This window comes from Streptomyces sp. NPDC001922, assembly GCF_042891165.1.
In the GTDB taxonomy this organism is placed as follows: Bacteria; Actinomycetota; Actinomycetes; order Streptomycetales; family Streptomycetaceae; genus Streptomyces.
On sequence record NZ_JBIASV010000010.1, the window covers coordinates 241,041 to 356,383 of the forward strand.

General features: G+C 73.0%; 94 protein-coding genes and 3 pseudogenes (1 of these 97 only partly in view). 57 read left to right on the forward strand and 40 right to left on the reverse strand.

The genetic code is table 11. From position 1 onward, the window contains the following. The first annotated feature begins 655 nt into the window (after positions 1-655). From ACFYYR_RS20385 to ACFYYR_RS20420, 8 genes are all read left to right on the forward strand, one after another. Positions 656-1,000, forward strand: a complete 345-nt coding sequence (locus ACFYYR_RS20385; RefSeq protein ID WP_388855072.1) for a hypothetical protein — start codon at positions 656-658, stop codon at positions 998-1,000. Next, positions 993-2,198, forward strand: a complete 1,206-nt coding sequence (locus tag ACFYYR_RS20390) for a hydroxymethylcytosylglucuronate/cytosylglucuronate synthase (protein WP_388855075.1) — start codon at positions 993-995, stop codon at positions 2,196-2,198. The genes ACFYYR_RS20385 and ACFYYR_RS20390 overlap by 8 nt, the downstream gene beginning before the upstream one ends. Positions 2,199-2,210: 12 nt before the next feature. Then, positions 2,211-3,206 carry a cytosylglucuronate decarboxylase gene (gene blsE / locus ACFYYR_RS20395; RefSeq protein WP_388855078.1) on the forward strand — a complete coding sequence of 332 codons (996 nt, stop codon included), beginning with the start codon at positions 2,211-2,213 and terminating at the stop codon, positions 3,204-3,206. A 3-nt stretch (positions 3,207-3,209) separates the two neighbouring features. Continuing rightward, positions 3,210-4,160, forward strand: coding sequence for a CGA synthase-related protein (gene blsF, locus ACFYYR_RS20400; protein WP_388855081.1), 951 nt, complete (start codon positions 3,210-3,212; stop codon positions 4,158-4,160). A 56-nt stretch (positions 4,161-4,216) separates the two neighbouring features. Continuing rightward, positions 4,217-5,380 (forward strand): DegT/DnrJ/EryC1/StrS family aminotransferase, encoded by a 1,164-nt coding sequence (locus tag ACFYYR_RS20405; RefSeq protein WP_388855084.1) that lies wholly within the window; start codon positions 4,217-4,219, stop codon positions 5,378-5,380. A 142-nt stretch (positions 5,381-5,522) separates the two neighbouring features. After that, on the forward strand, positions 5,523-6,770 hold the full coding sequence (locus tag ACFYYR_RS20410; protein ID WP_388855087.1) for an MFS transporter: 1,248 nt from the start codon (positions 5,523-5,525) through the stop codon (positions 6,768-6,770). 250 nt (positions 6,771-7,020) lie between these two features. Then, positions 7,021-8,268 (forward strand): ATP-grasp domain-containing protein, encoded by a 1,248-nt coding sequence (locus ACFYYR_RS20415; RefSeq protein ID WP_388855090.1) that lies wholly within the window; start codon positions 7,021-7,023, stop codon positions 8,266-8,268. Beyond that, positions 8,265-9,212 carry an AMP-binding protein gene (locus ACFYYR_RS20420; protein WP_388855093.1) on the forward strand — a complete coding sequence of 316 codons (948 nt, stop codon included), beginning with the start codon at positions 8,265-8,267 and terminating at the stop codon, positions 9,210-9,212. The genes ACFYYR_RS20415 and ACFYYR_RS20420 overlap by 4 nt, the downstream gene beginning before the upstream one ends. A 93-nt stretch (positions 9,213-9,305) precedes the next feature. Here ACFYYR_RS20420 and ACFYYR_RS20425 read toward each other — a convergent pair whose 3' ends face one another. From ACFYYR_RS20425 to ACFYYR_RS20460, 8 genes are all read right to left on the reverse strand, one after another. Beyond that, on the reverse strand, positions 9,306-11,177 hold the full coding sequence (locus ACFYYR_RS20425; protein ID WP_388855096.1) for a hypothetical protein: 1,872 nt from the start codon (positions 11,175-11,177) through the stop codon (positions 9,306-9,308). Between the two features lie 191 nt (positions 11,178-11,368). Then, positions 11,369-11,563, reverse strand: coding sequence for a hypothetical protein (locus ACFYYR_RS20430; protein ID WP_351515319.1), 195 nt, complete (start codon positions 11,561-11,563; stop codon positions 11,369-11,371). A gap of 16 nt (positions 11,564-11,579) precedes the next feature. Next, positions 11,580-12,215 (reverse strand): class I SAM-dependent methyltransferase, encoded by a 636-nt coding sequence (locus ACFYYR_RS20435; RefSeq protein ID WP_388855099.1) that lies wholly within the window; start codon positions 12,213-12,215, stop codon positions 11,580-11,582. Positions 12,216-12,501: 286 nt separating this feature from the next. Beyond that, a complete protein-coding gene (locus ACFYYR_RS20440; RefSeq protein ID WP_388855102.1) occupies positions 12,502-13,608 on the reverse strand; it encodes a beta-methylarginine biosynthesis bifunctional aminotransferase in 1,107 nt (368 codons plus the stop codon). After that, positions 13,605-14,618: a 2-ketoarginine methyltransferase gene (locus ACFYYR_RS20445; protein ID WP_388855105.1), complete on the reverse strand. Its 1,014-nt coding sequence runs from the start codon at positions 14,616-14,618 to the stop codon at positions 13,605-13,607. Before ACFYYR_RS20445 ends, ACFYYR_RS20440 begins: the two co-directional genes overlap by 4 nt. Continuing rightward, on the reverse strand, positions 14,611-14,913 hold the full coding sequence (locus ACFYYR_RS20450) for a hypothetical protein (RefSeq protein WP_388855108.1): 303 nt from the start codon (positions 14,911-14,913) through the stop codon (positions 14,611-14,613). Before ACFYYR_RS20450 ends, ACFYYR_RS20445 begins: the two co-directional genes overlap by 8 nt. 973 nt (positions 14,914-15,886) lie before the next feature. After that, the gene (locus ACFYYR_RS20455; RefSeq protein ID WP_388855111.1) at positions 15,887-16,864 is read right to left on the reverse strand and encodes a LuxR C-terminal-related transcriptional regulator; all 978 of its coding nucleotides are present in this window, start codon (positions 16,862-16,864) and stop codon (positions 15,887-15,889) included. A gap of 819 nt (positions 16,865-17,683) precedes the next feature. Continuing rightward, positions 17,684-18,415: a TetR/AcrR family transcriptional regulator C-terminal domain-containing protein gene (locus ACFYYR_RS20460; protein ID WP_388855114.1), complete on the reverse strand. Its 732-nt coding sequence runs from the start codon at positions 18,413-18,415 to the stop codon at positions 17,684-17,686. A 134-nt stretch (positions 18,416-18,549) separates the two neighbouring features. Between ACFYYR_RS20460 and ACFYYR_RS20465 the strand changes: the two genes are divergently transcribed. From ACFYYR_RS20465 to ACFYYR_RS20485, 5 genes are all read left to right on the forward strand, one after another. Next, positions 18,550-20,055: an APC family permease gene (locus ACFYYR_RS20465; RefSeq protein WP_388855117.1), complete on the forward strand. Its 1,506-nt coding sequence runs from the start codon at positions 18,550-18,552 to the stop codon at positions 20,053-20,055. Continuing rightward, the gene (locus ACFYYR_RS20470) at positions 20,052-21,719 is read left to right on the forward strand and encodes an amidohydrolase (RefSeq protein ID WP_388855120.1); all 1,668 of its coding nucleotides are present in this window, start codon (positions 20,052-20,054) and stop codon (positions 21,717-21,719) included. Before ACFYYR_RS20465 ends, ACFYYR_RS20470 begins: the two co-directional genes overlap by 4 nt. A 249-nt stretch (positions 21,720-21,968) precedes the next feature. Further along, complete coding sequence (locus ACFYYR_RS20475) at positions 21,969-23,051, forward strand: LLM class flavin-dependent oxidoreductase (protein WP_388855123.1); 1,083 nt, start codon at positions 21,969-21,971, stop codon at positions 23,049-23,051. Further along, on the forward strand, positions 23,032-25,521 hold the full coding sequence (gene uvrA / locus ACFYYR_RS20480; RefSeq protein WP_388855126.1) for an excinuclease ABC subunit UvrA: 2,490 nt from the start codon (positions 23,032-23,034) through the stop codon (positions 25,519-25,521). The genes ACFYYR_RS20475 and uvrA overlap by 20 nt, the downstream gene beginning before the upstream one ends. A 369-nt stretch (positions 25,522-25,890) precedes the next feature. Further along, positions 25,891-27,111, forward strand: a complete 1,221-nt coding sequence (locus ACFYYR_RS20485) for an RNA-guided endonuclease InsQ/TnpB family protein (RefSeq protein WP_388855129.1) — start codon at positions 25,891-25,893, stop codon at positions 27,109-27,111. A 36-nt stretch (positions 27,112-27,147) separates the two neighbouring features. Here ACFYYR_RS20485 and ACFYYR_RS20490 read toward each other — a convergent pair whose 3' ends face one another. Then, positions 27,148-27,933: an HAD family acid phosphatase gene (locus ACFYYR_RS20490; protein ID WP_388855132.1), complete on the reverse strand. Its 786-nt coding sequence runs from the start codon at positions 27,931-27,933 to the stop codon at positions 27,148-27,150. A 353-nt stretch (positions 27,934-28,286) separates the two neighbouring features. Here ACFYYR_RS20490 and ACFYYR_RS20495 point away from each other — a divergent pair. The 3 genes and pseudogenes from ACFYYR_RS20495 to ACFYYR_RS20505 form a co-directional block, all read left to right on the forward strand. Further along, positions 28,287-29,117 (forward strand): annotated as a pseudogene (locus ACFYYR_RS20495) (transcriptional regulator); the annotation flags it as partial. A gap of 142 nt (positions 29,118-29,259) precedes the next feature. Further along, complete coding sequence (locus ACFYYR_RS20500) at positions 29,260-29,898, forward strand: ATP-dependent Clp protease proteolytic subunit (RefSeq protein WP_388855135.1); 639 nt, start codon at positions 29,260-29,262, stop codon at positions 29,896-29,898. Between the two features lies 1 nt (position 29,899). Then, positions 29,900-30,502: a ClpP family protease gene (locus tag ACFYYR_RS20505; RefSeq protein WP_388855138.1), complete on the forward strand. Its 603-nt coding sequence runs from the start codon at positions 29,900-29,902 to the stop codon at positions 30,500-30,502. An 80-nt stretch (positions 30,503-30,582) separates the two neighbouring features. Here ACFYYR_RS20505 and ACFYYR_RS20510 read toward each other — a convergent pair whose 3' ends face one another. The 7 genes from ACFYYR_RS20510 to ACFYYR_RS20540 all read right to left on the reverse strand — a co-directional run bounded on the left by ACFYYR_RS20510 (position 30,583) and on the right by ACFYYR_RS20540 (position 37,891). Then, a complete protein-coding gene (locus tag ACFYYR_RS20510; protein WP_388855141.1) occupies positions 30,583-31,014 on the reverse strand; it encodes a helix-turn-helix domain-containing protein in 432 nt (143 codons plus the stop codon). 125 nt (positions 31,015-31,139) lie between these two features. After that, a complete protein-coding gene (locus ACFYYR_RS20515) occupies positions 31,140-32,432 on the reverse strand; it encodes a hypothetical protein (RefSeq protein ID WP_388855144.1) in 1,293 nt (430 codons plus the stop codon). 350 nt (positions 32,433-32,782) lie between these two features. Beyond that, on the reverse strand, positions 32,783-33,643 hold the full coding sequence (locus ACFYYR_RS20520) for a GNAT family N-acetyltransferase (RefSeq protein WP_388855147.1): 861 nt from the start codon (positions 33,641-33,643) through the stop codon (positions 32,783-32,785). A gap of 71 nt (positions 33,644-33,714) precedes the next feature. After that, entirely contained in the window at positions 33,715-34,308 is a 594-nt protein-coding gene (locus ACFYYR_RS20525; RefSeq protein WP_388855150.1) for a DinB family protein, read from the reverse strand. Positions 34,309-34,525: 217 nt separating this feature from the next. Beyond that, on the reverse strand, positions 34,526-35,284 hold the full coding sequence (locus ACFYYR_RS20530; protein ID WP_388855442.1) for a succinate dehydrogenase/fumarate reductase iron-sulfur subunit: 759 nt from the start codon (positions 35,282-35,284) through the stop codon (positions 34,526-34,528). A gap of 35 nt (positions 35,285-35,319) precedes the next feature. Beyond that, the gene (locus tag ACFYYR_RS20535; RefSeq protein WP_388855153.1) at positions 35,320-37,266 is read right to left on the reverse strand and encodes a fumarate reductase/succinate dehydrogenase flavoprotein subunit; all 1,947 of its coding nucleotides are present in this window, start codon (positions 37,264-37,266) and stop codon (positions 35,320-35,322) included. A 1-nt stretch (position 37,267) separates the two neighbouring features. Next, complete coding sequence (locus ACFYYR_RS20540; RefSeq protein WP_388855156.1) at positions 37,268-37,891, reverse strand: succinate dehydrogenase cytochrome b subunit; 624 nt, start codon at positions 37,889-37,891, stop codon at positions 37,268-37,270. On the opposite strand from ACFYYR_RS20540, the gene ACFYYR_RS20545 reads away from it, so the two are divergent. From ACFYYR_RS20545 to ACFYYR_RS20575, 7 genes and pseudogenes are all read left to right on the forward strand, one after another. Continuing rightward, a complete protein-coding gene (locus ACFYYR_RS20545; protein WP_388855159.1) occupies positions 37,869-38,069 on the forward strand; it encodes a hypothetical protein in 201 nt (66 codons plus the stop codon). The genes ACFYYR_RS20540 and ACFYYR_RS20545 overlap by 23 nt on opposite strands. 20 nt (positions 38,070-38,089) lie before the next feature. Continuing rightward, positions 38,090-39,031, forward strand: coding sequence for a LysR substrate-binding domain-containing protein (locus ACFYYR_RS20550; protein WP_388855162.1), 942 nt, complete (start codon positions 38,090-38,092; stop codon positions 39,029-39,031). Positions 39,032-39,204: 173 nt separating this feature from the next. Then, a complete protein-coding gene (egtA, locus tag ACFYYR_RS20555) occupies positions 39,205-40,491 on the forward strand; it encodes an ergothioneine biosynthesis glutamate--cysteine ligase EgtA (RefSeq protein ID WP_388855165.1) in 1,287 nt (428 codons plus the stop codon). Continuing rightward, on the forward strand, positions 40,488-41,843 hold the full coding sequence (egtB, locus tag ACFYYR_RS20560; RefSeq protein WP_388855167.1) for an ergothioneine biosynthesis protein EgtB: 1,356 nt from the start codon (positions 40,488-40,490) through the stop codon (positions 41,841-41,843). Before egtA ends, egtB begins: the two co-directional genes overlap by 4 nt. A gap of 100 nt (positions 41,844-41,943) precedes the next feature. Continuing rightward, positions 41,944-42,702 carry an ergothioneine biosynthesis protein EgtC gene (egtC, locus tag ACFYYR_RS20565; protein ID WP_388855170.1) on the forward strand — a complete coding sequence of 253 codons (759 nt, stop codon included), beginning with the start codon at positions 41,944-41,946 and terminating at the stop codon, positions 42,700-42,702. Then, complete coding sequence (egtD, locus tag ACFYYR_RS20570) at positions 42,699-43,664, forward strand: L-histidine N(alpha)-methyltransferase (protein ID WP_388855173.1); 966 nt, start codon at positions 42,699-42,701, stop codon at positions 43,662-43,664. Before egtC ends, egtD begins: the two co-directional genes overlap by 4 nt. A 369-nt stretch (positions 43,665-44,033) precedes the next feature. Further along, positions 44,034-44,645 (forward strand): annotated as a pseudogene (locus tag ACFYYR_RS20575) (S41 family peptidase); the annotation flags it as partial. Positions 44,646-44,657: 12 nt separating this feature from the next. Here ACFYYR_RS20575 and ACFYYR_RS20580 read toward each other — a convergent pair. Continuing rightward, positions 44,658-45,293 (reverse strand): TetR/AcrR family transcriptional regulator, encoded by a 636-nt coding sequence (locus ACFYYR_RS20580; RefSeq protein ID WP_388855176.1) that lies wholly within the window; start codon positions 45,291-45,293, stop codon positions 44,658-44,660. 119 nt (positions 45,294-45,412) lie between these two features. Between ACFYYR_RS20580 and ACFYYR_RS20585 the strand changes: the two genes are divergently transcribed. Beyond that, positions 45,413-46,324, forward strand: a complete 912-nt coding sequence (locus tag ACFYYR_RS20585; protein WP_388855179.1) for an alpha/beta fold hydrolase — start codon at positions 45,413-45,415, stop codon at positions 46,322-46,324. 189 nt (positions 46,325-46,513) lie between these two features. Here ACFYYR_RS20585 and ACFYYR_RS20590 read toward each other — a convergent pair whose 3' ends face one another. The 3 genes from ACFYYR_RS20590 to ACFYYR_RS20600 form a co-directional block, all read right to left on the reverse strand. Beyond that, the gene (locus ACFYYR_RS20590) at positions 46,514-46,897 is read right to left on the reverse strand and encodes a DUF427 domain-containing protein (RefSeq protein WP_388855445.1); all 384 of its coding nucleotides are present in this window, start codon (positions 46,895-46,897) and stop codon (positions 46,514-46,516) included. 224 nt (positions 46,898-47,121) lie between these two features. Next, entirely contained in the window at positions 47,122-48,066 is a 945-nt protein-coding gene (locus ACFYYR_RS20595; RefSeq protein WP_388855182.1) for a lysophospholipid acyltransferase family protein, read from the reverse strand. After that, positions 48,063-48,839, reverse strand: a complete 777-nt coding sequence (locus tag ACFYYR_RS20600) for a GNAT family N-acetyltransferase (RefSeq protein WP_388855185.1) — start codon at positions 48,837-48,839, stop codon at positions 48,063-48,065. The genes ACFYYR_RS20595 and ACFYYR_RS20600 overlap by 4 nt, the downstream gene beginning before the upstream one ends. Before the next feature lie 158 nt (positions 48,840-48,997). Between ACFYYR_RS20600 and ACFYYR_RS20605 the strand changes: the two genes are divergently transcribed. Both ACFYYR_RS20605 and ACFYYR_RS20610 read left to right on the forward strand, forming a co-directional pair. Continuing rightward, a complete protein-coding gene (locus ACFYYR_RS20605; protein ID WP_388855187.1) occupies positions 48,998-49,225 on the forward strand; it encodes a dodecin in 228 nt (75 codons plus the stop codon). 146 nt (positions 49,226-49,371) lie between these two features. Further along, positions 49,372-50,394, forward strand: a complete 1,023-nt coding sequence (locus ACFYYR_RS20610; RefSeq protein WP_388855189.1) for a rod shape-determining protein — start codon at positions 49,372-49,374, stop codon at positions 50,392-50,394. A 65-nt stretch (positions 50,395-50,459) separates the two neighbouring features. Here the strand turns inward: ACFYYR_RS20610 and ACFYYR_RS20615 are convergent, their stop codons facing one another. From ACFYYR_RS20615 to ACFYYR_RS20625, 3 genes are read right to left on the reverse strand one after another with little or no spacing between them, the layout of a single operon-like run. Continuing rightward, positions 50,460-50,948 (reverse strand): hypothetical protein, encoded by a 489-nt coding sequence (locus tag ACFYYR_RS20615; protein ID WP_388855192.1) that lies wholly within the window; start codon positions 50,946-50,948, stop codon positions 50,460-50,462. Further along, positions 50,945-53,125, reverse strand: a complete 2,181-nt coding sequence (locus ACFYYR_RS20620) for a putative bifunctional diguanylate cyclase/phosphodiesterase (protein ID WP_388855195.1) — start codon at positions 53,123-53,125, stop codon at positions 50,945-50,947. Before ACFYYR_RS20620 ends, ACFYYR_RS20615 begins: the two co-directional genes overlap by 4 nt. After that, complete coding sequence (locus tag ACFYYR_RS20625) at positions 53,122-53,934, reverse strand: SAM-dependent methyltransferase (protein WP_388855198.1); 813 nt, start codon at positions 53,932-53,934, stop codon at positions 53,122-53,124. Before ACFYYR_RS20625 ends, ACFYYR_RS20620 begins: the two co-directional genes overlap by 4 nt. Positions 53,935-54,474: 540 nt before the next feature. Between ACFYYR_RS20625 and ACFYYR_RS20630 the strand changes: the two genes are divergently transcribed. The 5 genes from ACFYYR_RS20630 (at position 54,475) to ACFYYR_RS20650 (ending at position 58,339) form a co-directional block, all read left to right on the forward strand. Beyond that, complete coding sequence (locus tag ACFYYR_RS20630; protein ID WP_388855201.1) at positions 54,475-55,287, forward strand: hypothetical protein; 813 nt, start codon at positions 54,475-54,477, stop codon at positions 55,285-55,287. A 114-nt stretch (positions 55,288-55,401) separates the two neighbouring features. Beyond that, positions 55,402-56,175, forward strand: a complete 774-nt coding sequence (locus ACFYYR_RS20635) for a hypothetical protein (RefSeq protein WP_388855203.1) — start codon at positions 55,402-55,404, stop codon at positions 56,173-56,175. A gap of 389 nt (positions 56,176-56,564) precedes the next feature. Next, positions 56,565-57,155, forward strand: a complete 591-nt coding sequence (locus ACFYYR_RS20640) for a hypothetical protein (protein WP_388855205.1) — start codon at positions 56,565-56,567, stop codon at positions 57,153-57,155. A gap of 68 nt (positions 57,156-57,223) precedes the next feature. Beyond that, entirely contained in the window at positions 57,224-57,868 is a 645-nt protein-coding gene (locus tag ACFYYR_RS20645; RefSeq protein ID WP_388855208.1) for a class F sortase, read from the forward strand. A gap of 9 nt (positions 57,869-57,877) precedes the next feature. Then, on the forward strand, positions 57,878-58,339 hold the full coding sequence (locus ACFYYR_RS20650) for a universal stress protein (protein WP_388855211.1): 462 nt from the start codon (positions 57,878-57,880) through the stop codon (positions 58,337-58,339). 156 nt (positions 58,340-58,495) lie between these two features. Here ACFYYR_RS20650 and ACFYYR_RS20655 read toward each other — a convergent pair whose 3' ends face one another. Next, entirely contained in the window at positions 58,496-58,717 is a 222-nt protein-coding gene (locus tag ACFYYR_RS20655; protein ID WP_388855214.1) for a hypothetical protein, read from the reverse strand. 148 nt (positions 58,718-58,865) lie between these two features. On the opposite strand from ACFYYR_RS20655, the gene ACFYYR_RS20660 reads away from it, so the two are divergent. The 3 genes from ACFYYR_RS20660 to ACFYYR_RS20670 are packed head-to-tail and all read left to right on the forward strand — an operon-like array spanning position 58,866 to position 61,341. Beyond that, on the forward strand, positions 58,866-59,054 hold the full coding sequence (locus ACFYYR_RS20660) for a hypothetical protein (RefSeq protein ID WP_388855217.1): 189 nt from the start codon (positions 58,866-58,868) through the stop codon (positions 59,052-59,054). A gap of 53 nt (positions 59,055-59,107) precedes the next feature. Further along, complete coding sequence (locus ACFYYR_RS20665; RefSeq protein ID WP_388855219.1) at positions 59,108-59,836, forward strand: response regulator transcription factor; 729 nt, start codon at positions 59,108-59,110, stop codon at positions 59,834-59,836. Then, on the forward strand, positions 59,833-61,341 hold the full coding sequence (locus ACFYYR_RS20670; protein WP_388855222.1) for a sensor histidine kinase: 1,509 nt from the start codon (positions 59,833-59,835) through the stop codon (positions 61,339-61,341). The genes ACFYYR_RS20665 and ACFYYR_RS20670 overlap by 4 nt, the downstream gene beginning before the upstream one ends. A gap of 225 nt (positions 61,342-61,566) precedes the next feature. Here ACFYYR_RS20670 and ACFYYR_RS20675 read toward each other — a convergent pair whose 3' ends face one another. Further along, positions 61,567-62,370 carry a CAP domain-containing protein gene (locus ACFYYR_RS20675; protein ID WP_388855225.1) on the reverse strand — a complete coding sequence of 268 codons (804 nt, stop codon included), beginning with the start codon at positions 62,368-62,370 and terminating at the stop codon, positions 61,567-61,569. A gap of 339 nt (positions 62,371-62,709) precedes the next feature. Here ACFYYR_RS20675 and ACFYYR_RS20680 point away from each other — a divergent pair, with 339 nt between their 5' ends. Further along, positions 62,710-64,143, forward strand: a complete 1,434-nt coding sequence (locus ACFYYR_RS20680; protein ID WP_388855228.1) for an amino acid permease — start codon at positions 62,710-62,712, stop codon at positions 64,141-64,143. 129 nt (positions 64,144-64,272) lie between these two features. Here ACFYYR_RS20680 and ACFYYR_RS20685 read toward each other — a convergent pair whose 3' ends face one another. Together ACFYYR_RS20685 and ACFYYR_RS20690 are read right to left on the reverse strand one after the other, a co-directional pair. After that, the gene (locus ACFYYR_RS20685; RefSeq protein ID WP_388855231.1) at positions 64,273-65,139 is read right to left on the reverse strand and encodes an Fpg/Nei family DNA glycosylase; all 867 of its coding nucleotides are present in this window, start codon (positions 65,137-65,139) and stop codon (positions 64,273-64,275) included. Positions 65,140-65,280: 141 nt separating this feature from the next. Beyond that, on the reverse strand, positions 65,281-66,591 hold the full coding sequence (locus ACFYYR_RS20690) for an NAD(P)/FAD-dependent oxidoreductase (RefSeq protein WP_388855234.1): 1,311 nt from the start codon (positions 66,589-66,591) through the stop codon (positions 65,281-65,283). Between the two features lie 428 nt (positions 66,592-67,019). Here ACFYYR_RS20690 and ACFYYR_RS20695 point away from each other — a divergent pair, with 428 nt between their 5' ends. After that, positions 67,020-69,449 carry a GH92 family glycosyl hydrolase gene (locus tag ACFYYR_RS20695; RefSeq protein ID WP_388855237.1) on the forward strand — a complete coding sequence of 810 codons (2,430 nt, stop codon included), beginning with the start codon at positions 67,020-67,022 and terminating at the stop codon, positions 69,447-69,449. A 119-nt stretch (positions 69,450-69,568) separates the two neighbouring features. Here ACFYYR_RS20695 and ACFYYR_RS20700 read toward each other — a convergent pair whose 3' ends face one another. Further along, complete coding sequence (locus ACFYYR_RS20700) at positions 69,569-71,797, reverse strand: hypothetical protein (protein ID WP_388855240.1); 2,229 nt, start codon at positions 71,795-71,797, stop codon at positions 69,569-69,571. A gap of 167 nt (positions 71,798-71,964) precedes the next feature. Between ACFYYR_RS20700 and ACFYYR_RS20705 the strand changes: the two genes are divergently transcribed. Then, positions 71,965-72,138, forward strand: coding sequence for a hypothetical protein (locus tag ACFYYR_RS20705; RefSeq protein WP_388855243.1), 174 nt, complete (start codon positions 71,965-71,967; stop codon positions 72,136-72,138). A 188-nt stretch (positions 72,139-72,326) separates the two neighbouring features. Here the strand turns inward: ACFYYR_RS20705 and ACFYYR_RS20710 are convergent, their stop codons facing one another. After that, positions 72,327-74,246: a transketolase gene (locus ACFYYR_RS20710; protein ID WP_388855246.1), complete on the reverse strand. Its 1,920-nt coding sequence runs from the start codon at positions 74,244-74,246 to the stop codon at positions 72,327-72,329. Positions 74,247-74,415: 169 nt separating this feature from the next. Between ACFYYR_RS20710 and ACFYYR_RS20715 the strand changes: the two genes are divergently transcribed. The 8 genes from ACFYYR_RS20715 (at position 74,416) to ACFYYR_RS20750 (ending at position 82,835) form a co-directional block, all read left to right on the forward strand. After that, positions 74,416-76,386, forward strand: a complete 1,971-nt coding sequence (locus tag ACFYYR_RS20715) for an ATP-binding protein (protein ID WP_388855248.1) — start codon at positions 74,416-74,418, stop codon at positions 76,384-76,386. A 42-nt stretch (positions 76,387-76,428) separates the two neighbouring features. Continuing rightward, positions 76,429-76,881 carry a roadblock/LC7 domain-containing protein gene (locus tag ACFYYR_RS20720; RefSeq protein WP_351512395.1) on the forward strand — a complete coding sequence of 151 codons (453 nt, stop codon included), beginning with the start codon at positions 76,429-76,431 and terminating at the stop codon, positions 76,879-76,881. Positions 76,882-76,883: 2 nt separating this feature from the next. Then, the gene (locus tag ACFYYR_RS20725) at positions 76,884-77,261 is read left to right on the forward strand and encodes a DUF742 domain-containing protein (protein WP_388855251.1); all 378 of its coding nucleotides are present in this window, start codon (positions 76,884-76,886) and stop codon (positions 77,259-77,261) included. Continuing rightward, positions 77,239-77,859 (forward strand): ATP/GTP-binding protein, encoded by a 621-nt coding sequence (locus ACFYYR_RS20730; RefSeq protein ID WP_388855254.1) that lies wholly within the window; start codon positions 77,239-77,241, stop codon positions 77,857-77,859. Before ACFYYR_RS20725 ends, ACFYYR_RS20730 begins: the two co-directional genes overlap by 23 nt. A gap of 41 nt (positions 77,860-77,900) precedes the next feature. Continuing rightward, the gene (locus ACFYYR_RS20735; protein ID WP_388855257.1) at positions 77,901-78,488 is read left to right on the forward strand and encodes a GAF domain-containing protein; all 588 of its coding nucleotides are present in this window, start codon (positions 77,901-77,903) and stop codon (positions 78,486-78,488) included. 294 nt (positions 78,489-78,782) lie between these two features. Continuing rightward, complete coding sequence (locus ACFYYR_RS20740; protein ID WP_388855260.1) at positions 78,783-80,993, forward strand: MMPL family transporter; 2,211 nt, start codon at positions 78,783-78,785, stop codon at positions 80,991-80,993. Between the two features lie 5 nt (positions 80,994-80,998). Continuing rightward, a complete protein-coding gene (locus tag ACFYYR_RS20745) occupies positions 80,999-82,183 on the forward strand; it encodes a sensor histidine kinase (protein ID WP_388855262.1) in 1,185 nt (394 codons plus the stop codon). 1 nt (position 82,184) lies between these two features. Continuing rightward, entirely contained in the window at positions 82,185-82,835 is a 651-nt protein-coding gene (locus ACFYYR_RS20750) for a response regulator (protein ID WP_388855265.1), read from the forward strand. A 322-nt stretch (positions 82,836-83,157) separates the two neighbouring features. Here the strand turns inward: ACFYYR_RS20750 and ACFYYR_RS20755 are convergent, their stop codons facing one another. After that, the gene (locus ACFYYR_RS20755; protein WP_388855268.1) at positions 83,158-84,363 is read right to left on the reverse strand and encodes an acyl-CoA dehydrogenase family protein; all 1,206 of its coding nucleotides are present in this window, start codon (positions 84,361-84,363) and stop codon (positions 83,158-83,160) included. Between the two features lie 609 nt (positions 84,364-84,972). Between ACFYYR_RS20755 and ACFYYR_RS20760 the strand changes: the two genes are divergently transcribed. Beyond that, positions 84,973-86,748, forward strand: coding sequence for a hypothetical protein (locus tag ACFYYR_RS20760; protein ID WP_388855271.1), 1,776 nt, complete (start codon positions 84,973-84,975; stop codon positions 86,746-86,748). A gap of 72 nt (positions 86,749-86,820) precedes the next feature. On the opposite strand, the gene ACFYYR_RS20765 is transcribed toward ACFYYR_RS20760, so the two are convergent. Then, complete coding sequence (locus tag ACFYYR_RS20765; RefSeq protein ID WP_388855274.1) at positions 86,821-87,564, reverse strand: PaaX family transcriptional regulator C-terminal domain-containing protein; 744 nt, start codon at positions 87,562-87,564, stop codon at positions 86,821-86,823. Between the two features lie 98 nt (positions 87,565-87,662). Between ACFYYR_RS20765 and ACFYYR_RS20770 the strand changes: the two genes are divergently transcribed. The 11 genes and pseudogenes from ACFYYR_RS20770 to ACFYYR_RS20820 all read left to right on the forward strand — a co-directional run bounded on the left by ACFYYR_RS20770 (position 87,663) and on the right by ACFYYR_RS20820 (position 101,818). Then, on the forward strand, positions 87,663-89,309 hold the full coding sequence (locus tag ACFYYR_RS20770) for an acyl-CoA dehydrogenase family protein (protein WP_388855277.1): 1,647 nt from the start codon (positions 87,663-87,665) through the stop codon (positions 89,307-89,309). Continuing rightward, on the forward strand, positions 89,306-90,070 hold the full coding sequence (locus tag ACFYYR_RS20775; RefSeq protein WP_388855280.1) for a crotonase/enoyl-CoA hydratase family protein: 765 nt from the start codon (positions 89,306-89,308) through the stop codon (positions 90,068-90,070). The genes ACFYYR_RS20770 and ACFYYR_RS20775 overlap by 4 nt, the downstream gene beginning before the upstream one ends. A gap of 782 nt (positions 90,071-90,852) precedes the next feature. After that, a complete protein-coding gene (locus ACFYYR_RS20780; RefSeq protein ID WP_388855448.1) occupies positions 90,853-92,382 on the forward strand; it encodes an FAD-dependent oxidoreductase in 1,530 nt (509 codons plus the stop codon). Positions 92,383-92,571: 189 nt separating this feature from the next. Next, positions 92,572-93,297, forward strand: coding sequence for a VOC family protein (locus ACFYYR_RS20785; protein WP_388855451.1), 726 nt, complete (start codon positions 92,572-92,574; stop codon positions 93,295-93,297). Between the two features lie 392 nt (positions 93,298-93,689). Further along, entirely contained in the window at positions 93,690-94,811 is a 1,122-nt protein-coding gene (locus ACFYYR_RS20790) for an aromatic acid exporter family protein (RefSeq protein ID WP_388855283.1), read from the forward strand. 366 nt (positions 94,812-95,177) lie between these two features. Next, positions 95,178-95,732, forward strand: coding sequence for a DUF1990 family protein (locus ACFYYR_RS20795; RefSeq protein ID WP_388855286.1), 555 nt, complete (start codon positions 95,178-95,180; stop codon positions 95,730-95,732). Between the two features lie 56 nt (positions 95,733-95,788). Next, positions 95,789-96,586 (forward strand): DUF72 domain-containing protein, encoded by a 798-nt coding sequence (locus ACFYYR_RS20800; RefSeq protein ID WP_388855289.1) that lies wholly within the window; start codon positions 95,789-95,791, stop codon positions 96,584-96,586. Between the two features lie 157 nt (positions 96,587-96,743). Next, positions 96,744-97,034: an acylphosphatase gene (locus tag ACFYYR_RS20805; protein WP_388855292.1), complete on the forward strand. Its 291-nt coding sequence runs from the start codon at positions 96,744-96,746 to the stop codon at positions 97,032-97,034. Further along, a pseudogene (locus ACFYYR_RS20810) lies at positions 97,031-97,813 on the forward strand (Mut7-C RNAse domain-containing protein); the annotation flags it as partial. The gene ACFYYR_RS20805 and the pseudogene ACFYYR_RS20810, both read left to right, overlap by 4 nt. Further along, on the forward strand, positions 97,811-98,842 hold the full coding sequence (locus ACFYYR_RS20815; protein WP_388855454.1) for a DUF3048 domain-containing protein: 1,032 nt from the start codon (positions 97,811-97,813) through the stop codon (positions 98,840-98,842). The pseudogene ACFYYR_RS20810 and the gene ACFYYR_RS20815, both read left to right, overlap by 3 nt. A gap of 792 nt (positions 98,843-99,634) precedes the next feature. Further along, the gene (locus ACFYYR_RS20820; RefSeq protein ID WP_388855294.1) at positions 99,635-101,818 is read left to right on the forward strand and encodes a SpoIIE family protein phosphatase; all 2,184 of its coding nucleotides are present in this window, start codon (positions 99,635-99,637) and stop codon (positions 101,816-101,818) included. Positions 101,819-102,015: 197 nt separating this feature from the next. Here the strand turns inward: ACFYYR_RS20820 and ACFYYR_RS20825 are convergent, their stop codons facing one another. From ACFYYR_RS20825 to ACFYYR_RS20865, 9 genes are all read right to left on the reverse strand, one after another. After that, positions 102,016-103,419 carry an NADP-dependent succinic semialdehyde dehydrogenase gene (locus ACFYYR_RS20825; protein WP_388855297.1) on the reverse strand — a complete coding sequence of 468 codons (1,404 nt, stop codon included), beginning with the start codon at positions 103,417-103,419 and terminating at the stop codon, positions 102,016-102,018. A gap of 57 nt (positions 103,420-103,476) precedes the next feature. Next, on the reverse strand, positions 103,477-105,489 hold the full coding sequence (locus tag ACFYYR_RS20830; RefSeq protein WP_388855300.1) for an aconitate hydratase: 2,013 nt from the start codon (positions 105,487-105,489) through the stop codon (positions 103,477-103,479). Between the two features lie 17 nt (positions 105,490-105,506). Beyond that, a complete protein-coding gene (locus ACFYYR_RS20835; protein WP_388855303.1) occupies positions 105,507-106,652 on the reverse strand; it encodes a hypothetical protein in 1,146 nt (381 codons plus the stop codon). Between the two features lie 223 nt (positions 106,653-106,875). Next, a complete protein-coding gene (locus tag ACFYYR_RS20840; protein WP_388855306.1) occupies positions 106,876-107,841 on the reverse strand; it encodes a LacI family DNA-binding transcriptional regulator in 966 nt (321 codons plus the stop codon). 2 nt (positions 107,842-107,843) lie between these two features. Beyond that, positions 107,844-110,345, reverse strand: coding sequence for a SpoIIE family protein phosphatase (locus ACFYYR_RS20845; protein ID WP_388855309.1), 2,502 nt, complete (start codon positions 110,343-110,345; stop codon positions 107,844-107,846). Positions 110,346-110,611: 266 nt separating this feature from the next. Beyond that, entirely contained in the window at positions 110,612-112,678 is a 2,067-nt protein-coding gene (locus tag ACFYYR_RS20850) for a TIM-barrel domain-containing protein (RefSeq protein ID WP_388855312.1), read from the reverse strand. A 72-nt stretch (positions 112,679-112,750) separates the two neighbouring features. Then, positions 112,751-113,521, reverse strand: a complete 771-nt coding sequence (locus ACFYYR_RS20855) for a carbohydrate ABC transporter permease (protein ID WP_388855457.1) — start codon at positions 113,519-113,521, stop codon at positions 112,751-112,753. A gap of 110 nt (positions 113,522-113,631) precedes the next feature. Continuing rightward, positions 113,632-114,606, reverse strand: a complete 975-nt coding sequence (locus ACFYYR_RS20860; protein ID WP_388855460.1) for a carbohydrate ABC transporter permease — start codon at positions 114,604-114,606, stop codon at positions 113,632-113,634. Positions 114,607-114,661: 55 nt separating this feature from the next. Continuing rightward, positions 114,662-115,343, reverse strand: partial view of an extracellular solute-binding protein gene (locus tag ACFYYR_RS20865; protein ID WP_388855315.1) — the 3' portion only. It continues 521 nt past the right edge of the window; the window shows 682 of its 1,203 coding nt (coding positions 522-1,203); its start codon lies off the right edge, out of view — the gene reads right to left on this strand; the stop codon is at positions 114,662-114,664.

A 115,343-nucleotide genomic window follows, 5' to 3' on the forward strand; every position in this document is an offset into this window, starting at 1 on the left:
GTTCCGGAACGTATATTTACGGGCCCTGGGGGCCCACAAATACACGGCAGCTTCCGGAACCCCCCACCCCTGCGGCCCCGCCCCCTCCCGCCGGTGGCCCGTCCTAGGACATCGGTCGCTGAGGTCAGTGGCTTGCGCAGCCCTTGGGGTGAGCGCACCACTCCTGTGGCGGGTTCCGCGGGGCCCGGGCCGGTGGGGCGGACTGGGCCACCGCGAACTCGTGGTCTCTCGGCGCCCGTTCGGACCGGGCCGAGTGCGTCCAGGCGTCCGGCCCATCGCTCCACCGTGTCCGATTCGCCTGCTGCATGGTCAATTCCGGGCATGCGTCCCCCCTTCATGTTGTGCCCTGCAGAGTCATGCTCCTATTCCCCTCTTGTCCCCGGCACGCGTGACGGGATTTTCTGATCATCCGCGAACGGCGGCAGAAAAGGACGGAGGTGTCAGGCACATGTCGTATGTCTTTCTCGCTGCTCCTTACACGCAGTGGATGGATTGGTCCACCGGAGAGCTGGACCCGGGTCGTAAGAAATACCTGCAGACGCTTCGTCAGGCATTCATTGACCGAGGGCACGCGGTATTCAACGCGCACCAGAATGAACAGTGGGGCAAAGCCTGGCTTGCACCCGAGATCTGTACACCGGCGGATTTCCTCGCCGTGGCGAACGCCGATGTCCTGTGCGTCATCGTCGGGGATCCGCCGTCTCCCGGCGTGATGATCGAGATGGGCTGGGCGTCCGCACTGGGAGTTCCGATCGTCCTGCTCCAGGAGGGCGATTCCGCACCCGCCCTGGTGGCCGGGATCGGCGAGGTCACCAGCACCACGCGGTGCCGCCTCCCGCAGGAGCTCACCGAGGAGAGCCTGGCCGACATCATGACCACCGTGGAGAAGGCGGCCGCCTCGCCGAGGAGTCCGCGGGTGACCGAGCCGGTCGCCGGCTACCCGAAGACCTCGCTCCCGAACGGCTACGAGGCGGCCGAGCAGCCCATCGGCCATGTCTGACCCACAGGTGCGCGCCGGTGCGCGCCCCCTGCGGATCCTGGCCTCCGGGGTGAACTTCGGGTGGGGAAGCGCAGGCAAACTCTCCAGTGTGCTGCGGGCCCTCGGCTCGCGGGCGGAGCTCGAGGTCACCGGGATCGGCACCGAGCTGGGGCGACCGGTCCTCGCCGGTCTCGGCATCACCCGGTGGCGGACCGTCGACGCGTCGGACGCCGCTCGGGTGGACGCGCTGGTCGCCGAACTGGCGCCGGATCTGGCGCTGGTGGTCCTGGACCCAGAACTGGCCACGGCACTGCAGAACGCCGGCTGCCCCGTGATCTACGTGGACAGCCTGCCGTTCCTGTGGACCGAGCACGACCCCGTGCCCGGGGACGTCGAGCTCTACTGCGCCCAGCGCACACTGCCGCTGCCGCCCGCCGCCGAGTCGGCACTGGGCCGGGTGCGGAACCTGACCTGGGTTCCGCCGATCGTGCCCGACTCCGCCGGCCTGTCCCGGGCGGCGCTCCGGGCGGAAAACACCTCCACCGGCCGGGACGCCGGTCTCGCCGTGCTGAACCTCGGTGGGCTGCACTCCCCCGTCACCGGAAGTACCGACGACTCGTATCAGCGGCTGGTGCTCGGGCCCGCGCTCGACGCGCTGTCGGCGGCGGGCGTCGAGCGGGTGGTGATCACCGGGAATCTGGCGCCGGACACGGTGGTGCCCTCGCCCGGCTCGATGACCGTGGATGTCCGGCGGTGCGCTCACGACGAGTTCGTCGACCTGCTGCTCAGCGCCGGACGGATCATGACGTCACCGGGGCTGACGACCATCCTGGAGATCGCCGCGGTCGGCCGGAGCGCGGTGCTGCTGCCGCCCCAGAACCTCAGTCAGGTGCTCAACGGAGATCTGGTGGAGCACGCCTGCTCCGCGCAGTTGCGTACCTCCTGGCCCCTCCAGGTGCTGACCCGCGCGAGCATCGACGCGTGGCACCGCGAGGGCGAGGAGTACGCGGTGGAGCGCATCCGTGCGCGCCTGGCCACCGCCTGCGCGAACCACCTTCGCGACGTCGTGACCCGTGAGCTCACCACCGACCTCGAAAAAGGCCTCGCGCTGCTCGCGGACGGCGCCCCGTCCTTCGCTCGCATCGCCCAGGACTTCGGCGGCGCCGAGCGTGTTGCGGAAGAAATTCTGTCCCGCTGGGCCGCGGCCGCTGTCGCCTGAAAGTAGGGAACCATGAAGACCCCCCGGAACAAGTATCTGTTCATTCGCATTCTTGAGGCGTGCAACGCCGACTGCTTCATGTGTGAATACGCGCTGTCCCGTGACACCTACCGGTTCTCGCCCGAGGATTTCGCCGAGCTGCTGCCGGAGGCGGTCGAGGCCGGAGTGGGATATGTGCGGTTCACCGGCGGCGAGCCGCTGATGCACCGGGACGTCCTCGAACTCGTGCGCATGGGTGCCGAGCACGGGATGAGGATGTCCCTCATCACCAACGGCATGTTCCTGCCGCGCTTCGTGGACCGGCTCGCGGAGGCCGGCCTCGCCCAGGTGATCCTGAGCCTCGACGGTTCCTCCGGGGAGACGCACGATGTGTACCGCCGCTCCCCCGGCATGTTCGACGCGGGCCTGGAGGGCCTGAAGCGGGCCCGGGACCTGGGCATCCTCCCCCGGGTCAACAGCGTGGTGGGACCGCACAACTACGACCAGATGCCCGAGCTCCAGCGGGTGCTCACCGAGGCGGGCGTCAAGCAGTGGGAGCTGTCGGCCATCAAGCTCGGCCGGGAGATCACCTATCCGGACCCCGCCCACGTCCTGGAGGCGTGCGAGCCCATCTACCGGGCCGACCCCGGGACGACGCTGGTCCCGCTGGGCAAGCGGTTCTACGGCGAGACCCCCGAGGAGCAGAAGGCCTACTTCGAGGAGTCCATCACGCCCCGTCCCTCCGGGCCGCTGTGTCTGGTGACCGACGACGTCATCTACCTCGACGGCAAGAACGGCCGTGCCTTTTCCTGCAGTTGCCTGCCGCACTCCGAGGACGACGCCGGCCCCGGTGGCGCCCCCCTGCGCGGCGGCTCCGGGAAGGTGGAGCTGAACAGCCCGGTGTTCCGCGAGCACGCCGACGCGTTCAAGGTGAACGGCCCCACCCTGTGCGACGGCTGCTCCGCCACCGCCGCCGGATACAGCGACGATCTCGCCCGGATGGGCGCGGTCCCGGAATGGAGCTACTGACCCATGGGGACACGGCTCACGCCCGCGGGGACGGGACTGAAGGTCCTGACGGCCGCCCTGCCGGGCGACCCCGAATCGCAGACCGTGCTCCGCTGGATCTGCGCCCACCTGACCGAAGTCGAGCTGGTGGAGGGCCCGGAGGCGGGTTCCGGCACCGAGGCCCCGGACGCGCGGGCCGACGTGGCGGTCATCTGTGACGACACCGCTCGCGCGGAGCACACCGAACGGGCGGGCACCCCGGTGGTCTTCGTGTCCAGTACCGGCGTGCCGCCCGCGAAGGGCTGGCCCTCCGCCCGGATCCGGTGCCTGCACCGGCCCGGCTGGCTCCCGGACGCACCGGAACGCGGCGTGCACCGGGCCGGGACGGTCGCACCGCCCCGCGCGGTCCGCGCCCGGCACGGTCGTGGCGCGCTGATCCGGCTGGCCGTGCCGGACGCGGCAGCGGCGGAGGACTGCACCCGTCTCCTCCGCACGGCCGGGGCGGCGCTCACGGACGCCGGTCACCCGGCCTTCGCCGTACACCTGTCCGGCCCGGGGAGCACGCGGCTCGCCGACGCGGTGACGGCGCTGCTGCCGGACGCCACGGTGTTCACGGATGCCGACCCGGCGGCCGAACGGGCCCTGGCCGACGCGTCCTTGCTGGTCTCCTCACCGGCCCTGACGGGCGTGACGCTGGCGCAGACGGCGCGGATTCCGCTGGCCGTGCTGCCGCCGTACGGCGCCGTCCAGCAGCAGGCCGCGGATGTGCTCGGCTCCGCCGGCGCGCCCCTGGTCGTGCTGAGCGGCGACGGGGCCCACCGGACGGGCGAGGCCGGAGCGCTGCGCGGCGCCCTGGACGCGCCGGAGGAGCTGGCGCGCTGGGCCGACACCGCTCAGCAGGCGGCCGGCGACGACCGGCGGGGTGGACAGCGCATCGCCCGCAGAGTCCGTCAGCTGCTGCTCGCCCCCATGTGAACCGGGGTCCGCCGACGTGCCCGACGCGGCGCCCCCACCGATCTCTTGGAGTCACCTTGCTGCGCACACTGCCCTACGGGGCGAACTACCTCGACTGGCACGAGATGCCGGAGCTCCGGCAGGCCGTCGAGGGCAAGTCGCTCTTCCGGTACATCTCCTCGGGCCCCAGTGTGTCCAACCGGCTGGAGCACCTGGTCCAGGAGCGGCTGGGCGCCACCAGGGCCCTGGCGGTCCACAACGGGACCGAGGCCCTGCGACTGGCCCTCATGGGCACCCGGCCCTCCGCGGGCGATCCGGTGCACATCCCGGCCGTGACCTTCGTCGCCGTCGCCGGCGCCGTGCTCTCCTGCGGTCTCGTGCCGGTGCCGGTGGACGTGGACGAGCGGTTCGCCCTGGACGCGTCGCTGCTGCCCGCGGACGCGCAGCGGGTGATCGTCGCGCACATGGAAGGCATGGTCGGACCGCTCCCCCAGGGCGTTCCCTACCTGATCGAGGACACCGCCCAGGCGATGGGCGGCCGGCACACCGACGGCCGCCACGCCGGCACGGTCGGGTACGCGGGCACCTTCAGCTTCCACCACGCGAAGGTGCTCACCTCGGGCGAGGGCGGACTCGTCGTCGTCCGGGACCCCGACGACTGGGAGGTGCTGCGCTCGTACCACGACCACGGCTCCGACCGGGAGCACGGCAAGTACCCGGCCTGGCGGGACGGCGCGTTCTACGGTGAGAACTTCTGCGCCAACGAGGCGGTGGCCGCGGTCCAGCTCCAGCAGTTCCGGCACCTCGACGGCATCCTGGCGAGCCTGGAGCGGCACCACCGGCTCGCCTCCGAGGCGCTGCCCGACCGCCCGGACATCCGCCAGGTGACACGGACCGACGGGGACGTGAAGGTGAGCGTCCGGATCGAGCTGGAGTCGCGCGAGCTGCGGGACCGGGCGCTGACCGAGCTCACCGGCCGCGGCCTGCCGTGCTGGACCCTGGACAAGTACTTCCTGCCGGAGCACCCCGTGGTGCGGGACCGGGTGTCCCTCTACGCCGACGGGTTCCCGTGGAACCTCGACGACGGGTCGGAGCGCTACCGCCCCATCAGCCGGGACGGCTTCCGCACCACGCGCCGGCTGCTCGGGCGGACGCTCTGCCTGCCGCTGGCCCCGGAGCTGGACGAGAGCGCCCAGGCCCAGGCGGCCAAGGAAGTGGCAGCCGTTCTGGCCGCGTTGTAGCTTTCCCACAGCGCGGACCTCGCCGGCTCCCCGCGACGCCCCCTTCGGGGCAGCTCCCGTTCCGGCCCCGTCCGGTCACGGGAGACGGGCCGTTGCCGCCGTGCGCTCCCGACTGATTCCCCGCCTCGTCGAAGGAAGAGACGTGTCCTCAGGCGTTTCCCGGTTCACCGATCTGCTGCGCCACCGCCTCGTGCAGAGCCCTGTGCTGTGGGGTGTGATCGGCCGGCTGCCGCTGTATCTCGTGAGCCTCGCGCTGACACTCCACCTTCTGGACGCGGGGCTCGGCTACGCCTCGGCCGGACTGGTGCTGGCCGCGTACACCGTGGGCACGGCCGCGCTCGGTCCCGTCATCGCGCGCCGCATCGACCGGCACGGCCAGCCGCCGGTTCTCGTCCTGACGGCGATCGTGCATCCGCTGGCCCTCGCGGGTGCGGTGTACGCGGCGTCCGGGCCCAGAGCGGTGGAGCTGGCGCTGGCCTTCCTGGCCGGCGGGACGATCCCCCCGGTCAGCCAGGTGATCAGGGCGCTGTGGAGCACCCTGCCGCTGAGCCGGGACGAACGCTCCACCGCGTACTCGCTGGAGTCCATCCTCGCCGAGCTCTTCGTCATCGGCGGCCCCCTGCTGCTCAGCCTGCTGCTGGCGCTGGGGGACGCGGGCACGGCCACCGTGGTGGGCGGGGTGCTGTCCGGCCTCGGCGGCCTGGGCCTCGCGACCACGAAGGCCTCCCGGCAGTGGAAGGCCGAGCCGGTCGCGCGCCGCGATCTGCTGGGCGCCCTGCGCTCGCGGCCGCTGCTGATCCTGCTCCTGCTGCTCTCCCTGTCCGCGCTGACCCTCGGGGTTCTCAACCTGGCGCTGGCCGCCTTCGCGAAGGAGCACGGCTCGGCGGGCGATGTGGGGTTCCTGCTCGGCGCCTCGGGCGTCGGCGGGGCGATCGGCGGGCTGTGGTTCGGCAGCCGGTCCTTCGCCGCGTCGAAGGGCCGTCAACTGCCGGTGGCCAGTGCGGCCTTCACCCTGGCCGCCGCGGGTCCCCTGCTCGCCTGGGACACCTGGTCGATGGCGGTGGCCATGGCGTTCCAGGGCGCCTCGATCGCCCCGCTGACCGCCGTCCTGTACGAGCTGGTCGGCGCGGCCGCGCTGCCGGGCACCGTGTCGGAGGCCTTCACCTGGGTGCTGACCGCCACCACCGGCGGTGGCGCGGTGGGCTCGCAGGTGGCCGGGGTGCTGATCGGCCGCTTCGACTGGCACGCCGGATTCGTGCTGGGCGTGCTGAGCGGCGGGTGCGCGACCCTGCTGGCCTGCGCCGTACGCCACCGGATGGCGGCGGTGGCCGAGGAGGAGCCGCCCGGCGCCGCGGCCACGGAGCCGGCCTCCCTGGAGCTGGACACATGAGGAGACGCAACGGGGGCTGAGACCGTCCCCCTCCCGGATTTCGCGCCGACCCCGGTGGCGCCCGCCCCACCGGCCTACGACAGACGGAACGTGGCACACGGGCGGCGGTCCCGCCTGCCCCGCCACGACGGCACCCGACACGGCGTGACCCGAGTCGACGCACCACCGGCCTCCGGCGCACCCGTCCCGGGGCGACCCCCGGGCCGGCACCGAGCCGGCATCCCCATCCGCCCATGAACTGGAGTCCATCATGACGAGCTCAGCCCCCGAGACATCCGCGCTTCCGGTAGTGCTGCTGGTGGACGGCAGGCCCTCCACCTTCGCACGCAGCGTGCTGGACCGGGACGACGTGCACATCGTGCTGCTGCGCTTCACCTCGGCCCTCAAGGACCTGCCGCAGGAGTACCTGGACCGTACGGCGCACCTGCCGGTGTTCCTCGCCGAGGACGACCGTCTCGCCGAGGAGGCGGAGCGCTACCTGCAGTGGGCCGGCACGCTGGAGCACGTGCCCACGTACTTCTGCAACCCCCAGGAGCCGCACCAGGAAGTGGCCCAGCCGTTCGCCGAACTGGTGGGGCTGCCGCACCTCACGCAGCAGCAGGTGGCGTGGGTCCGGCACAAGACGGCGATGAAGGACCGGTTCGCCGAGCTCGGGCTGCGGTGCGCCGCCTACCGGAGGGTCGAGTCGCTCGCCGAGGTGGGCCGGTTCGCGGAGGAACAGGGGTGGCCGGTCATCGTCAAGCCCATGGACTCCTTCGCCTGCATCGGGACGTACCGGATCGACGGACCGGATGAGCTCGCGAACATTCCGGAACTGGCGCCCGACCGCCGGTGGATGGCCGAGGAGTACATCCGCGGCACGGAGTACCAGCTGTGTGCGCTCGTCTTCGGCGGCAAGGTGGTCGACGCCTACCTGTCCCTGAACCCGGTGCCGATCCTGGAGGTCCTGGAGGGGGCGATCAACGCCAACATCACCTACGCCCCGGGCGAGGAACTGCCCCTGGACGTACGGTCGGTGTGCCAGGAGCTGGTGGACGGCTTCGGCCTGGACCACGGCTACTTCCACGCGGAGTGCTTCCTGATGGAGGACGGCACGCTGTGCGTGGGCGAGGCCGCCGCGCGGATCACCGGCTGCGAGGTGCTGGCCAACCACGGCCTGTCCCGCGGCTTCGACATCCACCGCGCGACACTCGACACCTACCTCGGCCGGACACCGGACCTCACGTACACGGAGGACCGGGCCGTCGGCGACCTGCTGCTGCCGGTGACGCCGGGACGTGTCGTGAGCCTCAGCACCGAGGAGGAACTGCTCCGGCTGCCCGGGGTCATAGGCGTGCAGCTGAAGCTGGCCGTCGGGGACGTCGCCGAGCCGCCGCGCGCCTCCCACGCCTCGTCGGGATTCGCGCACGTCGCCGGGGCCACGGCGGCCGAGGTCGAGCAGAGGATGCACAATGTGCTGGAGCACTTCACCATCGAAACGGAGCCCGTGAGGTCATGACGACGGCCACGGTCCCCGACGACGTCACCACCCTGCCGGAGCTGTTCGCCCGGACCGTGGCGGAGCACACGGAACGGCCCGCGGTCAGCGATGCCGACGGGGAACTGACCTACCGCGAGCTGGACGAGCTCTCCGACGCGGTCTCCGGGCTGCTCCGGCTGCACGGCGTGTCGCCCGGCGACCGGGTCGCGCTGTGCGTGGCCCACTCCCCCGGCAGCTGGGCCGCCGCTCTGGGGATCCTCAAACGGGGCGCCGTCCTGGTGACGGTGGAGACCTGCGATCCGGCCGGCCCGAGCGCACCGGCGATGCGGATGGCCGGTGCGACCCGCTGCCTCACGGACACGCCCCCGCCGCCGTCCCAGCAGTGTCCGCGCGTGGTCGTCATCCCGCTCGCGGAGGCCGGCCCGGACACCGCCGCGCACCACGCGCCGCCCAACCCGCGCCTGGCCACGGCGGCGCATGTCGTCGCTCCGGCGGCGCGGGCCGGGGCCGCGCGCCGGGCGCTGGTCGTGGACCACACGGACGTCCTGGCCCAGGTCGACGCGTGGGCCGACGAGCGGAACAGCCCGGACCTCCGGGGCGAACGGTTCGGATACTTCGGCGATGTGCCGCTGTCCGCCGTCGAGTTGTCCCTGTGGGTCGGGCTGGCGCACGGGGCGCACCTCGTGGTGCTGCCGTCGCTGGCGTGTCTGCTGGAACGGGGGCTGCGGGAGGAGCTGAGCCGGCGGGGCGTCACCGCACTGGCGCTGCCGGCTGAGGCTCTGCGGCACGGGGTACGCGCGGAAGCGGGGGGCTTCGCGTCCTTACGGGCCCTCGTCGTCGAAGGCGAGGACCTGGCTCCGGAGATCTGTCAGATGCTCATCGGCGGAGGCTTCGACGGGCATCTCGTCCAGGTCGGAGCACCCGAAGCCGCCTCCTGCCGGGTCGTGTCCACCGCGACCTGACGAGAGCGGGCACGCATGCGTCGTCCCGGAAGCCGGTCCGGCTTCCGGGACGGTGCTCGGCGTTCCGCGGACCCGCCGACGGGGAGGAGGCGTTCAGCGCTCCGCGGGCCCGCCGGCCGGGAGGACACCGAAGTCCCAGCGCGCCACCGACAGGCCGAGGTCCTGAACGGCGAACGCCGTGAAGTAGTACGCCTGCGGGTGTGCTCCGGCGTCGACGGCGAGCGAGAACTCGGCCTCGTGCCACTGCCCGGCAGCGGCCCGGACCTTGGTCGCCGACGGCGTCACGGTGCAGTCCGAGCGCAGGTGGCGGGGGACGAACATGCCGATCCGCACGGGCCCGCGGCGTTCGGCCCGGATCCGGACGCGGGCGTGCAGCGTCTCCCCCGCCCGCACCTCTTCGGCCGCGGCCTTGACCCGCACCTCGGGCGCGCCCCCGGTCCGGTACGCCATGTCGCCGCACCGGATGCAGACGGTGCAGACCGTGTCCAGCGCCGTGGGGACCAGGGCCCGCTTCACGAACTGCCGGGCGGGCCGGCCGCAGGGACACCGCACCTCGGAGACGGACTCCGGGGCCACCGTGCTGCGCAGGCCGAAGTGGGCGTGGCAGTCGGTGAACTCGGTCTCCGGGTTCTCCACGATCTGCCGGCTGATCACGTGGTCGAGGGACTGGAGGTCGTCGGAGAGCGCCCGCAGGATGGCCGGCTCGCCCTCCGCGGCCGTCGCCTGCCGGGTGACCCAGCGCTCCACCTTGCCCGCGAACTTCGTGAGCCGGGGGCGCAGCGCGTGCCGCTCCGGAAGCAGGCCGCCGGCGAGGTACGCGGTCAGCCGCGCGGAGGTGGACAGCACCAGCGGGTCGGGGACCTGCGGGACGGGACGGGGCTCGCTCCCCGGGTCGTCGGCCATGCCGAAGTGCCAGTAGGCGGGGTCCGGCTGAGCTCCGGAGATCGCGGTGTTGAGACCGGTCACGGAGGGGGAGCCGGCCGCCACCGCGTTCATCCAGGCCGTGTTCTCGGGGCGGGCCGAGTCGTGCACGGTGGGCGCCGCCACGACGTCCCGGGCCGCGCCGTCGATCGCGTTGAGCATCAGCTGGTACTTGGGGTCGTAGGCCACGGCGTCGGCGAACGGGCCGTTGTTGCACGAGCTCAGCACGATCTCGACGGCGGAGACCCGGTTCAGCGGGATCAGCTTGTCGTTGGGCTTGTAGCAGTCGGGCCCGTAGGCGCAGCGCGGCCCGAGCAGATCCGGCCGGCGGGGCGCTTCGGGGTTGAGCCCGCAGATGGTGAAGTCCGCGAGATTGACCGAGTCGTCGCGCCCGTGCCCCTGCAGCAGCACCCGCCGCCACCGCCTCCCGAGGAGCTCGGCGCCGATGTCCTGGCGTTCCAGGGCACGGTCGTCGTAGACCTCCACGGCTCCGCGTGCTTCCGGACGGTCGGTGGAGGTGAACAGGCCCGAGGCGTCGACGCCGGGGTCGGGGCGGCAGAACTGCTTGGCAGTGAACCACGCCAGCGACGCGGCGTCCCGGCCGGTCAGGAACGCCACCCGCCGGCCCTCGCCCGGCCGGGCCTGCCGCACGATCTCCAGGACCGGGTCCGAGGTCAGCCGCGGGTAGGCCGCCACGACCAGCAGGGACCGTCCGCCGGGCGCACCCTGAAGGAGCTCGCCGCTCAGCTCCTTCTCGTCCAGCCACTGGAGAGCCAGCGGTGCCATCAAGGACCGCAGTCCCGCCGGGAGTTCGTCGCCGCCCAGGAGCACGCCCCGCGCGTACGGCTCCGGCCGGGCGATGCCGTCGTAGAGCCCGGCGGCCAGCTGCACGGCGGAGAGCAGATCGGCTCGGCCGCCCACCCACACCGGGACGGTGTCCGGGCAGGGCGCGGCGAGGAACCGCGCTACGGCTTCGGCGTAGGCGGCCTCCTCGTCGACGGGTGTGAAGAGTGTCGTGGATACCTCGGTCGGTGAACTTGGCATGGTGGTCATCCTCGTCGAGTCGGAGCTCTTCCGGAAAAGGAGCCCCCTCCGGAAAGTTCGGGCGGGTGCGGCAGGAGCGGGCGGACCGGTCGCACACAGGAATGCGGCGGGGGCGTCCTGCTCACCGCCCCCGCCGCACCTGTCACGACCTCGGCCCGTGGGAGAACGGGCCGGCGTTTCGATTCCGGCCGCTACTCGGTCACCGGCGCCGGGAAGAACGCCGTGACGTCGCTCTCCGGCACCCAGATCGGCCGCTCCTTGGCGATGATCAGGTACCGGTGAAGGTTCTTCTCGTCGTCCCAGGAAACGGCGAGCACCCGGTACTTCGCCTTGCCGCCGATGTTGACCTCGACGTCGCTCGCCACCCCGGTGAAGTGGATCGACATGTCTTCCTCCTTGAATTCAGTGACGGTTGGTGAAGCGCTGGAGATAGGCGATGCCGGACGGCCTGCCCTCCAGGTAGCTGGTGGTCGAGTAGCTGTCGTAGGCGTGCCGCTCGATCAGGATCTCGTCGAAGTACGGTTCCCAGCGCGGTTCGAGCTTCGGCTCGGTCACGAAGAACGACATGAAGTGGCCGCCGGGGGCGAGGACACGGGTGATCTGCTCACGCATCAGGGTGTCCCACCACTCCGCGTCGTCCCGCATCGCCTTGGGGAGCCAGGGGTCGAGCATGATTCCGTCGATGGTCCCGGTGGGGATCGACTCGATGTACTCGAAGAAGTCCGCGTGGACGATCTCCAGGTTGCCGGGGAGGTTCGGGGCCGACTTCTTGAAGTCCTGGATCACCTCGTCGTAGACCTCGACGACGGTGTGCTTCTTCACGTTCGGCTGCTCCGCGATCGCCACGGCGGAAAGGCCGAATCCGAGTCCGCACTCGAGGAATACGCCTCCGTCGCGGCACAGGACCTCGGCCGAACGGCGCATCAGCGGCGCCTCCCACTCCTGCATGGCCTGCGAACCGTCGATGTACAGGGTCTTCTCGCCATCGGAGTCCTTGACGGCGATGTCCGGCGCTGCGGGCTGGGCGGGATGCTTCACGGTCTGTCCTTACTCTCGAGGATCACTGCGGGAAATGACGCACGAATGCGGCGCGCGCATTCAGGAAAAGGAATCGCACATGAGGCCACGTTGCAGGTCCGGGCATCTGTCGGCCGGTTCTGTTTCACCGTAGCCGCGCGCCGGGGCGGGCGGCCGGAACGGGCGGGCCGGGTATTCTGCATTGCGGGAACCTGCAGCGTTCCCATATTCGGGCAAAGGCCACCGGGGTGGTTACGGGGCGCCGTTGCGCCCGCTGCCACGGAATCCTGCGGGCCGGCCGCGACGGTCAGCCGGCCGTCGCGGTACGGCGCAGCCGTACGCCGGCGGCGGCGATGGTCTCCAGGGACCGGGTGAGGACCGCGGGGTCGACCCCGGTCGGCACGCGGATGTGGCGAGGGTCCGCCGGGTGGTAGTGGGCGCCGGTGGTGACGACGAGCCGGTGCTCCGCCATCAGCACGTCCGCCAGCGTCTCCACGTCGGGCACCCCGGGGTCCACCCACACATGCGTACCGCCCTGCGGGGCGGAGACCCGCATGCCGTGTGCCCGCGCCCAGTCGAGGACCAGCCGGTGACCGGTCCGCACCCGCTCCGTCAGCGACTGGTTGCCCAGTTTGCACAGCTGGGCGGCCTGGTTCTGGGCCCGTGTCGACACGGCGATGCGCTCCCACTCCATGCGCGCGGTGAGCGAGGCGACCTCCTGCGGTTCGGCGGTGATCCAGCCGACCCGCAGCCCGGGGGCGCCGTAGTTCTTCGAGAAGCTGTTCAGGCCGTAGACACCGTGCCAGTCCTCGACCAGCGCCAGCGGTGCGGCGCAGGCCGCGGGGTCCTGGACGAACGAGTCGTAGGCCAGGTCGAGGACGAGCGTGAAGCCGCGTTGCCGCTGGGCGGCGAGCAGGTCGCGCACCGTCGCCTCGTCCAGACAGGCACCGGTCGGGTTGTGCGGGGAGTTGACGTAGAGCAGGTCTCCGGGGCCGAGGCCGGTCCAGGAGCGCTCCCCGACGAGGGCGGGCCAGTCCAGCACCTCCAGGTCGAGCCCGACGGACCGCAGCAGGTCGGCGACGCTCAGCAGGACCGGGCCGCCGCACACCGCGCGTCGCACGCCGTTCCCGGAGAGGTGACGGGCGATCAGCCCGAGCCCGTCGAAGGCGCCGTTGGTCACGAGGAGCGACTCCGCTCCGACGTCGACGCCCTGTTCCCGCTGCCGCAGGCGCAGCGCCTCCAGCAGCTCGTCCGTGCCCTGGCTCGGGGCGTACTGGGCGTCCAGTTCCCAGCCGACCGTCTGCAAGCCGGGCGGGTCGGGCCAGACGGGCACGTTCTCGGCCAGGATCTCCCAGGGTTCCTCCGGCGAGGCCGCGACCGTCGCGAGGCGCTGCCCCAGCGGCGTCAGGCTCACTGCGCGGCACCTTCCTGCCGGGTCAGCAGATATCCGATCTCCAGGCCGGTGGAGTCCACGGACGGGTCGGCCACCCGCCGGGAGACCACCGCGGCGCCGGCCTCCTCGAACAGCTCCTGCCAGAACCGGTCGGTCTCCAGCTTCTGTTCGGTGAGGACGTGCAGGAGGAAGTAGGGGTTGTAGTAGGCCAGACCGAGGCCGTGCCGCATGACCTGCGGGTCGGCGGGGCGGTGGTCCACCTCGACAATGGCGAGGTGGCCGGAGTGCCGGAGTGCCGCACGGACCAGCTCCACCACCGCGCCCCGGCCTTCCTGCTCGAGGATCTCCTGGAGCAGGAACGCGGCGAGGCAGAGCCGCGAGGAGTCCGGCTCCGCGTCCGGTGCGACCGTGTCGCGGACGTAGTCGGTGGCGCCGGAGCGGACGAAGCGCAGCCCGTCGGTTCCCCGCTCCTCCGGGGCGAACGGGTCGACCCCGATGCCGGTGACGGTGCCGGAGTCGCCGATCAGGCCGGTGAGGAAGGTGCCGTCGCCGCAGCCGAGGTCCACGACGGCGGCCGGCGCGGACGGCAGGTCGGACATCAGCTCACGGACGAGCGGCAGCGCGTCGTACGCGCTCATGCCGCAGCTGCCGATGCCCACGAGCCTGCCGTCGCGGGACGCGTAGCCCTTGCCCCGCAGGACGTCGGTGATCTGCTGGAACGTCTGCGCGTAGCCGCCGATGAGCAGCTCGTACCACGGGCGGTACGGCCCGAGGGCACGCCCGTGCTCGGTGAGGGCCACGGTGTCGCCGCTCAGCGTCACGTAGTTCTCGTTGGCGAGGTACCGCAGGAATCCGGCGGTGCGCGACGCGTCGAGTTCCAGGGACGCGGCCAGTTCGGGGACCGCCTGCGGGCCCTCCGCGATGCGGTCGTACAGCCCGCTGCTGAACAGGTGGTAGAGGCCCTGCGCCAGCGCGAAGCCACGGACGGGCTGCAGTGCCTCGATGAGCCGGAGCTCGAATCCCTCATCCATTGTGCTGCCCCTCATCTGGTGAACCATCGGCCTTGGGCCGGAAGTCGATACGGACGATTTCGAGATCGCAGGTGTGATGCAGCAGTTTCCGAAAGCGGTCGGCGCGCGCCTCGGACCGTGTGCTGACGCGGATGAACGGGCGGCTGCGGCCCTGCCAGTCGAGGACGCGGGAATCAGCCGCGGTGACGAAAACGCAATCCTCGCGGAACGTCTCTTCCGCCAGGAGTCCGCGTACCCGCTGCTCCAACGCGTCCCGTTCCTCGCGTGATGAGCCGAAGAACTCTATGGTCGGCATCAGTCCTCCTTGTTCGCCCCGTCGGGATGGCTGTTGCTGTTGCGGTGAAGCTCTCCTCCAGGAACGTTCCTGCCTTCCGGCCGCCGGCCTCGCCCGCGCACGAACGACGGGGGCGGCGAGGGTGTCGGAGAGTCCGGGCGGTCGAGTCCAGGCGTGAGCGGACTCCGCCACGGCGCCGCGCCAGGGGTTCCGGGACCGGTGGTCCGGGCGCTGCCGGCACACTCCGCCCCGCCTGCACGACGTCGGCGTACGGCCGTGCGCCGGGGTCTCGGGACCGGTCACGAAGCCCGCTTCGAACCGGTGGGCCGGCTCTCCTTGCGCGGGGCGGCTCACTGGTCAGCGGCCTCAGCCCCAGGCGGAGTCGTCCGACTGGTTGCCCGCGGCCCGGACGGCCGAAGAATTCTCCGGGTGCAGGTTCTGCGTCGACAGGCCAACTATCGCCAGAAGGAAGATGCAAGCCACTGCGAAAAGGTTGCGCATGAGATCCCACATTTCTTTTTCTCGTTCGATGTTGCGTCGTTGACGATATCCGGACGGCCCCGCTCATGACCCGAAGAAGAAATGGCGAGGACTTGCATTGCCGAATCATGAAGGGCCGACAAGAGGTGACCCAATCAATGCAAGCGGAACATAACGGACAGGAGCACAGGGTCCGCCCCGGGTCGGGGTGGGTCGTACATGACCAGGAGCGTCGCTTCTCCCGTCCTCACCCGCGCCCGCTCCGACACCGTGACGGCCAACCACCGGGCAGCGAAGGCCGGTTGCCGGAGTGCAGGCACGGGGGACGGGCCGGTGGCAGTGGTGGTGCGCGAAGCGGGCGCGGGGATGCGACCGCGGGCGAGAAGCGGCGGGCGGACACCCCGGGAGCGAGGAGCGGCGAACAGACGCGCCCTCCGGAGCGGGCAGCGGCGCGCGGCAGCGGACCGCAGGACGGAGCCCGGACCGCACGGCCGCGGTCCGGGCTCCTACGCGGTCACGCGCTCTCCCCCTCCTCGGCACCGGACAGCGAGTTGCCCGGACCGGAGAGCAGACCGGTGGTGCCGATGAGATAGGCCAGTTGGGGCCGGCTGCGGCTGCCCAGTGCATCCGAGGTCTTCTTGATGTGGGTGGCCACCGTGCGCACACTCATGCCCAGCCGCTTGGCGATCGCCTCGTCCGTGAAGCCGTCCACCATGAGCCGGAGCACCGCGCTGCGGATCTCGTTGCTGATGAGCGGGGACCGCTGCGTCACGGTCCTCGGGTCGACGGACCGGGCACGCGCCCACATGTACTCGAACATCGTGGCCAGGTAGTTCACGAGCCCGGGGTGCCGCACGGTGAGCGCCGACGCGCTGCGGTCGCCCTCGCCCGGGATGAAGGCGATTCTCCGGTCGCAGATGATGACCCGGTCGAACACCTCGTCCAGTGTCCTGACCTGCGCCCCCACTTCCGTCACCCGCTCGATGTAGGCCATCGTGGGGCCGTGCGTCCGCACGGTGTGCTGGTACAGCGTCCGCTGCACGACGCCCCGTTCGTTGAGCTCCAGGTCCCGTTCCAGTGCCTGCCTGAGCAGTTGGGGCGACCGGCCGCCGCCGGGCTGTGCGGTGATCAGCTCCTCCTGGCACCCTTGGACGGCCCGCTCCAGCGCGGCAGCGATCAGGGCCGGATCGTCCAGGAGCTCCACCGGCGCCACCCGCTGCCGATGGGCCTTGTTGTGGATGTGGCGTATCCCGTCGATGGCCAGCAGGACGTCCGCTAACGCGTTCTGATGGCTCTGAATCGTGCGTTCGATGGGCCGCGCCGTGTTGGCGTAGGCCACATCCGGGGAGACCGCGAGAAACCTGCCGGCCTGTTCCGGGTCGGGGCGCAGCAGACCCAGCCCGAGGACGCACTCGGGGACGTCCCCGGAGACGCCCCCCTCGTTGATCGCGGACTCGTAGGCCCGCAGCCCTCGTTCACAGAGTTCTGTCACGCCTGCTTCACCTGTTGCGCAGTCACTTCCGCACATACGTCGCCCCTTCGCGGTGCCCCGTTTGGGTCATATTAGTGAGCCCTGGCTCCGCGGTGGATCTTGTCGGGTGTCGCCCGGGTGTCCCCGGGGAGGGAATCGGCCATGGTGACGGCGTGTCCGCCCGTCCGCATCTCGAGGGTGCGGTGGCGGCGCGGAGTCCTTCGGCGGCGCTGCGGGGGCGTGACGAACCGGGCCGTGGTCCGGTCGCTCGCGGCTGCGCGCCGACGGGAGACTGCCGGAGCGGTGACACGATCGACGGGTGTGCCGCCCGGGTGAACCGCGCGTCGTATGCGGCGAGGTCGACGACAGTGGTGGCCGCGAGCAGGCGGCCGCGCCCGATGTAGGCAGACATGGCTGATCCGATTCGTCACAGGTGCATGGCCCGGTGCGCCGTCCGGCCGGTCACCACCGGCGGCATTGGGGGATGACCCCAGCTTGTGCCGAGCTCCGTCCCACCGGCCAGACCCGCCGGCCCATCGGGGATGCTCGAACGATCCCACCGTCTGTGAACTGCGAAAACTCCCTGGCCTCGAACGCTCGGCTGGAATGGTGGAGCGGTGGGGCCACGAGGCCCCCACCGGGCCCGGCCCTCCTTCGAGCAATGCCGAGGGGCCGCTCCGGGCCGCGTCACGGCACGCGCCGGACTGCGGCACAGGGATGCGTCGGCACCGCGCCGCTCCGGCGACGGGTCCGGCCGTCAGGATGCACGAGTACAGGTACCGAAGGCACAGGACACCGAAGACGCGTGCACCGGTCCCGAAAGGGAGCCAGGGCCCTCCGTCAGCCGGACCGGTCGGACCGGCCGGCCGGTCCGGCCTTCCCCGTCCGCCCGATCCGTGCCTCCAGCCCGTCCAGCAGCACCTCCAGCGCCGCCCGGAACACCCGCTCGCCCGTCATCGCCGCCATGTGGGCGGAGGTGCGCGCGATCGCCGGATGGCGGGACGGGTCGACCGCCACGTAGTCGCGGGTCCAGGCCGCCTCGTCGCCCTCCTGCGCCGCCGGGTCGAGCGTCGCGAAGGCGGCGTCCATTCCGGACCAGGCGAGGGTGAAGTCGCCGTAGACACGGTGCAGGAGGGCGGACTGCTCGGGGTCGCAGCCGGCTTCGGCGAAGGCGGTCAGGATGTGCTCGACGATCCGCATCTCCGCGGGCCGCCGCGTGGTCCGGTAGGTGGCGACGACCGCGGCGGCCGGATGCCGCAGGGCCGTCTCGCGGCTGCCGACCGCCAGGTCGCTCAGGGTCGCCCGCCAGTCGCCGGGGGTCGGTTCGAAGGACTCCAGGACCTCCGCGAAGAGCCGGTCGGCCAGGAGCAGATGCAGCTCGTCCTTGTCCGCGACGTGCCGGTAGAGGGCCGACGGGTCCACGCCGAGCCGGGCCGCCAGCTTCCGCACGGTCAGCGCCTCGGCGCCGTGTTCGTCGCAGAGGGCGAGTGCCGCGTCCACGATGGTCGGCGCGTCCAGCAGCACCTTGGGCGGCCGCCCTCTGCCGCGTGCCGCCGTGTCGTCCGATGCCATGCACCCGATGAGATCAGCCGACGGCACCCCCGGGCAACCCCGTGCCGCCGTCCGGAAAATATTTTTCCAACAGTGTTGACTTAATCGGTCGGCGGACGTTTTCCTTCCCTCACCCCGGACCGAGGAGACGGCGCATGGACGACAGCCAGGACCCCCGTCACGACGAGTTCCACAAGACCCTCCGCACCCACCACGGCGTGATCATCGCGCTGGCCAACATCAGTCCCACCGTCTCCCTCGGCATCGGTCTCGGCTTCCTCGCCGCCGTCGCCGGAACGTCGCTGCCCGCCGCGTTCCTGCTGGCCGCGCTGCCGATCCTCGCCGTGTCCGGCGGCTACGCCCGCCTCGCCGCCCGCGACCCCAACTGCGGCACGGCGTACATCTGGGTGCGCCGCGCACTCGGCCCGTGGACCGGCTATCTCACCGGCTGGACCTCGGTCGCCACCAACATCATGTTTCTCTCCTACGCAGGCCAGCTGACCGGCCGGTTCACCCTCCAACTCGCCGACGAGGCAGGGCTGTTCCATACCGAGTCGACGGTCGCCATCACGCTCACCGGCCTGCTGTGGACCGGCCTGATCGTGATCGGCGCGGTGCGCGGTGTGCAGGACGCGACCGCCGTCCAGTCGGTGCTGCTCGGGCTGTCCGCGGTGGTCGTCCTCACCGTCGTCGGCACCGCCTTCGTCCGCGGGGACGCCGCCCCGGTGCAGGCGTCCTGGTTCTCGCCGTTCTCCTTCCCCGACCCGCTCACCCTGTTCAGCGCGACGGTGCTCGCCGCGTACATGTTCTGGGGCTGGGAGAGCGCCTTCAGCGTGGTCGAGGAGAACGCCGAGGCGCGGTCCTCGGGCCGGGCGGGCCTCATCGCGATCGTCGTCACGCTGGCACTCTTCCTGGTCGGCGCGGCCGGCTTCCTGCACGCGCTCACCCCCGGCCGGCTCGCCGACCCGCTCGCCGGGATCACCGAACTCGCCCGCACCTTCTACGGAACCGGCGGCGCGATCGCCGCGGCCGCCGCGATGCTCGCCGCCACCGTCGCCTGCATGCAGTCCTCGGTGATCGCCGGATCCCGGCTGACCCTGGCGATGGGCCGCGACGGGGTGCTCGGCCCCAGCTGGGCCCGGCTGCACCCGACTCTCCGGACCCCGGTCACCTCCACCCTGCGCACCGCGGGACTCGCCGTCGCGCTCTCCGTGGCCGGGCTCGCCGTCGGCAAGCTCTCCGAGGTCGTCCTGGCCGTCGTCAACTCGGTCGGCATCCTGGTGTCGTTGCTGTACGGCATCGGGGGCTGGGCCTGCGTCATCACCTTCCGGGGCGAGCTGCGCGGCGGACGCCTCCGCGACATCCTCGTCGTGGGCGTCCTGCCCGCGCTCGGCGGGACGGCGCTGCTGCTCCTCGGCGGCCTGGTCGCGTACCAGCAGTGGACGTCCGTCGACCACCTGGCCGTCGACCCGGAGAACGGGCGCTTCCTCACGGCTCTCCCGCTCGGCACCGTCCTCCTCGGCGTCCCGGCCGCTCTCTGGACCCGCTACCGCCGCAAGGCCGCCTACTTCACCCGGCCGGCGCCCCCGCTCGCGCCCGCCCCCGCACCGACATCCGCGTCCACCACGTCCACGTCCACCACTCCTGGAGTCTCCGCATGAGCACCGCCCCCGATCTCGTCCTCCTCAACGGCACCGTCTGGACCGCCGGACCGGCCCGCGACCGCGCCTCGGCGCTCGCGGTCACCGGCGACCGGATCACCGCGGTCGGCAGCGACCGGGAGATCCGCGAGCTGGCCGGTCCCCGCACCGAAGTCGTCGACCTGGACGGGCGGTTCGCGCTTCCCGGGTTCACCGACGCGCATGTGCACCCGGTGATCGCGGGCCTCGGGATGCTCGGCTGCGACCTGTCCGACGGGCGGGACGTGGACGCGTACCGCAGGACCATCCGCGGGTACGCGGACGCGCACCCGGAGGAGGAGTGGATCGTCGGCAGCGGCTGGTCGTTCGACGCGTTCCCGGGCGGGCTGCCGCCGCGCGGCGTGCTGGACGAGGTGGTGCCGGACCGGCCCGCGTACTTCCCGGTGCGGGACGGGCACTCCGCCTGGGCCAACGCCCGCGCGCTCGCCCTGGCCGGCATCGACCGCGACACCCCGGACCCGGCCGACGGCCGGATCGAACGCGACGCGGACGGCGAGCCGACGGGTGTGCTGCACGAGGGCGCCATGGGCCTGGTCGGCGACCGTACCCCGCCGGTCACCCCCGAGCGGGCCCGCGCCGGGCTCCTCGCCGCGCAGACGCTCCTGCACTCGCTGGGCATCACCGGCTGGCAGGACGCCCTGGTCGGCGCGTACGGCGGCTACCCGGACCCGCTCGACACCTACCTGGAAGCCGACGCCGACGGTTCGCTCACCGCCCGCGTCCGCGCCGCCCTCTGGTGGGACCGGGAGGCGGGCCTGGAGCAGATCGAGTCGCTGATCGCGCGGCGGGCGAGGGCCGACGCGCAGGGCGGGCGGCGGTTCACCGCGGGCACCGTGAAGATCATGCAGGACGGCGTGGTGGAGAACTTCTCCGCCGCCCTGCTGGAGCCCTACCTGGACTCGTGCGGCTGTCCCGGCGACAACCGCGGACTGTCCATGGTCGACCCGGCTCTCCTGCGCGAGGCCGCGGTCCGGCTGGACGCCGAAGGGTTCCAGATGCACTTCCACGCCCTCGGGGACCGCGCGGTCCGCGAGGCCCTGGACTCGCTGGAGGCCGCCGTCGCCGCCAACGGCCACACCGGCAACCGGCACCACCTCGCGCACCTCCAGGTCGTCCACCCCGACGACATCCCGCGCTTCCGCACCCTGCGCGCCACCGCCAACATCCAACCGCTGTGGGCCGCCCACGAGCCCGCCATGGACGACCTCACGCTGCCCTTCCTCGGCGCGGAGCGCGGCGCCCTCCAGTACCCGTTCGGGGCACTCCACGCGGCGGGCGCGATGCTCGCGGCGGGCAGCGACTGGTTCGTCTCCAGCCCTGACCCGATGCACGGCATCCACGTCGCCGTGAACCGTCAGATCTGGCCGGAGGAGCTGGGAGAGCCCGTGCTCCGTCCGCCGTTCCTGCCGCACCAGCGCCTCGCCCTCACCGAGGCGCTCGCCGCGTACACGGCGGGGTCGGCCTGGGTGAACCACCAGGACGAGGCCGGCGTCCTCGCCCCCGGGCGGCTCGCGGACATCGCGGTCCTGGACCGCGACCCGTTCGAGGTGGACCCGCGGGAGCTGCACGGCATCCGGTGCGTGCGGACGTACGTGGGCGGGACCGCGGTGCACGTCGCGGAGTGAGAAGGGCCCGGCGCGGGCCCGTGCGGGGGCCCGCGCCGGCGGTCGGTTGTGCGACGGCGCGGCCGGGCGGCGGCCCGCTGCCCGGCCGCCGCGGGCCGGAACGGGCCGCACCCGCCGACGGGCCGCTTCCATCCGGGGCCCGCTGCCGTCCGGGGCCCGCTCCGGCCCGCACGCCGCCGCCCCGTCCCCCTCCGGCCGCCACCGTCAACGCCCCGGGAATCCTCACGGCCCCGGGGCGTTGACGCAGAGGTGACCTCCGCACTCGCCACCACCCGGTTCTCCGTACTGGACCGCTCCCGCACCCGCCAGGGGCAGGCGCCCGAGCAGGCGTTGCGCGACACCGTGCGGTTCGCGCAGCAGGCCGAGGCCCTGGGCTACCACCGGTTCTGGGTGTCGGAGCACCACAGCGTGCCCGGGGTGGCGGGTTCGGCGCCGACCGTGCTGGCGGCGGCCGTCGCCGCGGCCACCTCCCGTATCCGGGTCGGCACCGGCGGGGTCATGCTGCCCAATCACCAGCCGCTCGTCGTCGCCGAGCAGTTCGGCGTCCTGGAGTCGCTCTTCCCCGGCCGCATCGACATGGGCCTCGGCCGGTCGGTCGGGTTCACCGACGGGATCCGCCGGGCGCTCGGCCGGGGCAAGGAGGACGCCGAGGACTTCCCGGCCCGGCTGGCCGAGCTGCTCGGCTACTTCACCGGGGAGCAGACGGCGCATCCGCAGGTGCACGCCCGGCCGGCCGAGGGGCTGCGGGTGCCGGCCTTCGTCCTGGCGACCGGCGCCGGGGCCGATCACGCGGCGGCGTTCGGGCTGCCGCTGGTCATCGCGGCCGTGCGGGGCGAGGACGCGATGCTGCGGACGATCGACCGGTACCGGGAGCGGTTCCGGCCCTCGGCCCGGTCGGCGGAGCCGTACGTGGTGCTGTCCGGCACGGTCGCCGTCGCCGGGACCGCCGACGAGGCGTGGCGGCTGCTGCTGCCGGAGGCGTGGTCGGCCGCCTGGTCGCGCACCCACGGGGAGTTCCCGCCGCTGCGGCCGCCGGAGGAGATCCTGGACCTGCGGATGAGCACCCGTGAGCGCACACTGTTCGAGGAGGCGCTCCACGGCCATCTGCACGGCACCGGGCCCGACGTGGCCGAGGCGCTGGAGAAGCTGCTGGCCCGCAGCGCGGCCGATGAGATGCTGGTGACGACGAGCACCTACGACCGTCGGCGGGAGCTGGACTCGTACCGGCGGCTGGCCCGCGTCGTGGGGCTGCCCGGCGGAGCCGGTGCCGGACAGCCGGCCACCGTCCCTCCCCGAGCCCCTGCGGAGACCGATGAGCACCCCGGCCCATGATCCGTTCGTCCGTGTACGCGGCGCCCGTGAGCACAATCTGCGCCGGGTCGACGTGGACATCCCCCGGGATGTACTGGCCGTCTTCACCGGGGTCTCCGGTTCCGGCAAGTCCTCGCTGGCCTTCGGCACGATCTACGCGGAGGCGCAGCGGCGCTACTTCGAGTCCGTCGCCCCGTACGCCCGCCGGCTGATCCACCAGGTGGGGGCGCCCGCGGTGGACGACATCCTGGGGCTGCCGCCGGCGGTCGCCCTGGAGCAGCGGCGCGGGGCACCCACGTCGCGGTCGTACGTCGGCACGGTGACGACGCTCTCCAACACGCTGCGGATGCTGTTCTCCCGGGCCGGCAGCTACCCGCCGGGGGCGGAGCGGCTGGACTCCGACGCGTTCTCCCCCAACACCGCGGCCGGCGCCTGCCCGGCCTGCCACGGCCTGGGCACCGTGCACCGGACGACGGAGGAACTGCTGGTCCCGGACCCGTCGCTGAGCATCCGGGACGGAGCGATCGCCGCCTGGCCCGGGGCGTGGCACGGCAAGAACCTGCGCGATGTGCTCCGGACGCTGGGCCACGACATCGACCGGCCCTGGCGCGAGCTGCCGCAGAAGGACCGGGACTGGATCCTCTTCACCGACGAGCAGCCGGTGGTGACGGTGCATCCGGTGCGGGAGGCCGGGCGCATCCAGCGGCCCTACCAGGGGACGTACGTCGGCGCCCGGCGCCATGTGATGCACACCTTCGCCGACTCCCGGAGCACGACACTGCGGGCGCGGGCCGAACGCTTCCTGGAGAGCTCGCGCTGTCCGGACTGCGACGGCAGCCGGCTGCGGCCGGAGTCCCTCGCCGTCACCTTCGCCGGACACACCATCGCCCAGCTGAACGCGCTGCCCCTGACGTCGCTCGCCGAGGTGCTGCGGCCGGTCGGCGAGGGCCGGTGGGCGGAGGAGGCGGACGAGCCGCGCCGCCGGGTCGCCGAGGCGCTCTGCGCGGACCTCGCCGCACGGGTCGGGGTGATCACCGAGCTGGGGCTCGGCTATCTGAGCCTGGACCGCACGACGCCGACCCTCTCCCCCGGCGAGCTCCAGCGGCTGCGGCTGGCCACCCAGCTGCGGTCGGGCCTGTTCGGCGTGGTGTACGTGCTGGACGAGCCGTCCGCCGGGCTCCATCCGGCCGACACCGAGGCACTGCTGACCGTGCTGCTGCGGCTGCTGGAGGCGGGGAACTCGGTGTACGTCGTCGAGCACGACATGGAGGTGGTGCGCCGGGCGGACTGGATCGTCGACGTCGGGCCGCACGCGGGCGAGCACGGCGGCCGGGTGCTGCACAGCGGGCCGGTGGACGCGCTGGCCCAGGTCGAGGAGTCGGCCACCCGCCGGTTCCTGTTCGCCACCGGCCCGGACCCGGCCGCGGGCCGCACCCCGCGCGAACCGTCCGGCTGGCTGCGGCTGCGCGGCATCGACCGGCACAACCTGCGGAGCGTGGACGCCGAACTGCCGCTGGGCGTGTTCACCGCGGTCACCGGGGTGTCCGGATCGGGCAAGTCGACGCTGGTCGGGCAGGTCCTGGCCGCCGTACTCCAGCGCCACCTCGGCCCGGCCCAGTCGGCTCCGGACAGCGAGGCCGACACCGACGCGGCGCCGGACGGCGAGGACGCGAGCGCCGGAGTGACGGCCGAGGGCGTGGCGGCCGTGGACCGGCTGGTGCAGGTGGACCAGAAGCCGATCGGCCGCACCCCGCGCTCCAACCTGGCCACCTACACGGGCCTGTTCGACTCCGTGCGCAAGGTGTTCGCGGCCACCGACGACGCCCGGGCGCGCGGCTACGCGGCCGGCCGGTTCTCGTTCAACGTCGCGGGCGGGCGGTGCGAGACCTGCCAGGGCGAGGGGTTCGTGGCCGTGGAGCTGCTGTTCCTGCCCGGTACGTACGCGCCGTGCCCCACCTGTCACGGCTCCCGGTACAACGAGGAGACGCTGCAGGTCCGTTACCGGGAGCGGACCATCGCCGAGGTGCTGGACATGACCGTGGACACCGCGGTCGCGTTCTTCGAGGACGTCCGCCCCGCCGCCCGCAGCCTGCGCACCCTCCAGGAGGTGGGCCTGGGCTATCTGCGGCTCGGCCAGCCCGCCACCGAACTGTCGGGCGGCGAGGCGCAGCGCATCAAGCTCGCCTCGGAACTCCAGCGGACCCGCCGCGGCCACACCGTGTACCTGCTGGACGAGCCGACGACGGGCCTGCATCCGGCCGATGTGGAGCTGCTGATGCGGCAGTTGCACGGGCTGGTGGACGCCGGGCACTCGGTGTTCGTCGTCGAGCACGAGATGAGTGTGGTGGCGGGCGCCGACTGGGTGATCGACCTGGGACCGGGCGGCGGCGACGCGGGCGGCCGCATCGTGGCCGCCGGGCCACCGGCGTCGGTGGCCCGCGCGTCGGGGAGCCGGACGGCGGAGTACTTGGCGCGGAGGCTCAGGGGGTGAACTGAACGGTGGTACCGGTACGGGGCACCGCGGGGCGGGTACCGGCCGTGAGCCGTGGCGGGACCACCACCGAGCCGCCACCGCTCACGGCTCACGGCTCACCTCTTTCTTGCGAGCAGGCCGTGGCGTTCACGCCGGGGAGGAATCGTAGCGGGGTGTTGCGACGCGGGGCGTCGCCGTATCCGGTCCGGGGTGCGGAGTGCCCGTACTGCTGTGGGAGTCGCCGTTCTAATGCGAACGTGTGTGCCTGTGGTCGCTGGTCGGGGTGGTGGCTGTGGGAGTGGGGGCGGTTGTGCGTCCGTCGTACGTATGGTCGTTCGCAGGGTTGGGGATGGCGCTGCGTCCCGGTCGGGGCTATGAGGGGGCGGGATGGTGCAGGTGGGGGCGGTTGCGGTGGTCGGGTATGCGCGTTACACGTACCGGTTGCGTGTGTCGTCCACGGCCCGTGCCGCTCTGGTGGCGGAGGGGGACCGGTGCCGTTGGGTCTGGAACGAGTGTGTCGCCAAGTCCAGGGCCGTGCACTTGTACAACAAGGCGAGTGGCAGGAAGCAGACGTGCGGCCCGGCGCAGCTGGACAGGATGCTGACCGAGGCTCGGAGGAGCACTCCGTGGCTGCGTGAGGGCTCGTCGGTTGTCCAGCAGCAGGTCATCCGTGATTTTGGCCGTGCCCGCGCCAGGGCGCACAAGGACATCACCGAGCGCCTGCCGGTGCGGCAGCGGGCGGGTATGCCGACGTGGAAGACCAAACGGGAGAGTCTGCCGACCGTCAACTACACCCGGCGGGGCTTCCGGTTGAAGGACGGCCGGCTGCACCTGGCCGGGGGCGTGGTGGTGGCGGTGGTGTGGTCTCGGGAGTTGCCGGCGCGGCCGTCCTCGGTGCGTGTCTACCAGGACAGCCTCGGGCACTGGTACGGCTCGTTCGTCGTCCCCGCCCAGGTACAGCCCCTGCCCGAAACCGGCCGCGTTCTTGGCGTCGACTGGGGTGTGAAGGAGACCGCGACCACGACCTCCGAATCGCACGACCTCCCCCACGCCGAACACGGCCAGAGGGCCCGGGCGAAGCTGGCCCGGTACGACCGGATGATGGCCCGCCGCAGGCCGAAGAAGGGCCGGCCGGCGTCGAAGGGCTACCGCGAGGCGAAGAAGCTGCGGGCCAAGGCACACAAGAAGGCCGCCAGGCAGCGTGAGGACACCGGCCGCAAGTGGGCCAGGAAGGCGGTCCTCGACCACGACGCCATCGCGGTCGAGGACTTCCGCCCGAAGTTCCTGGCCCAGACCACCATGGCCCGCAAGGCCGCGGACGCTGCCATCGGCGCCACCAAAGCCGCTCTGATCCACATGGGCCGCAAACACGGGCGGGACATCCGCCTGGTCCACCCCGCGCACACCACGATGGACTGCGCGCACTGCGATGCGAGAGCCAAACATCGCCTGCCGCTGGGGGAGCGCACCTACACCTGCACCGCCTGCGGAAACACCTCCCCACGGGACAAAAACTCCGCACGCGTCATGCTCATCCGGGCTGGTCTCAACCCGGCTGGTGCTGATGGCACAAGACCTCCCGGAGCGCTGCTCCAGGAGGCGGCCTGAGCCAGGAATCCCTTCCCCCTTCAGGGAGGGGAGGATTCAAGGCAGGAAGTACATCGGGTTCGGCAGCTTGAACGTCCTGTTGGCGTAGCCGCCCTTGAGGTCGCTGTACTGGTCGCCGAAGTTGGCCACGATGTCGTACCCCTGGGACTCGATGTGCTTCCGAGTCCCGGACTTGTACTCCACTGTGCTGCACTTCGCCCCGCACGGCAGGTACGCGGGCGGGTTGGCCTTGTTCTTCAGGTAGAAGTGCGCCCTGTTCGTGGGGGTCTTGTACCCGGCGGCCTTGAGGTTGCGGACGCTCCAGGCGCGCTGGTGCTCGTCGCGGCCGGTCAGGAAGAACACCGTGTAGCCCTTGGCCCGCGCCCGGTTGACCAGCTCGGGCATGCCGAACACCGGGTCCATATCGGTGCTCTTCAGGTACTTGTCCTGGGACTCGGGGGTGAAGTTGAAGCCCACCTGGAGCTCGTAGTTGTACGTCAGCAGCGTGGTGTCGTCGACATCGAGCACGATCGCCGGCTTGCCGTGGTCCGTCCGCGTCGCGGTGCGGTCGAGGTAGCGCTCGGCCTTGGCCCGTATGCCCTTGACCTGCTGGGCGTAGTTGCCGTCCGGGGAGGCGTAGTGCTGCCCGTCCTTGTCGACGGTGTCACCGTAGTAGGCCTTGATCTTGTCGGTGACGTGGGTGAGGTTCGGGATCTCCCGGTCCGTACGGGGTACGGAGTGCTCGGCGGTCGCCGCACCGGCGGCGTAGAGCCCGGTACCGACGGCAGCCGCGGCGACCACGGCTGCGATACGGACGCGCGGGGAGGTGAGCTTCGGGGGCACGCGGAATCTCCTGTGCTGTGGGGGGAGACAAAGGTGTAGTGAAGCTAGAGCGTGGCCTCTTGGCCGGTCAAGGGTCTTCTACGCGCGCAGAAGCAAGGATTCGTGCCCGGCCCTCGCCACACGAGGATCCGGCAGTCGCCCAGGGAGCACCATGACTGACCAGCCAGCTTTCACGTTTGAGCATGTGGACGCCTCGGGCGCCGAGGCGTCCGAGGTTCCGTTCCGCCAGGTGTACGCCGAGGCCTTCGCCGAATCTCCCTACACGAAACCGAGGCGGATACCTCAGCCGCTGTCCGCCGGTTCCGTTCCCAAGCGCGCCGCGGCGCTTTCCGAGGCGCATTGGCGCGCACAGGGGTCGTCACGCCCGCCCGATGGCCGCCTCGTTCATGGTGAACACCGTGGCTCCGTTCTTACGCGCCGGGGCGTCAGGGGAAGTACGGAAGGCGATGCTGTCAGCCGCTTCCGACCTGCTCTACCTGACGGGCTACATGGCCGTGGACGAAAGTTTGCACAGCCTCGCGCAGCGCTACTACGTCAAGGCTCTGGAGCTGGCGGGCGCGGCCGGCGACCACCTGACGTACTGCACCACGCTACGCGGCATGAGTGTCCAGGCGGTCGACCTCCGTCACGGGACCAAGGCCTTGGAGTTGGCCGATGCCGCCGCTACCGCTTCGCCGAAAGCCGGACCCCGGATGCGGGCCTTTCTCGCAGGTCAGCAGGCGCACGCTGCCGCCCAGACCGGCAATCGTCGGGACGCGCTGCACTTCATCAAGGAAGCCGAAGTCGCCATGGATCGGGCGGAGTCACGCGGCAAGACATTCGGCTCGTACGACCCCTCGACGCTCAACTACCACATCGGCCAAGTCCGTTACGAGCTGGGCGACAAGGACGGAGCGGTAACCGCCATGCTGGATGCGGATCGGCTCCGCGACAGTGTGTATCGGCGGAGTCGAGTGCACCGGCGTGCTCTGCTCGCGGAACGACAACTGGAGATCGGCCACCTCGAAGCCGCCTGCAATGCCTGGCACCAGGCCCTCGACGACTACCCCGTGGTGCAGTCCGGTCGTGCCGATGAGCGGGTGAGGGCGATGTTCGGCCTCTTGCGGCCACATCTGAGGAACCCGACCGCCCGTGACCTGTACGAGCGGGCGCGGACGGTCGTACCGACCACCGTGATCGACTGACGCCCCCACCGTTCTGGACAGCCCCGTTGAGCCCCGTTCATCTGCCCATGGCGAATCTGCGACAGGCAGAGAAACCGCATCCGGGGGTCCGGCGAGGTCAAGAGTGGAGTCAACGGCATCCCTGCCCCGACAAGGAGACCAGATGACTCCCCTCACCACGCCCCCGCCCCGCGCGGAGGAGGGCGACACACCGCCCAGCCGCTTCGACGACCATCTCGCGGCCCAGTTGCTCGCCCAGCGGATCGTCCTCCTCGGCACACAGGTCGACGACGTGTCGGCCAACCGGGTGTGCGCGCAGCTGTTGCTGCTGTCGGCGGAGGACCCGCGCACCGACATCAGCCTGTACATCAACAGCCCCGGCGGGTCGGTCACCGCGGGTCTCGCCGTCTACGACACCATGCGGCTCATCCCGAACGACGTCTCGACACTGGCGATGGGGTTCGCCGCCAGCATGGGCCAGTTCCTGCTCACCGTGGGGACGCCCGGCAAGCGGCTCGCGCTGCCGAACGCGCGGATCATGATGCACCAGCCCTCGGCGGGCATCGGTGGCACCGCCGCGGACATCGAGATCCAGGCGGAGAACCTCGAGTTCACCAAGCAGGCCATCGAGCGGATCACCGCCGAGCACACCGGGCAGAGCGAGGAGACGATCGCCCGGGACGGCGACCGGGACCGCTGGTTCACGGCCGAGCAGGCCAGGGAGTACGGGATCGTGGACCGGGTGGTGGAGTCGCTCGCCGACATCCGCCCGGCCGCGTCGCGTCGACGGATGGGGTTGTGACATGGGGTCGTACACGGTTCCCTACGTCGTCGAGCGGACCGCGCAGGGTGAGCGGTCCTACGACGTCTTCAGCCGGCTGCTCAACGAGCGGATCATCTTCCTCGGCACCGAGATCGACGACGGGGTCGCCAACGTCGTCATCGCGCAGCTCCTGCATCTGGAGTCGGCGAACCCGGAGCAGGAGATCTCGATCTATCTCAACTCGCCCGGAGGATCGTTCACTTCACTGATGGCGATCTACGACACGATGACGTTCGTGCAGGCGCCGATCTCCACGTTCTGCGTCGGTCAGGCAGCCTCGACGGCGGCGGTGCTGCTGGCCGGCGGAGATCCCGGGCGCCGGTTCGTGCTCCAGCACGCGCGGGTGCTGCTCGGCCAGCCGGCCAGCGGCGGCCGGCAGGGGACCGTCTCCGACCTCAGCCTCGCGGCCAAGGAGATGGTCCGCATCCGCTCGCAGGTCGAGGAGGTCCTGTCCCGGCACACGCAGCACGACGTGGCGACGCTGCGCGCGGACATGGACCGGGACAAGGTGTTCACCGCCGAGGAGGCCGTCGCCTACGGGCTCGCCGACGAGGTGCTGAACCGACGGTTCGCGTTCGCCTGACCCCGCGCGGCCGTGGCCGAAAGCCGGCGAGCCGGCCGGTACGGCGGGGGTGCGCCCCGTCGTACCGGCCGTCGGTCCGGTCAGGCTGCCAGGCAGAGGCCGTCGTACTGCCCCGTGGACGACGTGCGGCCCCGGCCCACCCGGCTCCGGGTGTACCGGGCCAGGTCGTCCTGGGCGAGCGAGAGCAGGTCGCCGAGGCCGAGCCCGAGGGCCTGGGCGGCGGCGGCGAGCACCTCGGAGGAAGCCTCCTTGCGTCCGCGCTCCACTTCCGACAGGTACGGCATCGAGATCCGGGACGCCTCCGCGACGTCCTTCAGCGTGCGCTGCTGGGCGAGCCGCTCGCGCCGCAGCACACCGCCGACGAGGTCGCGCCACAGGGGTTCCCTCGGCTCGGGTGTCCGCGGGGCTCCCGCCGGTCGCTGCGGGGCGCGGGTCGCCCCACCGGAACCGGGCGACGAGGTCTGCGGGCGCAGGGGGATGACACGGGCTTCGTTCGGCGCATGAGTGGTCACCTCTTCAGCCTAGGGATCCGGGGCGCCGGGGGAAGGGAACGGCGTTCTGCCCTGGGTGAAGCCGCGCGGGCGGACCGGAGGTGTCGCGAGCCGGCGCACCTTCCCGTTCCAGGTACCGATCCCGTTCAGGACCCCGCCCCCGACCCTCCGATCACACCGATCCGGAAGCCCAGCCACGGGTACGTGTGGTTGTAGAAGTCGTTGTCCTGGGGCTGGAGTCCGACCGCCGAGGGCCACATCTGGAAGGCCTCCGCGTTCGAGACGCCGCCGTGCAGGCGGCGCCAGACCCGCACCCCGTTCTGTCCGGCCGGCGGCGGGGTGATGGTGTCGGTCCATTCGACGGCGTTGCCGCCCTGGTCCAGCGTGCCCCAGGGCGAGGGCGTCCCCGCCTGGCCGACCGTGCTCAGGCTGCCCTGGTAGAGCTTGGGGTAGCTGACGGGGTCGAGACCGATCGGGTTGACGGTGGTGCAGTCCTCGGGGGTCACCTGGCCCGGGCACCAGGCCGGGGCGGGCTTGCCGGACGCGTGGTACGAGGCGAGGGGCTGGTCCGCGGCGTTGGTGACATCGCCGGTCGTCGGGTTGAGGACCGTGGGGTTGGGGGCGGTGGCGTCGCCGTCGCCGAACACCCCGGCGTTGGTGGGGTACTTCCAGTAGGAGTAGGTACCGCCGCCGGCCGGGTCGTAGTAGGCCGCCTTGATCCATTCGTTCTGGCTGGGGACGACGAAGCCCGTGGCGCGGGTGCGCGTCGGGGCACGCCGGGCGAGGTCGTACATGCCGCGCTCGGTGCGGGGCGACAGGGCGACCCGGTAGGTGACGGTGCGGGAGGGGCCGTCGGCGGACGTCGTCCGGGAGAGCACCCGGCCGTTCTGGAGGGCGTTGACGAAGCGTGCGGCGCGCAGGAAGGTCGAGAACCCGTAGGGCTTGGCCGCCCACTGCGGGTAGGCCACCGCGTAGTGGCGGCCCGGGCCCGCGCCGGCCGAGAAGTCGATCTGCCCGTACCTGGGCCAGGCCGAGGCGCTCTCGGTGTCGTCGTACAGGTCGTGGGGGTCCCGGCCGGTGGGGTCGGCGGTGTTGAGGAAGGCCACCCACTGCTCGACGGTGACCTCCAGCCGGCCGATCTCGTAGACGTACGGGACGCCGCCGATCATCTGGCAGCCCTGTGACGTCTGCGGGGCGTCGGCACAGGTGCGGTACACGGCGTCGGTGAACGGGACGACGCCGACCGCGGGGTTGCCGGGTGCGCCGATCCCGCGGGTCGTCACGATGACGACTCCGTCGCCGCCGGATCCGGTCGGACGGCCCGGCCCGGCCACCGCGGCGGCGCCCGAGGCAGCCGTGCACGGGGCGAACAGGGCCGGGATCCCGCAGGCGACGAGGACGGCCGCGCGGAGGCGGGTACGGCAGGAGGCGAGGCGCATGGTCAGACCCTTTCGGCCGCGGCGGCCCGCCCCTGACCGGCGGCCGCGCCCGCTGGTGCGGGTGGTCCGGGTCATGGCTGCGGGGGCGGGCCACGCTAGCCGCGCGGCCGGGGCACCGGCGCTCCCGACGCGACGGCGCGCGGGAGTGAACCCGCAGGCCGACGCGGGGCCAGCCGTTCGGAGCAGTGGGGAGCCGGTGTTCACGGGCCTGGCGCCGCGACGGCCGGCGCCGTGCCGGTGGGATGCAGGCCGTCCGGCGCGACTGTCCATGGTCCATGGGACGGATCGGTGGCCGCTGGTGCCTCCTCACTGATCGGCGCTTCGACCAGGGGGAATCGGAGGGCGGCCAGTCAGGCGTCCCGGTATTGGTCCCGGACTTCGGGGCGTTGCCGAAAGCCGGCCGACGCGTAGGTGACGACGGCGCCGGCATTCACGCTCGGGGCGCAGACGAGCGCGCTCGACGAGCCCAGCTCCTGGAGGGCGGCCGCCGCGGCGACGGTGATCGCCTCGCCGTAGCCGCGACGCCGGTGTTCCCGGTGCACGCCCATCGGTTCGAGCAACCCGGGCCTGCCCGGACCGGCCGACCACACCGTCACCGCCGCCACCGCGTGGCCCCGGTCGTCGTACGCGACCAGGCTCCGGGCGTCGGCGTACGGCAATCCGGCCGCCATCGTGTGCCAGCGCTCGGCCGTGCACCTCGACCCGTCGAACGCTGCCCGATGGACGGCGGCGAACACGTGCGCCTGCTCCGGCCCGACCACCTCGATCCGCACGCCTGGATCCTGCACCGGCTCCGTGAGGTCGCGGCGCAGCGGCGTCCACGGCTCGTCGGCCTTCCAGCCGTCCTCGAACAGCAGATCCCGGATCAGGGCCCCCATCGGCGACTCGACGGCCACCTTCCCCTCGGGCAGTACGCCGCGCTCCGGATCGGTCACGTCCGCTACCAGCTGCCGCGCCAGCTCCTCGTCCCGCTGGGCGTCCGGCGCGATCGTCAGCCGCAGCAGCCCGGGGCCGTCCAGCAGGCCGACGGCGAGAATGCGTCCGTCCCGGCGCCACGTCCTGACCGCCGCGGCGGTCGCTTCCCCGCCCGACTGCCAGAACCAGCCCAGGTCCCCCGGGTGCAGTTGCATCGGCGCCCCGTCGTACTGCCACTCCCGCAGCACGCCCACGGCCTCGCTCAGTCCGCCGACTCCCGGCCTGCCCAGCACCATCGCCCTACCCCTCGCCGGCCACCAACGCGACCTGCCCCAGCAGGCCCCGACCTCCCCGAAACGAACTCAGCTCAGGTCACTTGGGCTTGGGCCTCCTTGGCGGACGCCTCCAGCCTGTTCCAGTACTCCTGGTACCAGGCCTTGTCGCCGCCGTCCATGTTGCTGTTGGACTCCCGCATGCCGACCTTTCCGTCGATCAGCTCGCGGACGATGTCGGCGTGGCCGGCGTGCCGGTTCGTCTCGGCAGTCATGTGCAACATGATCCGCTGAAGCGTCACCTCGCCCTTGTCGCCCCACCACGCGACGTGGCCCATCGCGTCGAGCGGCAGCGCCTCGATCGTCGTGTCCGCATGCGCACAGGCACGGTGGTAGAGGCCGAGGATCTCCTCTCGCGACTCGTCGGCGCTGGCCCACATGTCCGCGTTGGGCTCGGCGCCCTCGTCGTGCCACGGGAAGGATTCGTTGTGCGGGCGGCCGAAGGTCGGGCCGAAGTACCCCAGCTCGACGCCGGCCAGATGCTTGACGAGGCCGAGGAGGTTGGTGCCGGTCGGCGTCAGGGGACGGCGGACGTCGTACTCGGACAGTCCGTCCAGCTTCCAGATGACGGCCTCGCGGGCCGCCTTGAGGTAGCGGTGCAGATCGTCCTTGGGGTCATGGGTCTTCATGGGGCCGAGTCTCGCACCACCCACCGACAACGGTCGCCTGACTTTCCCGGTCGCTCAGCAGGGATCAGCCGACGTCCGGGCCGTCCACGCCGCGCACCGGCCGTCCCAGGAGCCCGGATGCGGCAGGATTCGGTCAGTACCGGAACCCGGCTCCACCATGAGCCGTCCAGTGGCTCGACTGCCGTTCCCACCGGGTGCGGCCGGTCCGGCCCCGCCCTCACCCCCGTCCCCTCCCCGGAGCCTTCCGCGCCGCCCGCAGGTACTCGCGGTTCAGCGCCGCGATGCTGGGCAGCGGGATGCCCTTCGGGCAGGCGGTGGCGCACTCGCCGGTGTTGGTGCAGCCACCGAAGCCCTCGGCGTCCATGGCCGTCACCATGTCCAGGACGCGGCTCTCCCGCTCCGGCGCCCCCTGCGGCAAGGAGCGCAGATGGACGACCTTGGCGGCGGTGAAGAGCATCGCCGAACCGTTGGGGCAGGCGGCCACGCAGGCTCCGCATCCGATGCACCCGGCGTTCTCGAACGCCGTGTCGGCGTCGGCCTTGGGGACCGGGGTGGCGTGTGCGTCGGGGGCGCTGCCGGTCGGGGCGGTGATCCAGCCGCCCGCGCCGATGACCCGGTCGAGCGCGGTCCGGTCGACGACCAGGTCCTTGACGACGGGGAACGCCGCGGCGCGCCACGGTTCGACGTCGATGGTGTCGCCGTCGCGGAAGTGCCGCATGTGGAGCTGGCAGGTGGTGGTGGGTTCGGGGCCGTGGGCCCGGCCGTCGATGACCATGCCGCAGGCGCCGCAGATGCCCTCGCGGCAGTCGTGGTCGAAGGCGACGGGTTCGTCACCGCGCTCGGTCAGCTCCTCGTTGAGGGTGTCGAGCACCTCGAGGAACGACATGTCGGGTGAGACGCCGCGCACCTCGTAGCTGGTCATCGCGCCGGGTGCCCCGGGCCCCGGCTGCCGCCAGATGCGCAGGGTGAGGGTCATCGGGTGCGCCGGGTCGGGCCCGCGCCGTGCCGGGGTCATGCGTAGCTCCGCTGGGTGGGGTGGACGGATGTGAAGACCAGGGGTTCCTTGTGGAGCACGGGCGGGGCTCCGGTGCCGGTGAACTCCCAGGCGGCGGCGTAGGAGAAGCGTTCGTCGTCGCGCTGGGCCTCGCCGTCGGGGGTGCGGCTCTCGGTGCGGAAGTGGCCGCCGCAGGACTCCTCGCGGTGCAGGGCGTCGAGGCACATCAGCTCGGCGAGTTCCAGATGGTCGGCGACGCGGTTGGCGTGCTCCAGGGACTGGTTGAGCTGCTCCCCGGTGCCGGGCACCCGGACCCGCCGCCAGAACTCCTCGCGCAGCGCGGGGATCCGGTCCAGTGCGGTGCGCAGTCCGGCCTCGTCGCGGGCCATGCCGCAGCGGTCCCAGAGCAGCCGGCCCAGTTCGCGGTGGAAGGATTCGGGGGTGCGGTCGCCGTTCACCGAGAGCAGCAGGCGGAGGTGGTCCTCGGTGTCCGCGACGGCCTCGACGACCGCCGGGTGGTCCCGGGGTATCTCCTGCAGCGGTGTCCGGGCCAGGTAGTCGTTGACCGAGGTGGGCAGCACGAAGTAGCCGTCGGCGAGGCCCTGCATGAGGGCGCTGGCGCCGAGCCGGTTGGCGCCGTGGTCGGAGAAGTTGGCCTCCCCGACGGCGAACAGGCCCGGCACGGTGGTCCGGAGGTCGTAGTCGACCCAGAGCCCGCCCATCGTGTAGTGGATGGCCGGATAGATGCGCATCGGCACCGCGTACGGGTCCTCGGCGGTGATCCGGTGGTACATCTCGAAGAGGTTGCCGTACTTCGCCTCGACGGCGGCGCGGCCCATCCGGGCGATGGCGTCGGCGAAGTCCAGGTAGACGCCCTGGCCGCCGGGTCCGACGCCGCGCCCTTCGTCGCAGACGCTCTTGGCCGCGCGGGAGGCGATGTCACGCGGGACCAGGTTGCCGAAGGACGGGTAGAGCCGTTCCAGGTAGTAGTCGCGTTCCGCTTCCGGGATCGCGCCGGGCGGCCGGGGGTCGCCCTGGATCCTCGGCACCCAGATGCGGCCGTCGTTGCGGAGCGACTCGCTCATCAGCGTCAGCTTGGACTGGTGGTCGCCGGAGCGCGGGATGCAGGTGGGGTGGATCTGGGTGAAGCAGGGGTTGGCGAACCAGGCGCCGCGCCGGTGGGCCCGCCAGATCGCGGTGGCGTTGGAGTTCTTGGCGTTGGTCGACAGGTGGAAGACGTTGCCGTAGCCGCCGGTGGCCAGGACGACGGCGTCGGCGAGGTGGCTGGTGATCCGGCCGGTGACCAGGTCGCGGGCGACGATGCCGCGGGCCCGGCCGTCGACGACGACGAGGTCGAGCATCTCGGTGCGGGCGTGCAGTTCGACCCGGCCGGCCGCGATCTGCCGGGAGAGTGCCTGGTATGCGCCGAGCAACAGCTGCTGGCCCGTCTGGCCGCGGGCGTAGAAGGTGCGGGAGACCTGGACGCCGCCGAAGGAGCGGGTGTCGAGCAGCCCGCCGTACTCGCGGGCGAACGGCACACCCTGGGCCACGCACTGGTCGATGATCTGCACCGACAGCTCGGCGAGCCGGTGGACGTTGGACTCCCGGGCGCGGAAGTCGCCGCCCTTGACGGTGTCGTGGAACAGCCGGTGCACCGAGTCCCCGTCGTTGCGGTAGTTCTTGGCCGCGTTGATGCCGCCCTGGGCGGCGATGGAGTGGGCGCGGCGCGGTGAGTCCTGGTAACAGAACTGGACGACGCGGTAGCCCTGTTCGGCGAGGGTCGCGCCGGCCGAGCCGCCGGCCAGCCCGGTGCCGACCACGATGACCGTGTGCTTGCGGCGGTTGGCCGGGTTGACCAGGGCGGCCTCGAAGCGGCGGCGGTCCCAGCGCTGTTCGACGGGCCCGGCCGGGGCCCGGGTGTCGGCGAGCGGTTCCCCGGTGCGGTAGGAGGTGTAAGGGGTCATGTCAGTCCACCAGCCCGGTCAGTACGGCGACGGGCACGCTGAGGAAGCCCGCGGTCAGGACGGCGGAGAGGCCGGCGGCCGTCACCTTGAGCGTCCGGTCCCGGCGGGCGCTGTTGGCGCCGAGGGTCTGCGCCGCGCTCCAGAAGCCGTGGTGGATGTGGAGACAGAGGGCGAGCATCGCCACGATGTAGATGCCGCCGCCGTACCAGGTCGAGAAGGAGGCGACGAGGTTCTCGTACGGATGGTCCCGCTCGGCCCGCGGGTTCACCGTGAGGGTGGTGAAGTCCAGGATGTGCCAGACGATGAACAGGCCGAGGATCACGCCGCCCCAGCGCATGGTGCGGGTGGCGTAGCCGGCCCGGCGCCGCCGGTGGGCGTAGCCCTGCGGCCGGGCGGCCCGGTCCCGCCGGCTGAGCTGGTACGCGGCGACCGCGTGCAGGACGACGCAGGCGGTGAGCCCGGTGCGCATGATCCACAGGAACCAGGTGCGGTGCAGGACCGGTGCGCCGATGGTGCGCAGCCAGGCTCCGTACCGGTTGAACTCGTCGGGGCCGAAGAAGACCTTCAGGTTGCCCGCCATGTGGGAGACCAGGAAGAGCAGCATGACCACGCCGGTGACGGCCATGACCGCCTTCTTGCCGACGGTCGACCGCCAGACCCGACGCAGCGTTGACGAAGAAGCCGCAGTTGATGAAGAAGCCGCCGTGGACGGAGAGGCCGCCCTCGTTGCGAGTGCCATGGTCATCGACGGTAGGTCGGCCCCCTTCGACAGGTCCAAGACATGGTTCGGCTCATCTCCATAGGAAGGGCCTATGGTGAGGGGGTGCAGTTCCAGCAGCTCCGGTACTTCGTCGCGGTGGCCGAGACCCGGCACTTCACCCGGGCCGCCGAGCAGGTCCATGTCGCCCAGCCGTCGCTGTCCCAGCAGATCAGGGCCCTGGAGCGGGAGCTGGGCGCGGACCTCTTCAGCCGGGCCCGGGGCCATGTCGCGCTGACCGACGCCGGTGAGGCGCTGCTCCCGCTGGCCCGGCGCATCCTGGCGGACACCGAGACGGCCCGCTACGCGGTGCAGGAGGTGGTGCAGCTGAGGCGCGGCCGGGTGCGCCTCGGGGCCACGCCGAGCCTGTGCACCGGCCTGCTGCCGGACGTGCTGCGCGCCTTCCACGACCGGCATCCGGGGATCGAGCTGCTGCTGGAGGAGAGCGGTTCGCACGACCTGGTACGCGGGCTGGCCCGGGGCGGGCTCGACCTGGCCCTGCTGATCCTGCCGCTGCCCGGCTCCTCCCCCGCCCTGACGACGACGGAGCTGCTGCGGGAGGACCTCGTGGTGGTGTCGTCGCAGGCCGCCGGGGCGCCGGGCGGGGGCGGCCCCGTCCGGCCCGAGGATCTGCGCGACCAGCCGCTGGTGATGTTCCGCCACGGCTACGACCTGCGGGAACTCACCGTCGCGGCCTGCCGGGCGGCGGGCTTCGAGCCGGCCTTCGCGGTGGAGGGCGGGGAGCTGGACGCGGTGCTCGGCTTCGTCCGGGCGGGTCTGGGCCTGGCGGTGCTGCCGAGCATGGTCGCCGGACGGGCCGGTCCGGGGCTGCGCAGCACCCCGTTCGCAGCGCCGGGGCTGCGGCGCACCATCGCCCTCGCCCACCGGACGGATGTGGCGCCGCCCCGGGCCGCGCGGGAGCTGCGCCGGGTGCTGCTGGAGCATTTGCGGGATGCCGCGGCTCGGGGGAGGCTGCCTGAAGGCACGGAATTGACCGCCCCCGCCTGAGCTCCGGCCCGGGCAGCCCGAGCTCCGGTCCGGGCACCGGCGACGTTCCGCATTACCGGAGCACCGCCGGGCAGTCTTGAGGGTGCGTCTCCCAGTGGCTTAGGTGGAACGAGCAACTCGGCACCGCGACCGGCCGGGATGCGAGAGGGTTCCTTCGACGAGAGGTACCGGCCGTGCTGCACGAACCGAGGACGACCCCCGCGAGCACCCTGACCGAGGCCGTCGCCGAGGCCTACGTGGAGGGCATCTGTTTCAAGACCGGACCGCCCCGGCGGCTCGGTGTCGAACTGGAATGGCTGGTCCGGGACCTGCACCAACCGTCCCGGCCCGTGGACCCCGGCCGGCACGCCGCCGCCGTCGCGGCGCTGCGCCGCCTGCCGCTGCGGTCCCCCCTGACGTTCGAGCCCGGTGGCCAGCTCGAACTCAGTCCCCCTCCGGCCGGCTCGCTCACCGCGTGTGTGGCGCAGGCCGAGGCGGACCTGGTCCTCGTCCGGGCCGTGCTACGCGAGCACGCGCTGCGCCTGGTGGGCCACGGCCACGACCCGCGGCATCCGCCCCGCCGGCTGCTCACCGCACCGCGGTACGACGCCATGGAGGCGTACTTCGACCGCGGCGGCCGGGCCGGCCGCTCCATGATGTGTTCCTCGGCGTCCGTGCAGGTGTGTCTGGACGCCGGTCACGAGGAGCCGGGCCCGCTGGGGTACGCCCGCCGGTGGCGGCTCGCCCATCTGCTGGGGGCCGTGCTGGTCGCGGCGTTCGCGAACTCCCCGCTGCGCGAGGGCCGGCCCACCGGCTGGCGGTCCACCCGGCAGGCCGTCTGGGCCGAGCTCGACCCGGGCCGGTCGCTCGCCCCGCCCGAGGGCCGGGCCCCGCGGGCGGCGTGGACCCGCTACGTGCTCGACGCACCGGTGATGTGCGTGCGCTGCGACGAGGGGCCCTGGACCGTTCCGGAGGGGCTGACGTTCCGGGAGTGGATCCGCCGCGGCCTCCCCCGCCCACCGGAGCAGGCGGACCTCGACTACCACGTGACGACCCTCTTCCCGCCCGTCCGGCCGCGCGGCCACCTGGAGCTGCGCATGATCGACGCCCAGCCCGGGGACGACGGGTGGCAGGTCCCGCTGGCCGTCACGGCCTCCCTCTTCGACGACCCGGAGGCGTCCGAGACCGCCTACCGGGCGATCAAACCGCTCGCCGAGACCGCCGGTTCCGCTCCGGCGCCCCGCAACCCGCTGTGGCGCGCCGCCGCCCGGCACGGTCTCACCGATCCCGAACTGCACGCCGCTGCCCTCGTCTGCTTCACGGCGGCGCAGGAGGCGCTGCCCCGGATCGGGGCGTCCGACGCGCTCCGAGCCGCCGTGGCCGCCTTCACCGAAGGCTATGTCGCCCGCGGACGATGTCCCGCCGACGACGTGCTCGACCCCGCTCCAGGGAAGGCTCCAGGGAAGGACATCCGCTCATGACCGCCACCGGCCCCGTCACCGAAACAGGCCCCGTCATCGGTGCCGAGGCGCTCCGGCAGCGGGCCGTCGACGCCCTCCGCACCGCCCGGGAGCGCACCGCTCTCCTCACCGGCTGCGTCGAGGACCCCGACCTCACCGCCCAGCACTCGCCGCTGATGTCGCCCCTGGTCTGGGACCTGGCGCACATCGGCAACCAGGAGGAGCAGTGGCTGCTGCGGACCGTCGGCGGCCGCGACGCCCTCCGGCCGGACATCGACAAGGTCTACGACGCCTTCGAGCACCCGCGGGCCGAGCGCCCCTCGCTGCCGCTGCTGCCGCCCGCCGAGGCCCGCGGCTATGTCGCCGACGTGCGCAGCCGGGTGCTGGACGTCCTGGAGAGCACCCCGCTGACCGGCGGCCGGCTCATCGACGCCGGGTTCGCCTTCGGGATGATCGCCCAGCACGAGCAGCAGCACGACGAGACGATGCTCATCACCCACCAGCTGCGGCGCGGACCGGCCGCCCTGACCGCTCCCCCGCCGCCGCCCGCACCGGCCGACGCCGCGGGGCTGCCCGCCGAGGTCCTGGTGCCCGGCGGCCCGTTCCTCATGGGGACGTCCGCCGAGCCGTGGTCCCTGGACAACGAACGCCCCGGCCACACCCGCGAGGTGCCGGGCTTCTTCATCGACACGGTGCCGGTCAGCAACGGCGCCTACACCCGCTTCATCGAGGACGGCGGCTACGACGACGCCCGCTGGTGGGCCCCCGAGGGCTGGGCGTACCTCCGGGAACACGGCCTGGCCGCGCCGCTGTTCTGGCAGCGCGACGGCCGGACCTGGCTGCGGCGGCGGTTCGGGGTCACCGAGCCGGTGCCCGCCGACGAGCCGGTGCTGCACGTCAGCTGGTACGAGGCCGACGCCTACGCGCGCTGGGCCGGGCGCCGGCTGCCCACCGAGGCGGAGTGGGAGAAGGCGGCCCGCCACGACCCGGCCACGGGCCGCTCCCGGCGCTACCCGTGGGGCGACGCCGACCCGTCCCCCGAGCTCGCCAACCTCGGCCAGCGCCATCTGCGGCCCGCCCCCGTGGGCAGCTACCCGGAGGGCGCCTCGCCGCTGGGCGTGCGGCAGCTGATGGGCGATGTGTGGGAGTGGACGTCCAGCGAGTTCCTGCCCTACCCGGGGTTCGCCGCCTTCCCCTACCGGGAGTACTCCGAGGTGTTCTTCGGCGACGGCTACAAGGTGCTCCGCGGCGGCTGCTTCGCCGTCGACCCGGTCGCCTGCCGCGGCACGTTCCGCAACTGGGACCACCCGATCAGGCGGCAGATCTTCTCCGGCTTCCGGACCGCCCGCGACGCGACCCCGGAGGCCGTGTGAACACCCGCCGAGCAGCCCCGCCGCCCGCAGACGGATTCCGCTCCCGGACCGCCCGCCCGCATCCGGCCTCCGTCGGGAGCGCCGCCGGGAGGCGAATCTGATGTGTCGTCACATCGCTTATCTGGGACCGGAGACACCGATCGGCGAGGTCATCCTGCGCCCGCCGCACGGGCTGTTCCGGCAGTCGTGGGCACCGCGCCGGCAGCGGTACGGCACCGTCAACGCCGACGGCTTCGGCGTCGGCTGGTACGCCCCCGGCGACCCGGTGCCCGCCCGCTACCGCAGGTCCGGACCCATCTGGGCGGACCAGTCGTTCGCCGACCTGGCCCGGGTGGTCCGCACCGGCGCCGTGCTCGCGGCCGTCCGGGACGCCACCGAGGCCGGGGCGGACGGGGAGGCCGCGGCGGCGCCGTTCGCCGACGGGCCCTGGCTGTTCAGCCACAACGGCGCCCTCACGGACTGGCCCGGCTCGGCGGCCCCGCTCGCCGCCGGACTGCCCACGGTGGAACTGCTGACCCTGGAGGCCCGCTGCGACTCGGCGCTGGTCTGGGCGCTGATCCGCAGCCGGCTGCGCTCCGGTGACGAACCGGGCCAGGCCCTCGCCGACACCACCACCGCGCTCGCCGAGGCCGCCCCCGGCTCCCGGCTCAACTTCCTGCTCACCGACGGGGTGTCGATCGCCGCCACCGCCTGGGGCGACACCCTCTGGTACCTGCACGACCCCGCCCGGCGCTCCGTGGCCGTCGCCTCCGAGCCGTACGACGACGACCCCCGCTGGACGGACGTCCCCGACCGGACCCTTCTCACCGCCACCCGCACCGATGTCCTCCTGACCCCGCTCAAGGAGCCGAGCCGTTGAGTCCGTTCGCCGTCACCCGCACCCTGCCCGCCGACGCCACCACCGCCGCCCTCCGCTCCGATGTGGAGCGGGGGCTGACCGCCACACCGAAGCAGCTGCCGCCCAAGTGGTTCTACGACGCCCGCGGCAGCGAGCTGTTCGAGGAGATCACCCGGCTGCCCGAGTACTACCCGACCCGCGCCGAGCGGGAGATCCTGATCGACCGGGCCGCCGACATCGCCGCCGCGACCGGCGCCCGCACCCTCGTCGAGCTCGGCTCCGGCTCGTCCGAGAAGACCCGGCACCTGCTCGACGCCCTCACCGGGCTGCGGACGTATGTGCCCGTGGACGTCAGCGAGTCGGCGCTCACCCTGGCCGGCCGGGCGCTGCTGGAGGAGCGCCCCGGGCTCACCGTGCACGCCCTGGTCGCCGACTTCCAGCACGGCCTGGAGCTCCCGGAGAGCCCCGGACCCCGGCTGGTGGCCTTCCTCGGCGGCACCCTGGGCAACCTGCTGCCCGCCGAACGCGCCGCGTTCCTCGGCTCGGTCCGGGAGTTCCTCTCCCCCGGCGACGCCCTGCTGCTCGGCACCGACCTGGTCAAGGACGAGGCGACGCTGGTCGCGGCGTACGACGACGCGGCCGGGGTCACGGCGGCCTTCAACAAGAACGTGCTGTCCGTCCTCGACCGCGAACTGGGCGCCGACTTCGACCCCGACGCCTTCGACCACGTCGCCGTCTGGGACGCCGACCACGAGTGGATCGAGATGCGGCTGCGCGCCCGCACCGCGCTGACCGCGAAGATCCCGGCGCTGGACCTGGCGGTCACCTTCGCGGCGGGCGAGGAGCTGCGGACCGAGATCTCGGCCAAGTTCCGCCAGGAGACCGTGCGGGAGGAGCTGGCGGCGGCCGGCCTGGCGCTGCGCCACTGGTGGACGGACACGGCGGGCCGGTTCGCGCTGTCGCTGGCCTTCCCGGAGGACTGAGGGCTTCCCGCGGCATCTGTGGGCCTACCCACGGATCCGAACGGCCCCGCCAGTCTCCCGGCGACTCCGGAGTCCGACGGGCGGGCCGTGGCTCCCCTGTGGTGCCACGGCCCGCCCGTCGAACCGCCAGCGCCTGCTTCCGACCCCGAGCCCGGTCAACTAGCTTGCCCTCAGCGCGGGTTGCTCGTGATGCAGGACTCTGTTGGGGGAGGACGGATGGGACGGGGACCCTTATGGCGCATGGCGGTCCGCACTGCGCTCGCGGGAGTTGTGGTCACCGCGACGGGGTGCACGAACGGTGCGGACGGTCCATCGAGACACAACATGTCGCCCCGTGCGCGAAGCTACTTGTCGGAGGCGCTGACCCTGATGGAGAAGCATTCCCTCGTCCGCCGCAGGGTCGACTGGGCGGACCTGCGAAGTCGTGCGTTTTCCCAGGCCCGCGGCGCACGGAGGCCGGCGGACACCTACGGGGCGATCCATTCGGCACTGCGTTCCCTGGACGACGGGCACAGCTACTTCTGGACGCCGGAGCAGGCCGAGGAGAAGCTGGGATCCTCCCCCGCTTCGTTCCACGGCCTGCGGGGCCGCCCTCTGAAAGGCGGTATCGGCTACGTCTCCCTCCCCGGGGCAGAGGGCTCGCAGAAGGCGTACGACCGGTATGTACAACAGGGCCGGGATGCCGTGGCGAAGGCGGACCGGTCCGGACCCTGCGGCTGGGTGGTGGATCTCCGGGCGAACAATGGGGGCTCCATGTGGCCGATGCTCGCCGTCGTAGGGCCCCTCCTGGGCGACGGCACGGCAGGCATGCTCGTGGACGCCGACGGCAACCGGTCCGTGTGGTCGATCAAGCACGGCAGCCCGTACCGGGACGGCAAGCCGGCCGGTTGGGGCGACAGCCGGCCGCTCGCCAGGAGCGCCCCACCGGTCGCGGTCCTGACGGGCAGCAGGACGGCCAGTGCGGCGGAAGCCGTCGTGGTGTCCTTCCGAGCCTCACTCCCGCGTCCGCGTCCCCGCGTCGGCAAGGTCGCCTCGGAAGATCCGGTCCAGGTGGCGGTTCAGAACCGTGGCAGCCTCCTCCGGACTGCGCTGGCCGACAAGGATGCTGGTACCGAGTCCTGCAGACATGGCGAGCAGGCTGACGGCTTCCAGCCGCGCATCCACACCAGGCCCGATGAGATCGCTCTCCTCTGCCTGTCGGAGGAGTTCGACAAGGGCACCCTCAGCGGCGTCAGGGTTCTTGATGAAGGGCTGGGCCGCGAGCACCTGGTCAGTGACGGACAGAACAGCGTATGAGGTGTAGACGAGGTGGAAGGTGCGGCTCTCCTCGTCGGTCGGCAATGCCGCCATCAGCATCGCTTCGATCATCGCGCGCGGTCCCGGATGGCGGCCGGCGGCCCGAAGCCGGGCGGTGACCCGCTCCCCGAATCTCTCGGCCAGGTGCTGCAGGCCGTGGATCAGCAGCTTCTCCTTGGTCTCGAAGTAGTACTGCACCAGCCGCAGCGAGACGTCCGCCTCCGCTGCCACATCGCGCATACCCACGGCATGCAGCCCTCGCCGCGCCGCCACCCGAAGGAGCGCGTCGGCGATCTCGGTGCGCCGTTCTGTGTGGTCCACACGCTTGGGCATCGACCGCCCCTCCGCTCACTGTCCCGACTGGACAGGTTCGCCCCGTCCAACTTGATGATACAGCCGTACCACCAACGTGGTACGTTCGTACCACGAAGAGTCGACACCCGGAGGTGGCCGTGTTCCGGACCGCGCCCCGCACCCAGGCCCATGTCGGCCGCTACGTGAGCGACACCTGGCGCGACCGCTACTTCGCGGCCTGCGATGCGGTCTACGCACTGGGAGCGCCAACGCACGCGGAAACGGACGTGGAGACGTCCTTCGGCACCACGCACGTCTACCAGTACGGCCCCACAGACCCGGCCGCCCGGTCACGCACCCCCATCGTCCTGGTACACGGAGCAGGCTCCTGCTCTGCCATGTGGTACCCGAACAGCCCCGCCCTCAGCGCCGCCCGCCCGGTCTACGCGATCGACACCCCAGGGGACCCCGGCCGCAGCGTCCAGCGCGAACCCATTCATCAACCCGAACGCGCCGCGCAGTGGCTGGACGAGACACTCGCCGAACTCGGGCTCGAACGCGTGCACCTGGTCGGCTCCTCCTACGGCGGATGGCTCGCCCTCAACCAAGCGCACCGCAGACCCGCCCGCCTCGCCTCGGTCACACTGCTCGACCCCGGCGGCCTGGAGAAAGTAGGGGTGCGCTTCTTCGTCTGGATCTTCGTCAGCCTGTTCGCGACTTTCGCACCCAAGGCGCTACGCCCACGCCTGGCAGCGTGGCTGGAACAGCCGGTCCTCAACGTGCCGGAGCTGCGCACCATGAGCAGGCTGGGCGTTCGCGCCTACCGCATTCGCCGCCCCGCCCCACTGCCGCTGTCCGAGGACGAACTGTCCGCCATCCACACCCCGCTGTACTTGGCGCTCGGCAAGCGAAGCCTCCTCGTGCACCCGTACAGGCAAGTCGAGCGTGTCCCACGCCTGATACCAGGCACCCGAGCCGAAATCATCTCCGACACCGGCCACGGACCCCAGATCGACCACCCGGACGAGATCGACCGCCGCATGCTGAGCTTCATGGACTCCATCGACTGACGACCCCGTCTCCGGCAGACCGAGGGACAGCTCTCATGGCTGCCGGACCTCTCTCATGGCTGCCGGACCTCCGACGCGAACACCGTTCATCCGGGCGGCCGATGAGAGGGTGATTCGCCCCCGCGTCGCGTCAGGCGGGGCGCGAGAGCCGGTCGTGCCGAGCTCCGGGCCCCGGCATCAGGACATGCCTCAGGCGCCCGGCCCGGCCACCTTCACCCCGTCCACCACGATGTCGGCGACGGTGTCGTAGAAGCACAGGTGGTCCTTGATCGCGGCGACCTCCGCGAGCGGGTCCGGGTAGGCCCACACCACGTCCTCGCGGAGCTCGCCCGTGCCGTCCCGGTAGGACCAGTACGCGGCATCGCCCTTGAACGGGCAGTGGGTGGTGGAGACCGTGGCCTCCAGACGGTCCGTGGCCACGTCCGCCGGGGGCAGGTAGTAGCGGACCGGCAGGCCCGTCTCGTGCACCAGCACCGGACGGCGGGACTCGGCGACGACCTGGCCCCCGATCTCGACCCGGACGTGCTGCGCCCCGGGAACGGCTTCGACGGTGTGCTTGCGGTGGGGCACGATGCGCTCCTTCGCTGCCGACTGTGTCCATGCGCAGGCTGCGTGCTGCGCACACGCTGTGTGCTGCCCGCGGTGCACGAGCGGACGCTCACCCGGCGCTTCTGCCGTCGGGCGTCGTTCACCCTGGGTGCTCCCTCTCGGGCGCCGTTCACCTGCAGTCCACGGTGCCGACACCCTTGTCCGGCGAACGGCCGGACGCCGCATCCGGCGGCGTGCCGTGGCTCTGCCTACGTCAACACCCGGTCCGGCCCGCTGATTCCTGCCCGCCCGTCCGTGACTCGCACGTCCGCAACTCGCCTGTCCGCGACCTCGCCCGGATGGAGATCGCCCGGGTGCGGATCCCCCGGTACACCCCAGTCTCCGCGCAGGCCCTCCGCCACCCCGCGGACCGCCGTGTGGGCGGCACGGGCCAGGGCGCGGCGGTCGGGGTACGCACCGGCGGGTATCCGCGGCAGCAGGACCAGCTCGGCGACCAGTCCACGCGAGCGGGCGACCCGGCGCACCGAGGTGAGCAGGGTGTCCTCGCCGATGAACGCGGGGACGGCCGTGGGCGAGCGGTCCAGCAGCCGGTAGCGGACGGCGACCGGCTGCACGGGCGCGGACGCGTCGAGAGCGGCCTGGAACACGGCGTTCCGGAAGCGTCCGTGGCGGCGCCCGCACCAGGTACTGCCCTCGGGGAAGGCCACCACGGTGCGGCCGGTCCGCAGCACCGAGGCGATCTCGCCGACCGTGCCGGGAAGGGCCCGCAGCCGGGCCCGGTCCACGAAGAGCGTGCCGCCGCGGGCGGCGAGCCGGCCGAGGACCGGGTAGTGCGCGATCTCCGCCTTGGCCAGCATCCGGCCGGGGCGGGCGGCGGCGATGAGAGGGATGTCCAGCCAGGAGACGTGGTTGGCGACGACGAGGGCCCCGGCGGCCGTCCGTTCGGCGTCACCGCCGGTGATCCGGACCCGTACGCCGAGGGCCGCGACCAGGGCGCGGGACCAGCGGGCGGTGAGCCGGTCGCGGAGCCCCGCGGGGAACGCGCCGGCGACGGGCGACAGGAGGACTCCGCACATCATCACGGAGAGCAGCGCCGCGTACCGGACCGCCCGGCGCGGCCCCGCCACGGTGGGCGCGGGGCCGGCCAGGCAGCGCGGGGCCGTACAGGGGGCGCTGGGCAGCCAGACGCTCATGCCGCCGGGGCGAGCGAGAGGAAGTGGCGCAGGTAGCGCGGGTCGGTGCGCTTCAGGGAGAGCAGGACGTACAGGTCCGCGACGTTGAAGTCGGGGTCGTGGGCGGGCTCCCCGCAGACCCAGGCGCCGAGCCGGAGGTAGCCGCGCAGCAGCGGCGGCAGCGGGGCGCGGCCGGTGGGGGCGACGCCGGTGGGCTGCCACGGCAGGCGCGGCTCGACCCGGTACTCCGGCGGCGCGAGGTGCTTGGCGGAGACCGCGTCCCAGACGCCGGCGGCGAGGGCTCCGCCGTCGGTGAGCGGTATGGAGCAGCAGCCGGCGAGCCACTCGTGCCCGCGCTCCGTCAGGTAGCGGGCGATCCCGGCCCACATCAGCGAGATGACCGCGCCGTCGCGGTGGGCGGGGTGGACACAGGAGCGGCCGACCTCGACCAGGTCGTGCCGGAGCCCGGCCTGCCGGCCGAGGTCGAACTCGCCCTCGGCGTAGAGCCGCCCGGCGACCGCGGCCCGGTCGGGCGGCAGCAGCCGGTAGGTGCCGACGACGAGGCCGGTGCTCTCCTCGCGGACGAGGAGGTGGTCGCAGTAGGCGTCGAAGGAGTCGATGTCCAGGCCGGGCTCGGTGGTGGCGAGCAGCGCGCCCATCTCCCCGGCGAACACCTCGTGCCGGAGGTGCTGTGCGGCCCGGACGTCTTGTGCGTCGCGGGCGAGGGAGACGGTGTAGCGGGGGCGGACGGCGGCCCGCCGCGGAGCGGGGGCGAGCGGAGGCGAAATCGTCATGCCTCCTGTGTGGCGGCGCGGGCTGGCCGTGACGTGGCCGTTTCGCGGAGCGCGGGTGTGCGGCGGCTGAATGCTGGGGGCACCCGCCTCGCGGGCCGTCCCGGGCTGGGGCACGGTGGGAGGAACGACCGCATCGTCCCGTCGGCAGGGAGGGCGCCATGTCCGATCACACCTACCGGGTGACCGAAATCGTCGGATCCTCGCACGAGGGAGTCGATGCCGCAATTCGGAACGGAATCCGACGCGCCGCGCGGACGCTGCGCAAACTGGACTGGTTCGAGGTCACACAGATCCGCGGACACATCGAAGAGGGCGGTATCGAGCACTTCCAGGTCGGCCTGAAGGTGGGTTTCCGGCTGGAGGACGCCGACGGACCGGACTCCTGAGATCCTGCCGGGACGTACGCGTCCGTTCGGGGGCACCGTCGCACGGGCGGCGCAATCCAACGGGCATATAAGGATTAAAACGGGCAAGCTGGGAATAGAGTGGCGGCGGATCGCTGTTCGCCACGTTCCTCAAGGGGAGGACTCCCGTGCCCGTAAGCCTGGATCAGTTGCGCCGATGCACGGTCGCCGTCGACCTCGGGGCGGCGCGGACGAGGGTGTACGTGAAGGACACCGGTCTGGTCGTCGACGAGCCGAGCGTGGCTGCCGTGAACACCCGCAGCGGGGCGCTCCTCGCCGTCGGTGAACTCGCGGAGCGGATGAGCGGCCGGACCCCCGATCACATCCGGGTGTGCCGCCCCATCTCCGGCGGCACCGTGGTGGACATCGACATGGCGCAGCGCATGCTCCGTCAGCTCATCGGCGGCAAGCTCCGCAAGGCGTGGCGACGCAGGCCGACGCTGCGGATCGCGGCCTGCACCCCGCACGACAGCGAGCCGCTGACGCAGCGCGCCGCCGTGGAGACCCTCACCGCGCTCGGCGCCCGCCGGGTGGAGCTGGCGGACACCCTGGTCTGCGCGGCCGTCGGCTGCGGGCTCCCCGTGGAACAGCCCGAGGCGACGATGATCGTGGTGTGCGGCGCCGCGACCTCGCAGGTCGCGGTGCTCTCGCTGGGCTCGATCGTCTCCGCCGAGACCATCCCGGTCGGCGGCAACTCCATCGACCACGCGGTCGTCGAGCATCTGCGCAACGAGCACGAGTTGATGCTGCCGAGCCCGGCGGTGCGTCCGCTGCACCTCGTCCTGGGCTCGGTGGAGGAGACGCAGACCGAGGTGCACGGCCGGGACGTCACCACGGGGCTCGCCCGCTCGGTGGTGGTGGACACCGAGGACCTGCGGCGGGTCATCTCCACCCCGCTGACGGGTGTGCTGGACGGCATCCGGACGGTGCTGCGGCGCTGCCCGCCGGACCTGGTCGCCGACCTGTCCGACCGGGGCATCATGCTGGCCGGCGGCAGCGCGCTGCTGCCGGGGCTGGACACCATGCTGAGCCGGGCGACCGGCATGCCCGCGCACACCGCCGAGCGGCCCGACACCTGTGCGGTGCGCGGGCTGGGCGCGATGCTGGAGGGCAAGGTCCGGCCGCTGCACCTGGATCCGCTGGCGAGCTGAGCCGGCGCGGGGCTCCGCGAAGCGCCGGGGGCGGGCACGTGTTCCGTACCCGCCCCCGGCGCCTCTCAGGTCCTGCCCTCCCGCTCCTGCGCATCGCGCAGTGCGGCCGACGGCGTGGCCCAACGGGCCCGCACCACCCGGAATCCGGCGCGTTCGCAGGCGTCGCAGACCAGTTCGTCGTCGTCCACGAACATCCGGATCTCCCGGCCGCGGGCGAGCCGCCGCAGGATCTCCGGTTTGACGTAGCGGGCCGGGCGCCGGTCGCTGTTGCTCCGCATCAGCAGCCGTCCGTCCGGCAGGCCGTGCGCGGCCAGCCAGTCCAGGGTGTCGCGGCGGCAGCGCTCGGGGCGGCCGGTCACGTACACCACCTCGCACTCGGCCGCGCTGCTCAGCGCGAGTTCGACGCCCTCGCCGAGCGGCGGGTCCTGCGGGGCCGCGGCGAAGAAGCCGTCCCAGTCGCGCGGGCGGCGCTGAAGGAAGTGCTGACGGTGGGCGGTGCCGGCCAGCGTGCCGTCCAGGTCGAAGACGGCGAGCGGCCGGGGTCCGCCGGTCACGAGGCGTCCGCCAGGGACAGCGCGTGCAGCCGCTCCGGCGGTCCGGGGCGGGCGTAGTACCAGCCCTGGGCGGTGTCGCAGCCGAGGATCCGCAGATGCTCGGCCTGGGTTCCGGTCTCCACGCCTTCCACCGTAACCGCGAGGTCGAGGGTGTGGGCGAGCGAGACCACCCCCTCCACGATCTTGATGTCGATCGGGTCGGCCGGGTCCTGCTGCATGCCCCGAGTGAACGAACGGTCCAGTTTGAGCGTACTCACCGGCATACGGCGCAGATTGGAGAGATTGGAGTAGCCCGTGCCGAAGTCGTCCAGCGCGATGTCCACGCCCAGGTCGGCGAGTTGCCGCAGCGGCTTCAGCAGCGACTCGTCGGCGCCGATCAGCGCGGACTCGGTCACCTCGAGGCACAGACCGCTGGGGTCGAGCCCGGCGTCCTTGAGCACGTCCACCGTGTCCCGGACCAGGCCCGGGTGCCGGAGCTGGAACGGCGAGAGGTTGACGTTGACCCGCAGCGGCTCCCGGCTCGCGCCGAACTGCCAGTCGCGGGCCTGCCGTACGGCCTCCTCCAGCACCCAGCGGCCCAGCGGCACGATCAGCCCGGTGTCCTCGGCCAGCGGGATGAACTGGTCGGGGCCGAGGATCCCGCACCGCGGATGGCACCAGCGCACCAGGGCCTCCGCACCGTGCACGGTGCCGTCACTGAGCCGGACGAGCGGCTGGTACTCGATGAAGAACTCGCCGCGCTCCAGGGCCATCGGAAGGCTGGTGGTCAGCGCATGCCGGGTGATGGCCACGACCTCGGCCTCGGGATCGGCGTGCTCGTAGCGGTTGCCGCCGGCGGCCTTGGCCCGGTACATGGTGATGTCCGCGCTGCGCAGCACCTCCGCCGGGCCCAGTTCCCCCGCGGGCCCGTCGACGATGCCGATGCTGCCCCGGACCGGGAGCTCGCGGCCGTCCAGCGTGACCGGTTCGGCGAGCGCGCACAGGATCCGGCGGGCGAGGGCGGTCACGTCCTCCTGCGTCGCCGGGTCCTGGATGAGCGCCACGAACTCGTCGCCGCCGATCCGGGCGATCAGCTGGTCCTCGGAGGTCAGGCAGGTCTGCAGCCGGTCGGCCACGGCCACCAGCAGCTGGTCTCCGACGGCGTGTCCGAGGCTGTCGTTGACCGCCTTGAACCCGTCGAGGTCGAGGTAGCACAGCCCGAAGCGGGCGGTGCCGTCCCGGGTGCCGAGCGCCGCCTCCAGGCGCTCGAAGAACAGCGTCCGGTTGGGCAGCCCGGTCAGCGCGTCATGCGTCGCCTCGTACCGCAACCGCTCGTGCAGCAGCCGCCGTTCGGTGATGTCCTCCATCAGCGCGAGCATGTACTGCGGGTCGCCCGCGGCGTCCCGCAGCAGCGAGACCGTGAGGTCGGTCCAGAGCACGGTCCCGTCGGTGCGGTAGTACGGCTTGTCGATGCGGTAGTGGTCGCGCTCGCCCTGGGCCACCTCGCGCTGCAGGTTCCAGACGCCCGGTGTGTCGTCCGGGTGCGACCACTCGCTGACCCGGCGGCCGCGGAGATGGTTCTCCAGGCCGCCGCCGAGCATCCGCAGCAGCGCGTCGTTGACATCGAGGATGTTCCCCTCCATGTCCGAGATCCCGATGCCCACGGTGGCGCCCTCGAAGACCGCCCGGAACCGCGCCTCACTGGTGTGCAGCGCCTTCTCGGCCTCGGCCTGCGCACGCAGCGCGGCCCGGGACATGGCCTCCTGCTCACCGAGCGTGCGCTCGCGCAGGGCCTGCGCGAAACCGGCGGCGATGGAGTGCTGCAGCCGCACGCTCCGGGCCCGGCTCTCCTCCGCCGGCAGCGTCTCGCAGGGCAGGCAGTAGAGCACCAGGTAGGCGTCGACCACCCCCAGCGACCGGGGCAGCGACCCGGGGTCGGTGCAGTGTGCGGCGACCAGGGCCTCCCCCACCCCCACACCCGGGTTCGGGTCGAACGGCCGCGCGGCGAGCGCGTCCCGGAGCCGCCGCGCCAGCGGTACGAGGAATTCCTCGAACTCGGCCCGCGTCATCGAGGTGGCCGTGGCCGGGTAGATGGCCCGGCTCCATATCCGCGCGAAGCGCCGCAGGCGGCTCTCCGGTCCGTCGGCGTCCGGACCGTCGCGTTCGGGATGCCCGGTTTCCCCGGGGGGTCTGGTCACGCCTTGTACCCCACGCCGGCAAAGCCGGTGAAGACCACCGGATCCTCGTGCTCGGGCGGGGTGTCCGGACGCCAGTCCGGCATCGCGACCAGACCGGGGTCGGCGAAGGTGAAGCCGTCGAAGAACCGCTCGACCTGCGCGCGCGACCGCATGATCAGCTGAGAGCTCGCTTTCCGGTACACCTGTTCCACCCTTTCGCCCTGCTCGGAGGATGTGGGCCCGCCCTCGGTCGAGGCGTGGGTCAGCACCAGGACGCTGCCCGGGGCGAGGGCGTCCCGGAGTTCGGCGACCGCCGCCCACGGCTCGTCCTCGTCGACGAGGAAGTGCAGTACGGCCACCAGCAGCAGCGCGACCGGGCGGTCGGGGTCCAGCAGCCCGCCCGACGCGACGCTGTCCAGGATGGTCCGCGGCTTGCGCAGATCGGCCGCGATGACGGAGGCGTGCGGGTTGCCCTCCAGGACGGCGCGGCTGTGCGCGACGGCGACCGGGTCGTTGTCGACGTAGACGACCCGGGCCCCGGGGCCGGCGTCCTGCGCGACCTCGTGGACGTTGCCGAACGTGGGTATGCCGGAGCCTATGTCGAGGAACTGGGTGATGCCGCGGTCCACCGCGTAGCGCACCGCGCGGCGCATGAAGGCCCGGTTCGCTTGCATGATCTTGGGCAGCCCCGGCATGATCTCGATCGCCCTGCGGGCGGCTTCCCGGTCGACCTCGAAGTTGTGCGAGCCCCCCAAGTAGTAGTCGTAGATACGGGAAACGCTCGGCACGGAAAGGTCGATGCCCTGCGGGGCCCAGGAGGGGCGCTCCATCTGAGTCTCCAGCTGTCAGCCATGGTTGGTCCGGCCATGTTCATGCCGCTGTCCACCTGAGGCTACTGAACCGCCCGTCAACAGCGGAACCTCAAACGGAAATCTTCGGTCCGTTCTCGTCACAGACCGCAGGCAAGTGCGCCGGGCGCGCACGTGGTGTTGCGCCGGGCGCACGGGGCGCGCAGCCCGGGACGCCGCCCCCCGAGTCCCGGCATCGGCCGTGCGAGGCCCGGCGGAACGCGGCTGAACTCCAACTCCGATGTCTCGTCGTCGAGTTCATCGGTTGAACGCTCAACACGCTTTCTTCTCAGTGGAGTTCATGTGCCGTGTGAGCAATTTCGCTTCTGTGACAGCTTCCGTGACAGCTGCGTCACCCACTCCGCGAACGGTCCCGCCACGGCGGTCCGGCGGGCGGCCTCCGGGTGGGCCGAGTGGCCCCGCAGCGGCGGATCAAACCCGGGCCGCCCGTGATCCATCCCTTCGGGGGGAACCTCGGCCACACCATGGCCGAAAGCCGCGGCCACGACGCAGGATCGCCGCGTGAACGCATGGCACCGGGCGGGAGTCGTCCTGGCGAGCGCACTGCTCGGGACGGCGGTGGGGGCAGGGCTGTTGGGCGTGGCCGAGCGGCCCGCCGCCGCCTGGGACGGCCCCGACGTCCGTGTCACCACCCCGGCACGGCACCTCCCGGTTCCCGGCCGCCGGGGGGCGGCCCGGCAGCAGGTACCGGAGGTGCGGATCACCGTGCCCGGCCGGCACGTCACCGTGGCGCGGCCCCGGATTCCGCCGCCCCCGGCGCCCCGGGTGACCCTTCCCCGGCGGACCGGAGGACCCGAGGTACGGGTGACCGCCTCGGCCGGGGGCGCCGTGGCCGAGGCCGAGGCGTGCCCGGGATCGGCGCCGTGGCCGACCGCCTCCGCCGGTGCGGGCGGCGCCGTGGCCCGGGTCGTCTGCCGCCGGCCTCCTCCGCCCGCACCGGCACCGGAGCCGCCCGCCGTACGGCCGCCCGCACCGCACCGCCCGACCTCCGCGCCCCGCCCGGCCCGGCCGCCGTCGTCGCCGCCGTCGTCATCGCCGTCATCGCCGTCATCGCCGTCATCGCCGTCGGCGTCGCCCCCGCGGCGCTCCCCGTCGTCCGCCGCCCCGGCACCGCCCGCCCGGCCGGAGGGGTCGCACCGCCCGTCGGCACGCCCGTCGGTGGCGCCGTCGCCGGCCGCCCTGGCCCGTCCCGGCTACCGCAGGACGGTGCGGAAGCAACCGCCGGGCGGGGGCTCGGTGGTCGTCTTCACCCTGCTCATCACGGCGCCCGCGGTGCTCGCCGCGGCAGCGCTGCGGCCCCGCTCACGACGCTAGGACGCCGTCCGCACTGCCCTGCCCGACTCCCGCCCCGGCACCCCCGGCCGTGCCCCGCGCCGGCCCGCGGCCCGCGCCGCCCGACCCGACGAACCCGCCCACGGAAGGACCTCCATGCCCGGATGGCTGGTGCTGACCATCGCCATGGCCGCCGCCTGCACCGTCGTACTCACCGTCGTGCTGCTCCATCAGCGCCGCGTCGCGGAGGACGACGACCCCTCGGAGACGCCCGATGTGCTCGACTACATGACGATGATGATCGGCGTGGTCTACGCCATCGTGCTGGGCCTGGCCATCGCCGGTGTGTGGGAGGCCCGGGGCGCGGCCGAGGACGGGGTGCGGACCGAGGCCCAGGCGCTGCACGAGGTGAGCGCCCGCGCCGAGGTCTACCCGCCGGCCGCACGCGAGCGCATCCGCCGGGACATCGACGCCTATGTGCGCCATGTGGTCACCGAGGAGTGGCCCCGCATGGCCGACGACGACGGGCTCACCGCGCGCGGGACCGTGCTGATGGCCCGGGTGCGCAGCGACGTGGCCGGTCATGCCCCCCGCTCCGAGCTGGAGAACCAGGCCTACCAGCCGATGGTGGATCACATCGCGGCAGCCGACGACGCCCGTGGCGCCCGGGCCCGGAACGCCGGTGCCACGATGCCGGGTGTGGTGTGGTTCGGTCTCATCACCGGTGCGGTGGTGACCGTCGGGATGATCTTCGTGCTGCAGATCCGGCGGACCGGGCGCGAACTGCTGCTGGCCGGGCTGTTCAGCGCGCTCATCGCGTTCCTGCTCTTCCTGATCTGGTACTTCGACACACCGCTCGGCCGGGGTGCCGCCGATTCCGCCGCCCCGTTCCTCGACCTCTTCCCGCGCGCTGCCGGAAGCGGCGGATGACGCGACCGGGCAGAGCGGAACGCGCACCCCGGCCCGGCACGGCCCGGTGCGCGATGCCCCGGAACAGCGCCGCGACGCGACGTGCGCTCGGGGCGGCCGATCCACTTCTGCAGCCGCATTGGTGACGCGGTGTCGGGCCCGGGCTCTGCCCGTACGGAACGGTGGCCGCGGCGCCGCGGGCACCGGCTGCCGTCAGTCCCGTACGGGTCACGGCGCCACCCCGTGCGCCGTTCCAGCGAGGTGACGGTACGTCGGAACGGGGCAATCCGGTCACCCGCGCGGCCCCGTCGACGGGCAGCCGCGCTCCGCTCCCTGTTCGCTCGTGGTGAGGCGCGGCCCCGCCGACTTCGCGGAACCGCTTCCGTGACCGCGCCGCACGGGAGACCGTCATGCGCCCACGCCGCCTCCTCCTCGGCGGAGTCCTGGCCGCGGCCACCGCTCTGGGCAGCTCCGGGGCGGCACACCCCGCGGGCGCCGGCCCGGTCGTCGTCGAACCGGCCACGGCCGTCGCGGGCAGCCTGGTCTCCGTGTTCGACGGGGGCAACTGCCGGGGTTCCGGCGGCCTCGTCACCTTCCGGCGCGGCGACGCTCCGGCGCGGATCCCCAGTCTCCGGCTCACCCCGCTGCGCGACCGGGTGGGCGGGGCGACCACCGTGCCGCTCCGCACCCGGCCCGGCACGTACACCGCCTCCCTGATGTGCCACCACGACGACGGGCGGGTGACGGGGCCGTTCACCGGCAGCCTCCGCGTCGCCGGGGAGGGGGCGGGCCCGGACCGGGACAGCGGAAACGGGAACGGCCGGAGCCGGGGAGACCACGGTCACCGGGACCCCGACCGTCCGCGCGGGGCCACGCAGGCGGGAGCGGGCGGCACCGCCGGGAACGCCTGGAAGGCGGGTGCGGGAGCCGGCCTCGTCACGACGGCGCTGGGCGGCGCCGTTCTGCTGCACCGCCGCCGCACCCGGCGCGAGCAGGGCTGACCGGCGGGATGGGCCGACCGGACAGACGCGGACCGGACAGGGGCGGACCGGACAGGGGCCGCACGGACGTGGACGGCGCCGGGCGCTGGGGCACGGCCGCCGTGATCACCGCCCTGCTCGTCGGGGCCTGGCTGCTCGGCGACGCCGAGGACGCCCCGCCCCGCCCGGACTCCGGCCCCGCGGCCACCGGTCGGACGGCCACGGGGCCGGAGCGCGCCCCGGGCCGGCCGATGCGCCCCGCGGCCCCGGTCCGGGTGCGGATCCCCGCCATCGGGGTGGACGCGCCGGTCACGCGGCTGGCCCTGGAGCCCTCGGGCCGGCTGGCGACCCCGCCGGCGGGGCGGCGCAACCTCGCCGGGTGGTGGGCGGACGGGCCGTCACCCGGCGAGCGCGGGAACGCCGTCCTGGCCGGGCACGTCGACACCGCCGACGGCCGCGCGGTGTTCTTCGCCCTAGGCTCGCTACGCCGCAACCACACGGTGGAGGTGGACCGCTCCGACGGCAGCCGGGCCGTCTTCTCGGTCGACGCCGTGGAGCTCCACGCCAAGGAGCACTTCCCGGACCGCCGGGTGTACGGGCCGACCACCCGGCCCGAACTCCGTCTCATCACCTGCGGCGGGACCTTCACCCGGGAGTCCGGCTACCAGGCCAACGTGGTCGTCTACGCGCACCTGGTGGCGCCCGGCGGATCCGCGGGAAGCGGTGCCGGATAGCCTCGCCGGGTGGACGAGAGGGAACCCGCGCCGTTCGAGCGCGGAACGGACGGCCCCAAGGTGATCGTGGCCGGAGTCGACGGCTCCGACTCCTCCTGGCGCGCCGCCGCGTACGCCACCGGCCTGGCACGGCGGCAGAACGCGCTGCTGGCGATCGTGTACGTGCAGCCCGTCCGCGCCGCGGGGACCGCGCTGGGCGCGCCGGTCGCCGAGACGACCGAGGAGGTCGCCGAGGAGCTGATGGCCGAGATCCGGACGGCGGCCGAGCGGGTGCGCGGCATCTACGACGTGCGCTGGGAGTTCCACACCCTGCGCGGCGACGCCTACAACGGGCTGGTCCGGGCGGCGGACGAACTGCGGGCGGACGCCGTGGTGGTCGGCGCCTCCGAGCAGGCGGGCCACCGCATCGTCGGCTCGGTCGCGGTACGGCTGGTGAAGGCGGGGCGCTGGCCGGTCACCGTGGTCCCGTAGGCACGTCCTCGGCGCCCTTGTTCCGGTGGCGCCCCGGTGGCGCGGCCGGGCCGTCGTCCGGCGCCCGTTCGTGGCACACCCGGCCCGCGCACCTCGCGCGCGCACCCCGCCCGCGCGCAGTGCCCCGGCGCGCCATCGACGCGAGCCGCACCCCGGTCACCAGGACGTCTCGCGGACCGTCGCCCGGTCCTCCGGGGTCGTGGTCGCGGTGATGACGGACTCCTGGCGGTCCCCGGTGAACGTCACGCTCAGGGTGTCGGCATCGGTCTGCGAGGTGCGGACCGTGAAGCTCCGTGTCGGGATCGCGGAGACCAGGCACACCCCGTCGCTGCCGAACCGCACGGACGCCTGCCCTCCGGCCGACTGGATGGTGTGCACCCCCGAACCGCCCTGACCGCAGTCGCTCGCCCCGCTCGGGCCCGCGCCACCGGGGGCGGGGCTCGTCGTCTTCGAGGGAGAGGGCGAGGGCCGCGGTGTCGTCCGGGTCGCGGTCGGACGCGGGGAGGGTTTCGAGGTCGGCTTCCCGATGCTCGGGGACGGGCTCGGCTTCGGTGAGCTGCTCGACGGGGACGGCTTTCCGGAGGCCGAGGAGAAGACCGTCGGCGCCGAGCGGGCCACCGGCGGGGTCGGCTTGGTCGATCCCACCACGAAATGGACCGTGAGGATCACCGCCGTCACGCTGACGGCGGTGCAGGACAGCCATATGAGCAGGTAGCGCAGGTACCGGGACACGACACCATACTGGCGGACCGGCTACCGTGCTGGGTCATGGCATCCGTGCTTCTCGTCGAGGACGACCCCGTGATACGCAGCGCACTCATCGAAGTGCTCTCCGCGCACGGACATGTCGTGCACAGTGCCTCGCAGGGGTTCGAAGCGCTCCGCGAGGTGACCCAGCGGGCACCGGACGTGGTGGTGCTGGATCTCGGGCTGCCGGATCTGGACGGCACGGACGTCCTGCGGATGCTGCGAGGAATATCACAGGTTCCCGTGGTGGTCGCCACCGCGCGGGACGACGACGCGGAAGTGATCAAGCTTCTCAACGCGGGCGCCGACGACTACGTGGTGAAGCCGTTCTCCGGGGGGCAGCTCGCCGCCCGGCTGGGCGCCGTGCTGCGCCGCACCGCCCCGCCCGCGGCGGCCGCGTACCCGGCGGGCGGCCCGGAGCAGACCGCCGGGGTCCCCGCGGCGCCCCGCATCCTCCAGGTCGGCGACCTCCAGGTGGATCCGCCGGCCCGTACGGCCTACCTGGCGGGGCGGGAACTGCGGCTGACCCGGCGGGAGTTCGACCTGCTGGCGTATCTGGCCGCCCACGCCGACCAGGTGGTCTCCCGGCGGCGCATCCTCGCCGACGTCTGGCGCCAGCCGTACGTGGAGGACCAGACCATCGACGTCCACCTCTCCGCCCTGCGGCGCAAGCTCGGCGAGCGGGCCTCCCAGCCGCGCTATCTGCACACCGTCCGGGGGATCGGCATCAAGCTGGTGGCCCCGCGATGAGACGCGCTCTCGCGGGGGTCGCGCTCGCGGTGACCTCGATGGTGGCGCTGTCGTTCCTGATCCCGCTCGCCCTGCTGGTGCAGTCCGAGGCCCGTGGCCGCGCGACGACGGAGGCGGAGCAGCGGGCCGCCGCCCTGGCCCCGGTGCTCGCGCTGACCACCCGCCCCTCCGATGTACAGCAGGCGGTCTCCGGTCTGGACGCCGGGCACCGGCTGGGGGTGCACCTGCCGGGCGGCAGCGTCATCGGCGCGGAGCACGCCCCGGCGGACGCCCTGGGCCGGGCCGAGCGGGACAAGGAGACCCTGGCCCTCGGCACCCGGGACGGCTGGGTCTATCTGCAGCCGGTGATCCTGGCGAAGAACCGGGTCGCGGTGGTCGAGTCGTTCGTGCCGCGCTCCGACCTCGACCGGGGGGTCACCCTGTCGTGGGTGGTCATGTCGCTGCTGGCGGTGGGGCTGGTGGCCGGTTCGGTGGCCGTCGCGGACCGGCTCGGCGCGCGCGTCGTGCGGTCCTCGCGGAGCCTGTCCCGGGCCTCGAACTCCCTGGGCTCGGGCGACCTGGAGGTACGGGTCGAGCCGGCCGGACCGCCGGAACTGAAGGAGGCGGGCCGGGCGTTCAACTCGATGGCGGACCGGGTCGTCCAACTGCTGGCGATGGAGCGCGAGCTGGTGGCCGATCTGTCGCACCGGCTCCGGACGCCGCTGACGGCGCTGCGCCTGGAGGCCGAGCGGATGAGTGCGGCCCCGGGAGCGGAACGGCTGACCTCCGCGATCACCCACCTGGAGACCGAGCTCGACTCGATCATCTCGGCGGCCCGCTCCCCCCTCGCGGTGGGGCCGCTGGGCGCGGTCACCTCGGGCCAGGAGCGGCGCGGCGCCCCGGCGCCGGCCGGGCCGGACGAGCTGTGCGAGGTCTCGGACGTGGTCCGCGGCCGGGTGGAGTTCTGGTCGGTGCTGGCCGAGCAGCAGGGGCGGTCCTGCCGGCTGTCCGCCACGGCCGAGCCGACCTCGGTCCGGCTGCCGTCCGACGATCTCGCGGCGGTCGTGGACGCGCTCATCGGCAATGTGTTCCAGCACACGGCCGAGGGAACGGCGTTCGCGGTGCGGGTGGAGCGCACGGCGCAGGCGGTGGTGCTGTCGGTGCACGACGCCGGGCCGGGCATCGCCGACCCGGATCTGGCGCTCGCGCGGGGCGTGAGTGTCGGCGGCTCGACGGGGCTGGGGCTGGACATCGCCCACCGCGCCACCCGGGCGACCCGCGGGGAGGTACGGATTCTGCGCGGCCCGCTGGGCGGTGCGCTGGTCGAGGTGACGCTGGGCCTGGCCGCGGAGGCGAGGGGCGGTCTGGGCCGCTCGTCACGGCGGCTCCGGCGGTCCGGCCGGCCGGCCCTGGGCCTCGGCCGGCTCGCGGCGCGGCTCACCGGTTCGGGTTCCGGTTCCGGTGCGCGCCCCGGCTCCGCCGCGCGCCCGGGTTCCGGTCCGGGCAAGCAGCACGGCCACGGCTGACGGAGCCGCGCCGCCGCACCGGCGGGCGCCGCCATCGACTCGCGCAAGCGGATCGTCGACGCAAGCGACACAGTCGAACCGAACGGGGCAGAAAGCGCGAAACCGGCCGGATCCGGCAAGCTCCCTGAAGCTTGCACGGGTCCGGCCGGTTCCGGTGGACGGGTGGGTGCGGCGGGTTCCGGGGGGGGTGGAACCGCGCGCACCGGACCGTCCGGCCGGCCAGGATCAGCGGCTTGCGCCGAAGTCCTGGGTCCACCAGGGGCCGCCGTCACCCTCGTGAACTCCGATGCCGATTTCCTTGAAGTCGCAGTTGAGTATGTTCGCGCGGTGGCCGGAGCTGTTCATCCAGGCGTCCATGACCGCGTCCGCGTCCTGCTGCCCCTGGGCTATGTTCTCGCCGATCGTCGACCAGGCGTATCCCTCGGCCTCGACGCGGTCGGTCATCGAGGAGCCGTCGGGGCCGGTGTGCGACATCACGCCGGACCGGGCCATGACGTCGCTGTACTTGTCGGCGGCCTCGGTCAGCTTCGGGTTGCTGGTGAGCGGGCTGCAGCCCGCCGACGCCCGCTCCTTGTTGACGAGTTGGAGAACCCGGGCGGCCTCGCCGGTCGCCGCAGCCGGAGCCTTCTTCACGACCGGCGCCCGGCTGGGGGTCTCGGTCGCCGAACGCGGGGCGCGGGGCTGAGCCGCTCGGGTCTTCTTCTCCTGCACGGTGCGCCGGGGGCTCGGCTTCGCCGAAGCCTTGGTCCGCTTCTCCGACGGCGTCTTCGACGCCGTCGGGGAGGCAGTGGTCGACTCCGCTTCCTCGGCCATGGGGGACGCCGAGGACGCGGGGCCGTCCGACGCAGGTCGTGCATCGGCCACCGGTGCGCTGTCACCGCCCGGGACCACCATGGCCACCCCGGTGCCGACGCCGGCGACGACCGTCAACGCCCCGGCCGCGACGGCGATCCGCCGCAACGGGAGACCGGCCAGGGGGCCGGCGGGGCGCCGATGGGACGTCGGACGTCTGCCGTCTCGGGTGCTCATGATGGTCGTTCCTCCGATGGGCTGTGGGCACGCGCCGGTTTGTCGCCGGCCGACTCGACTGAGCCTAGGGGTCCACTTCGGTCCGATCATCATTCGAGCGAGATCTTCAAGAACCCATAAGACTTCGCTCAGACACCGCTTGGGATCTTGCCCCTGGAGTGGCACATCGGGTTGATCATCCGGCCCCGTCCCCGTCCGCCCGGCCCGCCCGGAAGGCGGCACCATTTGTCGGACAAGACCCGGTCGCGGAGCGGCGTCTTTCGTCGTCGGGGACGGTCCGCCATGATGAGCCGCCGTCAGCTGCCGTCGGAGAGAGGACTTTTCGTGGCCGGGCTCCGGATGGGACAAGGCGTACTCCGCCGCAAGCCGCTCGAACACATCACGGAGGCCGAGGGCGGTGCGACCGAACGGCTCGACCGGGCGCTGGGGCTGTGGCAGCTCACCGCGATCGGCGTCGGCGGCATCATCGGGGCGGGCATCTTCACCCTGGCCGGAACCGTCGCCAACGGCACGGCCGGCCCCGCCGTCCTCATCTCCTTCCTGATCGCGGGCGTGGCCAGCGCCGCCGCGGCCTTCTCCTACGCCGAGTTCGCGGGCCTCATCCCGAAGGCCGGGTCCGCGTACACCTACGGCTACGCGGTGCTGGGCGAGCTGGCCGGCTGGTTCATCGGCTGGGACCTGCTGCTGGAGTACACGGCGATCGTCGCGGTCGTCGCCATCGGCATCTCCGGGTACTTCAACTTCCTGCTCAACGAGATGGGCGCGAACCTGCCCGACTGGATGCTGGGCGCCTCGGGCACCGGTCCGGGCCACCGGGTGGACCTGATCGCCGCGGTGCTGTGCCTGTTCATCGCCTATCTGCTGAACCTGGGCATCAAGAGCGCGGCGCGGTTCGAGACGGTCGTGGTGGTGCTGAAGGTCCTGGTGGTGCTGCTCGTCATCGTCGTCGGCTTCTTCCACGTCAAGAGCAGCAACTACACCCCCTTCTTCCCGTTCGGGGTGGGCGGCGCGTTCACCGGCGCGGCCACCGTCTTCTTCGCGGTGTTCGGCTACGACGCGATGAGCACCGCGGCCGAGGAGTCCAAGGACGCGCAGCGGCACATGCCGAAGGCCATCCTCTACTCGCTCGCCGTCTCGATGGTGCTCTACGTGCTGGCCTGTCTGGTGCTGACCGGCATGCAGAAGTACACGGAGATCGACCCGGAGAGCGGGTTCTCCACGGCCTTCAAGTCGGTGGGGCTGAGCGGTATCGCCGATGTGATCGCGGTCGGCGCGATCATCGGCATCCTCACGGTGATGTTCACCTTCATGCTCGGCGTGACCCGGGTGTGGTTCTCGATGAGCCGGGACGGGCTGCTGCCGCACTGGTTCGCCAAGACCCACCCGACCCGGCACGTGCCGACCCGGGTGACCTGGATCGTGGGCTTCGCGTCCGCAGCGATCGCGGGCTTCGTGAAGATCGGCGAGGCCGCGGAGCTGACCAACATCGGCATTCTGCTGGCGTTCGCGGTCGTCTGCGTCTCGGTGATCGTGCTGCGGTACCGACGGCCGGAGCTGCCGCGTGAATTCCGCTGCCCGTGGATGCCGTTCGTGCCCGCGGTCGGCGTGGCCGCCTCCATCTGGCTGATCACCTATCTCCAGTGGCAGACCTGGGTGCGCTTCGCCGTCTGGTTCGTCATCGGCCTGGTCATCTACTTCACCTACTCCCGGCACCACTCCGGGCTGGCGAAGGCCGAACGGGCCGGGGAGCCGGGCCCCGGGCAGCCGGGCTGAGCGCCGGGCCCGGGGACGGCCGGGCGCGGCAACGGCCCGTCGAGCGGGCGAACCGGGGCAACGGCCCCTTCGGGCGGCCGACGGGGCAGCGGGCGGGGCGGGCGCACAGGTGGCGGAGGGCGTGGCGGGCTACTTGAGCAGCCGGGACATCCGGCGGTCCGCCAGCGGCTTCCCGCCCGTCTGGCACGTGGGGCAGTACTGCAGGGACGAGTCGTGGAACGACACCTCGCGGATGGTGTCACCGCAGACGGGGCACGCTTCACCGGTCCGCCCGTGCACCCGCAGCCCGCTCTTCTTCTCGGCCTTCAGCTTCCCCGCGGCGAGCCCCCGGGAGCGCTCCACCGCCTCCCGCAGCGTGTTCTCCAGGGCCTCGTACAGCCGGGTGGTCTCGTCCTCGGTGAGGCTCGCGGCCAGCTTGAACGGCGACATCCGCGCCACGTGCAGGATCTCGTCCGAGTAGGCGTTCCCGATCCCCGCGATCACGGTCTGGTCCCGCAGCACGCCCTTGATCTGCCGGCGCTCCTCGCCGAGCAGCCCGGCGAACCGCTCCCGGGTGAAGGCGGCGTCGAGCGGGTCGGGGCCCAGCCGGGCGATGCCCGGCACGTCGGCCGGGTCGCGGACGACATGGACGGCGAGGCGCTTCTGCGTCCCGGCCTCGGTCAGGTCGAAGCCGGTGCCCTCGGGCTCGGCGAGGTGCAGCCGCAGCGCGAGCGGCCCCTTGCCGGGCCGGGGCGGGGCGGCGGGCAGGTTCTCCCGCCACTGCAGCCAGCCGGCCCGGGCCAGATGGATCACCAGGTGCAGATCGCCGGCCGAGAGGTCGAGGAACTTGCCGTGCCGCGCGGCGGCGGTGACGGTCCGCCCCTCCAGCGCGGTCAGCGGCGGATCGTAGGTCTTCAGCACGCTGACGGCCACCGGCTGGACGCGCCCGATCCGCCGGCCGACGAGCGAGTCGGCCAGGAATCCGGTGAGCGCTTCGACCTCCGGCAGTTCCGGCATGACCCCAGTCTGCCCCAGCGCGGGCGAAGCGGGACGCATCCGCCGTCACGCGGAGCAGCGGCGCGGCACCTGGTCCCGGGGCTCGCCCGTGTGCCGAGGCACCCGGCACACGGGCACGGCGGCCGGCTCCGCCCCGTCCGCTCAGCCGCGCCGGAGCAGCGCGGTCTCCGGGGCGGTGTTCTCCAGCGGGACCGCGTCCGAACGGACCAGGCCCAGTTGCACGGCCTGCCGCGGCAGAGCCGCGTCGAGCAGCCAGTCGGCGCCGACCCGCAGCCGGTTCCCCGGCATGGCCAGCAGGTGGTAGCCGCGGGTCACCGTCTTGGCGAGGGGGCCGGCCAGCCGGAGCCCGAGCGGGTTCGCCGCCGCCTGGAAGCCGCCGAGGTCGACGACGAAGCCCAGGTCACGGTGTTCGTACGGACGGCGTTCGCCGTGCCCGAAGGAGGCCGCGATGTTGTGCGCCGCCCGCCTGCCCTGGCGCTCCGCGTGCTGAGCGGTCATCGGGGTGATGTCGCCCGGCCGGGTGAGGTCGGGCACCGCGGCCGCGTCACCGCAGGCGAACACCTCCGGGCGGCCGGGCACGGTGAGGTACTCGTCGACGACGAGCCGCCCCTTCTCCGTCGGCAGGCCCAGCTCCTCGACCAGCGGGTCGGGGCGGACGCCGACGCACCAGACGAGGGTCCGGCTGGGGACGAACCGGCCGTCGGTGAGCCGGACCCCCTCCTTGGTGGCCTCCTCCACCGAGGTGCCGGTGCCCAGCTCCACGCCGCGCCCGGTCAGCACCCGGGTCGCCGTCCCGGACATGTGCTCGGCGAGTTCGGGGAGCACCCGGGGCGCCAGGTCGAGGAGCAGCCAGCGCGGCGGCGGCCCGCCGCGCAGCCGCGGGTGCTGCCGGGCCAGCTCGTCGGTGAACAGCTTGCCGCTGGCGGCCACCTCGGTGCCGGTGTAGCCCGCGCCCACGACGACGAAGGTGGTGCGGGCGTCCCGTTCCCGCGGGTCCTCCGCGGCGCCGGCCAGTTCGATCTGCCGGGTGATGTGGTCCCGCAGATACAGCGCTTCGGGCATGCCGCGGAATCCGTGGGCGTGCTCGGTGACGCCGGGTACGGGGAGCAGCTTGTTCACACTGCCCGCCGCCAGGACCAGCCGGTCGTAACCGACCTCCCGGTGGCCGCCCTCGGGGTCGGTCACCCCGACGCGGCGCCCGTCGAGGTCGACCCGGCCGGCGGCACCGAGGACGAGACGGACGTCCGGCAGGGTGCCGACGAGCGGTACGGAGATCCGGCGGGGTTCGAGGATGCCGGTCGCCACCTCGGGGAGCAGCGGTACGTACAGGAAGTAGTCGGTGGGGTTGACCAGCACGATCTCCGCGGCGCCCCGGGCGAGGCGGGACAGTGTGCGGGCGGTGTGGAAGCCGGCGAAACCGGCTCCGATGATCACGATGCGCGGTCGGCTCATGGTCCTTCCCGGAACGGATCGGCGCGTGCGCTTCCGCTGTGCAGGGTTCCCGTCGCCCCGGTACCGAATCACGAACGCGGCCGTCGGCGGCGGATTCCGGCCGGTCGCGGGGCGCCGTCCGCTCGGCCATGACGGCGTTCGGGGAGGCCGTGTCGCGGGCCGTTCCCCGGCGGCCGGGGCGGCAGGGACCGGCGTCCGGCGCTCCCGGCGGGGCCCGGCACGTTCCTCCGGGCGGGCTTCGGGCGTTCCTCCGGGCGGGGCCGTCGCCGGAGTCCCCCGGACGGGCCGGAAGGACGTTGCGCCTTCGCCGGTCTCCCGGCTTCCGCACCAACTCGCGGGGGCGGGCCGGTCCTTGACTTGCCCGCGGTGGGCAGCGAGCCTGAATCGGCTCTGACAACGTTGTCCCCCTTCGGGTGCGGAGGCCCTTCATGGCATGGACCGAGAAGCGCGGGCAGCACCGCACGCGGCGCCGTCCGGCCGGAGTGCTCGGCGCGGTCGGAGCCGCTGCCCTCGCCGCCCTGCTCGCGGCGGCTCCGGGCGCACCCGCCGCCGGCGCCGCGGACGACCGGCCCGCCCCGCTGACCGGCAGCGCGGACGACCGGCCGGCCCGGCTGACCGACCTCGTCGATCCGTTCATCGGCACCCGGGACGACGGGAACACCTTCCCCGGGGCCACCGTGCCGTTCGGGATGGTGCAGCTCTCCCCCGACACCGGCCACTCCACCGGATACGACTGGGACGACGCGAAGATCCGCGGCTTCTCGGCCGTGCACCTGGCCGGAGTGGGCTGCGGCATCGGTGGTGACCTGCCCGTCATGCCCACCACCGGCGACGTCACCAGCACCGACAACGACGTGTACGCCTCCCCGTTCCGCCACGACGAGGAGACCGCGTCGCCCGGCTACTACCGGGTCCGGCTGCCGGCGTACGGCGGCATCACCGCCGAGCTGACGGCCACCCAGCACACCGGCCGCCAGCGCTTCGCCTTCCCGGCCACCCGGACGGCGAATGTGCTGCTCAACACCGGTCAGGCGCTGCACAAGGTGACCGACAGCCGGGTCCGGATCCTCGACGACCGCACGGTGGCCGCCACGGTCACCGGCAACGGCTTCTGCCAGCGGACCGAGCCGTACACGGTGCACACCATCACCCGGTTCGACCGGCCGTTCAGCGCCCACGGCACCTGGAACAAGGCGAAGGTGACCGCCGGTTCGGACAGCTCCGAGGGGCCCGGCCGGCGGGGCGCGTACGTCCGCTTCGACACCACCGGCGGCGACCGCGACGTGGAGGCCGTCACCGCCATCAGCTACGTGGACCCGGTCGGGGCGTCCCGGAACCTGGCCGCGGAGGGCCGGGACTCCTTCGACGAGGCCCGGGAGGCGGCGCGCGAGGCATGGGAGCGGCGCCTCGCGCCGGTGCGGGTGCGCGGCGGCACCGAGGAACGGCGCCGCGTCTTCCACTCCGCGCTGTACCGCGCCCTGCAGCACCCCAACACCGGCCAGGACACCGACGGCCGCTACACCGGCTGGGACGGGAAGGTCCACCGCGCCCAGGGGTTCACCTACTACCAGAACTGGTCGCTGTGGGACACCTACCGCACCCAGGGCCAGCTGCTCGCCCTGCTCGCTCCGCAGGAGCTGCGGGACATGGCGCTGTCCCTGCTGGCCGTGGACCGGCAGGGCGGCTGGCTCCCCCAGTGGGGCTACGGCCCGGTCGAGACGAACATCATGACCGGTGACCCGGTGACACCGTTCCTCACCAACGTGTTCCAGCAGGGACTGCTGACGGGGCATGAGGAGCGGACGTACCGCGCCCTGGTGCGGAACGCCGACGGGGTGCCGCCCGAGTCCTCCCCGTACACCGGCCGGGAGGGCAACCGGGAGTACCTGGAGCGGGGCTTCGTGCCGCACGAGCCGAAGCGCAAGAAGAAGGTGCCGGGCGACTACGACTACCAGCACGGCGGCTCGGCCACGCTGGAGTACGCGCTGGCCGACGCGGCCCTCGCCGGGATGGCACGCGATCTGGGCCACGACCGGGACGCCGAGCGCTTCGCCGCCCGCGCGCAGAACTACCGGAAGGTCTTCGACACGACCACCGGTTCCTTCCGGCCGCGGGACGCCGAGGGGAACTTCACCGGCCCGGCCGACCCGGCGAAGGGCCAGGGCTTCCACGAGGGCACGTCCTGGCAGTACACCTGGCTGGTGCCGCAGGACCTGCCGGGCCTGATCTCCCTGCTGGGCGGCCGGACGGCGGCCGAACGACGGCTGGACACCTTCTTCGACTACGACGCGCTGCACACCGACCCGGCCGGAACGGCGCGCGAACGGTGGGTCAGCGGCCCGTACGACTACTACAACGCGGACCGGTACAACCCGCGGAACGAGCCGGACCTGCTCGCCGCGTACACCTATCTGGCGACCGGCAAGCCGTGGCGGACGACGGAGGTGACCGACGCCGCGCGGACACTCTTCACGGACGCCCCGGACGGGGTCACCGGCAACGACGACCTGGGCACCATGTCGTCCTGGCTGGTGCTGACCTCGATGGGGGTGTACCCGGTCTTCCCGGGCACCGCCACCTGGGGGCTGTCCACACCGGCCTTCGACCGGGTGGACCTGGCGCTGGACCGCCGCTGGTACCCGCAGGGCCGGTTCCGCATCTCGGCGCCCGGAGCCGAGGGGCAGCGCTTCGTCCGGTCGGTGAGCCTCGGCGGCCGGAACCTGGCGCGCACCTGGATCACCACGGACGACATCCGGGCCGGCCGGGACCTGGCGTTCCGGGTCGGCTCCCGCCCCTCGGCGTGGGGCACCCGCCCGGAGGACGCGCCACCGTCGCTCGCCTCGACCGCACGCCGCTGAGGCCGGAGCGGCCGCGGCGGACCCGGGTCACAGGTGGGCCTTCGGTGCGCCGGTACGCCGGTACGCCGGTACGCCGGTACGCCGGTACGCCGGTACGCCGGTACGCCGACGATGGTGGGTCAACGCCCCGTTCCGGCGCGGTCCGTTCCGTCCCCGTCCATGGCGGCGTCCCCGGCGGCGCGGTCCGCCGGGCCGGCGCCGGACGGCCCCGCGGCCGTCGTGCCGTCCGTCGGACCCGCCGTCACGGGTGCCGTCGAGCGGGCCGTGTTGAGCGCGTCCACGGCGCCCCGCGCGTCCCCGATCGTGGTGTGGTCGACGGCGATGAAGGTGACCGGCCGGCCGCGCTGCCGCTCACAGGCCCGCACCCGGGCCAGGACCCGGCGGCTGCTGTTGGCCTCACCCGCGTCGAGCCGGCTGCCGCCGCCCGCGGTGACGAAGTGGTTGAGGAGGAAGAGCTGCTTGTCCGGGCCGCCGCGGTCCGGCACACAGGACACGTCCTGCGGCCTGCGGAACGCGTACGGGGTCTCCGTGCCGTAGCGGTGGAAGTTGCGGTACCAGGGCGCGGGGCCGTCCGCCTTCTCGGCGAACACCACCAGCCGGCGTCCGCTGTCGACCATCTCCCCCAGCGTCGGCCAGGGCCGCCCCGGGTCGTCGTCCGGCGCGTACAGCAGGTGTTCCAGACCCGCCTCGCGGAACGCCCGGACCGTGTCCTCGGCACCGGTGCCGTCCTGCACGATCAGCGTCACGACCTCGGTCGGGTGGGCCTCCAGCCAGATCCCGATCCGCCGGAGCGCCGGAACCAGGGCGACCGCGCCGCCGCGGCAGACCGACGGGCACAGCCACAGTCCGCTGCGGGGCGGGTTGAGCCGCTCGATGCGAGGGGAGAGGCCGTTCCGGTTGCCCGGGGTCAGGCCGGGCCTCTCCCGCCGTCCGGCCGCTTCGCGGGGCGTCTCCCAGGTGTGGGTGTCGATGAGGAGCGCGCGGACGCCGGCGTCGAGCCGGCCGGTGATGCCGGGGTCCTGGAGCGGGCCGATGAAGCGGGCCTCGGGGGTCGGCACGGCGTTGTACTCGGCGAGTTGGGCGACCTCGTCGTAACGCCGGTCGCACAGCGCGGACGAGCCCTGGCAGCGGCGGGGCGCGGAACCGCCCATCGCCGCGGGCGCGAGAGCCGCGCCCAGGCTGCCGAGCACGGCGACTCCCGCCGTCACGGCCCAGACCCGGGGCGAACGGGGCGTCACCGCCCCGGCCCGGCGCCGCCCGGAGGCACCCCACACCTGGCCCGTGGCGACCAGCAGCAGCCCGGCGGCCAAGGGCACGACAGCGGCCTGCAGCCCGGCGGTCATCAGCCGGTCGGCGGCCGTGGTCTGCACGTCCTCGACCAGCCGGGCCAGTGACCGCGGCCAGTGCGGGGAGGGGGCGACCATGGCGTGCGGGGCGAAGAGCCGGCCGGTGCCCACGGCCACCGCGGCGAGCGCCCCGCCGGTGGCGAGGGCGGCACCGAGCGCGGTCAGCCGGCGGGCGACGCTGCCCGGTGAGGCGGCCCAGAACACCAGCAGCGCCAGGACGCCGAGGAACACCGCCAAGGTCTGGCCGGGCCCCAGTCCGAGCAGGGTGAGGGCCCGCGCCTTGCGCACCAGGGCGAGCCCCTCGGCACTGGGACGGTCGAGGTCGGCGACGGCCCGCGCTGCCCCGGAGCCGTGCTGCGCATGCCGGCCGTCGGTGACGCCCCGGCCCCCGGGCTGCCCGACGCCGTCCGACGCCTGCGGTCCTCCGGCCGATCCATGCGGTCCGTCCGGGCCGCGCTCCGGACCGGAGCCCCGGCCGAATTCCGCCGCGAGCCCGTCGAGGCCGGGTACGGGCTGTTCCTCCACCGTCTCGAACAGGTCCCCGAAGTAGATCCGGATCAGGTCACCCAGGTTGGCCAGCACCGGTTCCAGATCGGCCGTCATCCGCAGCGCGGGCCGGTCGCCGCGCAGATAGCCGACGGCGTTCCCGATCTGCTGGTCGGTCAGGGCCCGGACGGCCGTGGGCGGCAGCACCGTCCTGAGGTTGGAGGTGACCACGCCCTGCGGTACGGGCAACCGCGCCAGGAGCTGCTGGGCTACGTCGGAGGACTCGGGGTCGACCAGCACCTCGTCGTAGAGCCGGTCGTACGCCCGCTGCTCGTCGAGCACGTCCTGGTAGTAGCCGCGGTTGAGGGCGGTGCTGCGCACCGTGCCGGCCGCGACCAGGACGACGGTGGAGATCACCAGGACGGCGCAGGCCGTCCAGCGCACGGCTCGGCGGCGCAGCGGCTGGCGGGACAGCGCCGTGCTGCCGACCGGCGCCGGTACGGGCGTGCGACTCATGGTCCCCTCTCCGCGGTCTCCCCACCCCTCGACCCTCGGAGGTGCCGGGCGGGACGGCCAGTGGTGGGGTCCGAGCGGGTGAGACACGGCGCGGGATCCGTACGCCGACGGGGTCGCCGGGCCGGAACGGAGGTTTGGAACGGCCGGCCGACGCCTACCCGGAGCTCATGGACACCAGGACTCCGCCGCCCGGCTCCGGCAGGCCGCCCGGCGCCGGAAGAGGGCCACGGCGGGCCGGCCGTGCCCCGGCGGCGCACTGGGGCGAGTGGGCACCGGTGATCGTCATCGGGCTGGCCGTCGTGGCCTTTCTCGCGTACTTCCTGGCGCGTGTGGCGGGTTGACCCCCGGACCGCGAAGGGGCCGTCGCCTGCCGGGGGCCCTCATCCGGGCCCGGGACCGGCCGTCGGTACCGAGCGCTCAGCTGCTCAGGCGCCCAGCCGCCCGACCACTCAGCCGCACGGCGCCGACCCGGCCACGCGGCAGGTCCGGCGGCTCGGTCAGCCCTGTCCCTCCGGCCCGCCCTCTCGCCTCACTTCGCCATGTCGACCAGGCGCCGCGCTGCCGCCACCACGGCCGAGGCGTCGATGCCGGCCGCGCCCAGCTGATCGTCCGGCGTCGCCGAGCCGGGCATCGAGCGGACGGCGAGCCGCGTCAGCCGCGGCACCGGGCGCCCGTCGGCGAAGGCCTCGGCCACCGCGTCGCCCAGACCGCCCTCGGGGTGGTGGTCCTCGACGGTGATCAGGCAGCCGGTGACCTCCGCGGCGGCCCGCAGGGTGGCGGTGTCGGCCGGCTTCAGCGAGTACAGGTCGATCACCCGCGCCGCGATGCCCTCCTCGGCGAGCGCGCCCGCCGCGGCCAGCGCCTCGTGGACGGTGACCCCGGCCGCCACCAGGGTGACCCGGTCGCCGTCCGAGGAGCGCAGAACCTTGCTGCCGCCGACCGGGAACTCCTCGTCGGGGCCGTAGACGACGGGGGTCTCGCCGCGGGTGGTGCGCAGGTAGCCGACCCCGGGGCGGTCCGCCAGCGCGGCCACCAGGCGGGCGGTCTGGTTGGCGTCGCACGGGTACAGCACCGTGCTGCCGTGGATCGCCCGGAACATCGCCAGGTCCTCCAGGCCCATCTGCGACGGGCCGTCCTCGCCGATGGAGACCCCCGCGTGCGAGCCGACGACCGCGAGCCGGGCGCGGCTCACCGAGGCCATCCGGAGGAAGTCGTGGGCGCGGGTGAGGAACGCCGCGAAGGTCGCGACGAACGGCACCCAGCCGCGGGCCTGCATGCCCAGCCCGGTGGCGACGAGCTGCTGCTCGGCGATGTAGCACTCGAAGTACCGGTCGGGGTGCTCCTTGCCGAAGAACTCGGTGCGGGTGGAGTCGCCGACCTCGCCGTCGACGGCCACGATGTCCTCGCGCGCCGAGCCGAGCGCCGCCAGCGCCTGGCCGTACGCCGTACGGGTCGCGGCCTTCGAGCCGAGGTCGTAGCGCGGGAGCTCCAGGGAGGTGGCGGGCCGCTGGGGGGCGCGGACCTCGGGCGGTGGCTGCACCTCGACCGTCAGGTTCCGGATGCCGCCCAGTTCGGCGATGGCCTCCGCGGCGTCCGGCAGCGGCTTGCCGTGGAAGCCCTCCCGGTCCTCGACCGCCTGCACGCCGCTCCCCTTCCGGGTCCGCGCGATGATCGCGGTGGGCCGCAGGGCCGTGCTCCGGGCCTCGGCGTACGCCTCGTCGATCGCGGTGACGTCATGACCGTCGATCTCGACGGTGTGCCAGCCGAAGGACTGGATGCGCCGGGCGTAGGCGTCGAGGTCCCACTCGTGGCGGGTGGGGCCCCGCTGGCCGAGCCGGTTGACGTCGATGACGGCGGTGAGGTTGTCGAGCCGCTCGTGGCCGGCGTGCTCGAACGCCTCCCACATCGAGCCCTCGGCCAGCTCGCTGTCCCCGCACAGCACCCAGACCCGGTACGGCAGCCGGTCGAGCCGTTTGCCCGCCCAGGCGACGCCCGCGCCGACGGGCAGCCCCTGGCCGAGCGAGCCGGTGGCCACGTCGACCCAGGGCAGCACCGGGGTCGGATGGCCCTCCAGCCGGCTGCCGGCCTTGCGGAACGTCAGCAGCTCCTCGTCGGGGATCGCGCCCGCCGCCTTGTACGCGGCGTAGAGCAGGGGCGAGGCGTGCCCCTTGGAGAAGATCACGTGGTCGTTCCCGGGGTGCTCCGGCCGGTCGAAGGAGTACTGCAGGTGGCGTGCCAGCAGTACGGCCATGAGGTCGGCCGCCGACATCGACGAGGTGGGGTGACCGGAGCCCGCGGCGTCGGCGGCGCGTACCGCGTCGACGCGGAGCTGCCGGCCGAGCTCCCGCAGCTGTTCGAGGTCCATGGCGCTCCTCCGCACTCGGGACTGCCGCGAGTACCCCACCGACGGGCCTCCACACCGGGAAATGCGGATCAATCCCCACGCCACGCCTGGAACCGATATTCGGTACCGTTTCCGACCTCTGTGCGATTACCTAGCCCTAATGAGGGTGGCGTAGGGTAGCGAAGCAACCAACTGCCCGTTTATGTACGCGTGTTGACGGTTAGCCTGCGGTGCTGCGCCCCGGTGTCCGTGCCGGCTGATCGAGAGGACTGCGATGCCTGAACCCCCCACCCATGCCGCGCGACCGGAGCCGCGCCGGCCCACGGCGCCGACGGGGAAGAGGCACGGCAGATCACCGGCCCAGGACGGGGCGGCCGACTCCGCCATCAGATCCCGGATGCAGCGTCTGGCCGTGCTCCCCGCGTTATGCGTCGGAGCCGTGTCCACCGCCACGACGGTCTTCGTCCTCCGCTCCCAGGAGGGCTTCGCGGACGGGACGACCTGGGGCGTGCTGGCCGGAGCCGCCGCCCTCGGCTGCGGAGCCCTGGCGGGCGGCGCGGTCGCCGCGAACGCCGAGGCCCGCGCCACCTCCCGCCGGTACACGGCGTTACGCCGGGCCGGCTCCCGCGGCCAGGCCGACCTCCACGACCTCTTACGGCGTCTGGGCCAGGGTGAGCGCCTCCAGCCCCGCCCCCAGGCCCCCCTCCCCGAGCCCTCGGGGGACTCCCTCGATCTGCTGGCCCATGAATTCGCCCTGGCCCAGCGCCAGGCCGAGACGGCCGTGGTGCAGGCGGCCCAGCTCGTCCGCGGCAAGTCCGAGGGCAGCGAGGAGAAGGTCGAGGTCTTCGTCAACCTCGCCCGCCGCCTCCAGTCCCTGGTCCACCGGGAGATCGAGCTCCTGGACGAGCTGGAGAACGAGGTCGAGGACCCCGACCTGCTCAAGGGTCTGTTCCACGTCGACCACCTGGCGACCCGCATCCGGCGGCACGCCGAGAACCTCGCCGTGCTCGGCGGCGCCATCTCCCGCCGCCAGTGGAGCCGTCCGGTCACCATGACCGAGGTGCTGCGCTCCTCGATCGCCGAGGTCGAGCAGTACTCCCGGGTCAAGCTGGTACCGCCGATCGACGGCACCCTGCGCGGCCACGCCGTCGCCGACGTCATCCACCTCCTCGCCGAACTCGTCGAGAACGCCACGGTGTTCTCCGCTCCGCAGACCCAGGTCCTGCTCCGCGCCCAGCGGGTGTCCGCGGGGCTGGCGGTCGAGGTCGAGGACCGCGGTCTGGGCATGCCGCGTGAGGAGCAGCTGCGGATGAACGCGCTGCTCACCGACCCCGACCGGATCGACGTCGGCGAACTGCTGCGGGACGGCCGCATCGGCCTGTTCGTGGTCTCCGCACTCGCCCGCCGGCACGGCATCGCCGTCCAGCTGCAGAGCAACATCTACGGCGGGATCCAGGCGGTCCTGGTGCTTCCCCAGAGCCTGCTGGGCGACCAGCCCGGGGAGAGCACCCCGGCCGCCGCACCGGCGGGAACGGCATCGCACGACGCCACGTCCCCGCTGCCGGCCGCGTCCCCGCTGCCGCCCGCCGCCCCGGCGCCGTCCGCTCCCCCGGTGCAGCCCGCGGGCCCGGCCGGGCCCGCGGGGAGCCCGGCGGCGTCTCCGCCTCCGGTCCCGCACCGGGCAGCACCCGGGGCCGCGCAGCCGCCGGTCCCGCCGGGGCACGTCCCGCAACTGCCCGTCCGGGAGAAGCCCGTCCGGGAGGCACCCGTCCGACCGGCCCCGGCCCGTCCGGCAGTGCCCCATGCGGAGGTGCCCCGTGCGGAGGTGCCCCGTGCGGAGGTGCCCCGACCGGCAGCGCCGCAGCCGGGGGCCGGACAGCAGCAGCCGCTGGCGATGCCCACACCCATCCCGCAGCAGCACGCCCGCGCCGCCGAGCCGCCCCGGCCGGCGCCGCGGCACTCAGGCCCGGTGCCGAGCCCGGCACAGGCCCCGGAGCCGCCGTCGCACCGCGACCGCGGTCCCGTCCACCCTGCCGACGCCCGGGGGGAGCGGCCGCAACTGCCGCGCCGGCGCCGCCAGGAGCACATCGTCCCGGAGCTCCGGGACGCGCCGACCGCTCGCAGCACGGGGAGTGAGCAGGAGGCGGAGCACGACCCGAACCTGATGGCCGCGTTCCGGCGGGGCGTCAGTCTTGCCGAGGCTCCCGATGCACCCGACGAGAGCCACGCCGACCGCTCTCGCTGAACCGCAGGCTCCAACTCATTCCCCAAGGAGAAGACCACCCTCATGGTGAGCGACATGCGCACCGGCCAGTCCACGGACCTGTCCTGGCTGCTGACCGGCCTCGTCCAGCGTGTACCCCACACTCGCAATGCGCTGCTGCTGTCCTCCGACGGACTGGTGAAGGCCGTCCACGGCCTCGACACCGACAGCGCCGACCACATGGCCGCCCTGGCGTCCGGCCTCTACTCCCTCGCCCGCAGCGCCGGCCTGCGGTTCGGCGACGGCGGCGAGGTACGGCAGGTGGTGGTCGAGCTCGACACCACGCTGCTGTTCGTGTCCACCGCCGGCTCCGGCGCCTGTCTGGCCGTCATGGCGGAACGCGAGGCCGACGCGGCCGTACTGGGCTACGAGATGGCCATGCTGGTGAAGAGCGTCCGCCCGTATCTGGCCACGCCCGCACGGCAGCCGGTCGGCGCGCCCCCGGCCGGCGGATCCCCGCACGACGCGGGGCTCTGAGGATGGCGGACGCGCGGGACGGGATGTGGCTGGACGACGCGGCGGGACGACTGATCCGGCCGTACACCGTCAGCAACGGGCGCACCCGTCCCACCGCGCACTTCGACCTGCTCACCCTGGTGATGGCCACCGGCGCCCGGCCCGGCAACCATCTCGGCCCCGACCACGACCAGGTGCTCGGGCTCTGCGGCGGCCCGATGTCGGTGGCCGAGGTCTCCGCCCACATACGGCTCCCCGCCGTCGTCACCAAAGTCCTCCTGTCCGACCTCGTGGACTGCGGGGCGCTCACCACCCGGGCGCCCCGCACCGTCGAGGCGGCTTCCCCGACCGACCGAGATCTTCTGGAGGCGGTCCTGCATGGCCTTCGCAAACGGCTCTGACCTCGCGCCCACCGCGGACCCCTTTCCCACCGCGCTGAAAATTCTCATAGCGGGGGGCTTCGGGGTGGGCAAGACCACCCTCGTGGGTGCGGTGAGCGAGATCGAGCCGCTGAGCACCGAGGAGTTGCTCACCCAGGTCAGCGCCCGGACCGACAGCCTCGAAGGGATCGAGGACAAGACGACCACCACGGTCGCCATGGACTTCGGGCGGATCACGCTCGACGCGGACCATGTGCTCTACCTGTTCGGCACGCCCGGCCAGGAGCGGTTCTGGTTCATGTGGGACGAGTTGTCGAACGGCGCGCTCGGTGCCGTCGTCCTGGCGGACACCCGCCGGCTCGACCAGTGCTTCGCCGCGGTGGACTTCTTCGAACGCCGCGGCATCGGATTCGTCGTGGCGGTCAACGAGTTCGACGGGGGTTTCCACTACGACCCGGAGGAGGTCCGCATGGCCATGGACCTCAGACCGGAGGTGCCCGTCGTGCTCTGCGACGCCCGGCAGTGCAACTCCGGCACCCGGGTCCTGATGGCACTCGTCCAGCATCTGATCAGCTCTGCCGCCCGTTCCCCGGTGGCCGAGCCCGACCCGCTGCGCTGACCCGACGGCGCAGCCGAATCCGCAGTCCGAACGGAGCCTCCATGTCCACCCCCACCCCCTTCACGCCCTACGACCCGACCGGCCATCTGCTGCTCACCCCGGAGGACGCCGGAGCGACGGCCCGCGTGGCCCGGCTGCGCGAGCTCGGGCTCGGGGACACCCCCGTCCCGGAGTTCGACGATTTCGCGCGGGAGCTCGCCCGGATCACCGGGGCGCCGTACGCGATGGTCAACTTCATCGACGAGCACCGTCAGTACTTCGCGGGCCTCTACACCGCGGGGGACGGCCGGTCGGGGGTCGAGCTGGGGCCGGTGCCGCAACAGCAGCAGCCCGGGCGGGTGATGGCGCGGGACCACGGCTACTGCCCGCACGTCATAGTGCGGCGCAAGGCCCTGGTGCTGGAGGACGTCTGCGACTACCCGCGGTTCGCGGGGAACCCCGTGGTGGACGAGATCGGCATCCGCTCCTACCTCGGGGCGCCGCTGATCGACCGGACGGGGATGGCGCTGGGCACGGTCTGCGTGGTCGACCAGGAGCCCCGCCCCTGGGGGCGGCAGGGGCTGGAGACCATCAAGTCGATGGCGGCCGAACTGGTCGGGCGGATCCACCGGCAGGAGCCCGGGGCCTGAAGGCCCGTACCCGTCCGGTCCCCGACGCCTCCGGGCAGCCCGGGGACCGCCCGGCATCTCCGTACGGTTCTCCGGGGATCCCCCGGCGCGGCTCCACGGTGTCCGGGGCCTGGGGCCCCGGACAGGGACCGGGTTCGCCGGCGGGCCGTTCGGGCCGTCCCGCGGTGCCCTCGCCATGCACGGCGGGCGGCGGTGGTGGCGGTGACCCCACCCAGCCGTCCACTGACCGGTGGACCCGAAGTTCAACCGGCCGGACGTGCCGGGCACCGCACCCGGCCGACCAGGATCCCGGGTATGAGTCAACTCCCTGTGCGGATAGCCCGATGGAGCGCCCGGCACGCGGGGCGCGCGATCGCCGGCTGGTTCGCGTTCGTCGCTCTGTGTCTCGGCGCCGGCATCGCGGTCGGCTCCCACGGAGCCACCAGCGAGGATTTCCGGGTCGGTGAGGCGGGGCGCGCCGAGGCGATGGCGGCCGAAGGAGGCCTGCAGCGCAGGCCCACCGAGCAGATCATGATCTACGCCAGGTCCGGAACGCCGGACACGGGCGAAACCGATGCCGTGGCCCGCGAACTGACCGAGCGCGTGCGGAAGCTGCCGGAGGTGGACAGGGTGGGGGCCCCGGTCCGCTCCGAGGACGGTGAGGTCCTCCGGGTCCCGGTGGTCCTGAAGGGCCCTGAGCTGGACGGCAGGAAGAACGTCGTCCCGCTCCTCGAACAGACGGCGAAGGTGCGCGCCGGCCACCCGGGCCTGGTCGTGGAGGAGACCGGCTCCCCCTCCATCAGCAAGGGGGTCAATGACCAGCGGGCGAAGGACCTCACGCTCTCCGAGCGCATCACGCTGCCGGTCACGCTCCTCACCCTGCTGGTCGTCTTCGGTTCGGTGGTGATGGCCGGTGTGCCGTTGCTGCTGGCGCTCTCCTCGATCGCCGCCGCCCTGGGACTGTCCATGATCGCGTCTCATGTCCTGCCCGATCCCGGGGTCGGCACCAACATGATCCTGCTGGTCGGCCTGGCGGTGGGCGTCGACTACACGCTCTTCTACCTCAAGCGGGAACGCGAGGAACGCGCCCGCGCCGGCGGTCGGCTCGGCTCGGCGGCCCTGGTGGAGCTGGCCGCGGCGACCGCGGGCCGGGCCATCGTGGTCTCCGGCCTCGCCGTGATCGTCTCCACCGCCACCCTGTATCTGGCCACGGACGTCATCTTCTCCTCGCTGGCGACGGGAACGATCCTCGTCGTGGCCGTCGCCGTGGTCAGCTCCCTGACCGTCCTTCCCGCACTCCTGGTGAAGATCGGCCACCGGACCGAGCGCCGTGCGGCCCGCAGGGCCGCCCGCCGGGCGAGCCGCGGCAAGCCGGTCCGTGCGCAGCGGGCGGAAGCCGGACCGGGCCGGGTGTCCGGCGCTCTGCTGCGGCCCGCGCAGCGGCGCCCCGCCCTCACCCTGTGCGTCTCGGTACTGGTCATGCTCGCCCTGGCGGCGCCCGCGCTGGGTCTGCGGCTCGTCGACCCGGGCCGGGACACCTTCTCCCGCGACATCCCGGCCATGCAGGCCTACGACCGGCTGACCGCGGCCTTCCCGGAGCTCCTGGTCGCACACGAGGTCGTTGCCCGCTCCACACCGGACCGCGCCGCGGAGGTGCAGCGGGCTCTGGGGGACCTGGGCCGACGGGCGCAGGCCGATCCGCTGTTCGCGCGGGACACCGAGCCGAGGGTGCGTACGTCGGCCGACGGCCGGATCAGCGTGCTGGAGCTGGCGGTTCCGTTCCCCGCGCCCTCCGGCGAGGCGGCCGCGTCACTCGACCGCATCCGTCAGGTCCATCTGCCTGCCTCGGTCGGCAGGCTGTCCGGCGTGGAGACGGCGGTGAGCGGAGATGTGGCCCGGGGCCGCGACTACGTGGACCACGAGAACGGCAAACTGCCCCTGGTCATCGGGTTCCTGCTCCTGGTCACCTTCCTGATGACCCTGTGGGCGTTCCGCTCGGTGGTCATCGGCCTGACCGGCGTCGTCCTCAATCTGCTGTCCGCCGGGGCCTCGCTCGGTCTGCTGGTGGTCTTCTTCCAGGGGACGTGGGCAGAGGGCCTGCTGGCCTTCGACTCGCTCGGCGCGATCGCGTCCCGGGTGCCCCTGTTCCTCTTCGTGATCCTCTTCGGCCTGTCGATGGACTATCAGGTGTTCGTGGTCAGCCGGATCCAGGAGGCCCTGCAGAACGGGATGCCGGCCCGCGAGGCCGTTCTGGACGGCATCAGCCGGTCGGCCAAGGTGGTGACCAGCGCGGCGATCGTGATGGTGACGGTGTTCGGCGCCTTCGTCGCCCTGCACCTCACCGAGATGAAGCAGATGGGCTTCTGCCTGGCGGTGGCCGTACTGCTGGACGCCGTGGTGATCCGGCTCCTGGTCCTGCCGTCGCTGCTGCTGCTCCTCGGCGAGCGGGCATGGTGGCCGTCCCGCCCGGCGCGACGGGGACGGACCGCCGTTCCCGCTGCCGGACCGCGGGAAACCGTAGGCTGACGAGAATGATTCAGCGGCCGCAGCCCAACGACCGGTTCCGGATACGGACCCTTCGCCGGTGGTACACCGTCTCCTGGGTGCTCCTGGGGGTATGCCCCCCGATCATCTCCGTGCTGGGGGACACCGGAACGACGAAGTACTGGTCGATGGCGCTGCCGGCCGTGATCGTCCTCTGCTACGCGATCGTGCTGGCCTTACCGGGCAATCCCGTGCTGCGCCCCTCCACCTTCCTGGCAGTGCTCACTCTCGGCCTGGGCGGCATGTCCTGGGTGCGTGGCGACGGCGCGGCACTGTTCATCGTGTCGCTCCCGCACTTCTGGCTCTTCGCCAGGAACCCGCGGCACGCGATCGCCTTCAGTGGCGTCGCCGCCGCGGGCACCGTTGCCGGCGTCGTCCTCCACTTCGGCGGGCACGCGGACTTCCTCAGCGGCAATATCGTCTTCACCGTCATCGGCTATGCGGCGGGCGTGCTGCTCGGACTGGGAGTGGTCCGGATCATCGAGCAGAGCGACGAGCGCGCCCGCCGTCTGAGCGCCGAACTGGACAGCGCCCAACGGCGCCTGGCCGAGGCGCACCGGCTGCAGGGCGCCACGGAAGAGCGCGAACGGCTCGCGCGGGAGATCCACGACACCCTCGCCCAGGGCTTCGCGTCCATCATCGTGCTGGCGGAAGCAGCCCGCTCCGGTCTCCGCACGGATCCCGGCAGGAGCGCCCAGCAGTTGCTCTCGATCGAGAACACGGCGCGCGAGAACTTCGCCGAGGCGCGTGTCCTCGTCGGCTCCGCCCCGCGGAGCGGTGTCGCTCCCGGTTCGGTCGCCAGGACACTGCGCCGGACCCTGGACCGGTTCGCCGAGGACACCGGCCTCACCGTCACCGCGGAGCTGCCGGACATCGAGTGCGACCAGCCGACCCGCATCGCGCTGCTGCGCTGCACCCAGGAATCCCTGGCCAACGTCCGTCAGCACGCTGCCGCCTCCACGGTGGATGTCGTCCTCACAGCGCACGCACACGGGGTCGAACTGGACATCACCGACGACGGCCGCGGCTTCGTGGTCGAGGACTCCCGTGGCTTCGGGCTCAACGGGATGAGCAAGCGTCTCGCCGAGCTCGGTGGCGAGCTCACGGTCACCAGCTCGGTCGGCGACGGCACGCGCGTCCTCGCCGTGATTCCCGCGAACGGTCAGGTGTGACATGACGGAAGACACGCTCCGCATCATCGTGGTGGACGACCACACGGTGATGCGCGCCGGCGTCATCGCGCTGCTGGCCTCCGAGCCCGCCATCGACGTGGTCGGCGAGGCCGGCGACGGCCGCGCGGCGGTCGAACTCGTGGAGCGACTGGACCCCGATGTGGCACTGATCGATCTGCGCATGCCCGTCCTCGACGGGACGAGTGCCACCGCCGAGATCGTCGCCGGCCGGGCACGGACCCGGGTGCTGATCCTGACCACATACGACACCGATGCGGAGATCGAGCGCGCGGTGGAGGCCGGGGCGATCGGCTACTTGCTCAAGGACACCACGCGTGACCAGCTCGTCGACGCCATCCGGTCCGCCTCCCGGGGCGAGACGGTCCTGGCCCCGCGGGTCGCGGAGCGGCTGGTCGCCCGGATGCGGCAGCCGGCGCCCGTGACGCTGACCCCGCGGGAGGCCGATGTGCTGAGCGCGGTCGCCGACGGGCTGTCCAATCCGGAGATCGGCCGACGGCTGGTCATCTCGGAGGCCACGGTGAAGACACATCTGCTGCGGGTCTTCGCCAAGCTCGACGTGACGGACCGCACGCACGCGGTGGTCGTGGCCCTCGAGCGCGGGCTGCTGGACCGATGTCAGCGCTCCGGATGAATGCGTTCCCAGCGGCCCGCGCGGCAGCAGGACGTCGACGGACTCGGGCTGCCGCCGTATCCCGCTGCCGCCCACTATCGCCCCTGTCGCCCACTGAGCGATGGGCACCGCAGGGTCGAGGCTGCCCCGGCGCCTCCCTGCCCGACGGTCGGCACGGCCTCGGTCGGCTCGGGCCGGCACGGTCTCGGTCGGCCCGGTCTCGGTCTCGGTCGGCACGGTCTCGGTCGGCTCGGGCCGGCCCCGGGGGTACCGGCCGTACGACGTTTTCGACCTCCCGTGAGGAGGACCGGGACGCCCGCCGGGTCCGAGCCCCCCTCACACTTCAGGCGGTCTTCCGCATCCGGTCCATCCGCACCACGTCCGACAGGCACTCCGACCACTCGCCCTTGGCCTCGCCCATCGCCACCTCGCCGAGGCGGAGCAGCTGGACGTCCGAGGTGCCGGCCGGGGCGAAGATGTGGAAGGCGTCGCGCAGATAGCGCTCGATCGGACGGTCGGTGTACAGGCCGCAGGCCGCATGGATCTCCATGGCGTTGCGGGCCGAGTCCAGCGCGTACTCCACGTTGACCAGCTTGGCGTTCATCAGCTCCGCGTCGCATGGCAGGCCGTGGTCCAGCAGGTCCACCGCGTGATAGGCGGCCAGCCGTGCGGTCATCAGACGGGACTGCATCTGGCCGAGCTTGAGCTTGATGGAGCCGAGCCCGGCCAGCGGCTTGCCGTACCGTTCCCGCTGCAGGCAGAACGCGGTCGTCTCGTCCAGGATCGCCTGGTGGATGCCGAGGGAGACCGCGGCGAGGTTCGCCCGCCCGTAGAGCATGCTCGAGGAGTAGGCGACATTCAGGCCGTCGCCCTCCTCGCCGAGCAGGTTCGCGGCGGGGATCCGGCAGTTGTCGAAGACCAGCTCGCCGAAGCTGAAGCCGTGCAGGCCCAGCGTGGGCTGCTGCTCCGCCAGCGAGAACCCCGGGGTGCCGGTCTCGACGAGGAAGGCGGACAGCCCCTGCGAGCCGGGGCGGGTGCGGACGACGACGCCGTGCAGGTCCCCGACGTGGCTGTTGCCCACGTACACCTTGCGGCCGTTGAGGACGTAGTCGTCGCCGTCACGGACGGCGGTGCCCTCCATGCCGAGGACGTGCCCGCCGGACTGGGGCTCGGTCACGGCGATGGTCGGCAGGCACTCGCCGGCGGCGATGCGGGGCAGCCAGGTCTTCCGCTGGACATCGTTGCCATAGTGGATGATCTTGGCTGTGCCGAGCTGGGATGCCTGGACCATGGCGCCCATGGCTCCGCTGACCCGGGCGAGCTCCTCGATGATGATCGTCTTCGCCAGGTGCCCGGCGCCCATGCCGCCGTACTCCTCGTCGACGGTCACGCCGATCCAGCCCTGCCGGGCGATGAGCCGCGAGAGCTCGTGGGAAACGCTGCGAGAAGCCTCCATCGCGGCTATTCGGGGCCGTACTTCGCGTTCCGCGAATGCGTGCACGCGATCGCGCAGATCCTGGTGATGGCCATGAGCCAACAAGCGTTCCACGACGAGCCTCCTCCGCGCTTCCCCAGGCGCCCTCTGGGCGCGGGGTCGTTCGTCGGCAGCGACCCGCACAAGGTTCGCCGACCGCAACATCGTCTACAACCCAACGGTGACAGCCAAGATCGTTTAACCCCTTTGGCCGAAACCCTCCGTGTTGCCTTCGTGACTCAACTGTGCGATGCGGCAAGACTTTTGATTGCGCATCAGACACTCGGCGGACGCCGGAGGACCGTTGCGATCCGGCCGCCGCGACCTCGCCATTGGCCTGCCCACCAGGCAATTGCCATGAGTGCCGCACCCGATCGGGGGCGGCCGGCCGGGCCCTCGGACCGACGCGGGCGGGCCGGCGAACGTTCCCGCTCCGGATGCTGTGCGTTTCGGCCGCGCCATCAGGGCGCCCGGATGTCCGAAGGAGCGCACCCGCGAGTCCGCGCGCCGCAAACACGGCGATGAGCCCGTCAAACGCCGATCGCCAGTCCGAATCAGGCCAGAACAAGGAACAAACGACCGTAGAGGGCCGAAGCGTCGTCAAAGCCCCCGACGAACCACCCGCCCGCGTACGTTCCCGGATGACCCGGCTGCCACGGAGCCGGGGGGCGATACGGTGAGCGTGTGGCGATCAACGGTGACGAGACGGCGGTAACGGTTCCGGGGGCGGCGCTGCTCATTGCGGCGGCCCCGGTCGGCAAGGGTCGTCTGATGGACCCTGCCGCCGTCCTTCCGGCGCTGGCGGCGGTGCCTCCGCGGGTGCTCACCGGCACGCCCGGAGCCAGCGTCGTCGAACTGGTGGACCCGGCCGACCCCCAGGTCGTGCTGACCCGGCTGCGCACCGCCGCCGCCTTCCCCGGGCCGCTGCTGATCCACCTCATCGGGCAGCTGACGCTGGACCGCAAGCAGCAACTGCCGCACCTGGCCCTGGCACGGACCACCGCCACCACCGTGCGCTACACCGGATTTCCCTGGCACTGGCTGGCCGCCGAACTCCAGCACCGGCCCGCGGGCAGCACGACGATGCTGGCCGATCTGGTGGCCGACGCCGCCGCGTGGTCCCGTCTCCGGGCGTTCCCCGACACCCTGCGGGCCGACGGGGTCCGGCTGTTCGGCACCGTGGCTCCCCCGCCGGAGCGCCGGTCGGTCGCCGCCCCGGAGTACAGCCGGGCGGTCTCCGAGATCCTGCGGCCCGCCACGTCCCGGCCACCGCTGGAGGACGTGCACCGCCGGGCGGCGGCGATGGCCGGGCTCCTCGACGGCACACATCTGATGCTGGGTGAGGACGGGGGCGCCGGGGCGTACGGGGCTACGGGCACCTTCCCGGCGCCGGCTGCCGCCACAGCGCCCCCTTCCGCCCCCGGCACGGCGTACCCCGCGGCTCATGGCCCGGCTCCGGCTCCCGGACACGTCGCGGCTCCGGGAGGCGCCAACGGCATGGAGGCCACCGGGAGCGCGGGCACCGCGGCATATCTCCAGGGCGGCGGCACGAACGGCGAGGCCGGGAGCAGCCCCGGAGTGAACGGCCAGGGCCCGAACGGGCAGAGCGTGAGCGGTCCGGGTGTGAGCGGCCAGGGGCCGAACGGGCAGGCTCCGAACGGCCGGGGCGCGCAGGGCCACGGCACCGACGGACACGGAGCGGCGTACGTCTCGCCCGCGTCCGCCCAGCCCGTACCAGCCCAACCCGTACACGCCCAACCCGTACACGCCCAACCTGTACACGCCCAGCCCGCACACGCACAGCCCGCTCCGCCCCGACCCGGCCCGTACGGCGGCGCGTCGGCTCCGCCGCAGCCTCATGAGCACACCGGTGCGTATCCGTCGGCGGCCGGCGCGGCCCACACCACGGCCGCCCCGGCACCGGCCACGCCCGCGCATCCGCCCGCCGACAGCGGCACAGCAGGCCCCGGCACGGGCGCCCCGGCCCAGGCCCCGGCGCCCGTGCAGCACCCCCCGCGGCCGGCCGCGGATCCCGACCCGCACCCGGCGATCCTCGCCGCGGCGCGTGAGGGGCGGCACGGTGAGGCGGCCGCGATGGCCGCCGCCTGGGAGCAGCAGGCACTCCGGCTGTACGGCGCGGCGTCCGCGGAGGCCGTGCACTGGCTGGAGGTGCGGGCCGATCTCGCGCGTCTCGCCGGTGACTTCGTCCGGTCCTGCGAGCTCTGGACGGCTGCGGCCTCGGCCCGTATGCAGCGCGGCGAGCCCGCGGAGGCGGCGGACGTCGTGGCCGCCGTGGACCGCGCGCACCACTGCTGGGAGCAGGTGGCGGACCCGGCGGCGGCCCGCGGGCTGGCACACCATCTGCTGGAGATGCGGCGCGCGGTGCCCGGCCCGCGGCCCGGTGCGGTACAGGCCCTGGAGCGCCGGATGGAGTCGCTGGACGGCGTCGCCGCGGGCTGACCGCACGCCCGGCGGTCGGCCCGGCGTGCCGCCGGCCCCGTCATCGGAGAACCCCGCGCGGCGCGGCAGCGGTCAAGGCGTCGCCGTGTGTTCCTGGAGCAGGGCCCGCATCTCCGCGTGGAAGACCTCGTAGCGCGCCCGGAGGGCGTCGCCCGGCCAGTCGGCGGGCAGCAGTCCGGCGGGCAGCAGCGGGTCCGCCATCAGGTGGCGCAGGATCGCGGCGGCCGCGGTGAACTCCCCGGCCGGGTCCGGGGCCTGTTCCAGCGCGGCGTGCAGTGCGCGGGCGCGGTCGGCCCACCCGGCCAGGTCCCACAGGGACGCGGCGAGGGCGGCCGGATCCTCGTCGGGGCGGCCGGTGAGCAGGGTGCACGGCCCGGTGACCGAGGGCGGGAGCGGCCGGCGGAGGTTGGCGGGGCGCAGCCAGGTGCCCTCCCGCAGTTCGGCCAGGCGCAGGGCGGTCATCTCCTGCCGCAGCGCCGAGCGTTCGGCGGCGGGCCGGGGCTCGGGGGCGACCACGGCGATCTCCCAGGCGCCCTCCCAGGGGCGGGTGCGGGGGCTGCGGGCGTCGTCCTGGCGGGCCTGGCGGTGCAGCAGCCGGGCGGTCAGCGCGTAGCCGCCGTCGCGCTGTTCGAGGTCGCCGGCCGCGACCATGCGGGAGAGCGCCACGCGGACGGTGCCCTCCGCGATCCCGAAGAGCCGGCCGACCCGGACCAGGGCGCGGGCGGGCAGCAGCGGCGGGTGGTGGCCGAGCAGGGTGCTGAGCACGACCGAGCGGGCGGTCAGCGGCCGCAGCCCGGCGCGTCCCGTGCCGTCCATCCGTATCGCACCCCCGCTCTCTTACATGCTTCCGACGCGCGCAGTGAAACTGTAACGTCCAGGACAGGAGCCGACCACGCCACTCCCCGGAGGTTGCCGTGAGCACCACCCATGAAGTCCTCAACCAGGCGCCGCCGCTGACCCCGTTCAGCGCGGCCGACGACCCCGCCCTGCTGGAGGCGCTGCGGCGCGACGGAGCGGGCTGGGGCGAGGAGCGGATCCGGGAGCTGGGCGCGCTGGCCGGCTCGGACGAGGTGCAGGAGTGGGCGCGGGCCGCCGAGGAGCACCCGCCGCGGCTGCGCACCCACGACCGGTTCGGCCACCGGATCGACGAGGTCGAGTTCCACCCCGCCTGGCACCGGCTGATGACCGTCGCCGTCGAGAACGGCCTGCACGCCGCGCCGTGGGCCGAGTCGCGGGCGGGCGCGCACCTGTTCCGCGCCGCCCAGTTCTACGTCTGGTCGCAGGCGGAGGCGGGTCACGGCTGTCCCGTCTCCATGACGTACGCGGCGGTTCCCGCGCTGCGCGCCCAGCCGGAGCTGGCCGCGGTGTACGAACCGCTGCTGGCGGCCCGCAGTTACGACTACGGGCTGCGGCCGCCGCTGGAGAAGTCCGGGCTGATCGCCGGCATGTCGATGACGGAGAAGCAGGGCGGCTCGGACGTACGGGCCAACACGACACAGGCGGTCCCGGCCGGCGACGGCACCTACCGGCTCACCGGGCACAAGTGGTTCACCTCCGCCCCGATGAGCGATGTGTTCCTGGTGCTGGCGCAGACGACCGAGGGGCTGACCTGCTTCCTGCTGCCCCGGGTCCTGCCGGACGGCACCCGGAACGCCATGCACCTCCAGCGGCTGAAGGACAAGCTGGGCAACCGCTCCAACGCCTCGTCCGAGATCGAGTACGACGGTGCGGTGGCCTGGCCGGTCGGCGAGCCGGGCCGCGGGGTGCGCACCATCGTCGAGATGGTCAATGTGACCCGGCTGGACTGTGTGATCGGGACGGCGGCAGGGATGCGGGCGGGGCTGCGCCAGGCCCTGCACCACACCGCGCACCGGCGGGCGTTCGGCGCCGAGCTGGCCGACCAGCCGCTGATGCGCAACGTCCTCGCCGACCTCGCGGTGGAGTCGGAGGCGGCGACCCTGCTGGCCATGCGGCTGGCGGCGGCCCTGGACCGCTCCCAGGCCGGGGACGCGTCCGAGGCGGCGCTGCGCCGGCTGGGCCTGGCGGTCGGCAAGTACTGGGTGTGCAAGCGGGGCAGCGCGCACGCCGCGGAGGCGCTGGAGTGCCTGGGCGGCAACGGCTACGTGGAGGAGTCCGGGATGCCGCGGCTCTACCGCGAGGCGCCGCTGCTGTCGATCTGGGAGGGCTCGGGCAATGTCGCGGCGCTCGATGTGCTGCGCGCGCTCGGGAAGGAGCCGGCGGGGCTGGACGCCCTGCTGGCGGAGCTGGACGCGGCGGCCGGCGCCGACCGCCGGCTGGACGCGGCGGTGGCCCAGGTCCGGGCCGCCCTGCCCGGGCTCGCCGATCCGGCGCGCGCCCAGCTCGACGCCCGGCGGCTGGCGGAGCGGATGGCGCTGGTGCTCCAGGGCAGTCTGCTCGTCCGGTACAGCGACCCGGCGGTCGCGGACGCGTTCTGCGCGTCCCGGCTCGGCGGGGACTGGGGCCACGCGTTCGGCACGCTCCCGGCGGGCACGGATCTGGCGCCGATCCTGGAGCGCGCCCGGCCGAAGGCCGCCGGATGAGTGTGCGCGTCGAACGGCAGGGCCCGGTCACCACGGTGGTGCTGTCCCGGCCCGGGACCCGTAACGCCGTGGACGGCGCGACGGCCCGCGAACTGGCCGACGCCTTCCGGGCGTTCGACGCCGATCCGGTGGCGCGGGTGGCGGTGCTGTGGGGCGAGGGCGGGACGTTCTGCTCCGGTGCGGACCTCAAGGCGGCCGGTACGGAAGCGGGGAACCGGGTGGAGCCGGACGGGGACGGGCCGATGGGCCCGACCCGGCTCCGGCTGGCGAAGCCGGTGATCGCCGCGGTGAGCGGGCACGCCGTGGCGGGCGGGCTGGAGCTCGCGCTCTGGTGCGATCTGCGGGTGGTGGAGGAGGACGCGGTGTTCGGCGTCTTCTGCCGCCGCTGGGGCGTGCCGCTGATCGACGGCGGCACGGTCCGGCTGCCCCGGCTCATCGGTACCGCCCGGGCGATGGACCTCGTCCTCACCGGGCGTCCGGTCCCGGCCCGGGAGGCGTACGACATCGGGCTGGCCACCCGGCTGGTGCCGCCCGGCCTGGCGCGGACCGAGGCCGAGGCCCTGGCCGCGGAGATCGCCCGTTTCCCGCAGGCGTGTCTGCGGGCCGACCGGGCCTCGCTGCTGGCGCAGGACGGTCTCGGCGAGGAGGCGGCCATGGCCGGTGAACTGCGCGGCGGCCGGGCCGTGTTGGCCGAGGGCCTGGAGGGTGCGGCGCGCTTCGCCCGGGGCGCGGGGCGGCACGGCGACTTCGGCGCGCTGTGAGGGGCGGGCCGTCGGAGCCGCCCTGCCCGCCGGACGCTGAAGGCGCCCTCGTACCGGCACCGCGTGCCCCCGTCCGGGCCCGGACGGGGGCACGCGGTGACCGTTGCCCGCGAGGTGCCGGCCCGGTGCGGACCGGCGGACCCGCCCGGGGCGGGTGCGTCTCGTCGGGAATCGCTACGGCCCGGTACGCGTCTCGGGGCCCGGCCGTCGTTCCGGCCGGGCCCCGAGTGCAGCGGATGGGTCAGCGGACGGGATCAGTCGATGCCGCGCAGAATGTGCGACTCGGCTGGGTCCTCCTCGTAGCCTGCCAGCCGGATCGGCGCTGATCTGGCCCAGACATCGAGGTTGCGCACCTCCTTCATCCGCTTGTGAGGCTCCTCAGGCTCCGGGGGGAGCTGATGTCGCTTCGTCTTCTGAGGTGTCACCGCGCACACTCCTTCGCGTCGGGTGAACCGGACGTGCCGACGGAACCTCGACCGGGCGCCGGACGCCCGATGGGGCTGAGGAAAGGGCTGTTCGGACGCGGTGGCGCCGGACTACGCGACCGGGATGGCGGCCATGGTGAATGGCGCATCCCGGGACGGGCCGAGGGTGTCGGTGCTTCCCTGAAGAGGCTGTCCGTCAGCTTCCAGAATAGCGACGATCGGCCCGCCGCGCGCGACAATTCCGGCGTGGCCGACCACGCTGCGTGCACGCCGCTGATCAGGGACTCCGTCCGCTCCCGGCCCCGGCCCCCCGGCAGCGCCGCGTTATCCGGTCCCGGCGCGGGGCACCCGGGCCCCATGGCGGATCTGCGGACGGCCCGGGAGTCGTACTGGATGGTCTCGGCGGAGCACACCGGGTACCCGCCGCTCCGCGCCGGTCTGGAGGTGGACACCGTCGTCATCGGCGGCGGCATCGCCGGGCTGTGCACCGCGTGGGAGCTGGAGCGGGCCGGACAGAAGGTGGCCCTCCTGGAGGCCGACCGGATCGGCTCCGGTGTCACCGGCTACACCTCGGCGAAGCTGACCGCGCTCCACACCCTGGTCTACGCGCGGCTGCGGAAGCAGCAGGGGGCGGAGGCGGCCCGGCTGTACGCGGAGTCGCAGCAGGACGGGGTCGAGCACGTCGGCCGGATCTGCGCCGAGCTGGGGGCCGACGCGGAGCTGGAACGGGTCCCCGCGTACACGTATCTGGAGTCGGAGGAGCGGGTCGGTGAGCTGCGGGCCGAGGCCGAGGCGGCACGGGAGGCGGGGCTGGCGGCGTCGTTCGTCACGACGACGGAGCTGCCGTTCCGCGTGGCGGGAGCGGTGCGGGTGGAGGACCAGATGCAGTTCCACCCCCGGAAGTTCCTCCTCGCGATGGCCCGTGACCTGGTCGACCGGGGCGGGCTGATCTTCGAGCGCACCCGGGCGACGGAGCTGCACGACGGGGCGCGCTGCCGGGTCGGCACCGAGCACGGCGCCACGGTCGTGGCCCGGGACGCCGTCGTGGCCACGCACTATCCGGTGTTCGACCGCGCCCTGCTGTTCACCCGGCTGAAACCGCGCCGGGAGCTGGTGGTCGCCGCGCCGGTGCCCGCCGGGAGCGCCCCCATCGGCATGTACATCACGCCCGAGCGGCGCACCCGGTCGGTGCGCACCGCCCCGCTGGACGACGAGCACCGGCTGCTGATCGTCACCGGCGAGTCGTTCGAGCCCGGTACGGGGGACGCGGAGCAGCGGTTCGCGCGGCTCGCCGACTGGACGCACCAGCACTACCCGGGCGCCGGGATCACCCATCGCTGGGCGGCGCAGGACAACGACAGCACCGACGGGCTGCCGTACGTCGGCCACTTCCACCCCGGCACCCAGCACGTCTATGTGGCGACCGGTTTCGGCGGCTGGGGGCTGAGCGGCGGGGTGATGTCCGGCCGGCTGCTGACCTCGCACATCGCGGGCGGCCCCCGGCCGGGCTGGACGGAGCTGTACGACCCGAGGCGGCTGCCGCATCTGCGGGAGGCGCCGACGCTGCTCCAGCGGCAGGCGGAGGTGGGCCGGCACTTCGTCGCCGACCGGCTGCACACCTCCTACGTCGACTCGGCCGAGGACATCCCGCCGGGCAGCGGCGCGGTGGTGCAGCTGGGCGGGCGGCGCTGCGCGGTATACCGCGACCCCTCCGGCGCCGCGACGGCGGTGTCCGCGCGCTGCACCCACCTGGGCTGTCTGGTGCAGTTCAACGGGGCGGAACGGGCCTGGGAGTGCCCCTGCCACGGCTCACGGTTCGCGGTCGACGGCTCGGTGCTGGAGGGCCCGGCGATCCGGCCCCTGGAACCCCGGGACCTCGAGGAGTGAGCGGCGGGAGCGGGAGGAGGGTGCTCCTGGAGCGCGGGATGGGCACGGGACCGGGACGCGGGCGGACGGGGTGGCGTTCGCGGCGCTCAGGGCGGAGGGTGGAGACAGAGCATTTCCGCGGGAGCGAGGTGAACCGCCGTGCCTGCGACACCGCCGGCGGTGCAGGGTGCGCCCTGCTGGGTCAGCCTGATGGCACACGATCTGGACGGCGCCCAGGAGTTCTACTCCTCCGTGCTGGGCTGGCAGTACAAGCCCGGCTTCCAGGGCGCGGGCAGCTACTCCGTGGCGCTCGCCCACGGGACGCCGGTGGCCGGACTGGGGGCGATGGCCCGCACCCTGGGGTTCCCGGTGTGCTGGACGGCGTACTTCGCGGTGGACAGCGCGGACCTGGCGGCGGAGCGGATCCTGGAGCGGAGCGCCACGGTCGCGGTGGGGCCGATCGAGTTCGGGAAGGGCCGGGTGGCGTGGGCCGCCGACCCGGCCGACGCGGTGTTCGGCGTCTGGGAGGGCGAGGTCGATCCGGACTGGCGGGTGAACCGGCGGGCCGGCGCCCCGGCCTGGCTGGAGCTGCGCACCCGGGATCCGTTCGCGTCGGCCCTCTTCTACGGCGAGGTGTTCGACTGGGACCGGCCGGAGGACAACTGCATCGACGTCCGGTACGAGGACGACCGGGTGGTGCTGCGGATCGGCGGCCACACCGTGGCCGGCCTCCGGGGCGGCGGCGTCGAGGACGCCCCCGACCCGAACATCCGGCCCCAGTGGCACGTCTACTTCTGCGTGGACGACGTCGACGCCGCGGCGGACCGGGCGCTCGCCGCGGGAGGGACGGTCGTCTCGCCACCCTCCGACGCGCACTTCGGCCGGATCGCGGAGCTGCGGGATCCCGAGGGCGGCCTGTTCCACCTCGCTCACTGAAACGTGTTCCACCTTGTCCGTCGAGGCTCCCTGCCGACCGTGGCAGCCGGGAGATCGGCGTCGCCTTCCGTTCACTTCCGACTACGGTACTGTTCGCCCTTTTTTGTTACGGTTTCAGCGGAATGATGAGGCGCGGTTCGTTGTCTTCCGGGGCGGCACCTGTGGGCACTCGTCCCGTCCGGGCCGCAGCCGCCCGGCCGATCAGTCAACTGAACCGTCCGTGACCCGAGTTCGCCGCCGACATCGTCGCGGCCTCCCGGCAGGGGGAATCTCCAGGGGGACATCCGAAGGCCGGCACCGAGCCGCGGCACGCATCCGTCCGCTCGCGGTGTCCGTTCGGAGCGCCGGCCGGAACGTTATCCGCAGGACCACGAGGGGTAAGCCGAGGACACATGCTCGACCGCTTGATCCGGGCCCTCGCAGAGCCGAGGAAGCCCGCGCCCGACATCCAGCTGCTCGCCAAGGCAACCGTCGCTGCGGGTGGCGCGTGGTGGCTGGCTCTGCTGCTGCCCGGGCACGACCAGCCCTACTTCGCTCCGCTCGCCGCGCTGGTGGGCGTCTATCCGACCGTGCTCAGCTCGATGCGCGAGGCCGGGCGGTTCGCCGTCGGCTTCCTGCTGGGGGTGCTGCTCGCGGTCCCGGTGTCGCTGCTCTTCGGTCAGGGGCTGTGGGGGATCCTGGTCGTCGTCCCGGCGGCGCTGCTGCTGGGGGCCTGGCGCAAGCTGGACGGCCAGGGCCTGCAAGTGCCGTTCACCGCGTTGTTCGTCCTGCTGGTCGGCGGTACCGCGCCGGCGTCGTACGCCCTGCCGCGGCTCGCCGATGTCGTCATCGGCGTGACCATGGGCATCGTCGTCAACATGGTGCTGCCGCCGCCGCTCCGGCGGGCCGAGGCCGGGGAGGCCGCCTACCGGCTGGGGCTGCGCACCGCCGAGCTGCTGCGCGACACGGCGGCCGAGATCCGGGAGGGCTCTCTGTACGGCTCGGCGCACCGCACGGAACGGCTGCTCGCCGTGCACCGCACCACCCTGCACGTCGCCGACGCCCAGCTGACGGCCGCCGAGAGCCACCGGTTCAACGCCCGGTCGCGGCTGGCCCGGCAGCATCCGCCGCTGCCCGCCCACACGGTGCTCGACTCGCTGTACGCGGCGGGTGAACAGGCGCGGGTGCTCACCCGGGAGGCGCGGCGCGGCGGTGCCGGTTCGGACCCGTCGCTGCTGAGCACCGGCTTCCGGGAGGAGTTCGGCGATCTCCTCGACCTGCTCGCCGGCCTGGCCGCCGAGTGCGGCCGGTCGGGGCAGGGCCCGTCGGAGGAGCAGCTGGAGGAGGCGTGGGCCTGCTACCGCTCGGTGCGGGCGCTGGCCATGGAGACCTACGGCGTGGACGGGGAGGAAGCACCGAACCGCCATCTGGCGCAGACCCAGCTGTGCGCGCTCGCCCTGCAGTTGCTGTTCGACCTGGTCCCGGAGTCGGCGGAGGTGACGCCGGTGGAGGCGGTGGGGGCGGCGGCCCGCTGAGGGCCCCGGGCGGACGCCGGTCCGGCGCCCCGGCCGGACCAGGACGGCTACCTGCCCACAGCTGCCTCCCCACGGCAGGCGACCTGGGGCGGCTCCCCCCGGGAGCGGGGGCGAACAAGGGCCGGGGCAGACAGCAGAGCTCCGACTTTTGTCCGGGCTGGGCACCCCTGTGCCGGACGAAAGACGGACACAACGGCTTCCGGAGTCCGGACGCAGATTTCGGGACCGGGAAGCCGGCCCGGACGGATGGCCGGCCTGAACAGGTGACCGGCCCGGACTGGACCGCCCCGAACGAGCCCCGAACCGGAACCCGGGGTACCGGCACCCCGGCCACCGGGGTGTCCCGGCGCTCCGTAGATTGGGGCCATGCCTGCGGACCTGCGTCGCCAGCACACCAGCGCGTGCGAGCAGCAGCTGACGTACCCCGAGCACGGGGCCACCCTGGACGGGCCGTTCCCCTCGGGGTACTCCCGGCTGCACCACCGCGTCCGCCTCGGGGAGGGCCGGGAGCTCTTCGAACGGGCCGGGGCGCACGTCCTGGACTGGGCCGCGCAGCGCGGCTCCGGCTTCAGCGTGTATCCGGGGGATCCGGCGGCGCCCGGGGAGACGGTGCTGATCACGATCCGCGTCCCCGGGCTGCGCTTCCCGCGCCGGGTGATCCCGTGCCGCGTCGTCTGGACGCTCCACGAGGAGCGCCGCGCCGGTTTCGCGTACGGGACGCTGTCCGGTCATCCGGAGTGCGGGGAGGAGTCGTTCACCGTCACACTCGACGCGGACGACGGCGTGTGGTTCGAGGTGGCGGCGTTCTCCCGGCCGGGCACCTGGTACACCCGCTGGGGAGGCCCGCTGACCCGGCTGGTGCAGCACGCCGCCGCCAGGCGCTATCTGCGCGCGGTCGTGGCCGCGGTGAGCAGCCGCTGACCGGCACCGCTCCGGGCCCCTGATAGGGCGAGCACCGCGCCGGGCATGCATCGGGCATGACCGTTCTCGTCGGCACGTCCGGCTGGCAGTACCGGGACTGGCGCGACGTCCTGTATCCGCCCGGACTGCCGCAGCGGCTGTGGCTGGAGGAGTACGCCCGGCGGTTCGCGACCGTCGAGAGCAACAACGCCTTCTACCGGCTGCCGGCCGAGGGCACCTTCGCCACCTGGCGGGACCGGACCCCGCAGGGGTTCGTCATGGCCGTCAAGGCGAGCCGCTATCTGACCCACATCAAGCGGCTGCGCGATCCCGAGGAGCCGGTGCGGCGGCTGATGGAGCACGCCGCGGGGCTCGGTCCGCGGCTGGGCCCGGTGCTGCTCCAACTGCCGCCCACGCTGCGGGCGGACGCCGGGGCGCTGGACGCCTGCCTGGGCTGCTTCCCCGGCGGGACCCGGGTGGCGGTCGAGCCGCGGCACCCGTCGTGGTGGACGGCGGAGGTCCGCAGGACCCTGGAGCGGCACGGCGCCGCCCTGTGCTGGGCGGACCGCGAGTCCCGGCCGGTGACACCGCTCTGGCGCACCACGGGGTGGGGCTATCTGCGCCTGCACGGGGGCCGTGCCGAGCCGTGGCCGCGCTACGGACGGCAGGCACTGGCCACCTGGGTGCGGCGGATCTCCGACACCTGGCCCGCGGACGCCGATGTCTTCGTCTACTTCAACAACGACACGGACGGTGCCGCCGTCCGGGACGCGGTGGCCTTCGCCGCGGCGGCCTCCCGGCACGGCTGCCCGGTCAGCCGGACGCCGCCCCGTGCCGTCTCCCGGGCACCGTCCGGGCGCGGCTCCGCACACTGATCGCGGACGCGGGATATACCTGCGGTCGTACGGGGCCGAGGACGCCCGGCCCGGCGCGGCGCGCGGTCCGGGCGCACCCGCCGCGGTGTCGTCCGCCCGGCGTACGGGGCCCACGGCGCGTGGACGTGATGGACCGGGCGCGAAGGGAAGCAGGGGTATGGCAGACATCGTGCACCGGCGGGTGGTGGTCGCCGGGGCGGTGCAGGGCGTTTTCTTCCGGGACAGCTGCCGCCAGGAGGCCGTGGCGCGCGGTGTGGCGGGCTGGGTGCGCAATCGGCTCGACGGGACCGTCGAGGCCGTCTTCGAGGGTGCGCCCGAGCGGGTCGCGGAGATGCTCGCCTGGACGCGCCACGGGCCGTCCGCCGCGTCCGTGGACGAGGTGTCCGTCGAGGACGGCCGGCCGGAGGGGCTCACCGGCTTCGAGGTCCGGCCCTCCGCCCGGTCATGACGGCGCGACCGGCCGGAGGGAACCGGCTGCCGCACGAGTCCGGCCCGGCGCCCGACCGCGGTGGCGCACGCTGCCGCGTCACCGGTCCGTGGCCCGGCACGCCCCTCCGCACCCCGCTCGGAACCGGCCCCGGGTGGCATCCTGAAGGGGTGGACGAGTCGGCACTGCTCCTGCGTTTCCCTGCCGGGCTGCGGCTGTTTCTGGCGGCGCGTCACCGGGACCGCGAGGTGCCGGTGACGGCCGACGGGACGTCCTCGCTCGGCCATCTGGTCGAGTCGGTGGGCGTTCCGCTGCCGGAGGTGGGCGCACTGCTCGTCGACGGGCGCCCGGTGGACCCCGGCTACCGGCCGCGCGGCGGCGAGGTGGTGGAGGTACGCCCGGTGGGCCGTCCGCAGGACCCGGCCCCCGATCCGCTGCGGTTCGTCCTGGATGTCCATCTCGGCACGCTGGCACGGCGGTTGAGGCTGGTCGGGGTGGACGCGGCCTACCGCAACGACATGGACGACGACGCGCTGATCGAGCAGGCGAACACCGAGCGCCGGGTGCTGCTGACCCAGGACCGGGGGCTGCTGCGGCGCCGGGCCCTGTGGCGGGGCGCGTACGTGCGCGGCGCCCGGCCCGATGCTCAGCTGGCGGACGTCCTGGACCGGTTCGCGCCCCGGCTGGCCCCCTGGACCCGCTGCATGGCGTGCAACGCCGCCCCGCTGTCGCCGGTCGACAAGGCGGCCGTCGCCCCTCTGCTGCGGCCGGGCACCCGGCGGACCTACGACCGGTTCATGCGCTGCCCGGACTGCGGAAAGGTCTACTGGCGCGGGGCGCACAGCGGCCGGCTGGAGGGGATCGTGCGGGCGGCGCGCCGGCTGACCGCGGTCGCCCTGGTCTCCGTGGTGCTGGTGGCGGGCCTGGCGGGGTGCACGGACTCCGGGTCGGAGGAGGAGCCGTCGCCGACGCGGTCGCAGGAGGTCTCGCCGTTCACCGGGCTCCCGGCGCGGGCCGCGCCCGTGCTCGCCGTCAAGGTGGACAACGTCCCGCCGGCCCGGCCGCACACCGGTCTCGGCGCGGCCGACCTGGTCTATGTGGAGCAGGTCGAGGGCGGGGCGACCCGGCTCCTGGCCGTGCTGTCCTCACGGCTGCCCTCGGTGCTGGGGCCGGTGCGCAGTGCGCGGGAGTCGGACATCGAGCTGCTGGAGCAGTTCGGCCGGCCCGCGCTGGCGTACTCGGGAGCGCAGTCCGCGCTGCGTCCGGTGCTGGAGAAGTCCCCGGTCCTCGCGGTGCCGCCGGGGAAGGCCCCGGACGCGTACTTCCGGGGCGGCGACCGTCCGGCGCCGCACAACCTCTACGTCCGTCCGGCGCGGGCGCTGGCCGCCGCTCCGGACGCGAGCAGGGCGGCCGGCATCGGGTTCCGGTTCGGCGCGGCGCCGGAGGGCGGGCGGCGGGTGACGGAGGAGACCGTGCGCTATCCGGCCGCCCGGTACGGCTTCACCTGGTCGGCGGAGGCCGGCCGGTGGCTGGTGTCCATGGACGGCACCCCGGCGCGCACCACGGACGGCGGGCGCGACGGCGCGGCGACGGTGGTGGTCCAGCGGATCACCATCCGCGACTCGACGCTCAAGGACAAGCTGGGCAGCGTCTCGCCGTACAGCGAGACGGTGGGCTCCGGCACGGCGCTGGTGCTGCGGGACGGCAAGGCGTACGACGCCCGGTGGAGCCGGTCCGACGCGGAGAGCGGCACCGACTTCACCACCCCGTCCGGGGACCCGCTGAACTTCGCCCGCGGGCCGGTCTGGGTGCTGCTCACGGGCGACTGACGGGGCCCGCTGCCCGCTGTGCGCCCTGCTGCTGGCCTGCTGCTGGCCTGCTGGGAGGCCGGCGAGCGGCAGTGCACTGCTGGGGAGCGGAGGCAGCGCCGCCGGGCACATGTGGCGGCGCTGCTCTCCGGTCACCCCCCGGCTCTGCGGCGGCCGGCGGGTGCGCCGCGCGGTGGTTCGCCGTCCCGGTGCACCCCAATACACCGGGCGGTCCGCCGCGCGATCGCACACCGGCCGCCGCAGAGCCCCGTCCTCCGGCAGACGCCCTGCGCGGGTGCACACCGCGGCGTCCCGGCTCCGTCCGCTTCCTGTCGGACCGAGCCCCGGAGGAGCTCTCGGGCCGTGTCAGGCCCGGGTCGTGTCAGGCCGGCCCGGGCCGGCCGGGCTGTCGCCCCGGTCCCCCGCGGCCCGGCCGTGGGCCCGCTCTCCGCCGGCCTCCCGGCCCGCGCCCGTTCTCCTGCGCGCCACGTCCCGCTCCGTCCTCGCTCCCCGGCCACGGTCGGTCGAACCGTGTTGCCATGGAGAACGGAGCGGAACCGGATTCTGCTCAAAATCGATGAAGAAAAGAAGCAACGCGAGGTGGCCGGGACCGGCCGCCCGGGGAAGCGGACAGCCTCCCCGAACGGTCGGCCCACCCCGGCGACCTCGGCGGAGTCACGCACCGCCACACCTCGGTGACGTGCGGCGACCGCCCCGAATCGGTGCGCCGAGCACACCTGCGCAAGACGCACATCCAAGGGACGATGGAGGCATTGCGGCGAGAGGACGGGGCAACCGAAAGAGGTGCCCGGGATGAGCCAGACCGATCCTCGGAGGGCCGGCGTAGGCCAGAGCCCTGCCCCTGAGCCGTCCGCGCCCGGGGGCCTGCTGGACGCGCTGGGGGTCGCCGCCGTCGTGCTCAACGCCAAGGGCCGGATCGCCCTGTGGAGCCCGTCGGCGGAGGAGCTGTTCGGCTACACCGCCGAGGAGGCGCTCGGCCAGCCGGGCGCCGCCCTGCTGGTCGACCCGCAGCACACGCGGCTGGTGAAGGATCTGTTCGGCCAGGTCCTGGAGGGCGCCAGCTGGGCCGGCGGCTTCCCGGTGCGGACGAAGGACGGCAGCACCCGTCTCGTCGAGTTCCGCAACATGCGCATGCTGGACGAGAAGAAGAACGCCTACGCCCTGGGCATCGCCACCGACCAGACCACGCTGCGCACGGTCGAGACCGATCTGGCCCTCTCGATGCGGCTGATCAGCCAGTCCCCCATCGGCCTGGCCGTGCTCGACCACGATCTGCGCTACGTCCTGGTCAACCCCGCACTGGAGCGGATCAACGGCATGTCCACCTCCGACCACCTGGGGAAGAAGGTGTCGGAGGCGCTGCCCTTCCTCGATGTGGAGGCCGTCGAGTCCGCGACCCACCAGGTGCTGACGACGGGCTCGCCGCTGCTCGACCAGTACGCGGTCGGGCGCACCCCCGGCGACCCCGGGCGGGACCGTGCCTGGTCGGTGTCGTACTACCGGCTGGAGGACACCGGCGGGCACGTGCTGGGCGTGGCGATATCCGTGGTCGACGTCACCGAGCGGCACAGCGCCACCACCGAGATGATCCGGGCCCGGAAGCGGCTCGCGCTCATCGCCGACGCCGGTGTCCGGATCGGCACCACGCTCGACCTGCGCCACACGGCCCGGGAGCTCGCCGAGGTGGTGGTACCCGATCTCGCCGACCTGGCCGCGGTCGACATCCTCGACTCCATCCTCGGCGACCGGCAGAACACCTCCGGGCCCACCGACAGCAGCGGACCCGCCGTGTTCCGGGCGCTGGCGGTGAAGGCCGCGTACCGCACGGAGGCGTCGCGCGCCCCGGACCCGGCCGGGGACGTCGCACAGTACGCCCGGGACCGGCTGATCACGCAGGTCGTGGACTCCGGCGAACCCATCCTGGTGCCGCACGTGGACGAGGACACCCTGCGCCGGGTCGCCCGGGACGACGACTCCGCGGTGCTGCTGGCCCGGGCCGGCGCCCACTCGTACCTGGGGGTGCCGCTGATCGCCCGCGGCAATGTCATCGGCACGCTGAGCCTGATCCGGGCCCGGACGCCGGCCCCCTTCAACGAGGACGACCAGCTGCTGGCCTGGGAGCTGGCGGCGCGGGCGGCCATCAGCATCGACAACGCCCGGCTGTACCGGAGCGAGCGGCGCACCGCGCTCGCCCTGCAGCGCAGCCTGCTGCCGCAGCGCCCGCCGCGCCAGCCCGGGCTGGCGGTGGCCTACCGCTACCAGCCCGCGGGCTCCACCCATGAGGTCGGCGGGGACTGGTTCGACGTGCTGCCGCTGACCGGGGACAAGACCGCGCTGGTCGTGGGCGACGTCATGGGCAGCGGGATCTCCGCGGCCGCCACGATGGGCCAGCTCCGCACCGCCACACGCACCCTGACCCGGCTGGACCTGGAGCCCGCGGCGCTGCTCCGGCACCTGGACGATGTGACCACCGGGCTGGACCAGGCCTTCGCCACCTGCGTCTACTCCAGCTTCGACCCGGCGACCGGCCGCTGCCGGATCTCCACCGCGGGCCATCTGCCGCCGGTCCTCGTCCGCCCGGACGGCACGGCCGAGCTGATCGACGTCCCGACCGGGGTGCCCCTCGGGGTGGGCGAGGTGCCGTTCGAGACCGTGGACCTCGAACTGCCGCCGGGCAGCCGGCTGGTGCTGTACACCGACGGCCTGGTCGAGACCCGGGACGAGCCGATCGACGCCCGGCTGACCGCGCTGGTGCGGATGCTGTCCGGGCCGCGGCGTTCCCTGGAGCGGACCTGCGATCTGCTGCTGCACTCGCTGCGGGACCCGGACGGGCACGACGACGTGGCGCTGCTGGTGGCGGAGGTCCGGCCGGAGGGGGCGGTGGTGGCCCACACCGCGGCGACGGCCGACGGGACGGCGGAGGCCCCGCCCCGGACCGGGACCGGGACGGTGCACGAGGAGCCGGGCGGGCCGTGACGCGCCGTCAGTGCAGCGGCCACCGGGAGCTTTTCGCGAGCGGCGGGCGGCGGGCGCCGAGGGTCTCTCCCAGGGCGGCGGTCACCCGGATGAGCCGCCCGCCGCTCCCCCGCCTCCGGGCCACGGGGTGAACGCACCGCGGCCCGGCCGACGCGCACCGCGGGCCGCGGTGGTGCGCCGGCCGGGCCGGGCGGGCGTCAGCCGCCGGACGGGGCTCCGTGCCAGATGGTCGTGACGTTGCAGAACTCGCGGAGGCCGTGCCCGGACAGCTCCCGTCCGTAGCCGGAGCGCTTCACCCCGCCGAAGGGGAACGCCGGGTGCGAGGCGGTCATGCCGTTGAAGTAGACGCAGCCCGCCTCCAGGTCCCGGGCGCACCGCTGCTGTTCGGCGTCGTCCCGGGTCCACACGTTGGAGCTGAGGCCGAACGGGGTGTCGTTGGCGAGCCGTACCGCCTCGTCCAGGTCCGGCACCCGGTAGAGGGTGGCCACCGGGCCGAAGGCCTCCTCGTGGTGGATGCGCATGTCCGGGGTGATGTCGGCGAGCACCGTCGGCTCGTAGAACCAGCCCGCGGGGTGCGCCTCGGGACGGCCGCCGCCGCACAGCACCGTCGCGCCGCGGCCCCGGGCGTCGTCGACCAGTTCCTCCAGGTCGCGGCGGCCCTGCTCGCTGGAGAGCGGGCCCACCTCGGTGGTGCCCTCCAGCGGGTCGCCGACGGCCAGTGCGCTCATCCGCTGGACGAACCCGGCGACGAACGTGTCGTAGACGCGGTCGTGCACGATGAAGCGCTTGGCCGCGATGCAGGACTGCCCGTTGTTCTGCACCCGGGCGGTCACGGCGGTGGCCACCGCCTTGTCGAGGTCGGCGGAGGGCAGCACGAGGTACGGGTCGCTGCCGCCGAGTTCGAGCACCGTCTTCTTGATCACGTCGCCCGCGATGGAGGCGACGGAGCGGCCGGCGGGCTCACTGCCGGTGAGGGTCGCGGCGGCGACCCGCGGGTCGCGGAGGATGTCCGCGATGGCGTCCGAGCCGACCAGCAGGGTCTGGAAGCAGCCCTCCGGATAGCCGGCCCGCCGGAAGAGGTCCTCGAGGTAGAGAGCGGTCTGGGGGACGTTCGAGGCGTGCTTGAGCAGGCCCACGTTGCCGGCCAGCAGGGTCGGCGCGGCGAACCGGACGACCTGCCAGAGCGGGAAGTTCCAGGGCATGACGGCGAGGACGGGACCGAGGGGGCGGTAGCGCACCACGGTGTCGGCCGCTCCGGAGTCCTCGATGTCGGCGCGGGCGGGGCGCTCGTCGGCGAGCAGTTCCTCGGCGTGGCCGGCGTACCAGCGCATGGCCTTGACGCACTTGGCGGCCTCGGCGCGGGACTGGGTGACCGGCTTGCCCATTTCGACGGTCATGGTGCGCGCGATGTCGTCCCGGTCGGCCTCCAGCAGGTCCGCCGCGGCACGCATCAGCTCCACCCGCCGCGGGAACCCGGTCGTCCGGTACTGGAGGAAGGCCGCGCTGGCGCGGGCCAGCCGGTCCTCGATCTCCGCCCGGCCGAGTCCGTCGAAGGTCTTGAGCGTTTCCCCGGTGGTGGGGTTGACGGTGGCGATCGGCACGGGAGCTCCTCCTCGGAATGCGGGGATACGGACGCGGGTGCCCGTTTGCTCCCTGTTCTACTCCCGTGCGGAGGAATGCGCTTCCACCGTCCGGGTCCGGCGCGCCAGAGCGGGAATGACACCGCCGGCCAGCACCGCCTCGCACTGCCGCGCGGAGAGCCGGTGGTGGACGGCGTAGTGCTCGCCCCGGGTGATGTTGTGCACCCGGAGCACCGGTCCGGCGCCGGGGGCGAGGGAGCCGTGCAGGCCCTCCAGCCGCAGCCGGTCGCCCACGGCGATGCGGTCCCGGTCCCCGGGGTCGTCGAAGGTCAGGGGCAGGATGCCGAAGTTGGCCAGGTTCTGCCGGTGGATCCGGGCGAAGGAGGTGGCGAGCACGGCCCGGAGCCCCAGGTGGCGGGGGGTGATCGCGGCGTGTTCCCGGGAGGAGCCGTGTCCGTAGTTGTCGCCGCCGACGACGAAGTGCGGCCCCGGCGTCTCCGCGGCGCGGCGGGGGTAGTCGGGGTCGATCCGGGTGAAGGTGAACGCCGCCGGGGCGGGGATGTCGGAGCGGAGGGGGAGGGCGGCCGCGCCGGCGGGCGCGATGTCGTCGGTGGAGACGTTGTCACCGGCCGTCAGCAGGACGGGCCCCTCCAGGGTGTCCGGCAGGGGATCGAGTTCGGGGAGCCCGGAGATGCCCGGCCCGCGCTCCGGCCGGACCGTGCGTGCCACGTCCGGCGGCAGAGGCTCCTCCAGCGTCGCGACGGTGGCGGCCGGGTCGGGCAGGGCGAGCTCCGGGTGCCGGGCGCCGGTCTCGGCCGCCCACTCGCGGGGGTCGGTGATCCGCCCGGTCAGCGCGGAGACGGCGGCGGTCTCCGGGGAGCAGAGCCAGACCGCGTCCTCCTCGGTGCCGGAGCGGCCGCGGAAGTTGCGCGGCACGGTGCGCAGCGAGTTGCGTCCGGTGGCGGGTGCCTGTCCCATGCCGATGCAGCCCAGGCAGCCCGCCTGGTGGATGCGGGCCCCGGCGGCGATCAGGTCGGCGGTGGCGCTCATCCGGGTCAGGTCCAGCAGGACCCCGCGGGACGTCGGGTTGATGTCGAGGCTGACGCCGGGGGCCACCCGGCGGCCGTGGGCCAGGGCGGCGACCACGGCGATGTCGCGGAGCCCCGGGTCGGCGCAGGAGCCGACGACGGCCTGGGACACGGGCTCGCCGGCGGCCTCCCGCACGGGCACCACGTCGTCCGGGGAGGAGGGCCGGGCGATCAGCGGTTCCAGCCCGGACAGATCGATCTCCTCCGACAGGTCGTAGCGGGCCTCCGGTCCGGCGGTGAGCTCGGTGAAGTCCTCCTCGCGACCCACGGAGCGCAGGAACGCCCGCACCGCCTCGTCGGCGGGGAAGACACTGGCGGTGGCGCCGAGTTCGGCGCCCATGGTGGCGAGGACGTGCCGGTCCATGGCGGTCAGGGCGGCGAGCCCGGGGCCGTGGTACTCCAGGACCCGGTCGACGGCGCCCTTCACCCCGTGCCGGCGCAGCAGCTCCAGGGCGACGTCCTTGGCACCGACCCAGGGCGGCAGCACTCCGGTGAGCCGGATCCCCACGATCCGGGGCATGCGCAGGCGCAGCGGATGCCCCGCCATGGCCAGCGCCACGTCCAGGCCGCCCACGCCGATCGCGAGCATGCCGAGCGCGCCGGCGGCGCAGGTGTGCGAGTCGGCCCCGGCGAGGGACCGGCCGGGGACGCCGAAGCGCTGCAGGTGGAGCGGGTGCGAGACGCCGTTGCCGGGCCCGGAGTACCAGAGCCCGAACCGGCGGGCGGCGGAGCGGAGGAAGAGGTGGTCCTCGGCGTTGCGCCGGTCGGTCTGCAGGATGTTGTGGTCGACGTAGCTCACGCCGAGGCCGGTGCGGACCCGGTCCACGCCCAGCGCCTCCAGCTCCTCCATCACCAGGGTGCCGGTGGCGTCCTGGGTGAGGGTCTGGTCGACGCGCAGCCCGATCTCCTCGCCCGGCAGCGCGGCGCCCTCCACCAGATGCGCGGCGATCAGCTGGTGGGCGAGGGTGCCGGCCGCGGGCGGGGCCGGGCCACCGGTTCCCATGCCGTCCGCTCCGGCGCTCAGGCGGTCCAGCGGAGGACCGCGCCGAGGCCGCCGGAGGGTCCCGCCATGCCGTCGGGGACGAGCATGACCTCGGCGTCACCGGCGGCGGCGGAGCGCATCAGGGCGTCGTCGGCACGGGCCCGTTCGGGCTTGGGGACGCCCATGGCCTGGACGTCGCCGCGCTGCACACCGACCTGGTCGGCGCCCGGCCCGATCCAGACGTCCCGGCCGGCGTCGGGGGCGATCTGCGCCAGGAGCAGCGTGGCGACCTGGTGGCTGCGGAGGGCGTTCAGCACGGCCGGAACGCCTTCCGCGGCCTCTCCCGGGCCCGCCTCGACGCTGCCGGGGCGGTGCTCGCCGCCGCGGCCCCGGCCGGCCCGGAAGTGGTCGAGGGCGTCCAGGAGACGCTTGCGGGCGTGCTCCTGCCGGATCCCGGCCACGGCCTCGTCCAGGTGCCCGTTCGCCCGTCCGGCGGAGGACCGGCTGCCGTGCTCGGTCTCCACCGTGACCGCCCGGACCTGCTGCGGCAGGCGCTCCCGGACGACCTTGCGCTCCCGCGCGTCGCCGGCGAGCACGAGCAGCCCGGCGCCGCACTCCGGCCAGGTCCGGATGATCTCGTCGGCGATGATCTCCGCGTTCTGCTTCCAGGTGTTCTCGACCTTGTTCCGGTAGTGCCACTCGTGGCGGTCATCGGGGACGGTGCGGTGCCCGCGCCGCGGGGTGCCCTGGGCCCGGCCCGCCGGTTCCTGGCGCAGCGCGTCCCACAGCTCCAGGTCGGCCCCGAGGTGGTCGATGAACGCGACCAGGCAGGGCGGCTGGTCGTCGCGGAGCCCCGCCAGCGGGGCGGTGTGCGGCAGGGTCGACCAGCTGGCCTCGCCGATGTACGGGGCGGCGGCGAGCGGGAGGTCGAGCACGACCTCGGCGCCGGCGGCGAACAGCGCCCTGCCGGGCGGGGTTCCGGCGACGGGTTCCTCGGCGAGACGGCGCATCAGCGCCTCGCAGGTGTAGGCGTCGGCGCCCTCGTCGATGAGCTGCCCCGCCACGGCGCGACGGCGGAGGTGCCACTGCTGGGCGGCGTCCTCGCTCGCCCATGAGGTGTCGATGTAGACCGACGCCCAGGGGCCCGGACGGTCGAAGAGCGGTTTGAGAAAGCCGAGTTCCATGATCTCCCCCAGGCTCGGGGACAGGTGGTGGGCAGACCCCAGGACGGTCCGGGTGCCCAGCCGACGCGGTGGAGAAACCCGGCGCAGCCGGGCCAGGGGCAAGGGGTGGATCACATCTTCCGCGGTGAGCCGGCCCGGGGAACGTCGAGTGCGCGTCGGTGTTCACGGCGAACGTCACGCCGCACCGGGGACGCCGTGACGCGCGTAGACCACTTCGTCGGAGTCAGAAGTCGAAGTCGGGGAACTCCGGCTCCGCCTCCGCATCGGAAACCGGCCGGCAGGGACCGGTGCTGGCGCGCAGAGTGATCAGCGGCTTCAGCAGGACGTGCCGGGGCGGCGAGGCGGGCGAGGTGAGCCGCTCCACCATCAGGTCGACGCCGATTCGGGCCATCTCCTTCGCAGGTATCTCCGCCGCGGTGAGCGGCGGGCTCACCTGCTCCGCCCAGCGGCTGGCCGCCACACCGACGACCGAGAAGTCGCGCGGCACGCTGCGGCCGTGCCGGGTCAGCCCGCGGTAGATGCCCTCCAGGGCCGCTTCGTTCATGACGACCAGGGACGTGGTGGCCGGGTCGTCGTGCAGGATCTGTTGCACGACGACCTCTCCCGCGGCGATGTCATCGCCACTGAAATACGCCCGCGGGGTCAGTTCCAGCTCCGTCATCGCCTCGGTGTAGCCCTCGCTCCCGAGCCGGGCGTACCCGTACTGGCTGTTGAAGATCTGCTCCGACTTGTTGACGAAGGCGATCCTGCGGTGCCCCAGTTCGGTCAGGTGCCGAACGCATCCGCCGGCCAGGCCGGCGAAGTCGAGATCGACCCAGCCGACCTCGGTGGTTTCGCTGTTCCGGCCGATGGCGACGAAGGGGAAGGCCGTTTCGGCGAGATGCTGGATGCGGTCGTCCTCCCGGCGGACCTCCATCACGATCACGCCGTCCACGCGCCGCTCACCGACCATCCGCCGGAACGCCAGGTCCTTCCCCGACTTACAGGGCGTGAGCAACAGGTCGTAGCCGTGCGTGGTGGCGGTTTCGGCCACCCCTCCGATGAAGGCGAGCTGCACCGCCGGGTAGTCCCGGTCGGCGCCGGACGGCGGGAAGAGCAGGGCGATCGTGTACGTCGGGTCGCGGGCCGCAGCACCACTGGGGGCCTGGGCGCCGCGTCCTGTTTCCAGGTTTCCTGTGCGCTCCGTCATGATCAGTCGGCTGGGAGACGTTGTTCGGCCCAGATGGTCTTGCCGGTGGGGGTCTGGCGGGTGCCCCAGCCCTGGGTGAGCTGGGTCACCATGTCCAGTCCTCGTCCGCCTTCGTCGTAGGTGCGGGCGTGGCGCAGATGGGGGGAGGTGCTGCTGGCGTCGGAGACCTCGCAGATCAGCGTCCGGTCCCGGATCAGCCGCAGCCCGATGGGGGCGTCCCCGTAGCGGATGGCATTGGTGACCAGCTCGCTCACCACCAGCTCGGTGATGGACGCCGCGTCGGCGAGCCCCCAGATCGCCAGCTGACGGGAGGCCTGGGCCCGGGCGTCGGCCACGATGGCGGGATCCGACGGCAGCGACCAGGCAGCGACCTGGTCGGTGTGCAGGGCACGAGTACGCACCAGGAGCAGAGCCACGTCGTCGGCGGGACTCTCGGGCAGCAGGGCCTTGAGGATGATGTCGCAGGTGCCGTCCAGCGAGGGCACGGCGGAAGCGAGGGCTCCGCGGAGTCGCTCCAGGCCGACACCGAGATCGTGGCCGCGGGCCTCGATCAGGCCGTCGGTGTAGAAGGAGAGCAGGCTTCCCTCGGGGAGTTCCAGCTCGGTGGACTCGAACGGCAGGCCGCCGACCCCCAGAAGCGGCCCCGGGGTGAGCTGGACCACGCTGGCCGTGCCGTCGGGGAGCAGCACGGTGGGGGGAACATGGCCGGCGCTGGCCAGGGTGCAGATGCGGGAGACCGGGTCGTAGACCGCGTAGAGGCAGGTGGCACCGATCTCCCCGGTGTCCTGCTCATGCCGGATGTCGCTGTCCGAGGTCAGGTGGGTGACCAGTTCGTCGAGGTGGGTGAGCAGCTCGTCCGGAGGCAGATCGACTCCGGCGAGTGTGCGCACCGCGGTACGCAGTCGCCCCATGGCGGCCGAGGCATGGATGCCGTGGCCGACCACGTCGCCGACGACCAGGGCGACGCGGGTGCCCGACAGGGGGACGACGTCGAACCAGTCGCCGCCCACTTCGGCTCCCCCACCGATGGGCAGATAGCGGTGCGCCACCTCGACGGCTGCCTGCTTGGGGAGGTGACGGGGCAGCAGACTGCGCTGGAGGGTGAGGGCATTGGCGCGTTCCCGGGAGAAACGGCGCGCGTTGTCCACACTGCCGGCCGTCCGGCTCGCGAGTCCCTCGGCGAGGATCAGATCGTCCTGCTCGTAGGGTTTCGAGCCTGCTGTGCGGGCGAAGACGGCGACTCCGAGGGTCAGGCCCCGCGCTCGGAGCGGGGTAGCCATGACCGAGTGGAATCCGGTCTCCTCGACGCGGGCCGATCTCCCCATGCCGACGGCGCCCCACCGGGGGAAGTCGGGGTCCTCTGGACCGCAAAGCACCGTTCGACCGCTGGTCAGGGCGCGTGCGGGGGGTGAGAGCGGAGGATAGGTATCGGCCTCGCCGATCTCCGTGTCGGCCTCGGGCACCCCTTCGGCGGTCCGGTGCGCGACCCGGCGCAGCACCACGGCGGCGTCGGCCGGGCCGGGCGACGGCTCCTCTCCCCGGGTCACGGAGTCGAGGAGGTCCACCGTGACGGAGTCGGCGAACCGCGGGACGGCCAGGCGGGCGAGTTCCTGAACCGTGCGCGTCACGTTCAGGGTGGTTCCGATGCGGGTGCCCGCTTCGTTCAGCAGAGCCAGGCGCTGCCGAGCGGCAACCTGCTCGCTGCTGTCGAACGCCGCAGCCCCGACACCGGCCACGCGGCCGGTGTCGGGGTTGCGGACGGGCCACATATCGATGGTCCAGGCGCGCCGGTGAGCGGACGGTGCGGCCGGGGCGTGGTGCTCGTAGCGCATGGGCCGGGATTCCTCGGCGACCTGGCGCACGCATCGCAGGAACCCCTCGTCAGCGCGGTCTCCCCCCAGCAGGTCCGCATAGGACCAGGTGCCCGCTTCCGCCGCCCGCCGCTGCCCGTCTTCGACGGCTCCGGCTTGCGCTGCGGCCGCTTGCGCCCCGTCGCCGGCGGGCCCGCCTGTCCCGCGCCCCGCCGGCGAGCGCTGCTCACCCCCGCGCGCGGCCGCGTTCAACTGCCAGGTGCGTGAGGTGGTGCTGTAGGTGGAAAGCGCGACGGAGGACTGGGTGAACGCCCACTCCACCATCCGTCGATCGTCGTCCGCCTCGGCGGCACCCGCAGTGGCGGTCACGACGAACGCCTGGGCCGTTCCGTCGTCACCCAGGGACGGCTGAAGGTGCAGGGTCAAATCGACGCGGTGGCCGTCCAGGTGCCGGAGTCCCGCTGTGCCGCTCCATTCCCGGGCTTCGATGAGGCAGAGCCCGGCTGCCTCCGGGAACTCCCTGTTGATCAGAAGGTCGGAGGCGGGGTGTCCGACCACCTCCTGGGCGCCGTAGCCCAGCAGTTGCCGAGCCCCCTCGCTCCACCCTGTGACCATGCCCCCCACGCTGATGATGGCCATGGGTACATCGATCGAACACCCGGAGTGACGAGTTTCCGTCGAAGAAGTGGCCATTCTTGCTCAATTCCTTCGAGCAACGTTACGCACAGTCCCATGGTGCATGCGGGAGAGGAATCGAACAAGTTGCTCTGTCACTCAAAGCCTCGAGGCATATCGGAAGCGTCCGCCACGGACACGAGCGACACGATCGGCAGGGCGTCGTCGGCCACGTGGAGGAGTTCGCTGGAGATCCATCCGCAGGACCCGGCCACCCGGGACGGCCGCCCAGCCGCGTGCGGCCGGGCGGCCGACGACGCCGTACCTCCGCAACGGCCCCGCTCTCAGCCCGGGAACTCCACGTCCAGGGCCGATCCGCGGCGCAGGAAGACCGGGATGCGTTCCAGTGGAGCGTCGGCTGTCATGGTCCGGTCGCCGTCGTGGACCGTTCCGGTGGCGGGGTCCACCCAGTCGGCGCCGGCCGGCAGGTAGACCTGGCGGTGCCGTTCGCCGAGTCGGGTCACCGGGCAGATCAGCAGGTCCGGGCCGCACAGGAACTGGTCCTCGACCGTCCAGGCGGCCGGGTCGTCGGGGAAGCCGAAGAACAGCGGCCGGATGACCGGTGCACCGCGGTCCGCCGCGGAGGCCATCTGCTGGTGAAGGTACGGACGCAGGTCCTCGCGCAGCCGCAACTGCCGGGTCAGGATCCGGTAGGCCTCCTGCCCGTAGGACCACAGTTCGTTGGGTCCCCCGTTCCGGCCCTCGGCGAAGGCGTCCCGCGGTTCACGGTTGCCGTGCATCCGCAGCAGCGGGCAGAAGACGGCGAACTGGAACCAGCGGACGAGCAACTCCCGGTAGTCGGGGTCGTCCGGGTCACCACCGTGGAAACCGCCGATGTCGCTGGTCCACCACGGAATGCCGCTCAGGCCCGCGCTCAGCCCCGCGCGCACCTGCACCGCCAGTGCCTCGAAGGTGGCCGGGACGTCACCCGACCACAGAGCCGCCCCGTAGGCCTGGCTGCCGGCCCACGCGGAGCGCACCAGGCTGACGGGTACGTCTTCGCCTTCCGCGCGCATGTGCTCGTAGAAGCCGCGCACATGGTCGCGCGGATAGACGTTGGCCACCGCCCGGCCGGGGCCCGCCGCGTACCGCAGGTTGCCGAATTGCTCGGGGTACATCTCCGGTTCGCAGCCGTCCAGCCACCACAGCCGGAAGCCGAGATCGTAGTAGTTGCGCTTGACGCGGCTCCAGATGTAGTCGCGAGCCCGCTCGTCGGTGGGGTCGTAGAACACCACGGGCAGGGACTGGTGGTCGACCTGGAGGTCGGGGAAGACGTGCTGGAAAGGCTGGCCCTGCTCCGTTCCCAGCAGCAGCCGCTCGTCCCGCATGTGCGCGTAGTTCTCGCTCACGACGCTGACGGACGGCCACACGGACACCAGCGGCCGTACGCCCATGCTCTCCAGTTCCGCCGCCATGCCGGCCGGATCGGGCCAGTCGGCGGTATCGAAGCACCAGTCCCCCAGATGCGGCCAGTGGAAGTAGTCCACGGCGATCACCGACAGCGGAAGGCCCCGGCGCCGGTATTCGCGGGCGACGCCCAGCAGTTCCTCCTGTGTCCGGTAGCGCAGGCGGGACTGCCACAGGCCGAGGAACCGTTCCGGCAGCAGGGGGGCGTGCCCGGTGGCATCGGCATAGTTGTTCATGATGTCGGCGGGAGTCGGAGCGGTGGTGATCCAGTAGTCGATCTGATCGGCGGCGTCGGCGACCCACCGGGTCTGATCGGCGGCCAGCTCCACCCGTCCGACGGCGGGCAGGTTCCACAGCAGTCCGTAGCCTCGGGAGGAGAGGGTGAACGGGATGGTGACCTCCCCGTTGCGCTGCACCAGGTCGATCACCAGGTGCTTGTGGTCGAGGCGCCCGTGGGAGTGCTGGCCCAGCCCGAAGAACTGCTCACCGTCATGGGCGGCGAAGCGCTGGTCCAGCCGATGGCTGCCCCCGCCGACCGGTGTGAACTGGCGGGCGCCGGGCCAGGCGAAGTGACCGGCGGACTCGCGCAGCAGCTCGGTTCCGTCCTGCGTGCGCACGAAACGCAGGTGGCCCTGGGGCGACAGCTCCACCTGCAGCCGCCCGACGGTGAGGATCCGAGTGCCCTGGGGACCCGCCTCCACCTGTGCCGCCGCGGCGGCAGGGGGCGCGGTCAAGGCTCCCGGCAGGTCGTCCCGCACACGGTGCCGGGCCGAGCGCACCCGGACGCTGTCGGCTCCCCAGGGCTCCACCCGCAGTACGTGCTCGGCGTCACCGAACTCGAGACGGACGGCCGGACGGGAGGAGGCGGGGGGCGGGGAGCTGTTCCCGGCTGCGCCGGTGGCGGACGCGGAGGGTGCGGGCCTGGTGCCGTCGGTCGGAGACACGCTGCTCCTTTCCAGGGCTGTTGTACGGGTCGGTGGCGGTGCGAGGGGCACGGGTGGCGGTTCGGGGCACGGTCAGTCCCTGACCGCGCCGCTGGTGAGCCCGGCAGCGATGTGCCGCTGGACAACCGCCAGAAGCAGCGCGGCGGGCAGGGAAGAGATGACGGCTGTGGCCATCACCGAGTTCCAACTGGTGGTGTTGGTGCCGGCACCGATGTAGTCGTACAGACCCAGCGTGATCGGCTTCCAGGTGGTGGAGTTGAGATTGAGCGTGGTGGCGAACAGGAAGTCGCCCCATGCGAAGAGAAACGCGAACAGGCCCGATGTGATCAGCGCGTTGCGGGACATGGGAAGCACGATCTGCCAGAAGGTGCGTACCGCGCCTGCGCCGTCCAAGGCCGCCGCCTCCAGCAGGGACCGGGGGATGGCGGTCATGAAGGCCCGCATGATGAGCACGGCGAAGGGGACGGCGAGCGTGGCGTCGGCCAGGATCAACGCCAGGGCCGAGTTGAGGATCCGGGCGGACGCGAAGATGCGGTACAGCGCGTTGGCCATGACGATGCCGGGCACGAGTTGGACGACCAGCAGCACGCTCAGCAGCGTCCTGCTGCCCGGAGAGCGCAGATGCGCCAGCGCGTAGGCCGCCGGAGCAGCCAGGGCCAGCGTCAGGCCCGTGGCACCCGCGGCGATGATCAGGGAGGCCAGCAGATGGCCGCCCTGCTGGGACAGCGCGTTCTCGTAGCCGCTGAGTGTGCCGTCGATGGGCACCCAGTGCGGTGAGGGCCGGGCCAACTGCTGATTGGTCTGGAAGGACGCGTTCACCATCCAGTACAGCGGGAACAGCATGACGGCGACGACGACCACACCGAACGCGGTTTTCGCCCACGGCGCCACGGCCGCCCGGCGCGGTCCGCCACGGACCCTTCCGGGCCGGCTCCGAGCAGCGCGGGCGGCGTTCATGCGCGGACTCCGGGTTCGGCGCGCAGCGTGCGCAGATACAGCAGGGCGAAGACGGAGGCCACGAGGACGAGCAGAACGCCCGCGGCCGCTCCGAGACCGAACTCCGACAGGCCGCCGAAGGACAGCTGGTAGGCGTAGGTGCTGATCGTGTTGGTGGCGTTTGCCGGGCCGCCCTTGGTCATCACCCAGATCACGTCGAAGACCTTGAGCGTGTAGATCAGGCCGAGCGTCAGGACGATGCTGATCACTGGTCTGAGCTGGGGAAGTGTGACATAGCGGAACTGCTGCCAGCGGCCGGCGCCGTCCAGGGAAGCCGCTTCGTACAGCTCCGTCGGGATGGTCTGCAGCCCGCCGTGGAGAATGACCATGTTGAACGGCACACCGATCCAGATGTTGCAGAGGAGCACTGCGGCCATGGCGGTGTCGGGAGTGTTGAGCCACGGCACCGGGTCCTGGACCAGGTGGAGGGTGAGCAGGATCTGGTTGACGACGCCGTTGCTGGTGTCGAGCATCCACCGGAACAACGTGCCGGAGACGACCAGGGGCAGGAGCCAGGGGATCAGTACGAGCGACCGTAACAGCCGGCCGAGCGGAAACGAGCGGCGAAAGAACTCCGCCAGCCCCAGGCCGATCGTGAACTGGAAGACGAGCGAGCCCACGACAAACACCGCCGTGTTGACGACGGCGGTGCCGAAGGCGGGGGTGCTCAGCAGTTTGCGGTAGTTGGCGAGGCCGATGAACGGGGCGTTGCCGCTGTAGAGGGATCTGATGTCGTAGTCCTGGAAGGACAGCGTCACATTGCGGGCCAGAGTGTAGAGGTAGAACACCGCGACGAACACGACGACCGGCAGGATGAACCCGACCCCGAGCCGCCGGCTGCGAGCCGCCGGAGCCACGGAGCGGCCCGGCGGCGGCCGCTTGCGGCCGGCGACCGCCGCCGGGTGCTTGGGACGTGCTGGAGCCACGACTATCCGTCCAGGAGGATCGTCGTCGGCGTGGACCGCCGACGGGGCCGCGGATCGGCACTCATTCCGTCGCCTGCTTCTGTGCGTCGGTCAGCGCCGCGCTGGGCGACTTGCTCCCTGACAGTGCGCTCTGCACCGCGGTCCACATCGCCTGCGAGTACTTCGGATATGCGGGCCCGACTTCCTCCGAACGGCCCTTGGCGCTTCCGATGGTGTCCACGAATGTCTTCACCGAGGGAACCGCTGCACGGAATTCTGCGGCCGCCTTCTCGTCGGACGGCACGTAATTGGTGAGCTTTGCCCACTCCAGACTGTTTTCCATCGACACCATGCACTTGATGACCTCGCCCGCCTTGCGGGCCTTCTCCCCGCTGGCGCCGATCGCCCACACCTCGCCGCCGAGCGCTCCGGAGGGAGTGCGCCCGGCCGGGGCGGGAACCGGCACGACGCCGAAGTCGTTCATCCCTGCCTTTCGCAGCAGGGGCAGCTCCCAGGGGCCATTGATCATCATGGCCAGCGAGCCGTTCGCGAATTGCTCCCCGACATTCATCTGATTCCAGCTGAGCACGTCCTTGGGCGCCGAACCGGAGGAGACCAGTTCGTTCAGGAGATTCAGCGCCGACACGGCCTGCGGCGAATCGAGCGTCTTCAGGGAAGCGCCGGCGCCGAAGAAGAAGGACTCGAACTGGAAACTGCCTTCTTCCGTGGCGGGCACGGCGAAGCCGATTCCGTGCACGGTGTCG

Excerpts from the sequence above, each read along its gene's own strand:
- ACFYYR_RS20485 (WP_388855129.1), top strand. The coding sequence starts at position 25,891 with ATGGTGCAGGTGGGGGCGGTTGCGGTGGTCGGGTATGCGCGTTACACG.
- ACFYYR_RS20595 (WP_388855182.1), bottom strand. The coding sequence starts at position 48,066 with ATGAGCGTCTGGCTGCCCAGCGCCCCCTGTACGGCCCCGCGCTGCCTG.
- blsE (WP_388855078.1), top strand. The coding sequence starts at position 2,211 with ATGAAGACCCCCCGGAACAAGTATCTGTTCATTCGCATTCTTGAGGCG.
- ACFYYR_RS20420 (WP_388855093.1), top strand. The coding sequence starts at position 8,265 with ATGACGACGGCCACGGTCCCCGACGACGTCACCACCCTGCCGGAGCTG.
- ACFYYR_RS20460 (WP_388855114.1), bottom strand. The coding sequence starts at position 18,415 with ATGGCATCGGACGACACGGCGGCACGCGGCAGAGGGCGGCCGCCCAAG.
- ACFYYR_RS20845 (WP_388855309.1), bottom strand. The coding sequence starts at position 110,345 with ATGGCCACTTCTTCGACGGAAACTCGTCACTCCGGGTGTTCGATCGAT.
- ACFYYR_RS20705 (WP_388855243.1), top strand. The coding sequence starts at position 71,965 with ATGGACACCAGGACTCCGCCGCCCGGCTCCGGCAGGCCGCCCGGCGCC.
- ACFYYR_RS20580 (WP_388855176.1), bottom strand. The coding sequence starts at position 45,293 with ATGCCCAAGCGTGTGGACCACACAGAACGGCGCACCGAGATCGCCGAC.
- ACFYYR_RS20515 (WP_388855144.1), bottom strand. The coding sequence starts at position 32,432 with ATGCGCCTCGCCTCCTGCCGTACCCGCCTCCGCGCGGCCGTCCTCGTC.
- ACFYYR_RS20670 (WP_388855222.1), top strand. The coding sequence starts at position 59,833 with ATGAGACGCGCTCTCGCGGGGGTCGCGCTCGCGGTGACCTCGATGGTG.
- ACFYYR_RS20700 (WP_388855240.1), bottom strand. The coding sequence starts at position 71,797 with ATGAGTCGCACGCCCGTACCGGCGCCGGTCGGCAGCACGGCGCTGTCC.
- ACFYYR_RS20445 (WP_388855105.1), bottom strand. The coding sequence starts at position 14,618 with ATGGATGAGGGATTCGAGCTCCGGCTCATCGAGGCACTGCAGCCCGTC.
- ACFYYR_RS20430 (WP_351515319.1), bottom strand. The coding sequence starts at position 11,563 with ATGTCGATCCACTTCACCGGGGTGGCGAGCGACGTCGAGGTCAACATC.
- ACFYYR_RS20625 (WP_388855198.1), bottom strand. The coding sequence starts at position 53,934 with ATGGAGCGCCCCTCCTGGGCCCCGCAGGGCATCGACCTTTCCGTGCCG.
- ACFYYR_RS20545 (WP_388855159.1), top strand. The coding sequence starts at position 37,869 with ATGACCACGCCGGTGACGGCCATGACCGCCTTCTTGCCGACGGTCGAC.
- ACFYYR_RS20675 (WP_388855225.1), bottom strand. The coding sequence starts at position 62,370 with ATGAGCACCCGAGACGGCAGACGTCCGACGTCCCATCGGCGCCCCGCC.
- ACFYYR_RS20800 (WP_388855289.1), top strand. The coding sequence starts at position 95,789 with ATGACCGTTCTCGTCGGCACGTCCGGCTGGCAGTACCGGGACTGGCGC.
- blsF (WP_388855081.1), top strand. The coding sequence starts at position 3,210 with ATGGGGACACGGCTCACGCCCGCGGGGACGGGACTGAAGGTCCTGACG.
- ACFYYR_RS20635 (WP_388855203.1), top strand. The coding sequence starts at position 55,402 with ATGCCCGGATGGCTGGTGCTGACCATCGCCATGGCCGCCGCCTGCACC.
- ACFYYR_RS20835 (WP_388855303.1), bottom strand. The coding sequence starts at position 106,652 with ATGGAACTCGGCTTTCTCAAACCGCTCTTCGACCGTCCGGGCCCCTGG.
- ACFYYR_RS20680 (WP_388855228.1), top strand. The coding sequence starts at position 62,710 with ATGGGACAAGGCGTACTCCGCCGCAAGCCGCTCGAACACATCACGGAG.
- ACFYYR_RS20605 (WP_388855187.1), top strand. The coding sequence starts at position 48,998 with ATGTCCGATCACACCTACCGGGTGACCGAAATCGTCGGATCCTCGCAC.
- ACFYYR_RS20775 (WP_388855280.1), top strand. The coding sequence starts at position 89,306 with ATGAGTGTGCGCGTCGAACGGCAGGGCCCGGTCACCACGGTGGTGCTG.
- ACFYYR_RS20805 (WP_388855292.1), top strand. The coding sequence starts at position 96,744 with ATGGCAGACATCGTGCACCGGCGGGTGGTGGTCGCCGGGGCGGTGCAG.
- ACFYYR_RS20685 (WP_388855231.1), bottom strand. The coding sequence starts at position 65,139 with ATGCCGGAACTGCCGGAGGTCGAAGCGCTCACCGGATTCCTGGCCGAC.
- ACFYYR_RS20525 (WP_388855150.1), bottom strand. The coding sequence starts at position 34,308 with ATGAAGACCCATGACCCCAAGGACGATCTGCACCGCTACCTCAAGGCG.
- ACFYYR_RS20500 (WP_388855135.1), top strand. The coding sequence starts at position 29,260 with ATGACTCCCCTCACCACGCCCCCGCCCCGCGCGGAGGAGGGCGACACA.
- ACFYYR_RS20535 (WP_388855153.1), bottom strand. The coding sequence starts at position 37,266 with ATGACCCCTTACACCTCCTACCGCACCGGGGAACCGCTCGCCGACACC.
- ACFYYR_RS20530 (WP_388855442.1), bottom strand. The coding sequence starts at position 35,284 with ATGACCCTCACCCTGCGCATCTGGCGGCAGCCGGGGCCCGGGGCACCC.
- ACFYYR_RS20505 (WP_388855138.1), top strand. The coding sequence starts at position 29,900 with ATGGGGTCGTACACGGTTCCCTACGTCGTCGAGCGGACCGCGCAGGGT.
- ACFYYR_RS20725 (WP_388855251.1), top strand. The coding sequence starts at position 76,884 with ATGGCGGACGCGCGGGACGGGATGTGGCTGGACGACGCGGCGGGACGA.
- ACFYYR_RS20830 (WP_388855300.1), bottom strand. The coding sequence starts at position 105,489 with ATGGGAACCGGTGGCCCGGCCCCGCCCGCGGCCGGCACCCTCGCCCAC.
- ACFYYR_RS20640 (WP_388855205.1), top strand. The coding sequence starts at position 56,565 with ATGCGCCCACGCCGCCTCCTCCTCGGCGGAGTCCTGGCCGCGGCCACC.
- ACFYYR_RS20840 (WP_388855306.1), bottom strand. The coding sequence starts at position 107,841 with ATGACGGAGCGCACAGGAAACCTGGAAACAGGACGCGGCGCCCAGGCC.
- ACFYYR_RS20415 (WP_388855090.1), top strand. The coding sequence starts at position 7,021 with ATGACGAGCTCAGCCCCCGAGACATCCGCGCTTCCGGTAGTGCTGCTG.
- ACFYYR_RS20785 (WP_388855451.1), top strand. The coding sequence starts at position 92,572 with ATGGCACACGATCTGGACGGCGCCCAGGAGTTCTACTCCTCCGTGCTG.
- ACFYYR_RS20730 (WP_388855254.1), top strand. The coding sequence starts at position 77,239 with ATGGCCTTCGCAAACGGCTCTGACCTCGCGCCCACCGCGGACCCCTTT.
- ACFYYR_RS20790 (WP_388855283.1), top strand. The coding sequence starts at position 93,690 with ATGCTCGACCGCTTGATCCGGGCCCTCGCAGAGCCGAGGAAGCCCGCG.
- egtB (WP_388855167.1), top strand. The coding sequence starts at position 40,488 with ATGACCGCCACCGGCCCCGTCACCGAAACAGGCCCCGTCATCGGTGCC.
- ACFYYR_RS20815 (WP_388855454.1), top strand. The coding sequence starts at position 97,811 with ATGCGCTGCCCGGACTGCGGAAAGGTCTACTGGCGCGGGGCGCACAGC.
- ACFYYR_RS20600 (WP_388855185.1), bottom strand. The coding sequence starts at position 48,839 with ATGACGATTTCGCCTCCGCTCGCCCCCGCTCCGCGGCGGGCCGCCGTC.
- ACFYYR_RS20750 (WP_388855265.1), top strand. The coding sequence starts at position 82,185 with ATGACGGAAGACACGCTCCGCATCATCGTGGTGGACGACCACACGGTG.
- ACFYYR_RS20740 (WP_388855260.1), top strand. The coding sequence starts at position 78,783 with ATGAGTCAACTCCCTGTGCGGATAGCCCGATGGAGCGCCCGGCACGCG.
- ACFYYR_RS20465 (WP_388855117.1), top strand. The coding sequence starts at position 18,550 with ATGGACGACAGCCAGGACCCCCGTCACGACGAGTTCCACAAGACCCTC.
- ACFYYR_RS20720 (WP_351512395.1), top strand. The coding sequence starts at position 76,429 with ATGGTGAGCGACATGCGCACCGGCCAGTCCACGGACCTGTCCTGGCTG.
- ACFYYR_RS20780 (WP_388855448.1), top strand. The coding sequence starts at position 90,853 with ATGGCGGATCTGCGGACGGCCCGGGAGTCGTACTGGATGGTCTCGGCG.
- ACFYYR_RS20470 (WP_388855120.1), top strand. The coding sequence starts at position 20,052 with ATGAGCACCGCCCCCGATCTCGTCCTCCTCAACGGCACCGTCTGGACC.
- ACFYYR_RS20665 (WP_388855219.1), top strand. The coding sequence starts at position 59,108 with ATGGCATCCGTGCTTCTCGTCGAGGACGACCCCGTGATACGCAGCGCA.
- ACFYYR_RS20715 (WP_388855248.1), top strand. The coding sequence starts at position 74,416 with ATGCCTGAACCCCCCACCCATGCCGCGCGACCGGAGCCGCGCCGGCCC.
- ACFYYR_RS20390 (WP_388855075.1), top strand. The coding sequence starts at position 993 with ATGTCTGACCCACAGGTGCGCGCCGGTGCGCGCCCCCTGCGGATCCTG.
- ACFYYR_RS20450 (WP_388855108.1), bottom strand. The coding sequence starts at position 14,913 with ATGCCGACCATAGAGTTCTTCGGCTCATCACGCGAGGAACGGGACGCG.
- ACFYYR_RS20765 (WP_388855274.1), bottom strand. The coding sequence starts at position 87,564 with ATGGACGGCACGGGACGCGCCGGGCTGCGGCCGCTGACCGCCCGCTCG.
- ACFYYR_RS20690 (WP_388855234.1), bottom strand. The coding sequence starts at position 66,591 with ATGAGCCGACCGCGCATCGTGATCATCGGAGCCGGTTTCGCCGGCTTC.
- ACFYYR_RS20660 (WP_388855217.1), top strand. The coding sequence starts at position 58,866 with ATGCTCGGGGACGGGCTCGGCTTCGGTGAGCTGCTCGACGGGGACGGC.
- ACFYYR_RS20820 (WP_388855294.1), top strand. The coding sequence starts at position 99,635 with ATGAGCCAGACCGATCCTCGGAGGGCCGGCGTAGGCCAGAGCCCTGCC.
- ACFYYR_RS20745 (WP_388855262.1), top strand. The coding sequence starts at position 80,999 with ATGATTCAGCGGCCGCAGCCCAACGACCGGTTCCGGATACGGACCCTT.
- ACFYYR_RS20855 (WP_388855457.1), bottom strand. The coding sequence starts at position 113,521 with ATGCTGTTCCCGCTGTACTGGATGGTGAACGCGTCCTTCCAGACCAAT.
- ACFYYR_RS20795 (WP_388855286.1), top strand. The coding sequence starts at position 95,178 with ATGCCTGCGGACCTGCGTCGCCAGCACACCAGCGCGTGCGAGCAGCAG.
- ACFYYR_RS20695 (WP_388855237.1), top strand. The coding sequence starts at position 67,020 with ATGGCATGGACCGAGAAGCGCGGGCAGCACCGCACGCGGCGCCGTCCG.
- ACFYYR_RS20520 (WP_388855147.1), bottom strand. The coding sequence starts at position 33,643 with ATGGTGCTGGGCAGGCCGGGAGTCGGCGGACTGAGCGAGGCCGTGGGC.
- ACFYYR_RS20425 (WP_388855096.1), bottom strand. The coding sequence starts at position 11,177 with ATGCCAAGTTCACCGACCGAGGTATCCACGACACTCTTCACACCCGTC.
- egtC (WP_388855170.1), top strand. The coding sequence starts at position 41,944 with ATGTGTCGTCACATCGCTTATCTGGGACCGGAGACACCGATCGGCGAG.
- ACFYYR_RS20735 (WP_388855257.1), top strand. The coding sequence starts at position 77,901 with ATGTCCACCCCCACCCCCTTCACGCCCTACGACCCGACCGGCCATCTG.
- ACFYYR_RS20540 (WP_388855156.1), bottom strand. The coding sequence starts at position 37,891 with ATGGCCGTCACCGGCGTGGTCATGCTGCTCTTCCTGGTCTCCCACATG.
- uvrA (WP_388855126.1), top strand. The coding sequence starts at position 23,032 with ATGAGCACCCCGGCCCATGATCCGTTCGTCCGTGTACGCGGCGCCCGT.